Here is a 109889-nt window from a genome sequence, read left to right on the forward strand (position 1 = left end):
CAGCGGCCCGGCGCGCATCGAGGTGCGTGGATGAGTGAGCTGCCGCTGGTCGACCCCTACCCGGGGCTGCTGAGCGAGGGGCGACGGCTTATCGATGTGCGTGCCCCCGTGGAGTTCATCCAGGGGGCTCTGCCCGGGGCGGTCAACCTGCCGTTGATGGATAACGAGGAGCGGCGACTCGTCGGTATCGAATACAAGCAGCGTGGCCAGGCGGCGGCCATCGCCCTGGGTGAGCGACTGGTCCGCGGTGAGGTCAAGGCGGCCCGGGTCGCGGCCTGGAAGGCGGAGCTCGAGCGGCACCCCGATGCCATCGTTTACTGCTTTCGCGGCGGTCTGCGCTCGCAGATCGCCCAGCAGTGGATCCGTGAGGCGGGTATCACCCGGCCACGTATCCGCGGCGGCTGGAAGGCGATGCGCCAGGCGCTCTGTGCCCGCATCGATGCCGCCGCCGAGCAGCCGCTGCTGGTGGTGGGCGGGCTCACCGGCTGCGCCAAGACCGATCTGGTGCTGGCGCTGGACAACGGCCTGGACCTGGAGGGGTGCGCGCGTCACAAGGGGTCCGCCTTCGGCCGCCACCCACTGCAGGCCCCCAGCCAGATCGACTTCGAGCACGCCATGGGCCTGCGCCTGCTGGCGCTGCCGGGCCCGCTGGTGGTGGAGGATGAGTCTCGCCATATCGGTGGCTCCAATCTGCCCCAGGCCTTCTGGGAGGGGATGCAGCGTGCCCCGCGGATACGCGTTGAGATGCCCCTGGATTGGCGCCTGGCGCAGATTCACCGTGACTATATCGAGGAGCTGTGGACGGTCTATCACCGACAGTTTGGCGAGTGGCTGGGCTGGGCCCTGATGCGCAAGCAGCTGGAGGAGTCCCTGGCCAAGCTGCGCAAGCGTCTCGGCAGCACGCGCCTGGCTCGGCTGCAACGGCTCCAGGAGCTGGCCTTTCGCGAGCATGAGCGGGGCAACTCTCAGGCCCATGAGGCGTGGCTGGCGCCACTGCTGACCGAATACTATGACCCCATGTATCGTCACCAGCTGGAGAAGCGCGACCCGGGCGACTTTCTGCATGTGGGCGACTGGGAGAGCTGCCTTGCGTTCGCGAGGGAGTGGTCGGCGCAGTAGCGGAGAGGGCAAGGCAGGACGGGAAAGGTAGAGCGGGAGCAGGGCATGGGGAGCCCTGTCCAGCAGAGGATGATGGGGCGTCGGACGGAGGTAACATGCAGGCTAGCTGGAGGGAGCAGGTCCTGACCGTGATCGCCGAGATTCCCCACGGCCGGGTGACCACCTATGGGCGCATCGCCGCCATGGCCGAGGGTGCCACGCCACGGCTGGTAGCCCGCGCCCTGCGCGACCTGCCCGAGGGGCACGGGCTGCCCTGGTATCGCATCATCACCGCCTCGCGTCGGCTGGCCGATCACCCCGGTGCCGCGGAGCAGCGCGAACGCCTGGCCGCCGAGGGAGTGCTGCTGGATGCCCGCGGCCGCGTCCCGGCGGAGCGGATGTGGCCGTGAGTTATATCGCTCAAACGGGGCTTTCTCGGGGACAGGCCCCGAAGTGTCGGACCATCGGGGAGGCGCTGTGAGCCCGTCCCTGGGCGCTACCGACGCCATTCCTGGCGTAGGACCTCCCCTGCGACCTGTCCCCGACGCCCCTCGTGGTTCAGCGAGATTTTGATAATGTAAGCCCAAGGAGAGTCCATGAGCGGTTTCTTTCAGCGTCTGCAGGGCCTCGAGCCGCGCCGCCAGCAGGCCTTTATGGCGGCGCTGTGTGAGCGACTGCTGCCCAACTATGCGCTCTATGCCCAGACGGCCGGCCAGGGCAACCCGGCGGGGCTGCGCGCCATTCTCGATCTGGTGTGGGAGCGCCTGGCGATTGCCGGGGCCAAGATCGACTTCGAGCGACAGGCCGAGAAGCTGGCCGAGCTGGCGCCGCCGGAGGGTGATGACAGCTTCGGGGCTCGGCGTGCCACCGAAACGGTGGCGGCTCTCTCGGCGCTGCTCGATACCCTGCAGGGCGAGGCGCCGGAGGCGGTGCTGGAGGTCAGTCGCGCCTCGCGGGGTGGCGTGCGGGCCTTTATCGAGCTGACCGAAGGTGAGGAGGATGGCGAGCGCCTGTCGGCGCTGGTACGCGAGCATCCGCTGATGGAAGACGAGAATGACTTCCAGGATGCGGCACTGGAAGCGGTGGAGGAGGGCGTGCTGGATCGCGACGCCCTCAAGGCCCTGCGCCGCCTGGGGCACAACGAGGGCGTCAGCAATCTCGGCCTGTCACTGGATTAGCCGTCCGGCCTAAAGGCGCAGTCCGACAGTCACCATGATCCCCGCGGTGCCGAACACGATGAGGTCGGACTCGAAGCGATCCTTGCGAACACCGATGCTGGGCAGGATGGCAGGTGCGATGCCGAAGCGGTTGAAGGGAATCTTGTCGCGGTATTCGCCCCGATAGCCATGCAGAACACCTGCCGTAAGCTTGCCTCTGATGGTCATGTCAGCATTATTATTCGACCACAAGGGAAGCTCCCTGCCGATATACAGGTAGAGCGACGCCTGATTGAAGGAGTTCTTGAAGCGGGCCGCACCGATGAGTCGCCGCCGCGTATCGTGCAGCTCCAGGCCCATCAGCTGCTGGTTGTTCGTATGCTCCGGATCGCGGCTGAAGTGGCGCGTATAGAGGCTGGTCTGGAGCAGTACGTGGCTTAGCCTCGGCGACGGGGCCGGTGGTTTGGCGTCGGGCGCGTCTGCCAGGCCGGCGGTCGCCGGCCCGATCGAAAGGCTTGCCAGAACGACAAGCATGCAGGTTCGTAGACACCTTGGCATCATCAAAAGCTTATAGGCGCATTTCTATGCCGCGCTCGGCCATATAGCGCTTGGCCTCGGGGATGGTGTACTCACCGAAATGAAAGATGCTGGCGGCGAGTACCGCATCGGCCCCACCTTCGCGTACGCCCTCCACCAGGTGGTCGAGGGTGCCGACCCCGCCGGAGGCGATCACCGGTACGCTGACGGCGTCGGCGATGGCGCGGGTCACCCCCAGGTCGAAGCCGGCCTTGGTGCCGTCGCGATCCATGCTGGTCAGCAGCAACTCGCCGGCGCCGTACTCCACCATCTTCTTCGCCCACTCCACGGCATCCAGGCCAGTGGGGCGGCGCCCGCCGTGGGTAAAGATCTCCCAGCGCGGCGCTTCGCCCTCGGCGGATACCCGCTTGGCATCGATGGCCACCACAATGCACTGACTGCCGAAGCGCTCGCTGGCCTCGCGAACGAACTCGGGGTTGGTGACCGCGGCGGTGTTGATGGAGACCTTGTCGGCACCGGCGTTGAGCATGGTGCGGATATCATCACAGGTGCGAATGCCACCGCCCACGGTCAGCGGGATGAACACCTCGCCGGCGATGCGTTCGACCATCTCAACGGTAGTGTCGCGGTCCTCGTGGCTGGCGGTGATGTCGAGGAAGGTGATCTCATCGGCGCCCTGCTGGTTGTAGCGCTGGGCGATCTCCACCGGATCGCCGGCGTCGCGGATGCCGATGAAATTGACGCCCTTGACCACACGGCCGGCGTCGACGTCGAGACAGGGGATGATGCGTTTCGCGAGGCCCATGTTCAGCTCCCTTTTCCGGCGAGTTCGTCGCACAGTCGCTGGCCCTCGGCCAGGTCCAGGGTGTCCTCGTAGATGGCGCGCCCGGTGATGGCGCCCAGAATGCCCGGCTCCCGGGCGTCTACCAGGGCGCGCAGGTCATCGAGGTTGGTCACCCCGCCCGAGGCGATCACCGGCAGCCCGCCGTCACGGGCAAGCGCCGCGGTCGCCTCGACGTTGACGCCATTCAGCATGCCGTCCCGGGCGATATCGGTGTAGACGATGCTCGAGACGCCGTCGTCGGCAAAGCGCTTCGCCAGGTCAACGGCCTTGACCTCGGAGACCTCGGCCCAGCCGTCGGTGGCCACGAAGCCGTCACGGGCGTCGAGTCCGACGATCACGTGGCCCGGAAAGGCGCGACACATCTCGCCGACGAACTCGGGCTCCTTGACCGCCTTGGTGCCGATGATCACGTAGCTGACCCCGGCCGCGAGGTAGTGCTCGATGGTCTCGGCGGAGCGGATGCCACCGCCGATCTGGATCGGCAGGTCGGGGTAACGCCGGGCGATGGCGGTGACCGCCTCACCGTTGACCGGTTTGCCCTCGAAGGCGCCGTTGAGGTCTACCAGGTGCAGGCGACGAGCGCCGGCGGCGACCCAACGTTCGGCCATGGCCACCGGGTCATCGCCATAGGTGGTGGAATCGTCCATGCGGCCCTGCTTGAGGCGTACGCACTGACCATCCTTGAGATCGATAGCGGGAATTACCAGCATGTCAGGCTCCTGTGGATTCGGGGCCGGGCGCGGCTCAGGGCGCCCAGTTAATCCGGCGCGGCTTAAGGCGCCCAGTGAATAAAGTTCTCGAGCAGCCTGAGGCCGGCCCGCGAGCTCTTCTCGGGATGGAACTGCACGGCGAAGGTGGCGTCGCGGCCGATGGCCACATGGGCCTGGGTGCGGCCGTAGTCGGTGGTGCCGAACACCGTGGCATCGTCACTGGCCGCCACATAGTAGCTGTGCACGAAGTAGAAGTGCTCGTCCTGATCGATGCCCCCCCACAGCGGGTGCTCGCGCTGCTGGTGAACCAGGTTCCAGCCCATATGGGGGACCTTGAGGCGCTGGTTCAGGTCATCGCGCATGTCGGCGGGAAAACGCTTTACCTCACCGCCGAGGAAGCCCAGGCAGTCGATGCCACCGTTCTCCTCGCTGTGGTCGAGCAGCATCTGCTGGCCCACGCAGATGCCCAGCAGTGGCTTTTCCTGGCTGGCCAGCAGCTCCTCCACCAGGCCACGCAGCTCGGTCTTCTCCAGCTCGCCAATGCAGTCGCGAATGGCACCCTGGCCGGGCAGCACCAGGCGGGTGGCACCGAGGATGCGGCGCGGGTCGCGGGTGACCACCACGTTCTCGTGGGTGACGTGTTCCAGTGCCTTGGCGACGGAATGCAGGTTGCCCATTCCGTAATCGATGACGGCAATGGTCATGGGGCGCTCCTAGTGGGGTGGTGCGTGGGGCTCACAGGCTGCCCTTGGTGGAAGGCATCTGGCCGGCCATGCGCGGATCGGGCTCCAGGGCCATGCGCAGGGCACGGCCGAAGGCCTTGAAGATGGTCTCCGCCTGGTGGTGGGCGTTGAACCCCTTCAGGTTGTCGATATGCAGGGTGACCATGGCATGGTTGACGAAGCCCTGGAAGAACTCCCAGAACAGCTGGGTGTCGAGGCTGCCCACGGCGGCGCGAGTGAACTCCACGTCCATGAACAGGCCGGCGCGCCCCGAGAAATCGATGACCACCCGGGAGAGCGACTCGTCGAGTGGCACATAGGCGTGGCCGTAGCGGCGAATGCCGCGCTTGTCACCGATGGCCCTGGCGAAGGCCTGGCCGAGGGTGATGCCCAGGTCCTCGACGGTGTGGTGATCATCGATATGCAGGTCACCATCGGCCTTGATATCGAGGTCGACCAGGCCATGACGGGCTACCTGGTCGAGCATGTGATCGAGGAAGGGCACGCCGGTCTCGCAGGTGAGCTTGCCGCTTCCATCAAGGTTGATGGTGACGCTGATGCGGGTCTCCTGGGTGTCACGGCTGACCGTGGCGATACGCTCGGACATTGAGGCAACTCCAGCGCCTGGGCGCATGTCAAGGCAGGCTGCCGATGGTGGCGGCCCGCGGAAACAGGGTGGTAGCGGGGCTCGCCCGTCACCGGAAAACTGCCATTATAGAGAATCGCCGACCCCATCCGCTACAATGCCCCCTCCGCGGCGGCGAACCACGCTGCCCCGGCCCAGGAGACCATCTATGCCGGTGACACTGCACCCCGTCGACCGGGGCGCCTGTGACGTGGACGCCCAGGCCCGAACCGACCTAGCCCGAATCTATGCCGACGCGCCCGCCGAGCGTCTGCCGGCCCCCCCTGACGTCTTTATCGAAGAGCACCTGAGCTCGGGGGGCGCCTTCCTGTGTGCCCGCTTCAATGACCGCCTGATCGGCGCCATGGCGCTGCAGGATGACGGTGAGGCCTGGTGGCTGTCGCACTTCTGCGTGCGCAAGCCGACTCGGCGCCGGGGCGTCGGCTCGCGCCTGCTGACCCTGGTCGCCGAGGCCGCCAGTGCCGAGGGCAAGCCACTGCGTGTCGAGGTGGCTCAGCTGCAGATGGCCGATCAGCTGATGCTCTCGCGGCTCGGTTATCGTCTCGATCGCAGTGGCGATCACTACGAGCTCGCTCTCCCGGGCCGTCATTCCAAGGAGTCGCCACGATGAAGCGTCTGTTGAGCACCCTGCTGGCCGCCACCGGTATCATCGCCGTGCTGGCCGTGGGGGCGGTGATCTACGTTACCACCTTCCTCGACCCTGAAGACCTCAAGCCGGAACTGGAAGAGGTGGTAAAGGAGCGCACCGGCCTGACCCTTGACCTCAAGGGCCCCCTCTCCTGGTCGTTCTACCCGCGACTGGGAGTCGGCGTGGAACAGGCCGAGGCCTGGCTGCCGGAGCAGTCCATCGAGCAGGACATGGCCTTCATGGCCTTTCGCCGTGCGGAGGTGAGCCTGGCCTTCACGTCGCTGCTGCGCGGAGAGGTGGCCATCGACGGCATGGCCCTGGATGGCCTGCGTCTCAACCTGTCGCGTGACGAGCGCGGCCGCGGCAACTGGGAGACGCTGCTCGAGCGCCTGGCCGATGACGACGAGGAGCTGCCGACACCGGCCAGTGCCTCCACGGCGCCGACACCGGGTGGCAGTGGGCCCTCCGTGGCCTTCAATATCGCCCGGGTGGAGATCAAGGACGGCGAGGTGAACTATACCGATCGAGCCATCGGCCGCTCGCTGCATCTCAAGGGGCTCTCGGTGACCGGGCGTAACGTCAACCCGCGGCGTCCCTTCCCCTTCACGACCAGCTTCCAGCTGCTTGGCCATGATACCCCGACGGGGGCCGGTGATACCGTGCCGAAGCTGGCCAGTGACGTCACCCTGCAGGGGCGCCTCGCCCTGGCCCTGGCCGAGCGCCGCTATAGTCTCGAGGACCTCTCCCTGGTCACCCACAACCAGCTGGCCGGCGTGAAGAGCCCCCAGCAGCTGGAGCTGAGTGGCCAGCGGCTGGTGGTCGACGCGAGGGAGCGTCAGCTGCGCCTGGAGCGCGGCACGCTGAATGCGACGCTCGAGCATGCCGCGCTGGGTGAGGCTCCTCTCTCGCTGGTCATGGATTTCGTTCTGGAGTCTGATCTCGCCGATGGCAGCGCCCAGCTGCGGGACCTGACGCTGAGTGGTAATGATGGCCTGCGCCTGAGCGGCAATCTCAATCTTGCCGCCCTCTACGATGAACCACGCTACGACGGTCAGCTGCGCCTGGCGCCGACCTCGCTGCGGCCATGGCTCGAACGGTTCGGCAGCCTGCCGGCCACGGCCGACCCCCAGGCCCTCTCCGATGTGGCGCTGACGACTCCCCTGGAGGGCGACCTCCAGCAAGTGGACCTCACCGGCATGACCCTGGTGCTCGATGACAGCACCTTCACCGGGCGGCTGACGGCGGGCCTCGATGGCCGACGCCTGGAGGCCGAGCTGCAGGGTGATAGCCTGAATCTTGATGCCTATCTGCCGGCCGCTTCGTGGGCCACCCCGGACGGAGCGGGTCTTTGGTCGCCCGGCATCGGTCGCGCCTATGCCCAGGAGGGCGATATGTTGCCCGTCGATTGGTTGCGTGACCTGTCGCTGGACGCCAGCCTGACCCTGAGCCAACTGCGGCTAGGTGGCCTGGAGTTTCAGGACGCCTCGCTTGCGCTCGAGGGTGAGGATGGCCGACTGCGACTGGCGTCACTGGAGTCGGCCTTCTACGAAGGAAGCCTGGCCGCCACGGGCGAGCTTGATCTGACGCGTGATCCCATCGCCTGGCGTTTGGCGCCGCGCCTTGAGCGTGTGCGTGTCGATGCTCTGCTGGAGGCGCTGGGCGAGGGAGATGAGAGGGCGCCGCTGCGGGGCCAAGCCTTTGTCGACGGCGAGCTGACCACCCATGGCAATGCCTGGCCGGTGATGAAGCGCGGCCTCAATGGGCGCCTCACCACGCGACTGGGCGATGGCGCGATCCTCGACGTCAATATTTCCCGGGAGCTGTGCAGCGCCGTGGCGACCCTGCAGGGCGAGACGACCCAGCGCGAGTGGGCGCCGGATACGCGCTTCGAGCGTGCCGAGGCCACCCTCGAGGTGCGCGACGGCGTCGTGGAGAGCGATGACCTCGTCGTCACTCTGCCGGGGATCGACGTGGGCGGCGAGGGCTGGCTCGACCTGACCAGCGAGCGCTTCGATCTGCGTGCCGCGGCGCGAGTGGTGGATACCGCCGATATGGCCTGCAAGGTCAATCGTCGACTCGAGCGACTGCCCCTTCCGGTACGCTGCGAGGGCAGCCTCGACGGCGATAGCGCCGAATGGTGCCGCTTCGACAGCACCGGCTTCCAGGCGGCCATCGGCGAGGCACTGCGCGATGAGCTTGGCGAGCGTGCCGGCGATGCCGTGGAGCAGCAGCTGGAGGGGGCCCTCGACAAGCTCGAGGAGCGCCTGGGCGAGGGTGCCGGCAAGGAACTTCGTGACTCCTTGAGGGGTCTCTTCGAGTGAGCAAAGTCAGTCTCTGCGTCGGCCTCGTGCCGGCGCCTTTTTTTGAGCTTCAATGACCGATACACCGACACCCGTACTCGCGCCCGCCACCTTTCAGCAGCGTCTGCTCGACTGGTTCGATCAGCATGGTCGCCATGATCTGCCCTGGCAGCAAGACCGCACGCCCTACCGGGTGTGGGTCTCGGAGATCATGCTGCAGCAGACCCAGGTGACCACCGTCATCCCCTACTTCGAGCGCTTCATGGCTCGCTGTCCCGACCTGCGCCGCCTGGCGGCGGCGGATCAGGATGAGGTGCTGCACCTGTGGACGGGGCTCGGCTATTACGCCCGAGGACGCAACCTGCACAAGGCCGCCCGGGTGGTGGTCGAGGAGCATGGCGGGGCGTTTCCACTCCACAGCCTCGACGAGATGGCGGCCCTGCCGGGTATCGGCCGCTCCACCGCCGGCGCCATCATCGCGCAGAGCCAGGGGAGGCGGGCGGTGATCCTCGATGGCAACGTCAAGCGCAGCCTCACCCGGCTGCATGCCGTGGCGGGGTGGCCGGGGCGTCCGGCGGTGGAGCGCAGGCTATGGGCGCTGGCCGATCACTATACGCCGGACCATCGCCTGGCCGACTACACCCAGGCGATGATGGACCTGGGCGCCACCCTGTGTCGGCGTGGCACCCCCGAGTGTGGTCGCTGCCCCTTCAGCGATGTCTGTGTGGCGCATGCACGCGGTCAGGAGCGCCGCTTCCCGGAATCCAAACCGAAGAAGGCGCTGCCCACGCGAACCACTCGCATGCTGCTGCTGCGCGATGCGCGGGGAAGGGTGTTGCTGGAACAGCGACCCTCCAGCGGCCTGTGGGGTGGGCTCTGGAGCCTGCCGCAGTTCGATGACGCGCTGGCCCTGGAGGCCTGGCTCGATACTCATGCCCCAGGCAGCCGGCTCGATGCCCCGGGCGCCTCCTTTACCCATGTCTTCAGCCATTTCCGTCTGGAGATCACGCCCCAGCCGGCGCGGATCGGGAGCCTCGATTCGATCGGAGAGGCGCGCCGCTGGTACGATCCCGATAATCCCGATGCCGTGGGCCTGGCGGCCCCGGTGAAGGCCCTGCTGGCGAGCCTGGCGACCTTCACCCTGGACATGCCGCCGGGGCCCTGAGCTTCCATCTGCCTAGGAGACGTCTCATGAGTCAGACCGTGTTCTGCCGCAAGTATCAGCAGGAGCTCGACGCCCTGCCATTCCCCCCTCTGCCTGGAAAGAAGGGCCAGGAGATCCAGGCCAGTGTTTCGCGCCGGGCATGGGAAGAGTGGCAGGCCCTGCAGACCCGCCTGATCAACGAGAAGCATCTCAACATGCTCGAACCCTCATCCCGCGAGTATCTGATGGAGCAGATGGAGCGCTTCTTCGACAACCGGGAGACCGATCAGGCCGAGGGTTACGTGCCGCCCTCATCTTGATGATAAGAAAGGGGTTGACGCGAAAAGCCGGTTGGGGTTTAATACGCACCGTTGGCAAGGGGCCAGATAGCTCAGTCGGTAGAGCAGGGGATTGAAAATCCCCGTGTCGGGGGTTCGATTCCCTCTCTGGCCACCAAGTTGCTGGGGTATAGCCAAGTGGTAAGGCACCGGTTTTTGGTATCGGCATTCCCAGGTTCGAATCCTGGTACCCCAGCCATCGCCAACCTTGTTTTCGAAAGACCGTGGACCCAAGTTCACGGTTTTTCTCGCCAGGAGGAGTGGTCCTCCATGTCGCCTTCAGTGCGGCTATTGCCGACATAGCTCAGTTGGTAGAGCAACTGACTTGTAATCAGTAGGTCCCGGGTTCGACTCCTGGTGTCGGCACCATTTAAAGCATGATACTTCAATCGCCTAGCGCGATTCCCCAACCGCCCGAGAGGCGGTTTTTTTGTTGCCCGCGTACAACTCATGCTCGCTTTCCCTACCAGCGATTCCTGGATCTCTCCTGTCGACCCTTGTGGCGCGCCCAGAGGAGACCGCTCGGTCACAGCACGTGGTTACCGAAACGAAGCCAACTTCATCCTCATGATCTACCTGATTGGCACCCCGGTGAGATGCCTGTTCGATCAGACTAGGTCCACATGAAACGACGAAGAAACGTTGATCGCCATCCTGAAGCCGCCGAGTGGCGATCAGCCAAGGGCTGCGAGGTGCTCGATGGTCTCGGGATATTTCTGGACCAGCCGGATGAGGGTTTTGGCCTGGGCGTTGGGCTTGGCACGGCCCTGTTCCCAGTTCTCCAGCGTTCGAGGATTGGTGCGCAGGTACATGGCGAATATCGGGCGTGACATGTGGAGCTTCTCACGCAATGCGATGAGCTCGCTGGCCGTGACATCGGGCACCTCCTCCAGCTCTACGCAGTGGGAGCGAAGCGTGCGCTTGCCTTGGCGCTCTTCTGCTAGGGCATCGAAGCCCTCGACGATTTCTTCAAAGATATTGCGGTCCATGGTCATGTCCTCGCGTTGAGCTCGGCATCCAGCATCTGTTTAAGTGCCTTGCGCTGGGCCGGGGTCAGGTCGTCCTGAGCGTCCTTGTCGTACAAGGTAAACAGCCAGAACTGAGAGCCACCCAGCCACCAGTAGTAGATGATGCGAACACCGCTCCGTTTCCCCTTCTGACGCTTGGGGTCGCTGAATCGGACCTTGCGCAACCCTCCAGTGCCTTGGATGACGTCACCTGCAGAGGGGCTCTTGAGTAAGAAGTTTTGGAAATCTCGAAACGTGGCGTCGTCGAAGTAGGTTGGGCGGTGCCTCTCGAAGGCCGGCAGCTCGACAAAAAGTGCTTTCATGAAGTGTACGTAGTTTGCGTATAGCTTTGCCGCAGCGACGAGGATTGTCAAGGCGCCTACGGATGGGACTGCTGGCATTACATCAGCAAAGGTTGAAAGGTGAAAGGCTAGATGTCGGGTCCCGGGTGATCGGTCACCCGGGCTTCTGTCTGTCAGGACTCTATTTTCGGCAGGGCAGTTCCTGCGCCGAGAGGGCGCGAGGGACTGCAGGCTCAGCGATCAGCCGGGCGGGTGATGCGCTTGGTCTCGAGATATGCCTCCAGGCCCCCCTGGCCCAGCTCCCGACCGATGCCGCTGCGCTTCATGCCTCCCCAGTTGCCCTGGGGGGGCGCCAGCTGGTCGCTGTTGCACCAGATATTGCCCGCCTCCAGTTGCCGGGCGATGGCGTCGGCGCGGTCCGGATCTCCCGATACCACGGTGGCCGCAAGGCCGTAATCGCTGTCATTGGCCAGCGAGATCGCCTCCTCGTCGCTGGCAACCCGGCGCGCGCAGAGCACGGGACCGAAGATCTCCTCCCGCCACAGCTGACTGGCCGTGGGAACATCGCGATATAGCCGAGGCGAGACGAAGCATCCGCGCTCGGGCAGAGCCGGGGTGGGTGTCTCGCTGTGCAGGCCTTCTGCCTCGGCCTGGGCCAGATAGCGGTTGACCCGCTCCTGCTGGCTGGCATTGACGAGGGGGCCCAGGGTGGTTTCTTCCGCGAGGGGATCCCCCGGCTGAAGCTCCGCCATGGCGGCATCGACGGCAGCGTAGAGCCGGTCTGCCAGGCGCTCGTGGACGATCAGGCGGCTGGTGGCCGAGCACATCTGGCCGGCGTTGTAACAGATGCCGGCGATCACCAGGTCACGGGCGAGGACCAGGTCGGCATCCTCGGTGACCACGATCGGCGACTTGCCGCCGAGCTCCAGCGAGACCGGCCGTACGCCGCTGGCGGCGGCCCGCATCACGGCTTCACCCACCGGATTGCTGCCGGTAAAGGAGAGCTTGTCGATGCCGGGGTGTTGACTCAGGGGAGCGCCGACCCCCTGGCCATCGCCATTCAGCAGGTTGAACACTCCGGGGGGCAGGCCGGCCTCCAGCACGATCTCGCACAGTACCTGTTCCGGCAGCGGCACGACCTCGGAGGGCTTGAACACCACCGTGCAGCCGGCAGCGAGAGCCGGTGCCAGCTTCCAGGCACTGCTGACCAGGGGGAAGTTCCAGGGCGTGATAAGGCCGGCGACCCCGACCGGCTCCCAGTAGCGATAGGCCGCCAGTCCCGGCTGGCCGACATCCTCGCGGCGGCCCTGGCGCTCTCCCAGGGCCGTCGCCGCTTCGGCGTAGTAGCGATAGCAGTCGATGGCATCGTCGAGATCCTGGCGTGCCTCGCTCAGCGGCTTGCCGTTGTTGCGGCTCGAGAGCGTGGCCAGCGTTTCACGACGCCGCTCGAGCCCCGCGGCGATGGCCGAGAGTCGCTCGCCACGCCGGGCCGCCGGCGTGGCCCGCCAGCCGGGAAGGGCCCGCCGAGCGGCGGCTACGGCGGCGTCCACATCGGCGGGGTCGCCGCGTGTTATCTCGCCCAGCGGTGTCTCGTGATAAGGGTCGACGATCGTCAGCCGGGTATCGCCGTGGCTTGGAACCCATTGGTTATCGATGAACTGCTCGTTCAGGCGCTGCATCAGTGGACTCCTGTTCCGTGGGTGGTCAGCCAGCGTCGACGAGTCGGGCGCATGCCGGGAAAGTTAAGCTCGACCAGGCGAAGCGTCAGCGTCAGCACCACGGTGGTGGCGAGATAGATACCGGCGATCAGCATCAGTGGCTCGTAGACCAGGAAGGTCTCGTCGCGAATGATATTGGCGGCCTGCAGCAGGTCCATCAGGGCGATGGTGGAGACCAGCGGGATCGACTTGAGCAGCAGGATCATTTCACCGGTAAGGGTGGGCAGGCAGAGCTGTAGGGCCCGAGGGAGCCATAGCCGGACAAGAACCTGGAAGGAGGACAGCCCGAAGGCGCGGCCAGCCTCCAGCTCACCACGCGGCACGCTCTGCATGGCGCCGCGGATGATCTCGCCGGAGTAGGCGCCGACGCTCAGGATGAAGGTCAGGGCGCCGAAGAAGAAGGGGTCACGCAGCAGCGGCCACAGTACGCTCTCGCGGATGCCGGGCACACTCTCCAGCAGGCGCCCTACGCCGTAATAGAAGAAGAACAGTTGCACCAGCAGCGGAGTGCCGCGGATCACGGTAGTGAAGGCCCAGGTCAGCCAGGCCAGGGGGCGCGGGCCGCGCAGTCGTGCCAAAGCGACTCCCACGGCGAGCAGCAGGCCACCCGCCGCCGACACCAGCAGCAGCCATAGCGTATTGACGAAGCCTTCCCATAGATAGCCCTGATAGAAGGGGTCGCTCAGCCAGGAAAAGTCCATACTCAGGCCTCCGTGGGTTGGCCGCGGCGCACATGGCGCTCGAGGCGGGAGAACAGCGCCGTGGAGCTTACCGTCATCAATAGATAGATGACGCCGGCGGCGGCATAGAAGAGGAAGTAGGCGCGGCTGCTGGCGGCGGCCTGCTGAATCGTGAAGAACAGTTCATTGAAGCCGATCACGCTGATCAGGGCGGTGTCCTTGATCAGGATCAGCCACAGGTTGGACATGCCGGGCAGCGCATTGGGCAGCATGCTGGGCAGCACGATGCGGTGGAAACGATCCCAGCGCGAGAAGCCGAAGGCATCGGCGGCCTCCAGCTGGCCCCGCGGAATGGCCAGGATGGCACCGCGGAACACTTCGGTCATGTAGGCGCCCTGAACGAAGGCCAGCACGCCGACGGCGGTGGCGAAGCCGGTTATCTGAACGGCGCCCTCCATGCCCAGGCGGGCCAGCAGGCCGTCCAGTGCCTGAGCCCCGGCGTAGTAGAGCAGGATGATCAGCAGCAGTTCGGGAATCGCCCGAATCAGGGTGGAGTAGGCGGTGGCCAGCGCGCGCAGGGGCGGCCAGGGGCTAAGCTTGGCGCCGGCACCCAGCAGGCCCAGCAGCAGGCCGATGGCGTAGGCCAGCACGGCGATCTGTACCGTGGTCAGAGCCCCGCTCAGGATGGGGCCGGCCCAGTCGACCAGCCCCTCCGGTGTCATCGAAGTCATGGTCGAGGTTTTCCTTGGTCACGAAACGGGATGCCCTCGGCCTCATAGGCCGAGGGTAAACAGCGACAAACGGTGTTTCAGCCGTCGACGCAGACGTCGGTACCCAGGTACTGCTCGGAGAGGCTGGCGCAGGTGCCGTCCTCTATCACCGCGCTAATGGCCGCGTTCAGTGCCTCGCGCAGGGCGTCGTCTTCCTGGCGCAGGCCGATGCCGACGCCCTCGCCGTAGGCCGCGTGGTGAGGTGCGGTGGCTTTCATTTCGAACTCCTCGGCCTCGTCGCGGGTCAGGAACTGGGCCATGGCGATCTGGTCGGCGAGGATCACATCCAGGCGCCCGGAGAGCAGGTCGTTGTTGACCTGCTCCGCCTGGTCATAGAGGCGAATATCGACGCCGCTGTCGCGCAGTGCGCGACGCGCATAGGTGGCGTTGGTAGTGGCAGCCTGCACGCCCATTACCAGGCCGTCGAGATCATCGGGGGGTGTCAGCGAAAGGTCGCTGGCGGCGACATAGGCACCCGGCGTGAAGTAGTAGGGGCGGGTGAAGTCGATGACCCGCTGGCGCTTCTCGGTGATCGACATCGAGTTCATGATCATGTCGATGCGCCCGGCCTTGAGCGAAGGGATGATGCCGCTCCAGCCCGTCGGTGTGATCTCGCACTGCCGCTCCATGGCGTCACAGATCTCGCGGGCTAGCTCGACCTCGAAGCCGCTCCAGTCGCCGCTGGCGGCCTTGAAGCTGAAGGGCGGATAGGGTTCGCCGGAGATGCCGACCTTGAGCGGGTCGGCGGCCTGGGTGGCCTGGGCGAGGCCGAAGGCGGTCATGGCGGTTGCTATCATCATCGAGACTTTCATGGGGGTCTCCTGTCGTTATTGTGGGAAAGCCATCAGGCGGCGGGGGCGACGAACTGACTGCAGCGCGGATCCTCGAATACGGCTTCCGGCGTACCCGAAGCCGCGATAAGGCCCTGGTCGAGGTAGACCAACTGGTCCGACACCTCGCGGGCGAAGTGCATCTCGTGGGTGACCAGCAGCATGGTGCGGCCCTCGTCGGCGAGGCCGCGGATCACGCCGAGCACCTCGTTGACGCGCTCGGGGTCCAGTGCCGAGGTGGGCTCGTCGAACAGCAGCAGGCGCGGCTCCATTGCCAGGGCCCGGGCGATGGCGACCCGCTGCTGCTGGCCCCCGGAGAGGAAGGCGGGGTAGGCATCGCGGCGGTCGGCCATGCCGACCCGCTCGAGATAATGTTCACCTAGCGCGGTGGCTCGCCGGCGGGAGAGTCCCTTGACTCGCATGGGGGCCTCGATGACGTTGCCGAGCACGGTCAGGTGGGGCCAGAGGTTGAACTGCTGGAAGACCATGGTGACCTTGGCCCGCAGCCGCTGGAGCTGTTGACGATCGAGTCCAGTGATATCGCCCTCGGGGTTGCGGGTGAAGCGAATTGCCTCGTCGGCGATGGTCAGTTCGCCCTGGTCGGGGCGCTCGAGCAGGTTCATGCAGCGCAGCAGGGTGCTCTTGCCTGAGCCACTGGCGCCGATGATGGAGGTGACGGTGCCCTCGGCGACCTCGAGGGAGACGCCCTTGAGCACCTCCAGCTCGCCGAAATGCTTGATCAGTTGATGGGCCGCCACCGCCACCGCCGGCGCGGTGGTGGTGCGGTCAGGGAAAGCGGCATTGAGCGATGATGTCATAGGCAATCGGCCTCCGAGGCCGGGGTCGGTGGCAGGGCATGCGGGTCGCGCTCGCGCAGGGCGCGCTCCGCGAAGGAGGCCAGCCGTCGGCTGGCAGCGGCGAGACGCTCGGCGTCCACCGTCAGGCCGAGGCGCACGAAGCCGGCCGCCGAGGGGCCGAACGCCTCGCCGGAAAGCACCGAGATGCCCTCTTCATCGAGCAGGCGGTCGGCGAATGCCTGAGAGGAGAGGCCGGTGGCGCGGATATCCACCATCATGAACATGCCCGCCGGTGGGCGGACCGCGGTGACCGCCGGGCACCCGGCCAGGGCCTCGCAGACGACATCGCGGCGAGTCCGGTAGGTCTCGCGCATCTCCGCCAGCTCATGGGGAGGCGTCTTCAGGGCATCGCAGGCGGCGTCCTGAATGAAGTCGGGGCAGCCGTAGAGCATGCACAGGGCCAGATGACTCAGATGCTGGATCAGTGCTTCCGGCCCCAGCACCCAGCCCAGGCGCCAGCCGGTCATGGCGTGGGACTTGGACAGGCTGCTGATCACCACACTGCGCTCCGCCATGCCGGGCAGTCCGGCGGGACAGAGGTGCTCGCCTTCGAAGATCAGCTCGGCGTAGACCTCATCGGAGATCAGCCACAGGTCGTGGCGACGGCACAGCTCGGCGATGGCGGCCCAGGTGTCGGCGTCGATCAGCTGCCCGCTGGGGTTGTGGGGGCTGTTGAGCAGCAGAGCCCGAGTCCGTGGGGTGATCGCCGCCTCCAGCGCGGCGGGATCGAGACGGAAGCCCGCCTCGCCATCCATGGGTACCTGTACCATCTCGGCACCGGTGGCTCGCAGCACCGCCTCGTAGGTGACGTAGCAGGGCTCGGGGACCAGCACCTCGTCGCCGGGATCCAGCAGGCACTGGGCGGCGGCGTAGAGGCCGCACTGGGCACCGGCCGTGACGATGAGGTTGTCGGGGCCGACCTCGAGCCCCTGACGGCGGTAGTCGTCGGCGATGGCCTGGCGCAGTGCCAGCTTGCCTTGCACATCCGAGTAGTGAGTGGCGCCACCGCGCAGGCTGGTCACCGCGCTCTCGACGATCGCACCCGGAGTATCGAAGTCCGGGTCACCCACCGAGAGTATGGTGATATCGTCGCCATTGGCCTGACGCGCCAGGGCACGGTAGTGGATATCCCAGGCTGCGGCGCCTTCGCCGGCGATTCGTTCGGTCAGTTTGGAATAGCGCATCTCGATCTCGTTATTGTCGGTCGGGCTAGAGGGTCTGCGGGTCTGGTGTGCGGTCGGCCAGGCGCCGACACTCGGCCTGCCAGGCGCGACCGATGCCTGCCGGGCTATCGGCCCAGGCCTCGTACTGGCGGGCGACGTGCTCGGCCATTGCCGGTGAGGCCGTCCGCAGCGCTCGGCCGGTGGCCTGGGCGGCCAGCTGGGCCTGGCAGCTGCGCTCCAGGTCACGCATCACGAGGAAGGCTTCGCCGACGCTGCGCCCGCAGGTCAGCAGGCCGTGCTGGCGCAGGATCATCGCGCGGTGGGGACCGAGGTCGGCGGCCAGGCGCTCGCGCTCGTCGAGGTCCAGGGCGATGCCCTCATAGTCGTGATAGGCCAGCCGGTCGTGGAACTGCAGCGCCCACTGATTGAGCGGCAGCAGGCCCTCCTCCAGGCATGACAGGGCGACGCCGGCGACGGTATGGGTATGCAGCACACAGACGACCTCGGGGCGGGCGTCGTGGAGTGCGCTATGGATGGTGAAGCCGGCCGGGTTGATGCCCAGCCCGGTGGGGTCGTCGAGCACCTCGCCATCGCCACTCACCGTGACCAGGTTGTCCTCTCGCACCTCCTCGAAGCGCAGCCCGAAGGCGTTGAGCAGGAAGCGGTCGTCGCTCAGACGCGCGGAGACATGGGTGGAGATGCCATCGTCCATGCCGTCCAGCGCGATCAGCTGGTAGGCGGCGGCCAGGTCGCGACGGATGGCGAGTTCGTCCATTTGGTGGCCACTCACAGGCTCTGCTCCACGGCACTCAGGGCGCTATCGCCGTCGCGGGTGGTCACGCCCTCCAGGAAGGTGGCGACGCGCTCGGGGTGGTTGACCAGCCAGTCGTGAGCCACCTCTTCGAGGTCGCCGTTTTCCAGGCTGTAGGCGCGAATGAATTCGCTCTGTTCATCGGCCGAGAGCACGAATTGATCGAGCAGTCTGAGCATGTTGGGGTTGGCCTCCGCGTAGGCCTTGGAGACGATGGTCTTGACGTCGCTGCTGCCGTTGTCGTCGCCGTAGACTCCCTCGGGGTCGTCGAGAATCACGGTGTTGTACTCCGGTACCATCCAGTGGGGCGTCCAGCCGTAGAAGATGATCCAGCGCTCCTCCTGTACGGCGCCCTTCACCTCGCTGAGCATGCCGGGCGTCGAGGAGGGCTTGCCTTCCCAGTCACCCAGCCCGTAGATGTCGGCGTCGATGGCGGCATTGAGCATGTCGGTGACCGTGGAGCCGTTCTCGATGCTGTAGACGCGGTAGTCGAAGCGCTCGGCGACCTCCGGGTCGGCCAGCTGCTCGGCGCTGGTGAGGCCGGTTTCGGCGACATAGTCCGGCACCGTGAAGCCCATGCGCGCGCCGTTGACGTTGTTACCCAGGTCGACGATGCCACCGTTCTCCATGGCGGCATCAAAGCTCTCCTGCTGGGCGGGCAGCCAGCCGGCCAGGAAGGCGTCGGCTTCACCGCTCTGCAGGACCTGGTAACCCACCGTGGAGCTCACTCCCAGGGTCTCGACCCGGTACCCCAGGGGTTCGGCGAGCTGGGCGAAGATCTCTGACTTGACCGTGACACCGGGCCAAGGTGGCACGATCAGGCGCAACTCCTCGTTGGCGTCCTGCGCCGCCTGGGCCGAGAGAGGCAGCAGGCCGGCGAAAGCCAGGCTGGTGGCTAGGGTTGTCTTACGCATGTCAGGTCTCCTCAAGTGTTATTGGATAGCGGTCACGGGTTACAGGGCGGCGACCCAGGCCGTGGCATCCACCTCGATCAGCAGGGGTGAATCATTCGCATCGAGCTCTGCCAGGGCCTGCCCCAGGGCGGCGGGGTCACCCACGCCCCGGTAACGGCACGCGTAGCTGGTGGCCAGCGCCTTGAAGTCCGGGGCTGCCAGGTCGACCCCGAGGTGGGGCACCTCGCTCATCGACATGTAGCGCCGAATTTCGTCATAACCGTCATTGTTCCAGATCACCACGGCCACGGCGCGACCGAGGTCGCGGGCGGTGCCGAGCTCGCCGAGCACGAACTGGAGCCCGCCGTCGCCGACCAGTGCCACCACCGGGTGTTGCGGCTGGGCCAGGGCGGCCCCCAGGGCGGCGGGCAGGCCGTAGCCGAGGGTGCCGAAGCCGGTGGCAGCATTGAACCAGCGTCGCGGGGCCGGCAGCGAGGCCAGGAAGTTGCCGGCATAGACCGGGCCGGTGGAGTCGCCGACCATGATGGCCTCGGGCAGCACCTCGCGCAGAGTGGCATAGAGCGGCACATAGGGGGCGAGTTCCGGGTCGTCGGCGAGTGCCAGCTCGTGGCGTACGGCGGCGGCCCGGGCTGCACCGTCGCGGCGGGTGGCTGCCGGCAGATGCTCGAGCAGTCCGTTCATCGCCTGGCCGGCCTCGGCCAGGATGGCCAGATCGGCGGTCTGGTTACGGCCCAGTTGCTGGGGGTCGATATCGATGCGAATCAGGCGGCCATCGAGCCGGAAGCCCTCGTCGGTGTACATGTCGTAATCGGTTTCGCCCAGCTCGGTACCGATCGCCACGACCACATCGGCCTGGGAGGCCAGTCGGCGCGCGGCGGGCAGGCTCGCGGTAGCCCCCAGATCGAGGGGGTGGTCGAGGCCCAGCACACCCTTGGCGTTGATGGTGGTAAGGGCCGGGGCATCGAGGTGCTCGACCAGTCGACGGGCGGCTTTCGGCGAGGCGGCGGTGCCGCCCCCGAGAAGCAGCAGCGGACGCTGCGCGGTAGCCAGCCACTTGGCAGCCATCTCCAGCGCGGCAGGGGCCGGTGCCGGTGGAAAGGTCTGTGCCGGACCAGCAGTTGCCTTCGGCGCCGGGGCGGTCATCACATCCAGCGGAATCTCGATATGCACCGGGCCTGGCCGTGCGGAGGCGAAGATCGCGAAGGCGCGGTCCAGGACCTCTGGCAGTGCAGCCGGGTCGAGGAGGGTGTGGCTGAAGAGGCTGACGCCGGCCAGGGTCTGACTCTGGTGAGGCATCTCGTGCAACCGCCCCTGGCCGCGACCCAGGGTGTGGCGCTGATTGACGCTTGAGATCACCAGCATCGGCACCGAATCGGCCAGGGCCTGGCCCATGGCGGTGGCGATATTGGTCATGCCCGGGCCGGTGATGATGAAGCAGGCCGCCGGCTTGCCGCTGGCTCGGGCATAGCCGTCGGCCATGAAACCGGCTCCCTGCTCATGGCGCGGGGTGACATGCTGAATCCGGCCTTGGCCCAGCGCACGGTATAGCTCGACGGTGTGTACCCCGGGAATGCCGAAGGCGGTGTCGACACCGTGCGCCTCGAGAAGGCTCAAGAGCTGCTGAGCACAGGTCTGGCTCATTACGGCGTCTCCTCGGACAGTGACTCCTCGGGCAGTGGCTCGGGAAGCCCCCCGCGGGGGACTCGGCCGAGCACCCTCTCCACCATCGGGATGAAGTGCTCGAGGGGAAGGCTGTCGTAGTCGGGATCGAAGCTGGCCTGATCCCACTCGTCACAGAAACGCACGGTTCTCTCATAGGCCGGGTGATCGCGGTACTGCTCTCGCGCGTGACGGTCCTGCCCGAAGAAGTGCCGGTAGTGATAGCCCTGAAAGAGTTCGTGGTGACGGATCATCCACGCATTGAGCGGATCGATAAAGGGCTCGAGGATGGCCGCCGCGACCTCGGCATGGTTGGCCGGTGCCAGATCGTCACCGATGTCGTGGAGCAGGGCGCAGACCACCATCTCCTCATCGGCACCGTCGCGCAGTGCACGCGTTGCGGTCTGCAGGCAGTGTTCGTAGCGATCCACTGGGTAACCGTGGTGGTCGCCCGCCAGGTTGTGCAGATGGGCCAGCACCCGGCGCGGGGCATCGTCGATATAGTCGCGATAACGGGCGTCGATCAGGGCCCATTCGTCGCGCTGGGCCTCACCGAAGTTTCGAAAGCGAGCTTGTTTCATGCGGGCTCTCCCTTGACCTGTGAAGTGGCGAGATGCTCTCGCAGGGTGCGGCGTCGGCTGGCGGTACTGTCCCGGTCCACATACCCCTGGCGCATATGACGTACGCCGCCGGCGAGCTGAAAGGCGCTACGCCCATGAAGCAGGCGGTAGTTGTCCATGATCAACATCTGGCCGGGGTCGAGCTTGAGGTGCAGGGTCAGCTCCTCGCCGGTGATCAGCCGGTAGAAGGCCTGGCGTGCGGCGTAATAGGCCTCGAGTTCCTCGGGGGGAAGTGCAGGCACCTGCTCGGTGCGGTTGGAGTAGCGTACCCGCACCGGAGTGCCGTGGCTGTCCAGCTCGATCAACGGCCCCTCGCTCTCCAGGTCAGTGTCGGCATCGTGATAACGGAAGCCGGGCGTGACCCGGGTCAGTGTGGCGTAGGCCTCGGGATCGCGCTCGCGCAGCAGGCGAGCCGCCATGAAACCGTCGGCCAGGGTGCTGTCACCACCATCGGCGGCATTGGTCAGACAGTGCAGCCAGATATAGCCGGGGATGGGGTCACGATAGGGGTTGTCCGTGTGGGGCTCCAGGCCGCGCTGAGTCATGGTCAGGTCATAGGCGTTGGCCACGGACTTGACGTCGGCGATGCCACCCCAGTTGGTACGGCGCAGCGGGCCGATGCGGTCGATCAGGGGCTGCATCCCATCGACCTGCGCCGGCACCCCGGAGACGACCACAAAGCCATCCCGGTGGAGGGCTTCCAGCATCTCCAGAAGGACCGTGTCATCCTCGCGGGCCGCGTCAAAGTCGGCCTGGGGAAGCGGGGCGCCGGCGGCATCCCACAGCCTTCTGGGAGGATCGCTGGGCATATTCCTGAACAGCGTGTCGAGATCGAAGGCGGTGCGATGACCATCGCTGAAGCACAGCTGAAGCCGATTATCGGTTACCTCTGCGGAATCGATCGTCAGCGATAACGGCAGCTCCGCCGCCTCGATCAGGCGTTGACCGGTACGCGGGTCCAGGGTGTCGGCGTCGGGGCTGCGTTCGCGCAGCCAGAGGGCGGCGAACTGGCGCTGGTGTCCGTCGTGCTCGATCGCCAGATGGCGGCGATTGGCAAGAGGCGTGACGTGAGTCATGGCGGTATCTCCACGGGCTGTGCTAGAGGTCGCTCTCTACCCTAAGCCCCTCCGCGGCATGCGACTTGATTAGATTGGCCATAAAGTTGACTATATTGGCCATGTTAGATGCTGCCGAAGGGCTGTGGCCCTACCCGCGCCCCGACTCCCCTCCCTTGCTGACCCCCGAGCAGGCCGAGCACACGCTAAATGTATGGTTGGTGCCGCGCTTCTCCATGCTGACTCTGTTCTGTCTACTGGAACCGCTTCGGGTGGCCAATCGCTTTGGCCGCGACCTCTTCGCCTGGCGGCTGCTCTCGTCGGATGGCGAGGCGGTTGTGGCGAGCAATGGCGTGCGTATCGACGTGGATGGCGCCATCGCCACTCTGGATGATGCGGCGAGGCTGATGGTGGTGTCATCGTACGATGCAGAAGCGACCGTCAGCTTCCAGGACCGCGCCATATTGCGGCGCATTGCGGCCCATGGCGGGTGGCTGGGCGGGTTGGACACGGCCCCCTTTATCCTGGCCCGGGCGGGAGTGCTCACCGGGCATCGGGTGGCACTGCACTGGGAGAGTGTTGCGGCCTTCCGCCGAGAGTTTCCCGACCTCGAGGTCAGTCCGGGCAGCTATGAAATGGATGACACGCGTCTCACCGGGTCCGGGGGGGCCGCCGGTATCGACATGATGCTGACCTGGATCGAGCAGGCCTATGGGCCGGCGCTGGCGGATGCTGTCGGACTTCAGCTGATCCACCAGAGACCCCGTGGGGAGGGGGAGAAACCACAGCTGCGCTACGGTGAGCTGCCGCGTGGAGTGGTCCGCGCCCTGGCCGTTATGGAGGCCAATCTCGGCAAGGCGCTGTCGATCCCCGAGCTCTGTCGGCTGGTGGGGCAGTCCCAGCGGCAGCTTGGACGCCTGTTCCGGCACCATTTCGGCGAAACGCCACAGCAGAGTTATCTGGGCATGCGTCTGGATCGCGCCCGCCAGCTGCTCACCGATAGCCAGTGCCTGGTGACGGAGGCGGCGCTGGCGACCGGCTTTACCCAGCCGGCGCACTTTACGCGGGCCTATCGTCGCCGGTTCGGCGAGGCCCCCAGTGTGACGGCAGAGCGCAGGCAGGGCTGAAAGCCGACCCTTCAAGGGGTAGTCCCCCGGCTGTGCTACGGTGTCATTGTGGCTGGAGCGCCATCACAGATAATCAAGGGACGGAGGCTGTGATCAGTGCAGAGTCAGATGAATTCAGCTCAGGCAGGCGCCGAGGCCATTCCCGATTCGGTGCGTTGGCGTATTCTGGTGGTGCTGTTGGCCGCGATCGCCATGTCACTGATCAGTGTCAGCATCGTCAACGTCGTACTGCCTTCCATCCAGCAGGGGCTGGAAGCCACTCAATCCGACCTGCAGTGGGTGCTCTCGGGCTATGCGCTGACCTTCGGCGTGGTACTGGTGCCGGCCGGCCGCGCCGGCGACATCATGGGCCGTGGCGGCATCTTCATCATCGGCGTTGCGGTATTCACGGCGGCGTCCATTGCCGCGGGGCTGGCCTCGGATGCCACCTGGCTCAACGTCGCCCGCTTTGTTCAGGGCGTCGGCTCAGGGCTGCTGAATCCCCAGGGGGTGGGCATGATTCAGCAGTACTTCCGTGGCGCCGAGCGTGCCAAGGCATTCGGCTATTTCGGCAGTGCAGTGGGAGTATCGGTAGGCATCGGCCCCGTGCTTGGAGGCCTGCTGATCATGCTTGGCGGCGCTGACCTGGGCTGGCGGCTGACGTTTCTGATCAACGTGCCTATCGGTATTGCCACCATCATCATGGCCTTTGCCTGGTTTCCAAAGCCACTGTTCAATCGCGTCCCGGGGAGGACGGGAAACGCCTCGCAGCGTGCCCTGCGTACCAGCCTGTATATGGCCCGCAAGCTGGACCCCGTTGGCTCCCTGTTGCTGGGGCTCGCCGTCTTCGCCGTGCTGTTTCCATTTATGGAGGCGCGCTCTTCGGCGCTTACCTGGCTGCTGCTGCCGCTGGGGCTCATGCTTGTCGCGGCATGGGTGCGATGGGAGCGCTACTATGCCCGCCTGGGGCGCAGTCCCATGGTGGATCTGAATATCTTTTCCACTCACAGCTTCACCAACGGCGCGCTCATCATGACGCTCTATTTCACGGGCATGACCAGCATCTGGGTGCTGGTGGCGCTGTATCTTCAACAAGGCCTCGGCAAGTCTGCACTCGAGGCCGGTCTGGTCGGTGTGCCGTCGGCGTTCATTTCCGCCTATGCGGCACGCTGGGCCGGTCGCCGGGTGATGAGGTACGGCCGCAAGGTGGTCATTGGCGGGCTGTTTTTTGCCATCGCCGGTCTTGCGGCGAGTATCGCCGTCATCCTGCTGCATCAAGGTGGCTATCTCAGCGTGTGGTGGTTGGTGCTGTCGTTATCGCTGATCGGGGTGGCGCAGGGCTCCGTGATCAGTCCGAACCAGACGCTGACGCTGGTGGAAGTCCCCCTGCAATATGCGGGAAGTTCCGGTGCCATCATGCAGACCGGCCAGCGTATCGGCACCTCGATCGGCATCGCCGTGATCACGGCGGCGGTTTTCATGACACTTGGCATGACCTCCTGGTCGATCGCCGTATCCATTGGATTTGGCTTGATCGGGCTGGTCATGTTCGGCGCCCTCGCGGTCGCGTTCAAGGACCAGCGTGACCGAGCGAGAGCCCGGCAGACCGCCCATCGTAGCTAGGCATCTGGTGAGAGCACCTCGTTGACGCCCACACCCAGCAGGCCTTGAAAGTCTTCGAGGCCATCCCAACGTGGTCCCATACGGCCTCTTCCCGAGGTCGGCCATGGCGGTTTCGCCGTGGCAGCGCGTTTTGCTGAAATTGATCACGGATTCACAGGAGGTGATTGAATGTCAGTCAAGACATCCGAGCGCATGCTTCAGGAGAGTACCAACCCGCATCATGTCGTTGATTCACCGGACCCCCAGAGCCGCGTAAGGAGCGCGCCACGCCCGGGGGATGACCCCTATCCCACGCGTCTTGCCGAGCCCTTAGACATGCCCTGGTTGAACCGCCGTGAAGCGGTGGTGAAGGGCAGTGCCGAGGATGGTCCCCTGAGCCGGCAGCAGCTCGACGAGTTCGACCGCAAGGGGTTTCTGTTCGAGCCCAATTTCATCGCCGGCGAGGAGCTCGAGGAGCTGTGTCGCGAGCTGGCGGTGCTGCTGGAGAACCCCAACTACCGCAATCGCGATTTCAGCATCACCGAGCCCTCCGGCAAGGAGATTCGCTCGCTGTTCGCGATGCACTTCCTGTCCGAACGCTTCGCCCGACTGGCCCAGGATGAGCGGCTGGTGGGGCGTGCCCGCCAGATCATCGGCGGCGAGCCCTATGTGCACCAGTCGCGCATCAACTACAAGCCGGGCTTCGAGGGCAAGGGCTTCAATTGGCATTCGGATTTCGAAACCTGGCACGCCGAGGATGGCATGCCGGCCATGCATGCGGTCAGCGCCTCCATCGTGTTGACCGACAACCACCACTTCAATGGCCCGCTGATGCTGATTCCCGGCTCCCACCGGGTGTTCATTCCCTGTCTCGGGGAGACGCCGGCCGCCAACCACCAGCAGTCGCTGAAACAGCAGGAGCTTGGGGTGCCGAGCCGCGAGGCGCTCTCCCGGCTGGTCGAGCATCACGGTATCGAGGCGCCCACCGGTGCCGCCGGCGGCCTGCTGCTGTTCGACTGCAACGTGCTGCACGGCTCCAATGCCAATATGTCGCCAGACCCGCGCAGCAACGCCTTCTTCGTCTACAACCGCCGCGACAACCGTTGTGTGGCGCCTTTTGCGGCACCCGGACGGCGGCCGGGCTTTCTGGCCCATGAGCCCGACGAGGTGTGGTCACCGGAAGGGTGATAGTGAAAGGCGCCGGAACAGCCTTGAGCGGTGCTGCCATCTGCGATAGTACTGCCGCGCTACCGGCTCCGGTGTGGTGTGTGCCGCCGTCTGCGCTAAACTGTGCGCCTGTCGCGCTCGCGGCACACCCAGAGAAGGAGAAGAAGCGCCATGCGTTTTGTGCCCCACTTTACCGATGGCCAGGCCTATGCCGAGCGGCTCGGCAAGATCGTCTGCGTCGGTCGCAACTACGCCGAGCATGCCCGGGAGCTCGACAACCCGGTGCCCAGTGAGCCGCTGCTGTTCATCAAGCCGGCCACCAGTGCCGTGCCGCTGGAGTCGCCCATCGCGGCGCCTCTCCCACACGCTGAGGTCCATTACGAGACGGAGCTGGCACTGCTGATCGGTGAGGAGCTCAGCCACGTGACTGCCGGGGAGGCGGAGCGCGCCGTGGTGGGTATCGGGCTGGCCCTCGACCTGACCCTGCGCGATGTCCAGTCACGGCTCAAGGAGAAGGGACACCCCTGGGAGATCGCCAAGGCCTTCGACGGCGCCTGCCCGTTGTCATCCTTTCTGCCGCTTTCTCAGGTGCCCAACTGGAGCGCGCTCTCCTTTACTCTGGAGATCGATGGTGAGCTTCGTCAGCAGGGCGAAGGGGCCGATATGCTCTTCCCGGTGCCGACCCTGCTGGCCGAGATGAGCCGTCACTTCACCCTGCAGCCGGGCGATGTGGTGCTGACGGGCACGCCGGCCGGGGTAGGCCCGCTGGTCAGCGGTGCCGAGCTGCGCTTCACCCTTACCGGCGGCCTGGAGGTCACCACTCGGGTGGAGTAGGGGCACGCCATCAGTTGTGCGAGCGTAGAGAAAAGCGCCCGCCGTGAATACAAACGGCAGGGCGCTGTTTCTGTCTCTGGTTCTGTCTATGGAAGGGAGCGAGCTACTCCAGGTAGGTGTAGCCGGAGAGCCCCTCGGACAGATCGTCGAGGAAGCGCTGCTGCTCGGCCTCTTCCAGGCCGCTGGCGGCGAGCTGTTCGGCCAGATGGCGGCGCAGCACCTCGGCGTCGAAGTTGACGTAGCTCAGCACGTCGGCCACTCGATCGCCCTGCTGGATATGGCTCAGGCTCCAGCTGCCATCCTCGTTGAGGGTGGCATCCACGGAGTCGGTGTCGCCGAACAGATTGTGCAGGTCGCCGAGGATCTCCTGGTAGGCGCCTACCATGAAGAAGCCCAGCAGCCGCTCGTCATCCTCCTGCCACTCCGGCAGCGGCAGGGTGGTCTCCACACCCTGGCCATCCACGTACCCGTCGATGCGGCCGTCGCTGTCGCAGGTAATGTCCTGGATGACCCCGCGGCGTACCGGCTCCTGATCGAGTCCGGTGAGCGGCATCACCGGGAAGATCTGCTGGATGCCCCAGACATCGGGCACCGACTGGAACAGCGAGAAGTTGACGAACAGCTTGTCGGCGAGCTTCTCGGCCAGTTCATCACCGATCTCGCGGTGCACGCGATTGCGCGTGTCCAGGCGTGCGCGCAGCCGGGCGCAGGCCGCGAAGTAGACCGCCTCACCCTCGGCCCGGGCGGTGATATTGGTCAGCCCCATGACGAAGCGTTCATGCAGGTCGCCCATGGCCTGGGCAAGGTCATGCCAGGCCTCGACCAGGCCGCGCTGGTCGGGGGAAGCGCCGAGCAGGTCGTGGACCCGCCACAGCTCGTCGACCTGGGAGTCGCCTTCGACCCGGCGCTCGGGTGAGGCATCGCTGACCCGCTCCTCGCCGATCACGTTGGTGATGAGGACGGCGTGGTGGGCGGTCAGCGCGCGCCCCGATTCGCTGATCAGGTGGGGCTGGGGCAGATCATTCTCCTGGCAGGCCAGGCGGAAGGCATAGACCACATTACGGGCGTACTCGAGCATCGAGTAGTTGGCCGAGCAGAAGCTGCGCGAGCGGGTGCCTTCGTAGTCGACGCCCAGGCCGCCGCCCACATCCACCGTGTCCACTGGAGCGCCCAGCTCCACCAGGCTCTGGTAGAAGCGCGCACACTCGCGCAGGCCGCGCTGGATGTCACGGATATTGGCGATCTGCGAGCCCAGGTGGAAGTGCACCAGCTGCAGGCTCGCCAGGGCGTCGGCCTCGCGCAGCCGCTCCACCACCTCGAGAATCTGGCTGGCGGTGAGGCCGAACTTGGACTTCTCGCCACCGGTATTCTGCCAGCGCCCGCGGCCCACGGAGGCCAGCCTGGCGCGTAGCCCGATGCGCGGCGTGACGCCGAGTGCCGAGGCTTCCTCGAGGATCAGCGGCAGTTCCGAGAGCTTCTCCACCACCAGGTAGACGCGATGGCCGAGCTTCTCGCCCATCAGCGCCAGGCGCACATACTCGCGGTCCTTGTAGCCGTTGCAGACGATCAGCGAGTGGCCGTCGCCGGAGAGCGCCAGCACGGCGAGCAGTTCCGGCTTGCTGCCGGCCTCGAGTCCTACCCGGTCGCGGCCGCGTTCGGGGGTGGCGAGGATCTCTTCCACCACCCGGCGCTGCTGGTTGACCTTGATCGGGTAGACCGCCGTATAGCCGCCGCCGAAAGACTCCTCCTGCATGGCGGTATCGAAGGCATGGCAGAGCTGCTCGACCCGGTCGTGGAGGATGTCGATAAAGCGTACCAGCACCGGCAGGCGCAGACCGGCGGCCTTGAGCTCGCTCACCAGGTCGTTCAGCGGCAGGGTCGGGCCCTCGGTCTCGCTGCCCAGGGGACGCACCAGGGCATGGCCGGCATCATCCACATCGAAGTAGCCGCTGCCCCACTGGTCGATGTTCCAGACGCGCCGAGCGCGCCGGGCGGGGCCGCTGGCGCTGGCCATGGGGAGACTCATCGGCTTGCCTCCGGAAGGGGCAGGGCAGGCTGCTCGATGCGGGCCTTGAGGATGGTGCGGAAACGTTCGGGGTCGTGAGGCGTCAGATCGTGGGCCGGCGGGTCAACATAGACCACCAGCAGGCGCGAGAGCCAGTAGCGCAGCGCGGTCATGCGCAGCATCATCGGCCAGACATCGCGCTCGGCCGCCGTCAGCGGTCGGTGTGCCTGATAGGCGGCGAGGATGGCGTCATGGCGCTCGGCGTTCAGGCTGCCGTCCGCGTCGCAGGCCCAGTCATTGATGACGATGGCCAGGTCGAACAGCAGGTCACCGGTGCAGCCGTTGTAGAAGTCGATGATGCCACCCAGGCGATCGCCATCGAACAGGGTATTGTCGCGGAACAGGTCGCCGTGCAAGGCCCCCTGGGGTAGCTCGGTAACGCTGCTGAAGACATCTTCATAGGTCTCCACCTCATCCTTCATCAGCGTCTGGTCGGCCGCAGAGAGATAGCCATGCACCTTGTGGTGCAGGGCCACCAGCCAGTGGAGATCGCGTGGATTGGGGCGATGGCCGGTGAAGTGCTGCGAGATGGCGTGCAGGCGTCCCAGCACGCTGCCCAGCTCATGGCACTGGGCCAGATTCGGTTCGAGCGGGTGCTTGCCGGGCAGCCTCGGGAACAGCAGTGCCGGCTTGCCGGCCAGGCTATGCAGGGCCACGCCCTCGCGGTCGTGCAGGGGGCCGGGCACCGGCAGGCGATGCTCGTCGAGGTAGTCGAGCAGCTCGACAAAAAACGGCAGTTCCTCGTGCTCACCCTGCTCGAACAGGGTCAGCACCAGCTCTCGCTGGTCGGTAGTGACGAAGAAGGTACTGTTCTCGGTACCAGCGGGAACGCCCTCCAGGGAGACCAGTGAGCCGGCGTCGAAGCGGCTCAGGAAGGCCTCGACCTGGGACTCGGTCAGCGGTGTGAATACGGCCATGTGTCTCTTACCCGGGTATGCCAAGCCGCCTATTGTAGCGACTTGCGAGTGTGATGCACGCTTCGCCGAGCCGTCAGGAGATTGAACCGCTCGAGGCTTCTCCCCGGCGCCTCTCGCTTTACCGGCGATAGCGGCTTTCATCATTCAGAAGGTCTGCAGAACCCATTCGGGCACGGCGATGCGATCGCCTCGCTGGCGCTCGAAGTTGCCGTCGCCGTCGCGGTCGACCAGGTAGTAGGAGGGGCCGCTGGAGGGGCGGATCTCGATGGCGTAGAGCTCCCCATTGACCCGGTACTCGCGGATGATGCGCTCCTCTTCCTGACGGATGGTGATATCCGGCGCCAGCTCGTCATTGGGCTGGGCCAGAGCCGGCACGGCAGCGGCAAGCGACAGGCCCATGGCCAGCAGCGCGGCGGTAAGCGAGGGAAGTGTGTTCATGATGATCTCCAGTCCGCCGGGGCGGTGAGATGGTGTGTGTTCCCAGTGTAAGGGGTCGTCGCCTTCGCGCCCACCGGTCGCGGCAAAACGGCCGCGCTACGCGTATCATGGTTGATCAGAATCACTCACCGCTCAGCTTCAATGGATGCCTCCATGGCCGATAGTCCCATCGTTCTCGTCGACGGTTCCTCCTACCTGTACCGCGCCTTCCACGCCCTGCCGCCGCTGACCACCTCAGAAGGCTTGCCCACCGGGGCGATCAAGGGCGTGCTCAACATGCTCAAGCGGCTGATCAAGGACTACCCGAACAGCCCCATGGCGGTGGTCTTCGATGCCCCGGGCAAGACCTTTCGCGATGAGCTGTATGAGGAGTACAAGGCACAGCGGCCGCCGATGCCGGATGAGCTCCGCGATCAGGTACAGCCGCTGCACGACTGCGTGAGGGCGCTGGGCCTGCCGCTGCTGTGCATCGAGGGGGTCGAGGCCGATGATGTCATCGGCACCCTGGCCCGCCAGGCCACCGAGGCGGGTCGCGATGCGGTGATCTCCACCGGTGACAAGGACATGGCCCAGCTGGTCAATGCCCATATCACCCTGGTCAACACCATGAAGGACGAGACCCTGGACGTCGAAGGCGTCAAGGAGAAGTTCGGCCTGCCTCCGGAGCTGATCATCGACTTCCTGGCCCTGATGGGAGACAAGGTGGACAACATTCCCGGAGTCCCCGGGGTGGGCGAGAAGACGGCGCTGGGGCTGCTGCAAGGCATGCAGGGCGGGCTCGATACCATCTATGCCGATCTGGAAGCGGTCAAGGCGCTTGGTTTTCGTGGCGCCAAGACCCTGCCAAAGAAGCTCGAGGAGCACCGCGACAAGGCCTTCCTCTCCTATCAGCTGGCGACCATCAAGACCGACTGCGAACTGCCGGTGGGGCTCGATGACCTGGAGCTCGCGCACCCGGACCGCGAGACGCTGCTCGAGCTCTATCGCCGTTTCGAGTTCAAGGCCTGGCTGTCCGAGCTGCTGGAGGGTCGGGACGAGGGTGTCGACGACGTCGTCGGTGGCACCACGACCCCGGAGGTCGCCGAGGAGGACACCGCCGGCGGCGCACCACGCGAGGACCATGTCATTGTCGAGCAGGCCGAGCTGGACGCCTGGCTCGAGCGGCTGCAGAGCGCCGAGGCCTTCTGCTTCGACCTGGAGACCACCAGCCTGAACTACATGGAGGCACAGATCGTCGGCATCGGGCTGGCGCTGGAGGCGGGGGAGGCCGCCTATATTCCCCTGGCCCACGACTACCTAGACGCCCCCGGGCAGCTCGATCGTGACGCCGTGCTTGCCGCCCTCAAGCCGCTGCTGGAAGACGACGGCAGAACCAAGATAGGGCAGAACCTCAAGTACGACATCTCGGTGCTGGCCGGTTATGGCATTCGGGTGGTCGGGCCGCTCGAGGACACCATGCTCGAGTCCTATGTGCTCGACTCCACCGCCACCCGTCATGATATGGACTCCCTGGCGCTCAAGTACCTGGGCGAGAAGACCACTCCCTTCGAGGAGATCGCCGGCAAGGGGGCCAAGCAGCTCACCTTCAACCAGGTCGCCCTGGAGCAGGCGGCGCCCTATGCCTGTGAGGATGTCGATATCACCCTGCGCCTGCACCACGAGCTGCGCCCACGGCTCGAGCAGCAGGGGCGTCTGCGCCAGGTGCTCGAGACGGTCGAGCTGCCGCTGATCCCGGTGCTGTCGCAGATGGAGCTGACCGGCGTGGCCCTGGATCCGCAGCGCCTGCACGCTCAGAGCCGGGAACTCGAGGCGAGAATCAACGAGCTGGAGGCCCGTGCCCATGAGCTGGCCGGCCGCGAGTTCAACCTCGGCTCTCCCAAGCAGCTGGGCCAGATCCTCTTCGAGGAGCAGAAGATCCCGGTGCTCAAGAAGACTCCCAAGGGGGCGCCATCCACCGCCGAGGCGGTGCTCGAGGAGCTGGCCCTGGATTATCCGTTGCCCAAGGTGATCATGGAGCATCGCGGCCTGGCCAAGCTGAAGTCCACCTACACCGACAAGCTGCCGCGCCTGGTCAACAAGACCACCGGACGCCTGCATACCAGCTATCACCAGGCGGTCACCGCCACCGGGCGACTCTCCTCGAGCGACCCTAACCTGCAGAACATCCCGATCCGGAACGAGGAGGGCCGAAAGATCCGCCAGGCCTTTATCGCCCGGCCCGGCTATCGCATTGTCGCCGCCGATTACTCCCAGATCGAGCTGCGCATCATGGCCCATCTCTCGGGAGACAAGGGACTGCTGGCGGCCTTTGCCGAGGGGCGTGACATCCATGCCGCCACCGCCGCCGAGGTGTTCGGCGTGGCCCTCGACAAGGTAACGGCAGACCAGCGGCGCAGCGCCAAGGCGATCAACTTCGGACTGATATACGGCATGAGCGCCTGGGGGCTGTCACGGCAGCTGCATACCGAACAGAGCCAGGCCAAGGTCTATATCGACCGCTACTTCGACCGCTACCCCGGGGTGGCGAACTATATGGAGCGCATCCGCGCCCAGGCCGCCGAGGATGGCTTCGTCGAGACGGTGTTCGGTCGGCGCCTCCATCTGCCCGAGATCCGCTCCCAGAATCGTGCCCGCCGTCAGGGCGCCGAGCGTACCGCCATCAATGCTCCCATGCAGGGCACGGCCGCGGATATCATCAAGCGCGCCATGATCGAGGTGGCCGCCTGGCTGCAGGAGGGGGAGATGGATGCCTGGATGGTGATGCAGGTCCACGACGAGCTGGTGTTCGAGGTGGCCGAGGCGCAGGTAGAGGAGTTTATCGAGCAGGTGAAGGCGCGCATGCAGGCCGCCGCCGAGCTCGATGTGCCGTTGATCGTCGAGGCCGGGAGTGGAGCGAACTGGGACGAGGCCCACTGACGCGGCTCCCGCCCCAAACAGCAAGGCCCGCGGCGGATGCCGCGGGCCTTGCTGTTTAACTCGATGTGTCAGCGAGGAGCGCCGGGGGTAGTCGTAGAGAAGGCCCTACCACCGGATCAGCTCCGAGCGCTGAATCAGCGCCAGCCGACGCGGTCGAAGATCTTGATCGCCTCGGGGTTGTTCTCCCCCAGCTTGCTGATGTTGAGGTCATCCTTCTTGAAGTCGCCCCAGGACTCGAGCACCGGGTTCTTCTTCACGCCCTCGACCACCGGGAACTCGTAGTTGCCGTTGGCGAAGATCTCCTGAGCGGTATCGGAGGCCAGGAACTCGAGGAAGCGCACGGCATTCTCGCGGTTGGGAGCCCCTTCGACCACACCGGCGCCGCCCACGTTGATATGGGTGCCACGGTCATCCTGGTTGGGGAAGATCACGCCGACACGGCGGGCGACCTCACGATCCGCCTCGTTGTCGGAGTGCAGCAGGCGTACGTAGTAGTAGTGGTTCGCCACCGCCAGGGAGCACTCGCCGCTGGCCACGCCCTTGATCTGGTCGGTGTCGCCCCCTTCTGGGTCGCGTGCCATGTTGGCCACCACGCCCTGGGCCCACTCCTCGGCACCTTCGGCGCCATGGTGCTCGACCAGTGAGGCGAGCAGCGACTGGTTGTAGATATTGTTCGAGGAGCGGATGCACACCTGGCCCTCGAACTTCGGGTCGGCGAGCTCCTCGTAGCTGCCGATCTGGCTCGGATCGAAGTTCTCGCGGTCATAGAAGATGGCGCGGGCGCGCTGACTGAAGCCGAACCACAGCCCCTCGGGGTGACGCATGGCTTCCGGCAGGCGCTCGTTCAGCACCTTGGAGTCGACGCTCTGGAAGATATCCTCCTGCTCGGCGCGCCACAGGCGGCCGGCGTCAACGGTGATCATCACGTCGGCGGGGCTGGCCACGCCCTCGCGGGTGATGCGCTCGATCAGCTGGTCCGAGTCGCCTTCCAGCAGGTTCACTTCGATGCCGGTCTCCTCGGTGAAGGCCTCGTAGAGCGCCTCGTCGGAGTCGTAGTGGCGTGCCGAGTAGATGTTCAGCTCGTCGGCAGAGACGGCGGTAGCGAAGGCGGAGCCGGCCAGCGCGACGGCGATGGGGGCGGCGAGACGAGCGTTCTTGATCATCGTGACCTCTTGGTTTTCTGGCAGAGCAGCTAGGTTTCTAGCAGAGTAGCGATAGTGGAATGATAATACGTTGCATTAAAGATGGGGCTATTGAAGACCTGTCGACCGGCGACGTCAAGGGGCCAGGAACAGATTTCTTGCGCTGGTGCAGAGAAATGCTGAATGCGAGTCGCTTTCAAACGCATTAACGCTCGTGATCGGTTATGATGGGGAGACCTCCACCGACACGACGTCGAGGGCCCCAATGAACCTGAATCTGCAACAGCCGCACGCCACTTCCGCTCCGGTACTCGCCATGCAGGGCATTCACCACGCCTTCGGCAAGCACGAGGTGGTGAAGGGCATCGATCTGGACATACAGCCGGGTGAAGTGGTCTGCCTGCTGGGCCCCTCGGGGTGTGGCAAGACCACCCTGCTGCGCATCGCCGCGGGCCTCGAGAAGCTACAGCACGGTCGCGTGGTCCTGGAGGGCGATGAAGTGGCCCGCCCTGGTGGGCGTCACCTCCCCCCCGAGAAGCGCAGCGTCGGTCTGGCCTTTCAGGACTCCGCGCTCTTCCCCCACCTTTCCGTGCTGGAAAACGTGACCTTTGGGCTCAAGCACCTGCCGGCAGGCGAGCGTCGTCGGCGTGCCCTGAGGCTGCTCGAGCAGCTGGGGATGGGCGCCCGGGCCGAGGGCTATCCCCACATGCTCTCGGGAGGCCAGCAGCAGCGCGTGGCACTGGCTCGTGCGCTGGCGCCGGAGCCGCACCTGATGCTGCTCGACGAGCCCTTCTCCAGCCTCGATGCGCGGCTGCGCGATCAGATTCGCGATGACACCCTGCACGTGCTCAAGGAGGTCGGGGCCGCCACGCTGCTGGTGACCCACGACCCGGAAGAGGCGATGTTCATGGCCGACCGCATCGCCCTGATGCGTGATGGCCATATCGTTCAGGTCGGTACGCCACGCGAGCTCTACTGCAACCCCAGCGACCCCTTCGTGGTGACCTTCTTCGGTGAAGTGAACGAACTCTCCGGGGTGGTTCGCGACGGCAAGGTGCTGACGCCTGTGGGCATCGTGGATGCCGGCTGGCTTGCCGATGGCAGCGAGGTGCGCGTGCTGGTGCGGCCGGAGGCGCTGCAGGTGGCGAGGCTGGATGTGCCGGCCGAAGCGCACAGCCACAGCCATATTGTCATGGCCAAGTTGCTGGGGCGCAGCAGCTTGCTGCATATCTGTGCCCACGACTCCGACGGCGATGAAGCCCATATCCATGCGCGGGTGCCGGGGGTCTTCCTGCCCGCCGAGGGCCAGCCCGTGACCCTGCGGCTGGACCCCTCCCAGGTATTTGTCTTTCCCTCGCGCTCCTCGTCACTTCCCGCCGGGGCGCGAGCGGCGCATGGCGAGGCTGAGCAGGATCACCGGGACTATGCCTACCACCACGATGGCCAGTGAGGCCGTCGAGGCCTCGGCGAGACGCTCGTCTGCCGCCAGGTTGTGAGCGCGTACCGCCAGGGTATCGAAGTTGAAGGGGCGCAGGATGATGGTCGCCGGTAGCTCCTTCATCACATCCACGAAGACCAGGATGCAGGCCGCGAGCAGACTGCCGCGCATGATCGGGGTGTGCACCCGCTTCAATGTGCCGGTGGCGGTCTGGCCCAGGGTGCGAGAGGCGGCATCCATGCTCGGCGTCACCTTGCCCAGGCTGGCTTCCACGGCGTTGAACGAAACCGCCAGGAAGCGCACCACGTAGGCGTAGATCAGGATAAACGCCGAACCGCTGAAGATCAGTCCGATCACTTCGCCACCGCGCGACAGCAGCCAGGTATTGAGGGTATTGTCCAGCCAGGCGAAGGGGATCAGGATGCCTACCGCGACCACCGACCCCGGGATCGCATAGCCCATGGCCGAGATACGCGTGGCGGTTCGGGTCAGTCGAGTATTGTTGAGGCGCACCCCGTAGCTGAGCACTACCGCCAGGGTGACCGCCACCAGCGCGGCGATCGAGGCCAGCAGCAGACTGTTGCGGGCATAGCCGATAAAGCTCTTGCCGAAGAGCGAGTCACCCTGCTGGATAGCCAGCTCGGCGAGGATGCCGCTGGGGATCAGGAAGCCGCCCAGGATCGGCAGCAGGCAGGCCAGGAAGGCGCCTGCCGAGGCCCAGCCGCCGAGGTGGAACTCCGGCAGCTGTTGATAGCGGCTGGAGGTGTGGAAGTAGCGCCGCTTGCCCCGCGACCAGCGCTCCAGCAGCACCAGAGCGATCACGAAGGTCAGCAGGCAGGCGGCGAGCTGGGCGGCGGCGGCCTGCTCGCCGAGGCCAAACCAGGTGCGGTAGATGCCGGTGGTGAAGGTGTCCACGCCGAAGTACTGTACCGCGCCGAACTCGTTCAGCGTTTCCATCAGGGCCAGTGATACGCCGCCCACCAGTGCCGGGCGCGAGAGAGGAATCGCCACGCTCCAGAACAACTGCCAGGGGCCGCGGCCCAGGGTGCGACCCACATCCAGCATGCACACCGACTGCTCCATGAAGGAGGCGCGTGCGAGCATGTAGACGTAGGGGTAGAGCACCAGGCTGATCAGCGTTGCCGCCCCGCCCAGCGAGCGCACCTCGGGGAACCAGTAGTCCCCGAAGCCCCACCCGAACAGGTCGCGCAGCCACCCCTGGAGGGGCCCCGAGAACTGCAGGAAGTCGGTATAGGCGTAGGCGATCACATAGGTCGGCACGGCCAGCGGCAGCAGCAGCGCCCACTCGAACAGTCGTCGCCCCGGGAAGCGGCACATCACCACCAGCCAGGCGGTACCGGTACCGATCACCAGGGTGCCGATGCCCACCGTGATCACCAGGAACAGGGTGTTGGCCAGGTAGCGGGGCAGCACCGTGCTGGCCAGGTGCTGCCAGACGCCACCGGTGGGTACCAGGATATGTGCCAGCACCGCCAGCACCGGCAGAGCCACGACCAGCGCGACCCCGAGCAGCAGGGCGGTCCATGGAGTGAAGGAGGGGATCAGTCGGCGTGAGAGAGTGGGCAGGTCGCCGCTGGCAGGTCGAGACAAGGGAGGCTCCTTGCGGGCGCAGGATGGTAAATGCGAGACATTGACGCCGGCAAATAGTATCAGTTGCGCTTGTCTGCTGCAGCCAACATTGGTTGACCACCGTCAAACGACGACGCCCGCCGTCGGCTGACGGCGGGCGTCGTTACGCTTTCACGGGTCAGTAGCCGAGCAGCATCGATGGCAGGCCGGTGATAAGGGCCGGGAAGAAGGCCATCAGCACACAGGCCAGCACGATCAGGGCCACGAAGGGAATGACCGCCTTGTAGAGATCGACGATCTCCACCCCGGGCGGTGCCACTCCCTTCAAGTAGAAGAGCGCATAGCCGAACGGCGGGGTCAGGAAGGAGGTCTGCAGCACCACGGCCACCATCACCACGAACCACAGCATATCGACGCCCATGCTGTCGACGATGGGTAGCATGATCGGGAAGCTGAGCAGCACGATGCCGGTCCAGTCCAGGAACATGCCCAGCAGGAACACCAGGAACAGCATCAGGATCAGGGCCCCGATGGTGCCGCCGGGCATCGCCGTCACCACGTTATGGATGACGTCCATGCCGCCACCGATGGAGAACACCCCGGTGAAGGCGGTTGCTCCGACCACCACCAGCATCACCATGGTGGTGGTCTTGCTGGCCTCGATCAGGGTGCGATAGCAGGTCGATGCCTTGCGATCACCGAAGATCAGGAACAGCAGGAAGGCGATGGCCACGCCGATGGCCGAAGCCTCGGTGGCCGTGGCGATCCCCAGAAACAGTGAGCCCAGCACACCGAGAATCAGCGACATGGGCGGCAGCACATACTTGCCGAGCATGATCAGCAGCTGGCCGGTCGAGGTCTCGGCGCGCTCCTCGGCGGGAACGGCTGGCCCGTAGTGCGGCTTGACGAAACAGATCACCAGCACATAGAGCGCATACATGGTGCCGAGCATCACCCCCGGTACCAGGGCACCGGCAAACAGCGCACCCACCGAAACCGGCGAGTAGCTGGCCATCAGGATCAGCATGATGCTGGGGGGAATCAGGATGCCCAGGCAGCCGCTGGCCATGATGACGCCGGCGCTGAGCTCCTTGTTGTAGGAGTACTTGAGCATCGGGACCAGGGCGATCATGCCCATCACCGCGATGGAGGCGCCGACGATGCCGGTGGTGGCGGCCAGCAGTACCGAAACGATGACCACGGTCAGGGCCAGGCCGCCACGCAGGTTGGCGAGCAGCAGGCGCATGGTGTCGAACATCTTCTCGGTGACACCGGAGTCGTTCAGGAAACGCGCCATCAGCACGAACAGGGGAATGGCGACCAGGACATAGTTGTCCATGGAGTTGCCATAGATGTTGTTGATCAGGATGCCCAGCGTATTGGCGCCGGGGCCGAGCCAGGCGCCTAGCACGGCGACGCCGCCGAGCACGAAGGCCAGCGGGTGGCCCATGAACAGCCCGATCAGCAGGCCGCTGAACATGAAGAGAGTGAGCATCTCGGGGCTCATGCGGCACCCTCCTTGCGTAGTTCACCGCAGGCGCGGATCACGATGGCGATGGCCTGCAGCAGCAGGAGCAGGGCGGCCACGACGATCACACCCTTTACCGGGTAGACCGGGATGGACATCATGCCGTAGGTGGTTTCTCCGCGGCTGAAGGAGCGCTCGAAGAAGGCCCAGCCGAAGGTAAGCAGCATCCAGATGAAGGGCACGAAGAAGAGCAGGTAGCCGAGCAGTTCGAGGACGGCCTGCTTGCGGCGGGTGAGCAGACGCTTGAGCACGTCGACCTCGACGTGGGCGTGATGGCGCAGGCCATAGGCGGCCATCAGCATGAAATGGGCGCCGAACAGCATCTTGGTGACATCGAAGGCCCAGTCGCTAGGGCGGCCGATGAAGAAGCGTGCGGCAATGTCATAGATCACGATCAGCGTGATCACGGCAAGGAGTGGGGCGATCAGGCGTCCGAACCCCTCGTTGAGGGCATCGATGGCCCTGGCAATGGTGTTCATGGTGAGGCTCTCGGAGTCGGGCTAATCAAGCGAACACAGGATGTAAAGCGACCGGGTAGGCCGAGCCCCGCAGGGCCCGGCCCGGCCCGCTTACTGGTTCATGCAGCTCTCGAGCTCCTCGAGGGACGGCAGGTTGTCCATGCTACGGCTCATGTTGAAGGGCACGGTCACGTCACGCCAGTTGGCGTAATGATCCAGGTAGCTGACCATGGAGTGGTAGACCTTGGCATGCATCGGATCCTCGCAGGCACCCTGCAGGATTACCTCATTGGTGATCTCCTGGATGCGAGCCAGGTCCTCTTCAGGCAGCTGATTGATGGTCATGCCCTCGTCCTTGAACTTGACCGTCGCTTCGGTGGACTGCCGCTCGGACCAGGCCAGTGACCAGGTCATGGTGGCTTCGGCGGCGATCTTCAGCTTCTCCTGGGTCTCCTCGGAGAGGGCGTCCCACGCCTCCTTGTTGATCATCACGCCGAAGACGCTGGCGGACTGGTGCCAGCCCGGGGTGGACCAGTAGTCGGCCACCTCGCCGAAGCCGGCCTTGTAGTCGACCCCCGGGGTGGAAAACTCGCCGGCGTCGATCACGCCGCGCTCGATGGCCTGGTAGACCTCGCCGCCGGCCAGGGTGACCTGGGAGCCGCCGAGCTTCTCCAGTACACGGCCCTGGTCGCGGCCGGAGAGGCGCAGACGCTTGCCTTCCAGGTCGGCGATGCTCTCGATGGGGGTGCCGCCCATGAAGCCGGACTCGTTGTTGGTGATGCCGTAGGGCAGGTAGACCATGTCATACTCGCCGTAGACCTCCTGGTACAGCTCGAAGCCGCCCCACTGGTTGATCCAGTTGAGGTAGTCCACGCCGTTGAACAGGCTGGTCGTGGTGGCCAGCGGCGAGAAGGCCGGACTCAGGCCCGCCCAGTAGCCCGGCCAGTCGGCGGCGGCCTGGATGGCGCCGGTCTGGGTGGCATCGAACACCTCGCTGCCCGGCATCAGGGTGCCACCGGCACGGAAGTTGATGGTGAGCTCATCGCCGGCCAGCTTGTTGACCAGCTCGACCCAGTGGCGGTCCATCTGGATCAGATCAAGGTTGTCCGGCCAGGTAGTGGTCATGGTCCACGTTTCCTTGGCCTGAACGGTGGTGCTCAGGGTGGCCAGGGCCATGCCGGCGGCTAGGCCGGTGAGCGTGAAGCTGCGCAGTGTCTTCATATTGTTCTCCCTACGGGGCTGGACAGGAGGTGGCGCCCCAACGGCGCCAACCGGATAAGGCTGGGTTGCGGCCGCCGGCATCGGAATGCATTGGTGAGTCCGCAACTAGGCTTCAAACTAACACCCTATTGGCGTGCAGAACGATCATGCCCCTGCGACGCTGTCGCGCCCCGTGAGCGGGGGGCAGACAGCGCCACCGTGACCGCGATACGTTAAGTCACTGTTTGATAATCTAATACTATCAGGTATTTAATAAATGTTTACGTTAACGTCAACGTAGCATGATGATCGGTATCTAGCGTTGAAAACTGCTCTGTCGTAAGACCAAAGTTCTAGTCGGGGCGGTGAAGCCGGGGGGAGTGGCAATGAACGGGAGAGAGGAGGCGCATGGCCTGTCGACTCGGGTGCTGCTGGCCCATGTCTCACGGCTCGCCCGCCGTCGCTGGCGGGGCCTGGCATGGCTGCAGGGGGCTCCCCAGGCGTGCTGTGATGCGGCCGGCGAGTTATGGCGAGCCGGCACCTGGCGCTGCCCGCTCTGGGTGGCGCCGGCGTTACCTCCGCGGGTCGATGCGGCGCACTGGCTGGCACCTGCCCGTGCCCGGACACGCCTGGGGGGCGAGCATGATCTACTGGTGATCGACGCCGCCTCCGATGGGGCGGGCTTCGACCCCGACGCCGTGGCGGCCCTGGTCGGCACCCTGAAGGCGGGTGGCCTGCTGGTGTTGATGACTCCGGAGGAGTGGGGCAGCAGACCCGATGCCGACTATGCGCGGCTGGCCGAACACCCCTGGCGACCCGAGGCGCTGACCAGCCGCTATCTGGCCCGATTGGCGCGTCTACTGAGTGGTGCCGACCAGGTGATTCGCTGGCGGGCCGGTGAAACGCCTCGTTTACCCGGATTTCCCATCCGTCAGGCGCCTGCCGAGCGGCCGGTGACCGATGAAGACTGTCTGACCGGTGACCAGGCCCAGGCGGTGGCTCGCCTGGCGCGGCTGCGTCGCCGTCGTCCGCTGGTGATCACCGCCGACCGTGGGCGCGGCAAGAGTGCGGCCCTGGGCATCGCCTGCGCCCGCTGGCTGGCCACGGGAGAGCAGGAGGTGTTGGTGACCGCACCGCGCCCGTCGGCGGTGGAGAGCCTCTTCGAGCGCCTTGCGGCGCTCTGCCCCCAGGGTGAGCGACGCGGGCATCTCTTCACTACCGACCAGGGTGACGTTCGCTTCGTGGCCCCGGATGCCCTTGCCGAGCTGGCCCGGCAGGGCGAAGCCGGCGGTGCCGGCCGTCTGCTGCTGGTGGATGAGGCGGCGGCGATTCCCGCCGCTCCGCTTGGCGAGTGGCTCGACGCCTTCCCACGGATCGCCTTTGCCACCACGGTGCACGGCTACGAGGGCTCCGGTCGCGGTTTTGCCCTGCGTTTCCGCGAGCGTCTCGAGCGCACCACCCCGGAGTGGCGAGGGTTGCATCTGGCCGAGCCGATCCGCTGGGCGAATGACGACCCCCTCGAGCCGCTGATCCATCGCCTGCTGATGCTGGATGCCGACCCGCCCGAGTCATCCTCTCGGCCGGCCGGTGACGTGCGGCAACTGTCGCGGGATACACTGGCCAGCGACGAGAGTAGCCTGCGTGGCCTGTTCGGCCTGCTGGTGCAGGCCCACTACCGCACCACGCCCAGCGATCTACGATTGCTGCTGGATGGCCCGGGCCTCACCGTTGGCAGTGTGGCGACCGGTGATGTGCCGCTCGGGGTGGTGATGACCGCAGATGAAGGGGGCTTCGAGGCGGGCCTGGCCGAGCGGGTCGCCCGTGGCGAGCGGCGGCCTCGTGGCCACCTCATGGCTCAGTCCCTGGCCGCCCATGCCGGCTCCCGGGCAGCGCTCACCGGGCATCTGCGTCGGGTGGTACGCATTGCGGTATCACCCCAGCGACGTCGCGAGGGGCTGGGGAGGCGGCTGATCGAGGCGGAGCTGGAGCGAGCGCGTCATGATGGCTGCGATCTGCTGGGGGCGAGCTTTGGCGCCGAACCGGCGCTAATGGCCTTCTGGCGACGCCAGGGATTTCACGCACTGCGCCTCGGGCTGACCCGTGAGACCGCCACGGGTGAACACGCCCTGATGGTGGCCCGGGCCACCAGCAAGCGCGGTGAGGCGCTGCTGGCCTCACTCGCCGCGCGCTTTCGGCGAGCCCTGCCCGGCCTGCTGGCCTTCGAACTTCGTGATCTGGCGCCGTCAGTGGCCGCCGCCCTGCTGGCGGAGGGCGGTGGGGCGAATCTCGCAGACGATGACCGCCGCGATGCCGAGGATGTCGCCGCCGGTCACCGCGAGCCGGCGCTGGCCCGGCCGGCGTTGCAGGCCCTGGTTCGTCATGCCCTGGCCCGCGGCATCCCCCTCGCCGATCCCGATCTTCTGCTGCTGGTGGCCTGGGGTTTTCAGGGGCTGAGTGGTGAGGCTCTGACCCGGCATCTCGCTGTATCGGGCCGGCGCCAGGCCACCGCCCGCCTGCGCGAGGCGACGGCCATGCTGCTGTCCATCTCTTCCCCTTCAGCAACGGGCTGAGTAAGGTAGGTCGGTTACTCAGGAAGGGATCATCATGAACGAACATCTCGATCGGCTCTCGCCACAGCCGCTCTGGCGCCATTTCCGCACCCTTTGCGAGACTCCGCGCCCCTCCGGCCATGAGGCCGCCCTGGCGGCACGCCTCGAAGCCTGGGCCGACGCACAGGGACTGGCGCATGAGCGTGATGCCTTCGGCAACCTGCTGATTCGCAAGCCGGCCTCTCGCGGTCATGAGCAGGCCCCCGGCGTGATCTTCCAGGGTCACCTGGATATGGTCCCCCAGGCCAACAGCGACCACCCCCACGACTTTACCCGCGACCCCATCGAGACCTACCTCGACGATGACGGCTGGCTGCGGGCCCGCAATACCACCCTGGGCGCCGATAACGGCCTCGGCGTGGCCGCCGCCCTGGCCATCCTCGAGGATGACGACCTCATCCACGGTCCGCTGGAAGCGATTTTTACCTTGGAGGAAGAGTCCGGCATGGGCGGGGCGCTCAACCTCGCCGAAGGGTGGCTGCAAGGACACTACCTGCTCAACCTCGACTCCGAGGATCGTGGCGAGGTGTTTATCGGCTGCGCCGGAGGCACCGATGTGGTGGTCGAGGCGCAATTGCCCACCGCGGCGCTGGCCGACGATGAGGTGACGCTTCGCCTGTCGCTGACCGGGCTGCGCGGCGGTCACTCCGGGATCGATATCGACAAGGGGCGGGGTAACGCCAACCGACTGCTGGTGCGGGTGATGCGTGTCCTGGAGCGCCTCGATGTCAGGCTGGCAAGCTACCAGGGAGGCACCCTGCGCAACGCGCTGCCTCGCGAGGCCTTTGCGACCCTGGCGCTGCCCGAGGAGGAGCTCGAGGCCGCCAAGGCTGAGGTGGCGGCCCTGCAGACCATCCTGCGCAAGGAGTTTGCCGGTGTCGATGATGCACTGACGTTGACCCTCGAGCCGGTCGAGGTGCCCGCCGAGGAACCGCTCACCGGTCAGGCGACGCATCTACTGCTGGCCGCCATCCATGCAGCGCCCTGTGGCGTCGAGCGCATGAGCCAGGAGGTGCCGGGCGTGGTGGAGACCTCCAACAACCTGGGGGTCGTGAGCCTCGCGGCGGGGCGTTTCCATCTCGGCGCCCTGGTACGCTCGCTGCACGACAGCGCGGCCCAGGACCTGGCCGATCGGCTGCGTGCCGTGTTCGAGCTGACCGGTGCCAAGGTGCGTCTCGAGAATGGTTATCCGGGGTGGGCTCCCCAGCGAGACAGCGAGCTGCTGACGCGCTTTAAGCGCGTGCACCTCGAGCAGCTGGGCAGCGAGCCGGCGGTCAAGGTCATTCATGCCGGGCTCGAGTGCGGCATTCTGGGCGGCAAGTACCCGGCGCTTGAGATGATCTCCTTCGGTCCGCTGATTCGCGGTGCTCATTCGCCGGATGAGCGAGTCGAGGTCGCTTCGGTGGAGGAGTTCTGGATGCTGCTGCGTGCCCTGGTGGAGGACCTGACGCGCTGACAGGTGCGTGGTCCGAGGTATTCGTGCCAGACACGACAACGCCGGGCCTTGGGCCCGGCGTTGTCGTGACATGACCCGTGATGCCTGATTGGGTCGGGTCCTGAATCAGGCGAGGTAGCTGGCCAGCATCCACACGGTCTTCTCCTGCTCGCGGATATAGTCGCCGGCCTGGGCGGCGGTGCCCTCGTCGTCGGCATCCGAGGCCAGGGAGAGGATCTCGCGCTGCAGCTCGATCAGTACCTGGTAGCCCACCAGCACGCCCTCGACGCAGGCCTTGCCGTCCGAGACGTTCTTGTCCTCGGTGATGCGCGAGACCTCCACATAATCGCTGTAGGCATGCAGCGGCTGGTGGCCCAGGGTAAGCACGCGTTCGGCGACCTCATCGATCTTGGTCAGCAGGTCGGTATAGAGCTCCTCGAACTTCTCGTGGAGCTGGAAGAACTGGGGCCCCTTCACGTTCCAGTGATAGCCGCGCACGTTCATGTAGAAGACCTGGTAGTTGGCCAGCAGCTCATTGAGTTTCTCGGCGAGCTGGCTGGCGCTGGCCTCGTGCAGGCCGATGCGGTTGGTATCGCTCATGCGAATGCCTCCTTGGTGGTGTCGGTTTACATGATCCATGTATCGCCCGCTGGCGGACAGTGAATCCTGACCATGAGCATCATAGCCATGATGAATGACATCTTGGCGAAGGGAGCGGACTTCAAGGGGGCTGCGTCATCCTGACGCGTCGGGCGTCGGGCGTCGCGTCAGGATGCCGCCGTCTTGCAATGTTCCCTCGTCACGGCCTCCTGCCTACACTGAAGTCGTCAGTCGTCCAACCCTGGGAGAGAGACCATGCGTCCCTGGCCGTTGCTTGTCCTGCTGGTGCTGGCCGGCTGCCAGACCGTTCCTTCCACGCTGCCGGAGGCGGAGCCGCCCCCTGCGGCGGCCTGTCTCTGGTCAACCGTGGGTGTGCCGGTCACCGAGACGCTGCGGCGGGCGGTGGTTGCCCTGGAGGATGACGGCTTTCTTATCCGCCATACCGCGACCGCTCCGGCACTGGTAAGCGCAGAGCGTACCCGCATCCTGCCCGGCTACGGCGACCGCCATGGTGACTGGGAGCGTCGTGGTGTGTTCGGCGGTATCGGCCTGGGCGGTGGTCGTGGTGGTTTCGGTGGAGGGGTGATGATCGGCTTCGGTGGAGTGGGCAGCCTGACCCGCGATGCCACCGAGCTGGAGCGTGTCTCGTTGCTGGTCGGTGACGGGGAGGTGCGGGTCAGTCGCGACCTTCAGGTCATCGACTGGCGAGGTGAGCTCGCGGAGTCGCGAAGCGCCAGTACCGAGGCATTCTGTGGTGGCCTGCGCCGGGCCATGGATGCCGGAGGTGAGCCATGAGTCGTCTGGCTGGCATGTTACTGGTGGTAGGGCTGCTGACCGGCTGTGCGACCCCACCATCTTCGGTGCCGCCGGTGATGCTCTCCTCACAGGCCTCCTCCTCATGTGCCCTGCAGGCCACCGCCGAGGCACTGATGTCGCGCGGTTATGTGGTGCGCCATGCCGATGCCTCGCTGGGACGCCTGGAGGCGGTGTTCTCGCGCTGGCCGGGCTACCGGGTGCTGGTGGCAATCGAGTCGCCTGGAACCGATGGCCACCTCGCCTTGACGGCCCTCCGCTGCGGACGCCCCATGCCCTCCGCCACCTTGGAGCGGCTGGCGTCGGATATCGCCGCACGCCTCGTCGACTGCGAGGCCAGGCAATAGCCTCAGGAGGCCCGCGTCTCTTCAAGTTGCAGGTCGGGCCCCTCGAGCATGGCCAACACCCGGTCTCGCATGGCGGCCAGAGTGTCGAGGTCGTAGGGTGTCGCCTCCCCCTGCCCCCAGACCGGTCCCGGCCAGAGCTCATCCTCCGTGCGGCGCAGCACCAGATGCATATGCAGCTGCGCCACCACGTTGCCGAGGCTTGCCACATTGAGCTTGTCGGCCCCCATCAGTGCCTTGAAGGCCTGGCCGATGCGGCTTGTCTCGTGCCACAGCTGCCGCTGCTCCGCCTCGCTCAGCTCGAAGACCTCGCTGATGCCATGCCGCCGCGGGATCAGCAGCAACCAGGGAAAACGGCTATCGTTCATCAGCCGCAGCTGGCATAGCGGCAGCTCGGTGATCGGGTAGCTGTCCTCCACCAGGCGGGGGTCTGGCTCGAAGTGATCCATCGGGGCTCTCCGGGGTAGTCAGCGAGTGGTATCGGCTGTCCAGCATCATGCCACATAACCGCGGGGAGTTTTCCCCGTTTGCTCGGGCGGCTAAGCTGTGCGGCTCTCTCCTGAAAGGACTCTTCCATGACCCTGCTCGAAGCATTGGCCATGCTGCTGATCGGTGCCCTGGCCGGCTTTATCAACGTGCTCTCCGCCGGCGGCTCCATGCTTACCCTGCCGCTGTTGATGTTCCTGGGCCTGCCGCCTCAGGAGGCCAACGGTACCAATCGTGTCTCCATTGCCCTGCAGAGCGTCTCGGCGGTATACAACTTCTTCCGTGCCGGGGCGCGCCATCTGGGGCTCTCGCTGCGCCTCTCCGTGCCGGCGGTGGTGGGTTCGCTGGTCGGGGCCTGGCTAGCCCTACGCACCGGCGATGCCCTGTTCGAGGCGATTCTGATCGTGGTGATGGCGGGCTCGGCGCTGTTGATGCTGCTGCCCCAGCCACGCCTGGATACCCGGCCGCTGACCCCCGAGCGGCTGACGCCGGCGGTCTATCTGGCGATGTTTGTCATCGGCCTCTATGGCGGCTTTATCCAGGTGGGGGTGGGCATCCTCTTTATCGTGGTGCTCTACCGCATGCTCAAGATCGACCTGGCTCAGGTCAACGTCTTCAAGGTGCTGATCGTGCTGGTCTACACCCTGCCGGCGCTGGCCATCTTTCTGGTCAATGATCAGGTGCGCTGGAGCTATGGTCTGGTGCTGGCGCTGGGCAGCATGTCGGGCGCCTGGCTGGCGGTAAGGGTCAATGTCAGCCCGCGTGGCGCCTTTGTGGTCAAGTGGCTCACGGTGGCGGTGATCGCGGCGATTATCCTCAGGCTGCTGCTGGGATAAGGCGAAGCTCGCCGTGAGCTGCTAAATTACGTGTGCAACATTCCCAACTCACAAGGAGGTCGATCATGAAGCGTACTCTGATGATGCTGGTGGCGGCACTGTTCGCCGTTTCTCTGCTTTCTGGCTGCAATACCGTTCGCGGCGCCGGCCAGGATATCGAGCAGGGTGGCGAGGCCGTTCAGGACGCCGCTTCCTGAACAGAGCCCCGGATCGGCCAGTCTGCACCGGTATTCTGACTGAACAGAGCCCCGGATCGGCCAGTCCGCACCGGCATTCTGACTGAGCAGAGCCCCGGATCGGCCAGTCTGCATCGGCATTCTGAACCGAGCCATGGTGAGTCAACTGCCGGATCGGCCAGGCCGCTCCGGCAGTTTTTTGGTATAGATCGAGCTTGGACCCGACAAGGAAGCCCAGATGGTTGTAACGAGACTCTCACCGCTACTCTTCGGCCTGCTGCTGGCGGGCTGCAGTAGCATGAATTCGGCGCCGGAGCCCGAGCCAGCTCCGCTGCCGCCTCGCGTGGAAAGCGGCGGGGAGTGTGGTGCCCAGCGCGTTCAGGACCGTATCGGTCGTACCTACAGCGTGTCCCTGGGCAAGGCGATTCACGCCGAGAGTGAAGCGTCGGCCATTCGAGTGATTCGCCCCGGTACGGCGGTGACTCTGGACCATCGACCAGATCGTATCAATGTCCACCTGGACAGAGCGGATATCATCCTCAACCTGGACTGCGGCTAGTCGTCATCTTCTTTGGCGCCGTGCTCGGCCTGGGTGCGGCGCTGTTCCTCTTCGGCCTGCTTGCGAAGCTTCTTGCGCAGGGCCGCCTTCTCGAAACGCAGCTTCTGCACCTTCGTGTCAAGCGCCAGCGGAGGCACAGGCGCCGGCTTGCCATCGCCATCCACCGCCACCATGGTCAGGTAGCAGCTGTTGGTGTGGCGGATCAGCTTGTTCTGGATATCCTCGGCCACCACCTTGACGCCGATCTCCATGGAGGAGCGGCCCACATGGTTGACGCAGGCCAGGAAGGTCACCAGCTCCCCCACATGGATCGGCTGCTTGAACAGCACCTGGTCTACCGAGAGGGTAACCACATAGTGGCCCGAGTAGCGGCTGGCGCAGGCGTAGGCCACCTCATCTAGCTTCTTGAGGATGGCACCACCATGCACCTTGCCACTGAAGTTGGCCATGTCGGGGGTCATCAACACGGTCATCGACAGCTCGTGCTGGCCGGGCAGGGCGCCGGACAGGTCGTTGTCGTCCATTGGATCTCCTTGTGTGTTATCCACAGCCGGACGCCCCGCCCGTCTGGGGACAGGGCGCTTCGGCGGAGGGTCAGAACCAGGTCAGGCCGATGGAGATCAGCACCCCGGTGATCAGCAGCTGGATCAGGCAGAAGCCCATGATGTCCTTGGCCTTGAGCCCGGCGATGCCGAGTACCGGCAGGGCCCAGAAAGGCTGCAGCAGGTTGGTCCAGGCATCACCCCAGGCCACGGCCATGGCCATCCGGGGAATATCCACACCCAGTGCCTGGGCGGCCGGGATCATCACCGGTGCCTGCACGGCCCACTGGCCGCCACCGGAGGGTACGAAGAGGTTGACGATGCCGGCACTGATAAAGGTCCAGACCGGCAGGGTGGTTTCGGTGGCAAAGGAGACCAGGGCCTCGGACATGCTGGTTGCCAGACCGGACTGCACCATGATCGCCATGATCCCGGCGTAGAACGGGAACTGGATGACGATGCCGGCACCGCCCTTGATCGCTTCGTGCAGGCTCTCCAGCAGGCTGCGCGGGGTGCGGTGCAGCACGATGGCCAGGAACAGGAACAGGAAGTTGACCACGTTCAGGTTGAGGCCGCCGCCGCGCAGGAAGAAGTGATCGGCCAGGAAGATCAGCCCCGGGATGCCCACCAGCCAGGCCAGCACCACGCTGTTCTCCATGCGCTCGGCGGGGCGGGTGATACGCACCTGGTGCGCCTCGTCATCACCGAGCAGCTTGGGGTCGACGAACACGCTGTCCTTTTCGTCGGGCAGCATCATGCAGTTGACCAGCGGTACCGCGATAAACAGCATCACCACGATGGCCAGATTGAAGAAGGAGAAGATGGTTGAGCCGGTGCCGATCACGCCGATCTGGTCGGCGCTGAAGTGGCCGTCGGTGGCCACGGTCAGCGGTACCGAGCCGGCCAGACCGCCGTGCCAGACGATAAAACCGGAATAGGCGCTGGCCACCAGCAGGCGGTAGTCGACCCGCACCAGGCGCGCCAGCTCCTTGGCGAACAGCGCCCCCACCACCAGGCCGAAGCCCCAGTTGATCCAGCTGGCGACCAGCGACACATAGGTGACCAGCAGGATGGCGCCACCGGGTCCCTTGGCCAGGGCGGCGAGCCGCTGGAGCAGCTTTTTCACCGGGGGGGAGCTGGCCAGCATAAAGCCGGTCACCAGCACCAGCAGCATCTGCATCGAGAAGGTCAGCAGGTTCCAGAAGCCGTCCCCCCACATGCGCATCACCGCGAGTGGCGTCTGGCGTTCCACGGCAATGGCCGCCACGGCGGCGATAATGGTCAACAGCAGCACGAAGATATAGGGGTCGGGCAGGTAGCGTTCGACCAGCTTGACCGCCGGTCTGGAGAGGGCCTTGAGCATGGCGTTCCCTTACTGTTTTGAGTGTTATTGGTGTTTCATTGCATAAAGTAGCGCAGCATCAGTATCTTGCGCTATCCGCCGCTGACGGTCCAGGCGCCCGCGGATTGGGCCCGGTGCCCGCGTGACCCATCGCCATGAACCGATATGAGACGCTATGAGGCGTCGTGGTTGGCATCGCGCCAGTCGCTGCGGCGCCGTTGATGGTAATAGGCGATCAGCGTCGCCGAGCGCGTCAGCATGAACAGCGTGAAGGCGAGCCACAGGCCGTGGTTGATGAACGCCTCGGGAAGAAGGGCCTGGCCCAGCCACCAGGCGGGCAGATAGACGGCGAGTCCGGCAAAGATGCTGTTGCGCATCTCGCGAATCGCCGTGGCACCGATAAAGACGCCGTCCAGCAGATAGCCCCATACCGCAATCAGCGGCATGGCGACCATCCACGGCAGGTAGGTGGCGGCGGTCTCTCGCACCTCGGGCAGGCCGGTAAGCAGGGCGATCAGCGCCTCGCCCCCCAGGGCGAAGGCCAGGGCGGCGATACCGGCCGTCAGCAGCGAGAACCAGGCGGCACTCCGTACCGACTGGGCGAATTCCGTCCAGCGCCTTGCCCCCACCGATCGTCCGGTCAGCGCCTCGGCGGCGTGGGCGAAGCCATCCAGGGCGTAGCTGGTGAGCATGATGAACTGCAGCAGCACGGCATTGGCAGCGAGTACGGTATCGCCCTGGGCCGCCCCTCGCGAGGTAAAGAAGGCCATGACGAAGAGCAGCCCCAGGGTGCGCACGAAGAGGTTGGCATTGACCGAGAAGAGCTCGCCATAGGCCGAAACGGCCAGGAGCCGATGGCGCAGGAAGCGGCCCGACAACCATCTCAGCTGCCGCGAGACCAGCCACAGGCCGAAGGCCAGGGCGGTGTAGTCGGCGATCACCGTGGCCCAGGCCACGCCATCGCTGGTCATGCCGAGGCCGATGACAAAGAGCAGGTCGAGGAGGATATTGACCCCGTTGGTGAGCACCAGGATCGCCAGGGTCACTCGCGAGTTCTGCTGTCCCAGGAACCAGCCCAGGATGGCGTAGTTGGCGAGTACCGCCGGCGCCGAGAGGATGCGTATCTCGGCATACTCGGCGGCCAGTGCCGTGGCGATGTCACTGCCATCGAGGAGCCACAGTCCCAGCCTGATCAGCGGCCGTGAGAACACGATCAGTGCCGCACCGATGCCCGCCGCGATCAGCAGCGACTGGCCCAGCAGGTTACGTACGTCCGTGTCGTTCTCGCGCCCTACCGCCTGGGAGGTGAGGCCCGTGGTACCCATGCGCAGGAAGCCGAAGCCCCAGTACAGGAAGCTGAACAGGGTAGCACCGAGGGTGACCGCCGCCAGATAGCGCGAGTCCGGCAGATGGCCGACCACGGCGGTATCCACCAGCCCCAGCAGCGGCACGGTGATATTGGAGAGGATGATCGGCCAGGCCAGCGCCAGGATGCGCCGGCGCGCGGCCCCGGATGACGAGGACTCCGAACGGCTCACAGGGGGCTCCCGAGATTGACGAGCCGGGCAGCATGGCCGGCGGCGGGGCATAACGCAACCGCCCCGTACAAGGGCGGGGCGGCGGTGCCAACAAAGGGCGATTGTTGTTTAGAAGCGGTAGCCGATGCTGGCGGAGATCAGGTCGATCTCGAAGTCATCGCCATCTTCGCTGATATCGTAGCGCTCAAATTCGGCGCGCATCAGGATGCGCTCGACCTCATACTCGGCGCCGATGCCAAAGAGGGGGTCGGAGCCGTCTTCGCCGTAGCTGGACGATCCAGTATTATCACTTTCATTGAGATCAGCGTCCCAGGCAATCATGCCCAACTTGCCGAAGATGCTAAAACCATTCTGGATCGGAAGTTTACCGACGAGTGCGGCGCTGAAACCATCCACGCTAAGCTTGGCCTTGGCGCTGCCACCATTTTCATTGGCTGTGAACTCACCAAAATCCACGTAGCCCGCTTCAATAGCGAAGTTGGGGTTGAACTGGTAACCCACAAACAGTTTATACCCGGTATCGCTGTCATCGGTGTTGGTGTTCGGGTAACCACGGTCCCGGTAATAGCCGCCAATATCAAAGTCGGTCTCTGAATGCCCTAGTCCAGCACCGATATACGGCCCCTCGTTGGGGTTGTACTGATAGCTCTGGGCGAAGGTGGGACTGGCGACCAGGGTGGCCAGGGCGGCGGTGGCGACAAGACGCTTCATCATGCTCTCCGTTGCATGGTGATCGGAGCAGGCGGGGCCTGTCCTGAGGTGGGCAAGCGGCGAAAGCCGCCTATCCTGATGTAAGATCCCGTGAGAGGATGTAACCTTAGCGATTCTAAGACCCCATGATGACTAACACCATACTCGATTCGCTACAGGCGAGCGCCGGGTGGTGACGACGCAGCATAGATGGCAGGGAGCACGGGGAGTGCAAGCGATGAGCAAGCGGATCATGATCTTCTTTACACTGGCGCTGGTGGCGCTGATGGCAACCTCTCCGGCGATCGCTCAGGAGCAGCGCGTGGGGGTTCAGCCGAGTGGCGGGGCGATGATTGCCGATGCGGTAATCGCGCGACCGCTGTTGGCGGCGGCCACGGTGGGCGGTACCGCCGTGTTTCTGGTGACACTGCCCTTTACTGTCCTGGGCGGTGGGGTGGGTAGCGCGGCCGAGACGCTGATCAAGACCCCGGCCGAGGCGGCCTTTCGCCGTTGCCTCGGGTGCACGGTCAGCAAGCGGGCCGACGAGCTATAGCCAAAGGTAACGGTCCCACACAACGCGAAACGCCCCGCACTTGGCGGGGCGTTTCGTGAGACAGAGGCGTCCTTGCTAGCCGGCTTGCGAATCATCAGGCCGCGGTGATGCGCTCATACTTGGCCATCAATTCCTCGCGGCTCTCCTCGCGCTCCGGGTCCAGAGGGATACAGTCCACCGGACACACCTGCTGGCACTGGGGCTCGTCATAGTGACCGACACACTCGGTGCACAGCGCCGGGTCGATGATATAGATCTCTTCGCCTGGCGAGATGGCCCCGTTGGGGCATTCCGGCTCGCAGACGTCGCAGTTGATGCACTCGTCGGTGATCATCAGGGCCATGGGGTACCTCACGGAAGTCGCTGGCCGCGGTCATCGGGATCTGCTCGGCACAATCCCGAGCCTTGTGGTCAGGTATTGTAATGGCTCTTCAGCTTCGCGGCGACCCCGGGATGCACATGCTGCGAGACATCGCCGCCCAGCTTGGCAATTTCGCGCACCAGGGTGGAGGAGATATAGGAGTTCTCCACCGCCGGGGTCAGGAATACGGTCTCCAGCTCCGGCATCTGGGCGCGATTCATGTTGGCCAGCTGCAGCTCGTACTCGAAATCCGAGACCGCGCGCAGCCCCCGCAGCAGCACGCGTGCCTGCTGCTGCTTCATGAACTCGGTCATCAGGCCCGAGAAGCCGGTCACCTCGACGTTGTCCAGCCCCGAGACCACCTCCCGGGCCAAGGCGATTCGTGTATCGAGATCCAGCGCCGGGCCCTTGCCGGGACTGGTGGCGATGGCCACCACCACCTTGTCGAACAGCCGGGAGGCACGTTCGATCAGGTCGAAGTGGCCGTTGGTGATGGGGTCGAAGGTGCCGGGGTAGACCGCGATATTCATTGCCGTCACTCCTCGAGTTTGCCGAAGGGGTTGTTGACCGCCAGGGAGACCGGGCGGGCGTAGCCGGGGATATGGATCTCGGCGTCGCTGATCGAGAGCTCGGGGCCTTCCAGCACACCCTCGCCGAAGCGGTAGCGAGGGGAGAAGAGCCCCCGGTCGGCCTGTTGGCGGTAAGCGGCGGCGGCCTCGCGAGTCGCCTCGCGGCGCACCTGCCAGGCGGCCACGGCGGCCTCACCGTGACGCTGCACCAGCAGGCGTTCGGTGACGTCCGGAGAGAGCAGCACCCCGGTGGCGTTGTTGCCCCCGAACCCCTTGGCGTTGAGCAGTGCGGCGTCGGCCTCGAAGGGCCGCGTCTCCCGGGAGAGTCCCAGACGCTCGGCATAAACGTCATCGGCCACGGCGTCGAGGTTGGCAATGCCCGGCAGCAGGCCGTGGGCGAAGCTGCCCAGGGCACTGGTCAGCTGGTCACCGGCGGCGCTGCCCTGGGAGTGGCCCACATAGGACTTCACCGCGACCACGGGCCAGGCCTCGATGCCGTAGGCCTCGGCCACCCGGTCGAGGACGTGGGATTCGGTGACGCGGTTCTTGGGCGTGCTGGTGGCATGGGCGTGGACGAACGAGCGTTGGCGCAGGGCCTGCTCGCCGAGCATCTCGCGCACCAGGGAGGCGGCCTTGCCCAGGGTGATGTAGTTGCCGATGCCGGGGGCGGAGATGGAGCGCTTCCAGCCGTCGGCATTGACGAAGACCTCCGGCACGCTGCCCAGGAGCTCGGCGCCTACCTCCATGGCCAGGGCGTCATCCATCAGCATCACGAACTGGCTGGATTCGGCGATGGTGAAGCCACAGTTGCGGGCGAAGGGGCGACAGGTCTTCTGGTAGTCGGCGTCGGTTAGCAGCTCCAGGGCGTCCAGTGCACGCAGACTGTCGTCGTCGGCCAGGGCACCCATGGCACGGAAGCCTTCGATGATCTCGGGAGTGACCGGGGCATCGGCGGTGCCGACCATCACCACTCGGCAACGCCCTTCACGGATGTCGTTTACGCCCAGGCGCAGGTTGTAGAGAAAGCTGGCGCAGGCCCCCATGGCCGCGCCGGTGCTGCCCACGCTGCCCAGCACATAGGCATTCAGGAAGTCGGCGGGCATCTGCCCGTAGCCCAGCGGCATCTGCTTGGAGGTGGCACGCTTGCCGGAGACGAAACTCTTGAGCAGACCGCCCCAGCCCTCCTCGTCGAGCTGGCCGATGGAGTTGCCGGCGTAGACGGCGATCTCGTCGGGATCGAGGCGATCACGCAGGGTATCCCAGTCGAGCCCGCTGTCTCCCAGGCAGTCGCTGGCGGCGAAGATCGCCATCGAGAGTCCGCGGGGGTGGTGCACGCTGCGGTAGAGCTGGCTGGGTTCGAAGCCGCTGGGCAGCTGGCCGGCAGCGCGCACCTGAGCGGGACGGTGCTCGGGCAGCATGACGTCCATTTCGCCGGCGGGTACCGTCACCTCGAGCAGCTTGCGATCGAGTTCGCGCACCTCCCAGGTGTCCGGCAGATCCTGAGGCAGCTGACGGCGGCGGACGCGGAAGGTGAGGGGGGCCTCCAGCGCCAGGCTGGCCCGACGGTTGGCAGGCAGGCCCGGATCATTGAAGTGCGGGTCCTCGATGCGGCGAATCAGGGTATGGTCGAGGACCTGCTGGCGGGTCTGCTCGACAATGGCGGCGGGTTCCAGGGGGCGCCCTTCCGCATCCTGCCAGGTGCCGTCTTCCTGGCCGCTGGCCAGACGCATCATGGCGGCTAGACCCAGCAGGGTACGGGTCTGCTCCTCCACGGGCAGGGTGTCGAGCACGGTACGGCGAAACGCCTGGTGGCCCGAGGTTCTGCCGGCAGGGTTCACGCCGCCCATGCCGACGATCACCGGTAAGTGTGACAAGCCGGATTCCTCGTTGTGCTGTTGGTGTCTACGAGTATGTAATGATGATGGATCATAGCACTCGGCCAGCCGCGGCGTCATGCGGTGGCAGAGGGTGTGACAAGAGCCGGTTGCCGGGATCGGTTCTGCGCAGGATGTCGATAAAACGTATGTTTGAAATAGTTGTGTGGCTCGGCTAGCATGTCTCTGCTGTTTGAGTCATACGAGTGCTTATATGGGCGCCTCTCTCCGGAGGGCGCCCTTTTTTCGACTTGTACGACGGCGAGGCGTGACGCCGGCCAGCCCTTGCTCAAGCATGATCCGCAGTGACACCCTGGGTGGAAACAGCCCGACACAAGCGCTAGCTTGTTCCTGGTAGATACGGTTGTTTGTCACTTTTTTCATGTTTCACAGGAGGGAAGCATCATGCGGCGCACCATGACACGGAAGCTTTTCCTGGCCCTGCTGGCCGGTCTGCTGGCACTGGGGCTGGCTGGTTGCGAGGAGGAACAGGGACCAGCCGAGGAGGCCGGTCAGGAGATTGATCAGGCAGTTGAAGAGGCGGGTGAGGGTGTCGAGGAGATGGGTGACACCATCGAGGATGCCAGCGAGGGTAATTGACGCCGTCAGCAGCCACGCTTGATAACTACTCTCAACCACTGCGCTCAACCACAATGCTCAACAACCATGCTTAACATCCTTGCGTGAAACAACAGGCCGGGCTGCTGTCAGCCCGGCCTGTTGCATTTCAGGGGCGGAGGAGAGCGTTAGCCGTTCTGCTCGATGCCCTGCACATACCAGGGGGCGCCGTCGCGCAGCTCCCGCACCAGGTGCCAGGTCTCGTTGAACTCGTTGTGCTCGCCATTCTCGTCGAGGATGCCGTGGAAGATCACGCTGGCCTCGGCCTGCTGGCCCACTTCCTGAACCATGCCCAGCTCGGCGAACAGGCGAACGACCTCGGTGCGGTTATTGGCCGGATGCTGCTTGCGCTCCTCGCGCAGCAGGTTGTAGAGCTCCGGGGTGACGTACTCCTGAATGCCGCTGAGGTCGTTGTTGTCCCAGGCACGCTGCAGGGTCATGAAGTGCTCCTTGGCACCGCCGAGGAAGCGCTCGCGGTCGAACCATTCGGGCTCGCTGGCGAAGGCGCCACCGGCCGGAGCGGTGCTGGCCTGGAAGGACTGGGTGGCGGCTTCACGGGGCTCCTGCGAGGCTGGCGAGGGGCCACCTGCCACGGCCGCCCGGCGGCGTGCCAGTAGCCGAAAGAGCAGGAAGGCGATGCCGGCCACCAGCAGGATGTCCATCAGCCGCAGTTCGTCGAAGGCGCCGCCGAAGAACAGCGCGGCGAGCAGGCCACCGGCCAGCAGGCCACCCAGCATGCCGGGCATTTTCGACCCGGCTCGCCCCTGGGTGGCACGGGTGCCGGAGGTCTGGTTCTGGGTGGCAGAAGGTTGCTGCTGCACGCTACGTGATTGAGAGCCGAAGCTCTTGCCGCCGCCGAGGCGGCGGGCTTCGGCGTCTTGCATGGCCGGGCCCAGGGTCAGCAGTCCCGCCACCAGCATGATCAGCAGGTGACGTATCAGGGAGGTCTCGCGGAGTGTCGAAGTCATGGCGGTATCGTCGTCAGTGGGGGTTAATGGGTGGTAAGTCGTGAACGGTGAGGGGGTAAGTCGAGTTGGTTGATTCTACCGGCTATGCTGGTGGGCTCCACTACCATTCCACAATGCCGGGGAGTTGAACACCATGCGCCTGAAACGAGAAGAGAGCCTGTTGCTGGTTGTCGATCTGCAGGCGGGACTGTTGCCGGTGATCGAACATGCCGATCAGGCGGTGAGCGAGGCGGCCTGGCTGGGCGGCCTGGCCGCCTCCCTCGAGGTGCCGGTATGGATCACCGAGCAGTATCCCGAGGGGCTGGGTGGCAGCGAGACGCGCCTGCTGGAAGCGCTCCCGGGCCATCGGCTATGGCAGAAGTTGACCTTCGATGCCTGTGCGAACCCCGAGTTCATCGCGGCACTCGAGCAGAGCGGCAGGCGTCAGGTGGTGCTGTGCGGCAGCGAGGCGCATATCTGTGTCATGCAGACCGGCCTGGGGCTGCTGGCGGCGGGGTACGAGGTCTACTGGCTCAGCGAGGCCTGCGTCAGTCGGCGCGCCGCGGAGGCACGCCTGGCCCGGGAGCGGTTGGTGCAGGCCGGGGCGGTGGCGGTAAGCGCGGACATGGTGGCCTATGAATGGCTGCACCGTTGCGACGATGACCGCTTCAAGCAGGCCCACCGCCGCTTCCTCAAGGGCCGCTCCGCGCGCCCGCTGGTATTTGACTAGACCCCAAGCCATCTAATTTCGTAGGAGCGCGATTTATCGCGCGATGAGGCGCGCTGGCGATACAGCCATCGCCGGATAAATCCGGCTCCTACGATTCTGTGCCATGGTGATGGGGACAGGAGCAGCCCCGCTCGGGATCAGGCGCCTTCGGGGCGCGTAAAGACCAGGGTGTCACCCTCGCTCATGGCGGCGTTGAAGCGGTAGCCGGCCACGTCGAACTCCTTCAGGTCCTCCGGGTCGTCGAGGCGTTCGCGGATCGTCCAGGCCGTCATCAGGCCGCGGGCCTTCTTGGCGTAGAAGCTGATGATCTTGAGCTTGCCATTCTTCTCGTCCTTGAACACCGGGGTGATCACCCGGGCCTCGAGCCGCCTGGCATCGATGGCCTTGAAGTACTCGTTGGAGGCGAGATTGATCAGTACCGGACTGCCGCTGGCCGCCACGGCACGGTCAAGCTCGGCGGTGAGGGTCTCCTTCCAGAAGGCATAGAGGTCCTTGCCCGCAGGATTCTCGAGCCGCGTCCCCATCTCCAGGCGGTAGGGCTGGATCAGGTCCAGCGGGCGCAGAAGCCCATAGAGCCCCGAGAGAATGCGTAGATGCTGCTGGGCGAAGGCGTTCTCGTCATCCGTGAAGGTGCCGGCCTCGAGCCCCACGTAGACGTCGCCCTGGAAGGCCTGGATTGCTGGCTTGGCGTTCTGCGCAGTAAAGGGCGTGTGCCATTCGGCGTAGCGGGCGGCATTGAGGGCGGCCAGCTTGTCGCTGATGCCCATCAGCTCGGAGAGCCGTTGTGGCGAGTAGTCGCGCAGGATCTCGATCAACTCCTGGCTCTGTTCCAGAAAGTCCGGCTGGGTATGGCGGGCCGTGGTGGCCGGGGTCTCGAAGTCCAGCTTCTTGGCGGGCGAGATCACGCTCAGCATGGGGCGCTCCAGATCCGATGAAGTGAGCATGGAGTATACCAAGCACGCCCAGGCTCGGGGGCTATCGGGTCGATAGCCCCCCGGTGATGGGCCTCAGGGCGCGGGATTGGAGTAGCGGCGATGAACGTCCTCGATCGCCTCCAGCACCTGGCCGTCCAGACGCAGGGATTCGCTGGCCAGGTTGCTCTCCAGCTGAGTCATCGAGGTGGCGCCGATGATATTGCTGGTCAGGAAGTCTCGCGAGTTGACGAAGGCCAGTGCCATGCGAGCGGGGTCCAGGCCGGCATCCCGGGCAATCTGCACGTACTCGGCGGTGGCGGCCTGGGCCTGGGGATTGGTATAGCGCTGGAAGCGTTCGAACAGGGTCAGCCGGGCCCCCTCGGGGCGAGCGCCATCGAGGTACTTGCCGGAGAGCATGCCGAAGGCCAGCGGCGAGTAGGCCAGCAGTCCCACCTGCTCGCGGTGAGCAATCTCGGCCAGGCCCACCTCGAAGCTGCGATTCAGCAGGTTGTAGGGGTTCTGCACCGCGGCAACCCGCGGCACGCCCTGGGTCTCGGCCAGCTGGAGGGCGCGCATCACGCCCCAGGGGGTGTCGTTGGAGAGTCCGATGGCACGCACCTTGCCGGCGTCTACCAGCTCCTTGAGAGCGGCCAGGGTCTCCTCCAGCGGGGTGGCATCCTCCTCGTCGTCGTGTGCATAACCCAGCTTGCCGAAGAAATTGGCACTGCGCTCCGGCCAGTGCAGCTGGTAGAGGTCGATGTAGTCGGTCTGCAGGCGGCTGAGGCTTGCGTCGATGGCCTGGTGAAGGTGGTCACGGCTCAGCCGTGGGCCTCCGCGGATATGCTCGGGGCCGGGACCGCTCGCCTTGCTGGCGAGGATGATGTCGTCACGGCTGCCGCGGTGCTTGAGCCAGCTGCCGATATAGGCTTCGGTGCGTCCCTGGCTCTCCGCCCTCGGTGGTACCGGGTACATCTCGGCGGTATCGATGAAGTTGATGCCGAAGGCCACCGCGCGGTCGAGCTGCTCGTGGGCCTCGGCCTCGCTGTTCTGTTCACCGAAGGTCATCGTGCCAAGACAGAGGCGGCTGACCTCGATGCCGGTATCGCCCAGCGGTCGCGTCTGCATCGTGACGTCCTCGTGGATCGGGAAATGGAACCGGCATGGTAGCCAGGCCCTGCCAGGGCGGCAAATGACCAGGGTTGAGTCGGCGCAAAGGCGGGCGTATGCTGGCCGCCCGTTACGCCCCGTGGACCGGGGTTGGGCAGACATCAGACGCCGCGCACAGGGTGGTGCGGAGTGTCTTTTTCTTGTGATACAGGATCCGGTAGAAGGCCATGACGCAGGCATCATCACTGTTCACCCGGCTCGAGTACCGCCTGGCGGAGCAGCTTTTCCATACCCGCTGGCTGCCTCGTTCGCCGCGCACCCAGCGCCTGACCATGCACCTCTTCCAGCGCTGTGCCGATGCCGGCCATACGGCGGCGCTCTCCCTTTATGGTCATATGCTGTTTCACCGCGGCATGTCGCCCCAGGACAAGGCGCGCGGTGCGCGCTACGTGCTGGAAGCGGCCAATGCCGGCGACTCCCGTGCCCAGTATCAGGCGGGACAAATCTACGAGCATGGCTGCGCGCTCTATCCACGCCGCGACGACCACGCCGTGACCTGGTTTGCCCGTGCCGGCGAGGCGGGGCATCCACTGGCCGCCGAACGTCTGGCGCGCGCCTATCGCGAGGGACAGCTGGGGCTGGCGGTGGATGCCGAGCGTGCCGCCCACTGGCAGAGGCTAGCCGACCACGCCACCGGTTTCGGTGAGGGGCTGGACAGCGCGGAAACCGAAACGCGACACTAGCGAGGAGGCGCCAGCGAGGTGGTGCCCCTTCCTGTTTTCCGCCGCAAGGACTCCTGCCCATCGTGACGCTACCGACCCTGCTCGATATCGAGGCGTCTGGATTCGGACGCGGCAGCTACCCCATCGAGGTGGGGTTGGCCCGACCGGATGGCAGCAGCTGCGCCTTCCTGATTCAGCCCCTTGCCGAATGGACCCACTGGGACCCCAAGGCCGAGCTGCTCCACGGCATCAGCCGTGCCCGGTTACAGCGCGAGGGGTACCCCCTGCGTCAAGTCGCGCAGTGGCTCAATGACGAGCTCGGTGAGCTCAAGATCTGCTATAGCGACAGCTGGGGTTACGACAACACCTGGCTATCGCTGCTCTTCCACCATGCCGGCATGCTGCCGGCCTTCCGCCTGGAGGCGCTGCGCAAGCTGCTCAGCGAGGAGCAGCTTGTGCTGTGGAAGCCTACCAAGGAGGCGCTGATCGAGGAGCTGGGCATCCTGCGGCATCGGGCCGGTGAGGATGCCCGGCTGCTGCAGCTTACCTATCAGCGTACACGTGAACTGGCTGGCGAGGCCTGACTCAGCGCGGGCGAGCCAGCTGTGCCTCCAGGATATCCAGCAGTTCGAGAGGGTCGGTCGCGTCGAGCAATTCGGCCCGAGTATGGGCATTGAGGAAGCCCTGTTCCACGGTATTGTCGAGGAAGCTCAGCAAGGGGGCGTAGAAGCCTTCGCTGTCGAGGACGCCGATGGGCTTGTCGTGAAGCCCCAGGTAGTGCCAGGTCCAGGCCTCGAAGAACTCCTCCAGGGTGCCGATACCCCCGGGCAGCATGATAAAGGCATCGGCATGGGCCGCCATGCTGGCCTTGCGTTCGTGCATGTTGCGCACGCGAATCAGCTCGGTCAGCCCGAGGTGAGCCTGCTCGCGATCCACCAGGTGGTCCGGCATGACGCCGATGACCTCGCCGCCGGCCTCCAGGGTCGAGTCGGCCAGGGCCCCCATCATGCCGATGCGAGCCCCGCCGTAGACCAGAGTGTGGCCACGCCTGGCCAGTGTGTCGCCCAACCGTTGCGCATCGGCCAGGTACTGCGGGTCACGGCCTTCCCGTGAACCCAGAAAAACGCAGAATCTCGCCATGCTCTTCTCCTCGATGATAATGCCCATACTGGCGGGCTCGGTCTTACACTGCAATATCTTGAAGTTTAACGAAAAAGGGCGCCGTCAGGCGCCCTTGTCAATCGCAGAAGTCTCGCTTAGCGGGCGGCGTCGGCGTCACGCTTCATGGCATCACGCAGCAGCTTGACGCCGGCAACGGAGATGCCGACCAGGCTGGCGACCAGGGCAAGGCTTGCTACGACATGAATATCGAAATACATCATGGGCTCCTTTGTTGAGCAGTCTAGGGTCAGGGGGCTCAGGGCAGGCAGTCGACGACGCCGTACTCGGCATCCATCCAGCGGCCGATGACGTTGTCACCGCACAGATGGTGGGCGTATTGGGTGTGCAGGCAGCGCACCTGGTCCCAGTTGGCGATACCGCCGATGCCTCGCTCCGTCAGCACGCCATCATAGCCCAGTTGCATTACCTCTGCCTTTTGTGACGCGCTCATGTGTCGCCAGCGGGCGGCGACATAGTCGCGATGGCTGGCGTGGTATGCGGCGAGCAGCTCGGGCTCTTCCTGCAGGCGTGCCTCGAGACGCTTGATGGCGCCATCCGCCTCGATACGCGAGATGACCACCTTGAGACGCTCGCAGCTCAGCCAGTAGAGGGTCGGAAAGGGTTTGCCATCGACGATCGGTGCCATGCGCAACACCAGTGGGGTGCCTTCGCCATCGACGGCTGCCACGGCCTCGATGCCGCGAGGGGCACGGCCTAGCTGCTCGCCGATGATCGCCAGCTGGCGAGGGTCTGGCGGGTTATCGGTGCGTATCACCATCGTCGGGCTCTCGTAGGAACTTGTTGGACTCGCCGACGGCCAGGAAGAAGGCCCGATTGAGCTGCTCCGGGGTGGGCACGTAACCCCACTCCCGCTCGCAGTACTCCGCGGCCCGCGCCATCAGAACATCATGGAGTCGATTAAACGGCGCATCATAATCGTAGGGGTCGGCACCAAACAAGCGGATATGGGGGTAGTCGGCGAAGCGCTCGAGAAAGTAGTGCCGCAGCTGCGCCTCCATGGCGCGGTGGCGCTCGGTATCCTCCGGGTCCAGCCAGAGGGTGTAGCGGATGGCCATGGCGGGCTCCTGTGGGTGCATGGCCCGGGCTTGCCCGGACATGGTGGGGCGGCCAGGTGGTGTCCTAGCCGCGGGCGAGCCCTGCCAGGCATCCGTCGGTCAGCCTGAGAAGATCGGCAGGTGCCAGGCAGATCTCCAGGCCACGGCGACCACCGCTGACATGAATCGACGCCAGGGACTCGGCGCTGGCGTCGAGGAAGGTCGGCAGGCGCCGCTTCTGGCCCAGGGGACTGATGCCGCCCAGCACGTAGCCGGTGGCCCGCTGGGCCTCCTCGCCCTCGGCCATCTGCGCCTTGCGGGCGCCGGCGACGCGGGCCAGGGCCTTGAGGTCGAGCTGGCTCGAGACCGGCACGATGGCAACCGCCAGACGGCCATCATCGAGCCTGGCCACCAGCGTCTTGAAGACCTCATCGACCGAGAGCCCCAGCGCCCGGGCGGCCTCCTCGCCATAGGCGGGGCTGCGTGGGTCATGGGGGTACTCGGCCAGCGTGAAGGCGATGCCGGCCTTCTCCAGCTGCTTGACGGCGGGGGTCATGCCTCGGCGGGCTCCTCGTGTAGATGCGCCTCCAGGGACTCGCGTAGCGCGCCCTCGATGGGAATGGACTTCTTGGTGGTGTGGTCGAAATGCACCATCACGGTATGGCCCAGGTTGGTGAGCTGACCCTCCTGCCGCGCTTCCTGGCTGACGGTAAAGGAGCTGTTGCCGAGCCGTGAGATATAGGTGCGAATCTCGATCTCCTGGCCATACTGCAGCTCGGCGCGATAGTCGACCTCCATGCGGGCCATGATCAGCCGCCACTTGCGCGGGTCCAGGTCCGGGGTGAACAGGCGGAAGAGGTCGTTGCGTGCCAACTCGAACCAGGCCGGCAGTCGCGTGTTGTTGATGTGGCCCAGGGCGTCGGTGTCGTAGAAGGCGGGCTCGATCTTGCGGATAAACATCTGGCGTTTCCTTGTGGTTATCGCTCCAGGTCGAATAGCGTTGCGCCTGGCCGGCGCCTGGTCAAGTCCTCGCGGCTCGTCGCGCTCCCAGCCACCCCTGGAAGCGGGTCCAGGCGATGAGCCAGAGGGTGGCCACGGCGAAGCCGGCCAGTGTGCCCAGCGCCAGGCCCAGAGTGGGGTAGGTGAAGGAGACGCACAATGCATAGCTGAGCAGTGAGCCGAGCCCCATCGGGTAGTGCTTGATCACCGTGGCAACCGGGCCGGGACCATGGGTGAGGTGCAGGATCACCAGGAAGGGGTACATGGTGACCGGAAAGGCAGCCATCACGCCTGCCCAGGCCGCCGGCAGCACATGGGCCAGGCCGGTGATGACGAAGATGATCACGGCGGCGAGCAGGGCGCGCACCAACAGAGCGCTCCAGGAGAAGCGCCCGGCGGGTCGCGCCACGCTCTCGGGCACATGGCGATAGAGCCAGGTAAACAGCGCAATGGCAGCCAGGGTGGTCAGGGTGCCGGTGATGCGGTCGAACTCCACACGAGTGAGCACCAGGCTTACCACCAGGAAGGCGGCCAGCCCCACGGCGGTACCGGCCAGCACGCCGGTAAGCCCGGGGCGGCGACCGGCCAGCAGGTAACCGCCGCCCAGCGCCAGCGTCGCCGTGAACCCGGCCAGGGTGTGTACGGCGCTCTCGGCGGCGAAGCCCGGGGAGAGCTCGAGGCCGATGAAGAACAGCGCGATGGCGGTGCCCAATGGGTAGCCCGCCAGCAAGCCGGCAACGCGCGGGCTGACGCGCACGGCGATGGCGCCGAGCCCCAGCACCATGCCGATCGAGACCACCAGCTTGGCCAGCTGCCAGCTCAGGGGAACGTCCATATCGCTTCCTTATCCGTGTAAAAGGGCAGTTGCCATTACTGTGTTGCTCAGGCCCGGGGTGCGTGCCGTGCGGCGCTAGACGAGGCGTAGGCCACAGCGGTCTTGCCAGGCGGCGGGCAGGGCGTCTGCCAGCGAGTCATGCAGGTGCACCGGGAGTGCCGACTCGGCCGCCTCCAGCGAGGCGAAGTCATGATTGCGCAGCCAGCAGTAGGCCCAGGCACAGGCTTCGTCGGTGTCATGGGGAAGTGGTCGGGCTGGCATCTGCACCAGCAGGAAGGTAGCCGTACGTGCCGCCCACAGCGGGATCTTCTCGCCATTTGCGGCCTCGCTCCAGGCCCTCAGGGTGGTGGCATCGGGCGTGGTTTCCGGCAGGCCGATGCGCGTCACTCGGGCGGTCTCGGCGAGCAGCAGGGCCAGCCGCTCCGGTGTGTCCTGCCCCAGCTCGAGCCACTGGGCGATCAGCTGCGGCATGCCGCGGCGCATCTTGGCATAGAAGTCATCCTGGGGCATGGTCGTTGGCATGAGGCCATCCTGGTCTTCGAGTCAGAGGAGTGAGTGTGCATGGTGTTCGATTTTGCCACGCCGGTTGAGCGTCGGCACCCGTCCGGCAACTGGCCGTCACAGAAATGGCACCGCTATGGCGACGAGGTGCTGCCCCTGTGGGTGGCCGACATGGACTTTGTCTCGCCCCCGGCGGTAATCGAGGCACTGCGTGCGCGGGTCGATCACGGTGTCTATGGCTATGGTCTGGTGCCGGACTCGCTGCGTGAGACGCTGTGCGCCTGGAGTTCGGCGCACTATGGCTGGACCATCGCCCCGGAGTGGCAGCACTGGCTGCCCGGGGTGGTGCCGGCGCTGCATCTTGCCAGCCTGGCACTGACCGAACCGGGCGACGGCGTGCTGACGGTCACGCCGATCTATCCGCCCTTCCTCAAGGTGGCGGAGCATACCGGGCGTCTGCCTCAGCAGGCCGCCATGCGCGAGCCGTCCTCTCCGGGTGAGCGCTGGCGCCTCGATCTCGAGGCGCTGGAGGCGGCGATTACCCCCCGCACGCGCTTGCTGTTGTGGTGTCATCCCCATAACCCCACCGGGCGGGTGTGGCGCCATGAAGAGTTGGCCGGCCTGGCCGAGCTGGTGGAGCGCCATGACCTCCATGTGGTCTCCGACGAGCTGCACTGTGATCTGCTACTGGAGGCCGGCGCCTGCCATGAGCCGCTGGCCGCGGCCTTTCCGGCATTGGCGGCTCGCACCATCACGCTCTGGGCGCCCTCCAAGACCTTCAATCTGGCCGGATTGACAGCCGCCTGCGCGGTGATTCCCGACTCGCGGCTGCGCCAGCGCTTCGCCGCGGCGGCGAAGGGGATGATGCCGGATGGCAATGTGCTGGGGCTGGTGGCCGCCGAGGCCGCCTATGCTCGGGGGGAGCCCTGGCGACAGGCACTGCTCGAGGTGCTGCGTGGTCACCGACAGATGCTGACGGAGAGGGTGGCACTCTGGCCCGGGGTCGGCATGGCGCCGCCGCAGTCCACCTATCTGGCCTGGCTCGATCTGCGTCAGGCGGGGCTGGGTGAGTCACCCCAGCGTGTCTTGCTGGAGGGTGCCGGGGTGGCGCTCTCCGACGGCGCCGACTTCGGCTGGCCTGGCTTTGTTCGGCTCAACTTCGGTACCACCGCCACACAGCTGGAAGCGGCGCTCTCCCGGCTCGACCACGTTCTCGAGGCCTGAGGCCAGCCCATCAATGAACGCGGCCGCGATATCGAATCGTTGGGGCGGATTCATCGACATGTAAGCGATGGCGGCGCCGTTGTGTAACCGGCGCCGCCTGGGTCAATGGCTCATCAATCGCTCGATAAATCGCGCTCCTACGGGTAGGCCGCGGCGAACCGGAGCCGTGGGATCAGTAAAGCATCGTGAACAGCTTGCGGCGGTAGCTGACCGTCAGCGGGTGGTCGGCGCCCAGGGCATCGAAGACCCGCAGCAGGGTCTTGCGTGCGGCATCGTCGCCATAGCTGCGGTCGGCCTTCATCAAGGCCAGCAGTCCCTCGAGGCCCGTCTCGTAGTCGCCGTCGGCGACTCGGCGCAGGGCGCGCAGATACTGGGCCTCGCTGTCCTCGCGCTCACCGAGAGCGGCAAACTCTTCGACGGAGGGGGCCTCCTCGCCGAACTCAATGCTGGCCCGCACGCCTCGGGCCGGGGCGGCATCGCGCTCTTCCGGCGGCAGATTGTCGAGCACACTACGGGCCTCATCGGCGCGCCCCTCGGCCACCAGGGTTCGCGCCAGCTCGATCTGATAGGGGATATGCTCCGGATACTGCTGGACCAGCTCCTGGTAGATGGCGCGGGCACCGGCGGCATCACCGGCGGCCAGTGCCTCGGCGGCCTGGTCTTCGGGGCTCGCCGGGACATTTTCCGGCGCCGGGAAGTAACGCCCCAGCCACTCGCGGATCTCCTTCTCGGGCAATGCGCCCTGGAAGTGATCGACCAGGCCTCCCTGGCTGACGAGCTTGACGTCGGGCACCGAGCGCACCCCCAGCTGGGCGGCGATCTCCTGATTCTCGTCGATATTGAGCTTGGCCAGGAGGAAGGCGCCCTGGTACTCGTGGGCAAGCTTCTCCAGCACCGGCATCAGGTTCTTGCAGGGGCCACACCAGGGTGCCCAGCAATCGAGCAGTACTGGCACCTGCATGGAAAGCTCCAGCACCTGCTGAATATTGCTGGCATCGACGTCGATGATGACCTCGGGCGCCTCGCCCGCTTCCGGCTGGGAGGGCTGTGGCTGGGCTTCCTGCGGGGCACTGGTATCGGCGGTGAGCGGCTCACCGGTACGCGGATCGACGATGGACATGGTTGGATTCCCGGAAACGAGTGTGTTTGTTCAGGATATGCGGGTGAGGACGGCCGGATTCAAGGGCAGGGGAGAGAGGGAGCCGATGACCTTGGGTCATGGGCACGAAAAAGCCGACTCGCAGTGGAATCGGCTTATTCGATATTTGGTAGCGGGGACCGCTGACTCTGAAACAAGAGGGAACCGATGGCCGCCGGGTTATGAGCACAAAAAAGCCGGCTCGCAGTGGAATCGGCTTATTCGATATTTGGTAGCGGGGACCGCTGACTCTGAAGCAAGAGGGAACCGATGGCCGCCGGGTTATGAGCACAAAAAAGCCGACCCCCTGAGGAATCGGCTTTCTCGATATTTGGTAGCGGGGACCGCTGACTCTGAAACGAGAGGGAACCGATGGTCACCGGGTCATGAGCACAAAAAAGCCGACTCCCTAAGGAATCGGCTTTCTCGATATTTGGTAGCGGGGACCGGATTTGAACCGATGACCTTCGGGTTATGAGCCCGACGAGCTACCAGACTGCTCCACCCCGCATCAACGTGAGGCGTATTCTACACGGGATTCACCTTTAGTCAAGCATTGTCCTCAAACGCTCGTCCCTCTCGCCTTCCTTGGGCCATACTGTCCTTGGCTTGTCATCAAGATGACAGCTTGACCAAGAACAATGTGCAGTCCGGCCGGGGTGGCCGGTGTACAGTGTCATCATCATCAGGGAGATATACATGGCCAATTCATCACGCGTCGCTTGGGTCACCGGTGGTACCGGCGGCATCGGCAGTGCAATTTGCCGCTCACTGGCCGCCGAAGGCTACAAGGTAGTGGCCGGTTACCATAACCCGGAGAAGGCCAAGGCCTGGCTCGAGGAGCAGAAGGCGGCTGGCTTCGACAACATCGACATCGCCGGAGTCGATCTGGTTGACTACGACGCTTGCGTGAAGGGTGTCAAGGAGATCGAGGAGAAGCACGGTCCCATTGACATATTGGTGAACTGTGCCGGTATCACTCGCGATGGCACCATGAAGAAGATGAGCCCCGCGCAGTGGAACGAGGTCATCGATACCAACCTGAACAGTGTCTTCAATACCTGCCGCAGTGTGGTCGAGAGCATGCTCGAGCGGCAGTATGGCCGGATCATCAACATCTCCTCGATCAATGGCCGCAAGGGGCAGTTCGGCCAGGTCAACTACGCCGCCGCCAAGGCGGGGATGCATGGCCTGACCATGTCTCTGGCCCAGGAGACCGCTACCAAGGGCATCACCGTCAACACCGTGTCGCCGGGCTATATCGCGACCGACATGATCATGAATATCCCCGAAAAGGTGCGCGAATCGATCCGTGAGACGATCCCGGTGAAGCGCTATGGCAAGCCCGAGGAGATCGGCCGCCTGGTGGCCTATCTGGCCGACGAGGAGTCCGGCTTTATCACCGGTGCCAACATCGATATCAACGGCGGCCAGTTCATGGGCTGATGCCGGCTTCCTCCTATCTCGTTACGGGCAGGACCACACAGGAGCGCGGGGGAAACCTCGCGCTCCTGTGGCGTTCAGGGGGCGGGAAAAGCGCTCAGGGAGGGGGCAGGCTCGACAGTCGCTCCAGCATATGGTCCAGCTCGCCGACATTGTGCTCCCAGAGTGCAGGGGGAACCGGCCCGATGGCGAGCAGCTCGACCAGCACGCTGCGTACCTCTTCGGCTCGGGAGGGTTCGCGGCCCAGGTTGTCATTGAGGCGCTCGACCTGAATCGCCAGACGCAGAGGCTCATCACGATGGCTGACGCTGCCCTCGGCCAGCAGCGCAAGGTGTACCTTGGCGCGTGCAAGGCGCTCCTCGACCGTATCGGCGGCGGTGCCTTCACGGCGCGCTGCGTTGCGACGGAAGTGGGCGTTGCGCAGGTCCTCGGCAAGTGTCTGGCCCTCCGGCAGGGGGACATCGCCGGGGTCGTTGCCCGCCAGGTCCTCGGCATCTGCCTGCAGGTGGGCGTCGAGCAGCGGGCGTACCTCCCGCCAGCCAGTTACCTGCTCGCTCACCGCCAGCCTCTCCAGCCGCTGGCGCCGTGCCCGGACGATGCCCGACCAGCGTCGGCGCATGCCCTCGCTGCGCCGACCACCGGGTAGGGGCTCCAGTGCGGCAGCCTCGGCGATGGCCTGGGTCAATACTGCCTCGTCGGTTGATCGGGCGGGCTGCCAGCCATGCAGGCGGTCGATCAGCGCCTGCATGGCATCCAGTCGCTCTTCGGCGCGGCGGAGCCGGTCGTCCCGGGCCGCCTCGCGGCTGGCGAAAATGGTATCGCACAGGCTGCGGAATTCACGCCACAGGGCCTGCTCTTCGCCCTTGGGGGCTCGGCCCAGCGCTCGCCAGCGGCGCTGCAGCTCCTTGGCCCGTTCGGCCCGCCTGGCCGCCGGCATCTGCTCCTCCTCCGATAGCTGCCGGGCCTCATCGACAAGCTCGCGCTTGGCCTCGGCGATCTCCCGGGCGCGCTGGTCGATCAGCGCCTGAAGACGGTGGCGAATGGCCCCGAAGCGCCGACCGACGGCCTCCGACTTATCGCGAGGAACCGGTGAGGCTCGACGCCACTGGTCTCGAGCCCGGTCGCGTATCTCACGCAGGGCATCTGGATCGGCCTCCTGGGCGGGGTGGTCGAGAAGTGTCTCGAGCTGTTCGCAGAGCGTGATGCGTGTCGCCAGGTTATTGTCTCGCTCGGATTCCAGGCGTGCACGCCATGGCGCCAGACGTTGATGAATGCGGTCCGAAGCGGTGCGGAAGCGTGTCGACTGCTCACGATTGGCAGCGGCGTCTCCCAGCGATTTCCACTCTCTCACCAGCTGACGGTGGCGCCGGTCCAGGGCGGCCTCCACGCTGGTCTCGTCATCGGCCAGTGCCTCGATGCTGGCAACCAGTTGCTCGCGCTTGGGGCCGGCCACGAACCCGCGCCAGTCGCGCAGTTCTGCAAGCCTCGCGCCGAGGCGCCTGGCGCGTGCCTCGAGAGGGCGGAGGGTGGCGGGGTCGGCGCCCTCGGTAAGCTGGCGCAGCTGCTGATGCAAGCGGCTGGCAGGCTTGAAAGCGCCGCGTTCCAGCAGGCGCTCGAGCTCATCGAGCTGGGTCTCGATATGCTCAGCCGATACGCCGGCAGGCGTGGCATGCCGCTCGAGGCGTTGGCGGCAGGTGTGGAGCAGTGATGTGGGGGGCAGGCTGTCGGGCCAGTCGATTGCCGTGAGCAGTGTCTTCAGGCGCTCCCTGTCATCCTCTTCGAGGGCACGCTCCAGGTCGCCGGCCCGCTGGTCGAGGCGGGCCCAGGCGCTGCCGATCTTCTCGATCCGTCCCAGGGCGGTGTCGTAACGCCGGCGCAGCGCTTCATCGGTGACATGCAGGTCGGCCAGCTCCTGCCAGCGATGAGCCAGCAGGCGCTTCTGGGAGCGCAGGCTGGCGATATCCTGAGCGCCCAGTGTTTCACTGCGCTCGAGTGCCTCGAGACTCTCCTCCAGCGCTTCCACCAGGCTCGCGCTGGCCTGCTGAGCATCTTCGCGATGTCGATGGACCGCGGCGTTGGCACGCTGCTGGGCTTCATGATCCTCGACCACCTTGCGACAGCGCAGGCAGGCATCGTGATAGCGTCGCTCCAGGCTTGGATCGGGTGTGTCCTCGAGCTGCTGCCACTCGCGCATCAGGTGGCGCATGCGGCCGGCGTAGAGAGGCTCCCAGGGTGCGCTCGCATGGCGCTCCAGTGCGCTGACCAGTGCCTCGCGGTGCTCCCTGGCGGCGGCCAGCTGAGCGGCATCGGCACGCCGCTGGTTGAGCCGCTCGCGAGCCTGGCGCATCACCTGGCGGTCGCGCCTTGCCTCACGCACCAGGCGTGACAGGCCGGCGTCGCTGTCGACCCTTGCCGCCGCCGCATGGCGCACGGCGGCAATGCCGTTGTCGCAGGCCTGGTGTACCAGGGCATCCTCGTCATGGATACGCTCGATAGCTGCCAGTCGCAGCTGCTGGTTGTCACCCTCCAGGGCGATGATTTCGAGCAGCTCGGTTTCACTCAGGCGTGCCACCATGGCGACTCGTGTGGAAAGTTCGAGCCGTCCCTCCTTGCCGCAGATCAACCGCGTCAGGCGTCGCGTGAGCTCCGTTGAGCGCGTCGTCTCGTCGAGCAGGGAGATCAGGGCCTCGGGGTCCTCGAGCCGGGCCAGTGCCGCGGTGCGCACGCCAGGGTCGGCGTCCGCAGCCAGCCGCTCCAGGGCATGGCGCTGGTCGTGGCGGTTGGGGTCGAGGCGCTCGATGGCCTGGCGGCGCACGCCGGGGTCGGGGTGCTGCCAGCGGGGAGCAAAGAAGCGGCGAAGGAGTCCGGACATTGGCTATCCTGGCGAGAGGGGCGGCGTGCCGAGGCACATCCGCTCATATCATTGTTGATCGGTTGGGCAAGGGCTATCTAAGCATGCGGCGCGGTTGGGGAAAAGTCCGTGCCCCGGGCGTCTGTGGTCATATTGCGACACTGACAGCCAGGGGGTGTCGGGCGTATGATGAGAGTTGCAGGGGAGATAGGAGTCGCTTAGCTTTGACTCTACTCCCATCACAGCGACCTGGAGTTCGGCAATGAGCCTCAAACTGGACAGGGAAAGCACGGCCTTCACCTTCAAGGGAGGCATGCTGCCGATGACGGTCATGGAGCTGGCCAGTGCGGACCCCGAGCTGATCCGTGATCAGCTCGCCGGCAAGCTCAGTCAGTCGCCGGCCTTCTTTCAGCACACACCGGTGGTGCTCAGTGTCGAGAAGCTCGACGAGCCTCATCTCGCCCTGGAGCGTATTTGCGCCGTATGCCGGGCTCATAAACTGCTCCCGGTGGCGGTGCGCGGGGGTGCCGATCCGATCAAGCAGTCGGCCTGGGCCCTGGGGCTGGGCTGGTTTCCACCCCAGGAGGCTGGCAGGGTTCGCCCGCTGGAGAGCGTTGCCGCCGATGACGAGGCGCCTGCCGAGCTGGCGGTGCCGCCCGACAACATCGGTGGCGGACGCATCTTTCGTGGCACGGTACGCTCCGGGCAGCAGGTCACCTCCCCCAGCGGTGATCTGGTGGTGATCGGTGCGGTCAATGCCGGCGCCGAGGTGCTCGCTGCAGGCAGCGTGCACGTTTACGGCGCTCTGCGTGGTCGTGCCCTGGCCGGCATCCATGGTGATGCCCTGGCCGGCATCTTCTGCCGTGAGCTCCACGCCGAGCTGCTCTCGGTGGCCGGGAACTACAAGCGCCTCGAGGACATCGACCGACGGTTGCTGGGCACCCCGGTACAGGTTCGCCTCGACGGGGATCAGCTGGGCATCACCTCGCTCACCTGAGCGGTATCTCCCTCGATGGCCCGCTCCATTTCAACAACACGACAGGAAGTGACTCTTGGCCAAGATCATCGTTGTGACCTCCGGCAAGGGAGGCGTCGGCAAGACAACCAGCGCGGCAGCCATTGCCACTGGCCTGGCACTGCGCGGTAACAAGACCGTGGTCATCGACTTCGATGTCGGGCTGCGTAACCTGGACCTGATCATGGGCTGCGAGCGGCGTGTGGTCTACGACCTGGTCAATGTCATTCAGGGTGAGGCGGGGCTGAGCCAGGCTCTGATCCGCGACAAGCGTGTGGAAAATCTACACATCCTTCCCGCCTCCCAGACACGTGACAAGGAGGCCTTGACGCGGGAAGGGGTCGAGAAGGTGCTCGAGACCCTGAGCAAGGACTTCGACTACATCCTCTGCGACTCGCCCGCCGGTATCGAAGGGGGAGCCCAGCTGGCCATGTACTTCGCCGATGAGGCGATCGTGGTCACCAACCCCGAGATCTCCTCGGTACGCGACTCCGACCGTATTCTCGGCCTGCTCGCCTCCAAGACACGACGTGCAGAGCGTGGCGAGGAAGCCATCAAGGAACACCTGCTGATCACTCGCTACAACCCGCTGCGGGTCGATACCGGCGACATGCTCAACCTCGAGGATATCCGCGAGATTCTGGCGATCGACCTGATCGGCCTGATTCCGGAGTCGGAGGCGGTGCTGCGCGCCTCCAACCAGGGGGTGCCGGTAACCCACGACGCTTCCAGCGATGCCGGCCAGGCCTATACCGATACCGTATCGCGGCTGATCGGCGAGGACGTCCCGCTGCGTTTCCACGAGTATCAGAAGAAGAGTCTGCTCAGTCGCATGTTTGGAGGAGGTCGTCGGTGAAGCTGCTTGAATTCCTGAAACGGGAGCGCAAGAAGTCTGCGCCAGTCGCCAAGGAGCGGCTACAGATCATCGTCGCTCACCAGCGCAGCCAGCGCGGTCAGCCGGACTACATGCCGATGCTGGAGCGAGAACTGCTGGAGGTGATTCGCCGCTATGTGCAGGTGGATGATGACGCCATCAACATCAGCCTCGACAGTGAGGACAACTGTTCGGTGCTCGAGCTCAATGTGACCTTGCCCAAGGGGTCGCCGGGTTGAGTCTGTCCGGCTAACCTGTCTGGCTGAGTGAGTCGTTGGGCTGTGCTAGGCTGTTGCCTCCATGCTGAATCGCCGGAGAGACCTTGATGGCGCCGCCTGACGCCCCGCAGACCTTCCTGTGGCACGACTACGAGACCTTCGGTGCCGATCCGCGGCGCGACCGCCCGTCTCAGTTCGCCGCGATCCGTACCGATGCCGAATTCAACGAGATCGGTGAGCCGGTCACCTGGTACTGTCGGCCGGCAGATGACTTCCTGCCGCACCCCCAGGCCTGTCTGGTCACCGGTATCACGCCCCAGCAAGCGCGTCGCCGGGGGCTGCCCGAGGCGCAGTTTGCCGGGCAGATCGAGGCGCTGATGAGCGTCCCGGGTACCTGCTCGGTGGGCTACAACAGCGTGCGTTTCGACGACGAGGTCAGTCGTCACCTCTTCTATCGCAACCTGCTCGACCCCTATGCTCGAGAGTGGCAGAACGGCAACTCGCGCTGGGACCTGATCGATGTGGTGCGGGCCTTTCACGCCCTGCGCCCGGAGGGTCTTGAGTGGCCGCGTCGCGAGGACGGGGCGCCCAGCTTCCGGCTCGAGGATCTCACCGCCGCCAACGGCATCGAGCATGCCGGGGCCCACGATGCCCTTGCCGACGTGCGGGCGACCATCGCCCTGGCCAGGCGTCTGCGTAAGGCCAATGCCAACCTCTTCGACTTTCTGCTCAAGCTGCGCGGCAAGCGCGCCGTGGGCAAGCTGCTCGATGTGCCTGGACGCAAGCCACTGCTGCATATCTCGCGGCGTTACCCGGCCAGTCGCGGCTGTGCCGCCCTGGTGGTGCCCCTCGCGGAGCATCCCAGCAACCCCAACGGGGTCGTCGTCTATGATCTTTCGGTGGACCCCACGCCACTCTTCGAGCTCTCTGCCGAACAGATCCGCCAGAGGGTCTTCGTCAGCAACGACGACCTTGCCGAGGGTGCCGAGCGCATCCCGCTCAAGGTGATCCATATCAACAAGTGCCCTGTGCTGTTCCCCGCCAGCGCCCTCAAGGACGTGGCAGGCCCGCGGCGCGGTGAGCATGGCGATATCGTCGAGCGCCTGGGGCTGGATATGGCGACCTGTCGCGAGCATTGGAAACGTCTGGCTGGGCATCCTGAGGTGGCCGCCCGTGCCGCCGAGGTGTTCGCCGAGCCACCCCCGACGGGGGCGGGTGATCCCGACCTGATGCTCTACTCGGGAGGTTTCTTCTCGCCGGCGGATCGCCGTCAGATGCAGCAGGTGCGCGAGATGGCGGCCTGGGACCTGGTGGGTGCCAACTTCGCCTTCCAGGATGCACGCCTGGAGGAGATGCTGTTTCGCTATCGCGCGCGCAGCTTCCCCGAGACGCTTGAAGGCGATGAACTGGCCCAGTGGGAGGCCTATCGTTGGGCGCGCATGAATGACGCCGAGGTGGCCAGCCTGACTCTCAAGGGCTTCGCCCGAGAGATCGAACGGCTCAACCGAGTCGAGCTGAGCGACCGCGACCGTCAAATCCTCGAGGAGCTGGTGATGCATGTCGAGGCCATCCTGCCTCCCCAGGCATTCGACGCGGACTAACGCATTGCCTTACCGTTCGCAGCAGCTTTTGCCTGGCCTGCCATCGTCAGGGCCACATCACTTTTGATGTGGCCCTCTTCAGTCTTACAGCTTATCGCTTCCGGCGCAGCCGGGGCTCACTCCTCGCCCCTCACTCTTTACCTTCGGGCAGTGGCTCGAGGTCAGCCGTGAATGCCAGCACGTCGGTGGGCGCATCGCCCGGGTCATAGGCGACTCGCACCTCGGGACTGGCAAGCAGGGCCGTCCAGGCCTCGCGCAGCTCGTCGGCGGTAACAGCCAGGACCCGCTCGGCGAGTTTTTCGCGCCGCTCGAACTCGGTATCGCCGTAGGCCAGGGCGCGCCACAGACGATTGGTCCGGCCGGAAAGGCTGGTATCGCGCCGGATCAGTTCGGCATGCACCGCCTGGCGGTAAGGGGCGAGTGCTTCCTCGTCCAGCGCTTCCAGGGTGGCGCCGAAACTCTCCAGAAAACGATCCATATGGTCGGCGATCGACTCGCTATCGGTCTCCGGTGACTGCACCAGCAGGGCGAGGCCCGGGGCATCCAGCATCGGCGAGTAGCCGGCGTGAACCACATAGCCGAGCTGCTGTTCGGTGCGCAGACGCTGGTAGAAGGGAGTGTCGATCAGCTGGCCGAGCAGTGCCAGGCGTGCCTGGCTATCCAGGGAGCGGTCCGGGCCCTGCAGGTAGCGCAGCAGTATCGACTCCTCGCGACCTGTCTGCGGAGTCAGGGCGGGAAGATCCGCGGAGGCAGCCAGCGGGACCAGGTCGGGAATCGCTGCCGCCGTCAGGCTCGGCGCCAGGGTGTCGGCCATCTGCCGTGCAATCTCGTCGGCTTGCTCGGCGCCGATATTGCCCACCGCCATGGCCTCCAGGTGCAGCTCGTCGAGGAAAGCCTCGCGGAATTCGCTCAGGTCCCCCGACGTCATGCCTTCGCTGGCCTCAAGCAGTGCGCTGGTGGGCCACTGAGGGCGCACCAGGGCCTCGGCCAGGGTGCGGTTGGCCTGGCGGTGGAGCGGGTCCTGGGGCGCATTGCGCCACTCCCGCTGCAGGCGGTGGCGTACCCGTTCGAAGGCGTCGGCTTCGATGGCCCCCTGCTGAAGCTGCTCGACCACACGCTCCATTACCATCGTCTGACGATCGCGCCAGCCGGAGAAGGCCAGGGTAATGCCGCGGGCGTGGGCGTAGGCCTCGACCCCCTGGCCGGCCAGCCGCGCGGGGTAGAGTACCTCGTTGAGGCTGTCCTCCAGCCAGCCGGCGAGCAGCCGGGCCAGTACCGCTTCGCGGGGTGCCTCGGCGGCACGTGGGTGTTGCAGGCTGAAGCGCCACTCCACCTTGGGCGTGGCGAAGCTGGCGTCGGCCATGTGCCAGAATGTGAAGGTGGGTTCATCGATACGCTGTCGAGGGCGCTCGTGCTGGGCGTCGAGCAGCGCGAGGTCCTCGGCGATATAGGGGTTGGGGGCGGGTAGCTTCAGCCCGTCGCGAGGCGTGCCATCGGCGCTGTAGGCGTCGTCACCCCAGGGGGCGTTGAACCAGGGCGAGGTCCGCTCGCCCTCGACGTCCGGGGCGCTATAGAGTCGAATCAGGTTGTCGGGCCTCAGTGCGGCCAGGTAGTCGCGGGACCGAGCCCGGTCGAAGCCGTCCATGCGATAGTCGGCATATTGCACATCCTCCACGGGGTAGCGTGCCAGGTTCATGGCCAGGCGCATGGCGTCCTGCTGGGGCGAGCCGTGCTGCTGAAACTGGAAACTCTGTTCGGCCAGGCGCGCCTGCTCGGCGTAGCGCCACGCCTCGGGGCCGGCCTCGCGAATCGTCTCGATGGCAGCGAACAGGCTGGCCTCGATGGCATCGCGATGCTCTGCCCCCTGCGGGGTCAGGCTGATGCCGATGGTGAACAGGGCGTGGCGTCCGTCTCCCCGCGAGATGCCCGCGGAGAGACCGTCGGCCCAGCCTGCCTCGCGCAGGGTCGCAAGCAGGCTACCCTCTCCCTCATGCCCGAGCAGGTGGGCAATCAGGTCGGCAGGCTTGTGACGGTACTCGGCGATGGGGTCGTCCACCGGAAAGAGGAAGCGCAGCTGATGGCTGTCACGCAGGGACTTCACCGTGACTCGCCTGGGAAGTGTCTCCGCGAGGGCCAGCGGGTCGCTGATCTCCGGTCGCACCAGGCCTCGGTCGGGCACCGCGGCGAAGCGCTCGGCGACCAGCCGCTCCAGTTCGTCGAGGGGCTGAGGGGCGACGACCGCCAGATGCATGACATTGGCACCGTAGTACGATGCGTAGAAGTCGATGACCCGCTCGCGCAGACTCGCCTCGTCGCTTGGACGGTCGGCCAGAGTCGCGCGGCTGCCGACCGAAAAGCCGGTGAAGGGGTGCTCGGGATTCAGCAGGCGGTCGAGCACGTCATTGACCCGCCGGCCCTCGTCACGGATGCGCGCCATATATTCGGAGTGCACCACGTTGCGCTCGCTCTCCAGGCGGTCGGCGTTGAACAGCGGCGCGATAAAGAACTGGCTGAAGCGATCCAGGGCGCCTTCGAGAGCGTCGGGCTCGATGGTGAAGAAGTAGTTGGTGTCCTGTGGCGCGGTAAAGGCGTTGTGGCTGCCGCCATGGCGGGTCAGATAGCCCTGATAGGCGTCCGCCTCGGGGTAGGGCTCGGTGCCCAGAAACAGCATGTGCTCGAGGAAGTGGGCGAGCCCCGACAGGTCTGCCGGATCCTGAGCGCTGCCGACCGAGACATTGAGGGAGGCCGCGGCCTTGTCGGCATCGGGGTCGCTGACCAGCAGGGCGGTGAAGCCATTCTCCAGCCTCAGCACGCGATAGTCGCGCTCATCGTGAGGGCTGACTCTGGGTGTGGTGCTTTCCTCGACGGCCGCAGTGGGGGTGGTTGCCGTCTGGGTGGCCAAGGCCTGGGAGGCTAGGCTCTGTGAGGCCAGGCCCAGCAGGACAAGCAGTGGTGGCAGCAGTCGCCCGCAGCGGGCGACGGACAGGATAGGCAACATTCTCACTCCTTGTGCAGGGAAGTCGGCTCAGGCCTCGTGGCGCAGCATGGGGCCGACCGGGTGGGCGCAGGCCGCGTCCTGGTTAGCCGGATTGTTCACACGTCTTGATACCGGAAAAGCGCCCAACAGTTCCCTGGGCGCCGGCGCCAGCATGGCCTGGGCCGCCTCGCTTGGTGTTTGCGGATCGAGCCAGCGCCGTGCCACGGCAGGCGGTATTGCCGCCGGGAGGCGATCGCTGAGTGGTGCCAGCAGGCCGTTGGTCGGCACGGTGATCAGCGCCATGGAGTCGGTGTGTTCGGCCAGGCTGGTGTGGAAGCGACACCAGAGCGCGGCCAGCAGCAGCGGGCCGCGGTCCACTCGTGTGACCAGAAAGGGCTGCTTGAAGCGTGGCTGGGGCTTCCATACATAGACGCCGGTGGCCGGGATCAGGCAGCGCCTGGCGTGGAAGGCCTCGCGGAACATGCGGCGCGACGCCAGGGATTCGGCGCGGGCGCAGTGGGGCGCGTGGTCCAGCACCTCCAGCCAGGGCGGGGTCAGCCCCCAGAACAGTTGTCCCAGGCGCGGCCGGCCCGCTTCCAGGCGAATGCCCGAGAGCATGCGTCGGGGGGCCAGGTTGGCACCGGTCAAGAGGGGCGTCTCCATCGCCAGATCGGGCACGAGCTGGCTGATGTCGATCGGGGCGATATGCAGTCGGCCGGCCATGGGATCTCCGGGTCTAAGGAGTGTCAGGGTAACATGGCTATCGAAAACAGTGTTCGATGTGCGCTATCCTTGGGGACCTTCACGCAACTGCCTGCTTCGGCACGCGAGGAACTCGATGGCTCGTCCCAGACAACATGCCCCCGAGGCGCTTCATGCCCAGGTAATGGCGGCCTGTGATGCCTGGTTGCAGGGCAACTCGGTACACGGCCTCTCACTGCGTGCGCTGGCCCGTGAGGTGGGGTGCGCGCCCAGTACTCTGCTCAAGCTCTATGGCAGCTTTCACAACCTCCTGCAGCACGTCAATATCGAGACCCTTGGGCATCTGCGCGAGGTGGTCGAGCCGCTGGCCGGCCAGTCGGCACCGGAGGAGCGGTTGCGCGCCCTGGCGCGTGCCTACTGGCAGTTTGCCCAGCGCGAAGCGTATCGCTGGCAGCTGCTGTTCGACTTCCCGCTGGCCCAGGAGGGAGAGCTGGACCAGCGCCAGAACGAGATGATCGAGGCGCTCTTCCTGCGTGTCGAAGCCACTCTCAAGGAGTACCAGCCGGCCCTGGATGATCTCGAGGCGCGCCGGCTGGGGCGCACCCTCTGGGGCAGCGTGCATGGCCTGGTACAGCTGGGCCTGAACGAGCGGCTGGGCTACTGGCAGGGCCAGCAGCTGGAAGTGGGGGAGCTGCTCGACCAGCTGCTCGACACCATCCTCGCCGGCCTGAGGGCCAGATAGGTGTCGTCGTGACAGCGTTTAGCTGGTTTTTGATCGCCTGTGTGGCGCTGTGTCTCGTTTGGCGGATCATTCGGGCGCCGCGCCCGGCGGTACGCCTGCTGGTCTATCTGCTGGTTCGCCTGCTCTATCGGCTGCGCCTGACGGGGCTCGAGCACCTTCCCGAGCGTGGGGCGGCCCTGGTGGTGTGCAACCACGTCAGTTTCATGGATGCCCTGGTGCTGGGTGGCGCGAGCCCGCGACCACTGCGCTTTCTGATGGACAAGCCGATCTATGATTCACCCTGGCTCAACTGGCTGTTCCGGCTGGTGGGGGCGATTCCCGTCGAGTCGGAGCGCTGCGATCCCGGCAGTCTGCGCCGGGCGATGGAGGAGGTGAGTCGGGCGCTGCGCGATGGCGAGGTGGTGATGCTGTTTCCGGAGGGGCGTCTGACAATGGATGGCGAGGTGCAGGGGTTTCGCCGTGGCCTGGAGCTGATCCTCACCCGTGATCCGGTGCCGGTGATTCCCGCGAGCCTCTCCGGGCTCTGGGGCTCATGGACCTCTCACTGCCACGGTCGTGCGCTGAGTCAGCGACCGCGGCGTTTCCGCGCCCGAGTGGTGCTGCAGCTCGGCGAGCCGCTCTCTCCCGGGGCGGCGACTCGTTGCCAGCTGGAGGCCAGAGTTCGGGAGCTCAAGTGCGTGGGGGATGCCTCGATCCAGCCGGCGGTCGAACACCAGGCCCAGAGTCGCTAGAGGCATGTGCCTGGCGTCGCGCTCACCGCGGGGCCAGCCAGCAGCGTGCCGCGGTGATCAGGTTGTCACGCACCGCCTGGATCTCCATGCGCACGTCGCCCACCTGTAGCGAGGTCGGGCCCTCCGGAAACCCCTCAAGGTGTTCGAGGATCAGGCCATTGAGCGTCTTGGGGCCGTCGGTAGGCAGCTGCCAGCCCAGCGACTTGTTGATGTCGCGGATATTGGCGGTGCCCTCTATCACCACACTGCCGTCCTCCTGGTGCCGGATATCCTCCTGCATGCCTGCCACCCCGGTGGTGAACTCGCCGACGATCTCCTCGAGGATATCCTCCAGGGTCACCAGGCCCTCCACATCGCCATACTCGTCCACCACGATGCCGATACGCCGCTTCTGCTGCTGAAAGTGGAGCAGCTGGGTGTGCAGCGGATTGGATTCGGGGATGAAGTAGGGCTCTCGAGCCTCCTGGACGATGGCGGCCTTGGTCACTTCGCCCCGGGAGAGAAAGCGTGCCGCATTGCGCAGGTGCAGCAGACCGATGATGTTGTTGATGTCGCCCTTGTAGACCGGCAGCCGGGTGTGCTGGCTGGTACGGATCTGGGTGAGGATCTCGTCGAGGTCGTCGTCGAGGTTGATGCCGATCACCTCGTGTCGCGGCACCATGATGTCGTTCACGGTGACGTTCTCGAGATCGAGGATGGAGAGCAGCATCGCCTGGTGGCGATGAGGAATGAGGGTGCCCGCCTCGTGAACCACGGTGCGCAGTTCGTCGCGGGTCAGGTTGTCGCCATCCCCATCGATGCTGCGTACCCCGATCAGCCGCAGCAGACCATTGGAGATCACGTTGACCAGCCACACCAGCGGGTAGAGCAGCTTGAGCAGTGGCTCGAGCACCAGCGAGGCGGGGAAGGCGATGCGATCCGGTTTCACCGCCGCATAGGTCTTGGGGGTGACCTCGGCGAAGATCAGGATGGTGATGGTCAGCGCGGCGGTGGCGACGGCCGGGCCGGTGACATCGCCGAGAAAATGGATGGCGATGATGGTGGCGATGGAGGCCGCCAGGTTGTTGACGAAGTTGTTGCCGATCAGGATCACGCCGATCAGCCGATCGGGACGAGCCAGTAGTCTGGCGACACGCTGGGCCCGCGCCTCCCCGCTGCTGACCCGGTGGTTGAGGCGGTAGCGGTTGATCGACATCATGCCGGTCTCTGAACTCGAGAAGAAGGCAGACAGGCAGACAAGCAGGAACAGCAGGCCGAACAGCAATCCCAATGGGAAGTCGTCGCTCAAGTCGAAGAGTCCTCGGTCGCGGGTCAGGCTCGATTTGACGGGAGGTGGGCGCGCGGTGTCAAGGTGTCAGAAAGGCCGCTCAGCCGCGGTTGAGCAGCACTTCCAGCACGAAGAGGCTACCGAAGTAGGCTGCCAGCAGAACGGCGCAACCGCCCAGGGTCCAGCGCACGGCACGCATGCCGCGCCAGCCCAGGCGGTGGTGGCTGAACAGCAGGATGGCGAAGATCACCCAGGCAGCCAGCGAGAGGATCGTCTTGTGGGCAAGGTGCTGGGCAAACATGTTGTCGAGAAACACGAAGCCGCTGAGGATTGCCAGGGTCAGCAGTGCCATGCCGGCCCAGATCAGCTCGAACAGCAGCCGTTCCATGGAGGTGAGCGGGGGCAGGGCCTGAACGATCCCGCGGATATGGTGGTGGCGCAGGGCACGGTTCTGCAGACCCAGCAGGATGGCCTGCACGGCGGCGATGGCCAGCACCGCGAATCCCAGCAGGGAGCTGATGGCGTGGAGGGCGACGCCGGGGGAGAGTGCCTCGGCCGGAGGGGGTGCCGGTACCGTGGCAGCCAGCAACAGCGCGAAGCCCGCCATCGGCAGGACGCCGACGGCGGCACCCAGTACCGGCTTGAACAGGCTGACACCCAGCAGTACCGCCACCGCCATGGCGCTGATGAGGATCATGCTGGTGTAGAAACCCGGCAGTACCTGAGCATCATGACCGAACAGGCTGACGACCAGTGGCAGGTGGCAGAGCAGGCCAAGCAGCGACAGGCCGCGCACCAGCATCGGCTGTGGCGCTACCCGGCGAACCAGGGTCAGTCCCTGCCAGGAGGCGGCGGCGAGATAGAAGAGAGAGGCCATTACGGCCAGGGCGAGCGCCTGCATGGGTTGCGATCCGTGCGCTTGTGAAAGTGGTCAGCATAAGGGTGGCATCTGTGCGGTTACTATACCCAATCACCCGGCTGGCGCACAGGCCTTGGAGTCAGGGTCAGGGTGGGGTGCATGGAGACTCGCGGCCACAGCGCGTATAATCGCCCCCAACCTTCAGGCCATCGCACATGTGGAGAGGCCAATGTTTCAGAATCTCAGCGAGCGCCTGTCGCAGACGCTCAAGTCGATCAAGGGTCAGGCTCGCCTGACCGAGGACAATGTAAAGGACACCCTGCGCGAGGTGCGCCGTGCGCTGCTCGAGGCGGATGTCGCCCTGCCGGTGGTGAAGGACTTTATCGACCGCGTGCGCGAACGCGCCGTGGGTCAGGAAGTCTCCAAGAGCCTCTCGCCCGGTCAGCAGTTCGTCAAGATCGTCCAGCAGGAGCTGGAAGCGACCATGGGCGAGGCCAACGAGGGGCTGACCCTCAAGGGCTCGCCGGCGGTAGTGCTGATGGCCGGCCTGCAGGGGGCGGGCAAGACCACCTCGGTAGCCAAGCTGGCGCGTTATCTGCGCGAGCGCGAGAAGAAGAAGGTGTTGGTGGTCTCTGCCGACGTTTACCGTCCGGCGGCCATCGACCAGCTCGAGACCCTGGCGAAGGAGGTCGAGGTCGACTTCTTCCCGTCGCGCTCCGACCAGCAGCCCGTCGCTATCGCCGAGGCGGCGATCAAGCATGCCAAGATCCAGTTCCACGATGTGGTGCTGGTGGATACCGCCGGTCGCCTTGCCATCGATGAGGCGATGATGGCCGAGATCCAGGCGTTGCATAAGGCGGTCTCGCCTCAAGAGACGCTGTTCGTCGTCGACGCCATGACCGGCCAGGATGCCGCCAATACCGCCAAGGCCTTCCATGAGGCGCTGCCGCTGACCGGGGTGATCCTCACCAAGGCCGATGGCGATGCCCGTGGCGGTGCGGCGCTCTCGGTGCGTCATATCACCGGCAAGCCGATCAAGTTCATGGGCGTTGGCGAGAAGGTCGACGCCCTCGAGCCCTTCCACCCGGATCGCGTGGCGTCGCGCATCCTCGGCATGGGCGATGTATTGTCGCTGATCGAGGAGGCCGAGCGCAGCGTCGACAAGGGCAAGGCCGAGAAACTGGCCAAGAAGGTCAAGAAGGGCCAGGGCTTCGATCTCGAGGACTTCCGCGACCAGCTCCAGCAGCTCAAGAAGATGGGCGGTATGGGCGGTCTGTTGGGCAAGTTGCCCGGCATGGGGCAGATGGCCGAGATGGCTCAGGGGCCCGGCCCCGAGAAGGAGATGGGCAAGCTCGAGGCGCTGATCAACTCCATGACGCCCCAGGAGCGTCGCAAGCCCGAGATCATCAATGGCTCGCGCAAGCGGCGCATCGCCGCCGGTGCCGGCCTGCAGGTGCCCGATCTGAATCGTCTGCTCAAGCAGCACAAGCAGATGCAGAAGATGATGAAGAAGGCGGGCAAGAAGGGCGGCATGCAGAACATGATGCGTGGCATGTCCGGCATGATGGGCGGCGGTGGCCCCGGCGGCATGGGTGGCATGGGTGGCATGGGGGGGATGGGCGGCCCCGGTGGCAAGCCCTGGCGATAAGCCCCGGGGCTTATCGAAGTTACCGACAGGGTGATAGCGAAAGGCGCGGGGGGCAGGTCGGAGAGGGGGGCCGAGGACCAGGGGTGAGGAGTACTGCTCCGAACGGGCTGGCCAGGGCTGGCCAGGGATGGCCAGCACCGGACCTGCAAGCGGAGCGGGACGCGAGAGCGCCGCAGGGCCGAGGTAGCCAACAAGGAAGTACTCGTAGCGCCCCCTCGACGGCCTGTCGCCGAAAAAGCCTTGAGCGGGGCTACCATCTTCGATAAGCCCGAAAAAGGTTCCCAAGCGGGACTGTTTTCCGTAGAATGCTGCGTCTTGACTGACAGGACCGCGAGTGTCGCGGTCATCGTCGTGAACGAATCCCAATCAACCGAAGGACTTAATAGGCCATGGTTACCATTCGTCTGGCTCGTGGTGGCGCCAAGAAGCGTCCCTTCTACCACCTGACCGTTACCGATTCCCGCAACGCCCGTGACGGCCGTTTCATCGAGCGTCTCGGCTTCTTCAACCCGGTTGCCCGTGGTCAGGAAGAGCGTCTGCGTGTCGATCTCGACCGTGTCACCCACTGGCAGAGCCAGGGTGCCCAGCTCTCCGGCCGTGTTGCCGAGCTGGTCAAGGAAGCTCGCAAGCAGGCCTGAGGTCTGATGCGATGATTGTCTCGGTTCCGAGGTCGTCGATGAGCGAATCTGCAAAGGCTCAGCCCGCCGACGATCATGTGGTGCTGGGAAAGTTGACCAGCCCCTATGGCGTTAAGGGCTGGCTGAAGGTGTATTCGTACACCAGCCCCATGGAGGGCATCCTCGACTACCCCGAGTGGGTGGTGCGTCAGGGCGATACGCTGAAGCGTTGTCGACTGGTGCAGGGGCGCCGCCACGGCAAGGGTCTGGTGGCCCAGCTCGAAGGCTGCGACTCCCGCGAGACCGCCGAAGCGCTGGCCGGCGCAGAACTCGTGCTGCCCAAGGCAGAACTGCCCGAGCTCAGCGGCGACGATTTCTACTGGCACGAGCTGGAAGGCCTGCGGGTCGTGACCCGTGATGGCAGCGTGCTGGGCCGTATCGACCATCTCTTCGAGACCGGCGCCAATGACGTCATGGTCGTGAAGGGAAGCCTCGAGACGGATGCCATCGATGCCCGCGAGCGTCTATTGCCGTTCCTGCCCGAAGAGGTGATCCTCGAGGTGGATCTCGAAGATGGCGTGATGCACGTCGACTGGGATCCCGAGTTTTGAAGGAATCCGGTTCGATGACGGCTGACTCTCCGGCACCCGAACGGGTGGCCGATATGTGGGTCGGGGTCGTCTCGCTGTTTCCGGAGATGTTCGAGGCGATCACCCGCTACGGCGTTACCGGTCGAGCAGTCGAGAAGGGGCATGTTGCGCTGGAGGTCTGGAATCCTCGCGACTTTGCCACCGACAGACATCGCACCGTGGACGACCGCCCCTATGGCGGCGGGCCAGGGATGTTGATGAAGGTCGATACCCTGCGCGCGGCGATTCACGCGGCCAGAGCCAGGGCAGAGCAGGCCACCGGGCAGCGTCCCAGGGTGGTCTATCTGTCGCCCCAGGGGCGACGGCTCGATCAGGCCGGGGCTCGGGAGCTGGCGGCCGGACCGCCACTGGTCGTGGTGGCGGGGCGTTACGAAGGCATCGATGAGCGCGTGGTGGAGAGCGACATCGATGAAGAGTGGTCGATCGGCGATTATGTGTTGAGCGGCGGCGAGCTGCCGGCCATGGTGCTGATCGATGCCGCGGCAAGGCTGGTGCCCGGAGTGCTGGGTCATCAGGATTCCGCGGTCGAGGACTCCTTCAACGAAGGACTGCTGGACTGCCCGCACTACACTCGCCCCGAGGTGATCGACGGGCGTCAGGTGCCGGAAGTCCTGCTCAGCGGCAATCACGGTGCCATTCGGCGCTGGCGGCTGAAGCAGTCTCTTGGGCGTACCTGGCAGCGACGCCCCGACCTGCTCGAGGGCAGGGAGTTGAACAAGGAGCAGCGCAAGCTGTTGCAGGAGTTCCTCGAGGAGCACGCATTGCCCGCCAGATAGGGCAGGCGGAGGTGCGGGAGCGCTGAGCGATCGAGCTCACGGCCCCGCGTCACCCATTATCTCCCGCGCTCTCGAGAGCATTCGAGCGCCGGGATCACGATTCATCGGCAACCCAGGCGATCGATGAGTCAACGTTATCAAGGAGTCATTGTCATGAGCAGCAAGAACAAGGTGATCCAGGCGCTCGAAGCCGAGCAGATGAGCAAGGAGATCCCGACCTTTGCCCCCGGCGACACCATTATCGTCCAGGTCAAGGTCAAGGAAGGCAGCCGTGAGCGTCTCCAGGCCTTCGAAGGCGTGGTGATCGGCAAGCGTAACCGCGGCCTGAACTCTGCCTTCACCGTGCGCAAGATCTCTCACGGTGTGGGTGTCGAGCGTACCTTCCAGACCTACAGCCCGCTGGTCGACTCCATCAGCGTCAAGCGTCGCGGTGACGTGCGCAAGGCCAAGCTCTACTACCTCCGTGAGCGCAGCGGCAAGTCTGCACGCATCAAGGAAAAGCTGGCCTGAGGCCAAGGCCTCCGAGCCCTCGGGTCAGGGCACTGCCCCGGCTCGATCGAAAACCCCGTCACCGCTCTCGCGGGGCGGGGTTTCCTTTTGGGTGCAACATGCCAGCCGGAGAACCTCATGAGTAGGGTCGACGAGACAGCCGTTATCGATACCTTTCTCGATGCCCTGTGGCTGGAACAGGGGGTCAGCGAGCATACGCTGGCTGCCTACCGCCGCGACCTGACCGCCTGGGCGGCGCACCTTGCCGAGCTTGGCGAGGGGCTGCTCTCGCCAGATGCCAGGAGCCTGCCGGCCTGGCTCGATGCGCGGCGTGCGGCCGGCTATCGGCTGCGCAGCAATGCGCGCCTGCTCTCCAGTCTGCGTCGCTTCTATCGTTGGGCGCTGGAGACGGGGCGTATCGAGCGTGACCCGCTGGCCGAGGTCAGGTTGCCCCGAGTGCAACCCAGCCTGCCCGAGACCCTGGAGGAGGCCGAGGTGGAACGGCTGATTGCGGCACCAGATGTGACGACGGATCTGGGGCTTCGTGACCGCACCATGCTGGAGGTGCTTTATGGCACGGGTCTTCGCGTCTCGGAGCTGGTGGGACTGACCACCGATGCCGTGAATCTGCGCCAGGGAGTGGTCAGGGTGCGCGGCAAGGGTGACAAGGACCGCCTGGTGCCTCTGGGAGAGGAGGCCGTCCACTGGGTCGCGCGCTATCTGCGCACCGCGCGTGGTGCCTTGATGCATGATGTCATGCGGCCTGCGCTCTTTCCGGGGCGTGACGACCGCCCGCTGACCCGACAGGCCTTCTGGTACCGGATCAAGCATCACGCCAGGGTGGCCGGCATCGAGCGCTCGCTGTCGCCCCATACCCTGCGCCATGCATTCGCCACCCACTTGTTGAATCATGGTGCCAATCTGCGTGTCGTACAGTTGCTGCTAGGTCATAGTGACCTTTCCACTACCCAGATCTATACCCATGTGGCCCAGGCGCGCCTGGAGCGCCTGCATGCCGATCACCACCCACGAGGATGAATCATGACGACCCTTTTCCGGCTCCTTCTTCTCGGACTGTCCGCCGCGCCTATGGCCATGTTGCTCTCGACGCAAGCCTTGGCCCAGCAGGGTGAGGCCGAGCGTCTTGCCGAGCGGCTTTCGGTCAGCGGCCAGGCGATGCCGGTGCGTAGCGTTCGCGAGGCGCCGATGGAGGGGCTCTTCGAGGTGCGCCTGGAGACCGGCGAGCGCTTCTACAGCGACGCGCAAGGCGAGCACTTTCTGGTAGGCGACCTCTACCGCAATGGCAAGCAGGGGCTGGTCAACCTGAGCGAGGAGAGTCGCAACGCCGAGCGTGCCGAGCGTCTGAGCCAGGTACCGGAATCCGAGCGGGTGATCTTCCGCGGAGCCCAGAGCCGCGCCAGTGTGATGGTATTCACCGATACCACTTGCCCCTACTGCCAGCAGCTTCACGAAGAGGTGCCGCGGCTCAACGAGCTGGGTATCGATGTTCACTACCTGGCCTTCCCGCGTAGCGGCATGAGCGGCCAGGGCGCGCGTACCATGCAGCAGGTGTGGTGTGCCGACAACTCCGCCGAGGCGATGAGTGCCGCCAAGCGGGGGGATTCGCTTTCGACCGCCGCGGACTGCGACAATCCGGTCGAGTCACAGTATCATCTGGGACTCGAGCTTGGCGTTCAGGGGACGCCGGCCATTGTGCTGCCCGACGGCCGCCTGGTACCGGGCTATGTGCCCGCCGAGCGTCTGGCCGCCATGCTGGGGCTCGACGAGTAGGGCATCCCGCTCTGTCCGCACGCCTGCAGGCCAGGTGCTGGTGGCCGAGCGCCCTGGCCCGCCCCGGTGGCGGGCCGCCGAGCCATCTGGACACGACACGCTATATAACGAACTCGGACACACGAGCAGGAGTAATACATTGAAACCGGTGAGAGTTGGAATCTGTGGGCTGGGGACCGTCGGTGGCGGAACCTTCAACGTGCTGACACGCAACGCCGACGATATTACCCGGCGGGCCGGGCGACCGATTGCCATCGAGCAGGTCGCCTATCGCACCCCCAACCCCGAGTGTGACCTCACCGGCATCGACACGACCGCCGATATCTTCGAGGTGGCCAGCAACCCCAATATCGACGTGGTGGTGGAGCTGATCGGTGGTTACGACGTGGCGCGTGAGCTGGTGCTTGCCGCCATCGAGAATGGCAAGCATGTGGTCACCGCCAACAAGGCGCTGATCGCGGTGCATGGCAACGAGATCTTCGCGGCCGCTCACGAGAAGGGCGTGATCGTGGCCTTCGAGGCCGCGGTGGCCGGCGGCATCCCGGTGATCAAGTCGCTGCGCGAGGGGCTTGGCGCCAATCGCATCGAGTGGGTGGCGGGGATCATCAACGGTACCGGCAACTATATCCTGACCCATATGCGCGATGATGGGCGGGCCTTCGATGATGTTCTCGCCGAGGCCCAGGCGCTTGGCTATGCGGAAGCCGACCCGACCTTCGATGTCGAGGGCATCGATGCCGCCCACAAATTGACCATCCTCGCCTCCATCGCCTATGGGGTGCCGCTGCAGTTCGAGAAGGCCTATACCGAGGGCATCTCCCGGGTCACCGCCGAGGACGTGGAGCAGGCCGACAACCTGGGCTACGTGATCAAGCACCTGGGAATCTCCAAGCGGACCGAGCAGGGCCTGGAGCTGCGTGTGCACCCCACGCTGATCCCCAAGGAACGCTTGCTGGCCAACGTGCATGGCGTCAAGAATGCCATCGCCGTGATGGGCGATGCCGTGGGGCCGACCCTCTACTACGGCGCCGGCGCCGGGGCCGAACCCACCGCCTCCGCGGTGGTTGCCGACCTGCTCGACGTGGCCCGTGATATCGCCACCGACCACCACTACCGGGTGCCCTACCTGGCCTTCAGTGGCATCAGCGAGGATGTCAGTCAGCTGCCGATCATGCCCATGGAGGAGATCACCACCGCCTACTACCTGCGGTTGCTGGCGGTGGATCGCCCCGGGGTACTGGCGCGGGTGGCGACCATTCTCTCCGAGCAGGGTATCTCCATCGAGGCGCTGATCCAGAAGGAGGCCACCGAGGGTGAACTGGTGCCGATCATTCTGCTGACTCACCGCACCCCCGAGAAGAGCATGAACGAGGCGATTCGCCAGATCGAGTCCATGTCCGATGTCGCCGGACCGGTGACCCGGATTCGCGTCGAATCCCTGGACGAGCAGGAATAACCCATGCGCTATATCAGTACCCGCGGGCAGGCGCCCGCACTCTCCTTCGAGGAGGTCGTGCTTACCGGCATGGCCAGCGATGGTGGCCTCTACGTGCCCGAGCATGTGCCCGAGCTCTCGCAGGATGAGCTGGCGGCCATGGCCGGTCTCTCCTATGCCGAGATCGCCTTCCGGGTGATGAAGCCCTTCGTCAACGGCGAGATCGATGACGAGACATTCCGGGGGATCGTGAAGGAGGCGTATGCCACCTTCAGCCATGATGCCGTGGTGCCACTCAATCAGCTTGACGCCAACCACTTTCTGCTCGAGCTGTTCCACGGCCCGACCCTGGCCTTCAAGGATGTCGCCCTGCAGCTGCTGGGTCGCATCCTCGACCACTTCCTCAAGAAGCGTGGCGAGCGGGCGGTGATCATGGGGGCGACCTCCGGCGATACCGGCTCGGCGGCCATCGAGGGCTGCCGCCACTGCGACAACCTCGATATCTTTATCCTCCATCCGCACAATCGGGTGTCGGAGGTGCAGCGTCGCCAGATGACCACGGTGCTGGCGGACAACGTCTTCAACGTCGCCATCGAGGGCAACTTCGACGACGCCCAGGCAATGGTCAAGGCGAGCTTCGCCGACCAGAACTTCCTGAACGGTACCCGGCTGGTGGCGGTAAATTCCATCAACTGGGCGCGCATCATGGCCCAGATCGTCTACTACGTGGCCTCCGCCGTGGCCCTGGGGGCGCCCCAGCGAAAGGTGAGCTTCTGTGTGCCATCGGCCAACTTCGGCAACGTCTTCGCCGGCTACATGGCCTATCGCATGGGCCTGCCGGTCGAGCGCTTCGTGATCGCCACCAACGCCAACGACATCCTGCACCGCACCCTGGCCGCCAACGACTTCTCGAAGAAGGAGCTGGTGGCCACGCTCGCGCCCTCCATGGATATCGTGGTCTCCTCAAACTTCGAGCGCCTGCTGTTCGAGGCGTATGATCGCGACGGCAAGGCCGTGGATGCCCTGCTCGAACGCTTCCAGACCGAGCCCACGGCCCTGGCCGAAGCACCGCTATCGCGCCTGCGTGAGCGCTTCGCCAGCCACAGCGTCGATGACAGCTCCATTCTGGAGGTGATCCGCGAGGCACACCATCGCACCCAGGAGATCCTCGACCCGCACACCGCCACCGGCTACCGCGCCGCCGAGCGCGAACGGGGTGACGAGAGCGTACCGATGATCACCCTGGCCACCGCCCACCCGGCCAAGTTCGCCGAGGCGGTGGTCAAGGCCGGTTTCCCGGGGGTGCCGCTGCCGCCGCATATGGACGACCTGTTGGAGCGTGAGGAGCGCTACACGGTGTTGCCGGCGGAGCTTTCTGCGGTGCAACGGTTCGTCGCCGAGAATCGCCGCTGAGGTCACCAGTTGCTATCAGCCTCGAGCCTGTATGCCACTCGGGGCTGATCCGGCGACAGGCCTGCGAGGGGGCGCTGTGAACCCCTCCCTGGGCGCTACCGATGCCATCCCTGGCATAGGACCCCCTCTTCGGCCTATCCCCGGCGCCCCTCGCTGGGTCAGCGGCCTACAGTCACAGACTTGAACCAGAGGTGCCTGGCTTGAACGCCATACGCGACCCCAACGATCTGAACGAGCGCCTGAGGCCGCGTATTCTGCCGCGGCCCCGGGATGCCGCGCTCTATGCTCGCGCCCAGCGAGAAGGGCTCAGCGAGCTTCAGGCTCGGGTGCTGGCCGGGCGTCTGCCGGGCTATCGGGGGGAGCTTGATCCGCTGGTCTCGCCCAGCCTGCGACATTTGGCCCACCCCGAGAAGCTGGCCGATGGCCGGCGTGCCGCCGAGCGCATCGCTCAGGCGGTGGTCGACGGCGAGCATATCGGCATCCTGACCGACTACGATGTCGATGGCATCACCTCTCATGTGGTGATCCGGCGCACCCTGCATGAGCTGTTCGGCGTGCCGGAGGCGAAGCTGCACAGCCTGATTGGTCATCGTATCCATGACGGCTACGGCATCAGTCTGCCGCTGGTGGAGCGAGCCCTGGCCCTCAAGCCGCGGCCCAGCCTGGTGATTACCGCCGACTGTGGCAGCAGCGACGAGCCGCGTATCGCACGCCTGGCGGCCCAGGGCATCGAGGTGGTGGTCAGCGACCACCACGCGCTGCCGGTGGAGGGGCCACCGCCCTCGGCGCATGCCGTGGTCAACCCGACTCGCGACGACTGCGACTACCCCGACCCGACCATCGCCGGCTGCATGGTGGCCTGGCTGGTCATGTCGCTGACCCGCAGCGTGTTGATCGAGTGGGGTGTGCTGGCCCAGGCGACGCCCAAGCTCTCGCCCTGGCTCTCCTATGTGGCGCTGGGCACCGTGGCGGACTGTGTCTCCCTGGGGGGCAGTCCCGCCAACCGCGCGGTGGTGACCCACGGTCTGGCGCTGATCAACCGCATGGAGGCGGCCTGCTGGCGAGCCATGGCGCAGCGGCTGGGCGCCGATAGCGTGCCCTTCGACGCCGAGACCCTGGGGTTCCAGATGGGGCCACGGATCAACGCCCGCTCGCGCCTCGATGACCCTTATGCCGCGTTGCACTTCATGCTGGCGGCGGACGATGTCTCGGCGGCGCGGCACCTGGACACGCTGGATCAGGATAACCAGTCTCGCAAGGCGATCGAGGCCGACATGGCCGAGGAGGCGCGAGCGCTGGCGATGCCGGCGCTGAGTGCCAACGAACCGGCCGTCGTGGTCTTTCTGGAGGATGGGCATGCGGGGGTGCAGGGCATCGTCGCCTCCAGGCTGGTGCAGGCCTACGGCCGCCCGGCGCTGGTGCTTACGCCAGCGGCCGCCCCCGGCATGCTGACCGGTTCGGGGCGCTCCATCGAAGGGCTGCATCTGCGCGATGCCCTGCAGCGGACCTTCGAGCTTGCCCCCGAGGCGTTGCCGCGTTTCGGAGGTCATCGTGGGGCGGCCGGCGTCGGTGTTCCCGCCGAGCGGCTCGATGCCTTCAAGGTCGCCTTTCTAACGGCGGTGGCCGAACAGCTGGGCGAGACCGAGCTCTATCCCAGGATCCTGACCGATGGTGACCTGGCCCCCGAACAGCTGAGCCTCGCGACCCTCGAGGAGCTGCAGGCGGTAGGGCCCTTCGGTCGTGAGTTCGACCCGCCGCTGTTTCAGGGCGAGTTTGTCGTCGAACGTCTGCGCCCGGTGGGTGCCGACGGCACTCACCTGATGCTGGAGCTATCACTGGGGGCGGTAACCCATCGGGCGATCTGGTTCCGGGCGCTGACGCCTGGCGAGGTGCCGGCCTTCGGCGTGGGTGATCGGCTGCGCTGTGCCTACAAGCTCAACCGCAATCGCTGGCGGGGCCGCGAGAACCTGCAGCTGATGATTGAACACGCCGAGCAGGGCTGAGACATCGAATCGGGGCAGGCGCCGGGGGCGGCTCTTCGTTACACTGCGCCGCGTCCCCTTTCCTGACCCAGAGAATCGCGATGGAGCCCCAGCTATCTCCCTCATCCCCGCATCGTCCCTATGAGGACGCCATGGCACTGCTGCTCGGTACCTTGTTCGTGGCGCTCGGGGTGGCCTTCTACACCCAGGCCACGCTGCTCACCGGCAGCACCGCCGGCATGGCCTTCCTGCTGCAGTACGCTACCGGATGGTCCTTCGGCGTCTGGTTCTTCCTGATCAATCTGCCGTTCTACTGGCTGGCCATCAAGCGCATGGGCTGGTCGTTCACATTGCGTACCTTCGCCGCCATCGGGCTGGTGTCGCTGTTTTCCGAGCTTACCGGCCGCTGGATCAGCATCGATTCGCTGGCACCCTTCTATGGAGCGCTGATGGGCGGCTGCCTGATCGGCATCGGCATGCTGATCCTGTTTCGCCACCGCGCCAGCCTCGGCGGGGTCAATATCCTGGTGCTCTATCTCCAGGATCGCTATGGGCTGCGTGCCGGCTATGTGCAGCTGGCGATCGATGGCGTGATCATGCTGGTCGGCCTGGCGCTGTTGCCGGCCGACCGGGTGGGGCTGTCGGTACTCGGGGCGGTGGCGCTCAACCTGATCATCGCGCTGAACCACAAGCCGGGGCGCTATATGGGGGTCAGCTGAGCCGGCAGCGGTTCAGCCCTTGCCCCAGAACCACCACACGATCAGGCCGATCAGTCCCAGCCCGGCCAGATTGACGATCAGCGTAACGAGTGTGCTCATGAGCGTGCCTCCTGCTGTTCTGATACCTGTGTCTGCGAAGCCTCGGTGGCGGAAGCGTTCCTGTCGGCGCCGCTGGCCGTGAACAGGCGCAGCCGGTTGGCGTTGCTGACCACGGTGATCGACGACAGCGACATGGCGGCCCCGGCGATCATCGGTGACAGCAGCATGCCGGTGAACGGATACAGCACGCCGGCGGCAATCGGGATGCAGACGATGTTGTAGCCGAAGGCGCCGGCCAGGTTCTGCTTGATGTTGGTGAGCGTGGCCCGGCTGATCTCGATGGCATCGGCGATGCCGTGCAGCGAGCCGCGAATCAACGTGATGCCGGCGCTCTCGATGGCCACATCGGTGCCCTGGCCGATGGCGAAGCCCACGTTGGCCCGGGCCAGCGCCGGGGCGTCGTTGATGCCGTCGCCGACCATGCCGACCACCTCGCCTTCACCCTGCAGGCGCTCGATCTCGGCGTGCTTGTCCTCGGGCAGCAGGCCGGCGCGGAACTCATCGATGCCCACGGCGCGGGCAATGGCCCGGGCGGTGTGCTCGTTATCGCCGGTCAGCATGACGATGGTCAGACCGTCGTCATGGAGGCGCTTCACCGCCGCCACGGTGTCGTGGCGCAGTGGGTCGCTCACGCCGAAGATGGCGGCCAGCTCGCCGGCCACGGCCAGATACACCACGGTACGGGCGTCGTCCTCGAGCCGGCTGGCGAAGTCGCGTCCCATCGCCAGGTTCACGTCGTTTTCTTCCATCAGCTCGGCGTTGCCCAGCAGCAGAGTTTTTCCCTCGCCCCCGCCGTCGCCGGTTGTTGTCACGGACCGAGCCGTGACGCCGCGGCCGGTGATGCTGTCAAAGTCGCTGACCTGGCTGTCGGCCGCATCGCGCTCCTCCGCGTAGGCAAGCATGGCGGTCGCCAGCGGGTGTTCGGAGCCGCGCTCCAGCGCCGCCACTAGCCCCAATACCTCCTGCTCATCGCCGGAGAGAATTTCTGCCTCGGTGACCCGCGGCTTGCCCTCGGTGAGGGTGCCGGTCTTGTCCACCACCAGGGTGGATAGCTTGCTGGCCGTCTGCAGCGCCTCACCGTTTCTCACCAGCACGCCGTGCTCGGCGGCCTTGCCCACCCCGATCATGGTGGAGATCGGCGTCGCCAGCCCCATCGCGCAGGGGCAGGCGATGATCAGCACCGTGGTGGCGGTGACCAGCATATGAATGACCCGCGGCTCGGCGCCGAAGTTGAACCAGGCAAGCGCGGTGAGCACGGCGAAGATCATCACCGCGGGCACGAAGACGCTGGAGACCCTGTCGACCAGGTCGCCAATCGGTGGGCGCGAGTTCTGGGCACTGGCCACCTGCTCGGTGATCTGGCCCAGGCGGGTATCACTGCCCACCCGGGTGGCGCGATAGACCAGGCCGCCGCGACCGTTGACGGTGCCGGCGCTGACCTCGTCGCCCTGGCCCTTGGCCACCGGCAGCGGCTCGCCGGTGAGCATCGACTCGTCGATATGGCTCTGGCCCTCGGTCACCTCGCCATCCACCGGCAGGCGCTCGCCGGGGCGCACGCGGATATGGTCGCCCTGGCGTACATCGTCGATATCGACCTCGCGCTCTTCACCGTCGCGAATCACCCGGGCGGTCTTGCTCTGCAGGTCGAGCAGGCGCTTGAGCGCATCGCTGGTGCGGCCCCGGGCCTTGAGCTCCACGGCGTTGCCCAGCAGGATCAGGCCGATGACCATGGCCGAGGCCTCGAAATAGATGCCCCGGGCGGCCTCGGGCAGCCAGCCGCCGAGAAGCACCACCGCCATGGAGTAGAGCCAGGCGGTGCCGGTGCCTATGGCCACCAGGGTGTCCATGTTGGCCTGGTGATGGCGGGCGTTTTTCCAGGCGTTGACGAAGAAGTGCCGGCCGGGAAAGGCCATGATCAAAAGCGTCAGCAGGCCGATCACGCCCCAGTAGAGGCGACCGGCGCCAACGGCCTCGGGGTGATAGAAGAACATGCTGGCCATCAGCGGCACCGCCAGCGCCAGTGACCAGAAGCTGCCGTGCAGGCGCTTTCTATACAGACGCTGCTCCTTGTCGGCGCGACTGGCCTCGGCCTCGCGCATGTCGACGATGGGCTCGGCGCCGTAGCCGACGCTGTCCACCGCGGCGATCAGCGCGTCTTCGTCGGCGCTGCCGTGAACCTGGGCGGTGTGGGTGCCGAAGTTGACCGATGCCGTGGACACGCCCGGCGTCTTTTCCAGCGCCTGCTGCACGCTCTTGACGCAGCTGGCGCAGGTCATGCCGCTGATCGCCAGACGCTGGGTGATGGCGCGCTCACTATCGGCCGCCTCTGGCTTGGCCGCTGCCTCGTCGACAGGCGCCTCACCCTGCTCGGCAGCGGGTTCCTCGCCGCTCGCCGCTGCCGCCTCGCCCGTCGGATAGCCGGCTTCGCTCAACACGCGGTCCAGTGTCTGGCCATCCAGTCGGGTTACCACGTCAAGGCGCTTCTCTGCCGGCTCACCGACCACCTCGGCGCCCGGGTCCTCGGCCTGAATCGCCTCGCGCATGCGCTTCACACAGCCCTGACAGCTCATGCCGGGCACCTGGCGCTCGTGCTGCAGTGGACGGTCCGCCGGTGGGTAGCCGGCCGCTTGAAGGGTGTGGTCGAGCTGCTCATCGTCGAGGCGGGTGGTGACCGAGAGGCGCTGCTCGTCCGGCACACCGACCACCTCGGCGTTCGGGTCCTCGGCTTGAATCGCCTCGCGCATGCGCTTGACGCAGCCCTGGCAGCTCATGCCGGGGATCTGGCGTTCGAGGGTAGCGTTCATGGCTCCTCCTTGGGGGCGTGCTCGTCGGCGCGACGCTTTGCATCGCCCCGCAGCGGTTCGGGAAAGCTCTCGATCAGCCGGCACAGGCTGTGGCCGTCCGGGGTGCCATCGGGCATGTCGGCCCAGGTCTCCAGCGCCTGCTCCATGCGTTCGGCCAGCGCCTGAAGCTCGGCGATGCGCGCATGGATCTGGGGCAGGCGACTGGCAAGCAGGTCGCGCACCATGGGGCAGGGGGAGTCGCCGTGGTCGGCGTGCTCGAGGATCTCGCGTATCTCGGCCACACCGAAGCCCAGGGTGCGGGCGCGCTGAATAAAGCGCAGCCGCTCCAGGTCGGCCTGGGTGAATAGCTGGTAACCGTTGTCGGGGTGGCGCTCGGGGTGCAGAAGCCCTTCACGTACATAGTGGCGCACGGTCTCGGCGGTAACCCCGGCCCCCTTCGCCAGTTCACTGACCTTCATGACGGTGTCTCTCGAGAGTGGCATGCTTGCAGTGTAAAACCTTTGGGTTACCCAAGGGTCAAGCCGTCCCGAGTCAGGGTGCGCGTCGTTGCGGCATACCTCGCGAGGTGTTGTGTAACCCACTGAAAGTTCACAATATCAAACAGCTGTGCGACCAAAGTATTAGAGGATTCGGCATTAAAACGGTCGTTTGGGGTTGAAACGAGCGTTGGCATACGCGAAAAGGGGAGGGCACGCGCCCGCCTCCGGGGAGAGGCAATACCAGCGCCAACGCAACAACCGCACCGCAAGGGATGGATCTCATGAAGAACAAGTTCAATCGCCTGACCCTCGCCGCCGCCGTGGCGGCCGCCGCCTTCGCTAGCCAGGCCCAGGCCGGGGGCTACCAGATCAACGAGCAGAGTGTCAGCGGCCAGGGTTATGGCCATGCCGGGCGTAGCTCCAACGTTCAGGATGCCACCATCGTCTTCGGCAACCCTGCGGGGATGTCCTTCCTCGACCGCGCCCAAGTGTCGGTGGGTGGGACCTATCTGGATGTCAGCACGGATATCGATAATGCCTCTGCGACTCGTAATGGCGCTTCAATTACTGGGTCGAGTGATGGTGATATCGTTCCAGGAACTTTGGTTCCCTATGCCTTCTATGTTCACCCAGTCAGTGAAAAACTGGCTTTTGGTTTCGGTGTTTATGCGCCTTTTGGGTCCAAGACCGATTATGAAGATAGCTTTATTGGCCGGAACCTAGGCAACTACACTGAGCTGACGGTAATGAGCGCTCAGCCCACAGTGTCTTATCGCTTCAACGATCAGTGGTCTGTAGGTGCAGGTCTCACTTATAACCGTGTTGAAGGTGAGCTTCACCGTCAAGTGCCTAATAGTGGAAGACCGTTAACGGATTTAGATGCACGAATTGAGGGCGATGACGACGGGTGGGGTTATAACCTAGGTGTTATTTTTAAGCCAGTGCCGGAAACTACGCTTGGGCTCACTTATCGCTCCAAAGTTGATTACACTCTGACTGGAGACTTTCGTGCAAGTACTACCAACGATTTGCCTGGAGGGGTCCTCGGGCCGAATCCGGTTCCTGCAGGGACTGAGCTACGCGCTAGCGATGCAAAATTGGATCTCACTACACCGGAAACTGTAAATTTATCAATTACTCAGGAAATGACGGATCGCCTAAAGCTGATGTTCGGTGCCTCCTGGGCACGCTGGAGTCGCTTTGATCAGATCTTGGTCACTGACTCTAATGGAAATGAGATTACTAAAGAAGAGCAAAACTATTCAAATGCATGGGCATTTGCGGTGGGCGGTGAGTATCAATTGAATCCGCAGTGGGCATTGCGTGCTGGGCTGTCAATCGACAATACGCCAACTAAAGATGCAACACGTAGTGCTCGCATTCCATCTGACGACCGGCGCATTTTCTCTCTTGGGGCTGGCTGGACCCCTGCTGAAAACTTGACTGTCGATTTCGCATATTCATATCTGACAGAGCGCAGTACTAAGGTTGATTATGGCCGTTCTGATGCCGGTGGGATGATAACTTCCACTTATACTGCCGATTACAAGAACGAGGCCCATGGCTTCGGCGCCCAGCTGACCTATCGCTTCTGAGCGGCATCCGCCAGGCGTGATCCGTGAACCCGGCCTCGGCCGGGTTCGTTGCGTTCAGGCCGGGGGGGAGCGGCTGGCGGATGCGTGGCGCCGCGGCTTTCGCTACAATGGCCGTCTTTTCCGTGCCGCCGCGGGCCGCACTCCTGCCCGCCCGCGGCGGCCGTACGTCCACCCGAATTCAGGCGAGACGCCCCATGCTGGAAACCAACCCGATTCACAACCTCATCAAGGACCTGTCTGAGCGGACAGACGTCCTGAGGGGGTATCTTTGACTATGCCGAAAAGAAGGATCGGCTAGAGGAAGTTACCCGCGAGCTGGAAGACCCCAATGTCTGGAACGATCCGGACTATGCCCAGAAGCTGGGCAAGGAGCGCGCTTCCCTCGAGACCATCGTGGCCACCATCGACGAGCTGGACCAGGGGCTGGGCGATAGTCGCGACCTGCTGGAGCTGGCCGAGATGGAGGATGACGAGGCCACCGTCGCCGAGGTGGAGAAGGAGCTCCAGGGCTTCCATGCCAGCCTCGAGAAGCTCGAGTTTCGGCGGATGTTCTCCGGCGAGATGGACGAGAACAACGCCTATCTCGATATCCAGGCCGGTTCCGGTGGGACCGAGGCCCAGGACTGGGCTAACATCCTGCTGCGCATGTACCTGCGCTGGGCCGAGCATCATGGCTTCAAGGCCGATATTACCGAGCTCTCCGCCGGTGATGTGGCGGGCATCAAGTCGGCCACCCTGCATATTCAGGGTGATCATGCCTTCGGCTGGCTGCGTACCGAGACCGGCGTGCACCGCCTGGTCCGCAAGAGCCCCTTCGACTCCGGCGGTCGCCGCCATACGTCGTTCGCTTCGGTGTTCCTCTCCCCGGAGATCGATGACAGCTTCGAGGTCGATATCAATCCCTCGGACCTGCGCGTCGACACCTACCGCTCCAGCGGCGCCGGCGGTCAGCACGTCAACACCACCGACTCGGCGGTGCGCATCACCCATGAGCCCACCGGTATCGTGGTGGCCTGTCAGAGCCAGCGTAGCCAGCATGCCAACCGCGACTTCGCCATGAAACAGCTCAAGGCGAGGCTGTGGGAGCATGAGATGGAGAAGCGCAACGCTGCCAAGCAGGAAGCCGAGGACTCCAAGTCCGATATCGGCTGGGGCAGCCAGATCCGCTCCTACGTGCTGGATGATCAGCGCATCAAGGACCTGCGTACCGGTGTACAGACCAGCAACTGCGACAAGGTGCTGGACGGCGATCTGGATCAGTTTATCGTCGCCAGCCTCAAACAGGGTCTATAGCCTGCTGCGCTCGCTGATGCGCCCCCGCCCCTCTGCTCGAGATGTCCATCGACCCGAGTCGATGCCGCTCTCCGCAGAGGGGCGGCTTGTATCGGCGTCGCTTGCACGGCTCTAGATGCGTCTCAGCTTTCGTATTCGAGATTTCCAACAGGTAGCGATATGGCCAACGAGAGTCCCTCAGCGGAAAGCCCGCAGAACGAAGAGAACCGCTTGATCGCCGAGCGCCGCGCCAAGCTGGCGGCACGCCGCGAGCGGGCCGCCGCCCAGGGCGAGAGCGCCTTCCCCAACCATTTCCGTCGTGACAGCCAGGCCGCCGAACTCGAGGCGGCACTGGGTGACAAGGACAAGGCCGAGCTCGAGGCGCTGGGCCACCAGGCCAGTGTGGCCGGCCGTATCATGCGCAAGCGTGGTCCCTTTATCGTTATTCAGGATGTCAGCGGCCAGATTCAGCTCTACGTCGACAAGAAGGGACTGCCGGCCGAGCTGCTCGAGGAGATCAAGGGCTGGGACATCGGCGATATCGTCGCCGGGCGTGGCCCGGTGCACAAGTCGGGCAAGGGTGACCTCTATGTGATGATGGAGGAGGCGGTGCTGCTCACCAAGAGCCTGCGGCCGCTGCCCGACAAGTTCCACGGCCTCACCGATATGGAGGCGCGTTATCGTCAGCGCTATGTGGACCTGATCATGAACCCTGACTCGCGTCAGGTGTTCGAGACCCGTGCCGGGGTCATCAGTGCCATGCGTCGCTTCTTCGAGGCGCGCGGCTTCATGGAGGTGGAGACCCCCATGCTGCAGGCGATCCCCGGTGGTGCCACGGCACGCCCCTTCGTGACCCACCACAATGCGCTGGACCAGGACATGTACCTGCGCATTGCACCGGAGCTCTACCTCAAGCGCCTGGTGGTGGGGGGCTTCGAGAAGGTCTTCGAGATCAACCGCAACTTCCGAAACGAGGGGCTCTCCACGCGCCACAACCCCGAGTTCACCATGATCGAGTTCTATCAGGCCTATGCGGATTACCATGACCTGATGGATCTGACCGAGGAGATGTTGCGTACGCTTACCCAGGAGGTGCTGGGCAGCACCACCGTGGTCAACACCGTGCGCAATCGTGATGGCGAGGTGCTGGAAACCTTCGAGTACGATTTCGGCCAGCCGCTGCGTCGCCTGAGCGTGTTCGACGCGATTCTCGAGTACAACCCCGATATCCACGCCGATTCGCTGGCCGACGAGGCCGCGGCGCGTCAGATCGCCGAACGCCTGGATATCGACGTCAAGGATGGCTGGGGGCTGGGCAAGATCCAGATCGAGATCTTCGAGAAGACCGTGGAGCATCGTCTGCAGCAGCCCACCTTTATCACCGAGTATCCCACCGAGGTGAGTCCCCTGGCGCGGCGCAAGGATGCCAACCCCTTCGTCACCGAGCGCTTCGAGTTCTTCGTCGGGGGGCGCGAGATTGCCAACGGCTTCTCCGAGCTCAACGATGCCGAGGATCAGGCCGAGCGTTTCCGCGAGCAGGTGGCCGAGAAGGAGGCCGGCGACGACGAGGCGATGTACTTCGACGCCGATTATGTGCGGGCTCTCGAATATGGTCTGCCGCCCACCGCCGGCGAGGGCATCGGCATCGACCGTCTGGTGATGCTGCTGACCGATAGCGCCTCGATCCGCGATGTGCTGCTGTTCCCTGCCATGAGGCCAGAAGTCGAGTAGAGGAGCGGTTCGGGAAGCATTGGTAAACGCCGTGGGTAGCGCCCATAATGGTCAGCGTTTCGACGTCGAGGAGACCGCCATGAAACTGCTCAACCGCTCTGCCCTGAGCGTCCGCCCGACCCAGCACTTCGTGGATTGGATCAATGGGCTCGAGCCCACCCTCGGCAACGAGGATCTGACGCTGGCCGACGTCGAACACGAGAGCACCATCTACCTGATCCCGGAGATGGATACCCCGGAGGCCCTGCAGGGCTTCGTGCGTGAGCGCTACCTCGAGATCCTCGAGACCGAGCTTCGCGCCTGGGAAGAGGATCAGCGGCAGTGGCCCGAGGTCCTCGACTGGCCGCTGTTTCAGCGCTTCCTGCAGCTCGAGCACAGCTACCTCGCCATCGACCTGGATTATGAGGCGGCGCTCGAGATCTCCGAGATCGACGATAGCCTGCTGTTGGAGACCGACCAGGACTGACGCCTGATCGGAGATTCGCGAGAGAAACCGGCTTCGGCCGGTTTCTTCGTTAACGGACCCTGATGCGGAACATGGAATGAGCCGACTGTTCGAGACGCGCCCCGATGATGATGGCCTGCCGGGGCCCGAGCGACGCCTGGCGGTGCTGGCGCTGATCCTCGGTACCCTGATGGCGGTGGTGGATACCACCATGGTCAATATCGCGCTGCCCTCCATCGCCACCGGCCTCGAGGTGTCGGCGTCGCGGGTGGTATGGGTCACCAACCTCTTCCAGGTCAGCTCGGCCGCCTTCCTGCTGGTTTTCGCCGCCCTGAGCGAGCTGCTGAGCCGACGCCGGCTCTATGTGGCGGGGATGGCGGTATTCACCCTGGCGGCGCTGGGCAGCGCCCTCTCGACCACCCTCGAAAGCCTGCTGATCTTTCGTGCCCTGCAGGGACTTGGCGCAGCGGCTACACTCTCCATCGGCCCTTCGATCTATCGCCAGGTCTTTCCGACGCGGCTGCTGGGGAGCGCCCTGGGACTCTCGGCCATGGTCGTGGCGGGGGGCTATGCTGCCGGCCCGGCGATCGGTGGAGCCCTGCTCTCGGTGGCCGACTGGCCATGGCTGTTTGCGCTGCACCTGCCGCTTGGTGCGGTAGCGGTGGTGCTGGCCTGGAGGGCACTGCCTCGTGAAGCGGCGCGCCCCGGTGGCTTCGACTGGCAGGGGGCGCTGCTCTCGATCACCATGCTCGGCGGCCTCTTCGTCGCCATGGATGGCCTCGGCCATGGCATGGCGGCCTGGGCCCTGGCGGCCTGGCTGGGCACCAGTCTGGTGGCGGCTCTGCTGTTCGTGCGTCGCCAGCGACGCGCCACTCACCCGTTGCTGCCGCTGGTGATCTTTGCCGAGCGGCGCTTCAGCCTGGCGCTGGCCGCTCAGGGGAGTGCCTTCATCGGGCAGGGGCTCGCCTTCGTGGCGCTCTCCTTCCTGTTCCAGCAGCAGATGGGGTTCTCTCCCCTCGAGACCGCCTGGCTCTTCACCCCCTGGCCGCTGGCGATCATGCTGGTGGGGCCGCTGGCGGGCCGGCTGGCCGACCGGGTGAACCCCTCCCTGTTGGCGTCGCTGGGCCTGCTGCTGCTGATGGGGGGCTGTCTGCCCTGGCCTGGCTCGATGCCGAGGCCGGGGTGATCGAGGTGCTGTGGCCCATGGCGCTGTGCGGTATGGGCTTCGGGCTCTTTCAGCCGCCCAACAACCGCGAGCTGATCGGTAGCGTACCGCTGTCGCGCAGCGCCAATGCGTCCGGGGCCATGAGCACGTCGCGTACCGTGGGGCAGTCGCTGGGGGTGGCCCTGGTCGGCGCCTTCCTGGCCGCCGGCGTGGCGGTGCAGGCCACGCTATGGCTCGGTGCTCTGACGACCCTGGCCGCCCTGTTGTTCAGCCTGCTGCGAATTCCGCTTGCCGCAGCCGCCCGGCGTGGATAGCGTCGCCGGGTCGCGGTGCATCGTTCGCCTTGCCTATAGCGAGTACAATGGGTGTTTCACTTCACCATTTTGGGAAGCCGCCATGAGCATCCAGTCAAACATCGAAGAGAAGCTCCAGGCCCTCGAGCCCACCTTTCTGCAGGTGGAGAACGAGAGCCATCGGCACGCCGTGCCGCCCAACTCCGAAACCCACTTCAAGGTGACGCTGGTCAGCGAGCGCTTCGAGGGTCTGATGCCGGTCAAGCGCCATCAGCAGCTCTACGCGCTGTTGGCCGATGAGCTGGCCGGGCCGGTGCATGCCCTGGCACTGCACCTCTATACGCCCCAGGAGTGGCAGGCCAGCGGCCAGGCGCGTCCCGACTCGCCGGACTGCCGGGGCGGCGGCCGGTGACCAGCGAGCCGCAGCGCCTCCAGTATCTGGAGGCGATGGGTCTGACCGCCTGGGTGGCGCGCTATGCGCTGCCCAATGCGCATCCCACGCCGGCCTGTGAGTGGGAGCTGCCCGAGCGGCCTCCCGAGGTCGGGCATGGTCAGCGCCTGCAGGCGCTGCTGGATGAGGCGCGGGAGCAACCGGCGGCCCCGCCGGCCGAGAGCCCAGCTCAGGAGCGCACCGAGCGCGTACCGCGTCCTGGCAAGGCGCGAGCGGCCTTGCTGGGCGATATGGCGCCTCCTGAGGAGGTAAGTGCCGAGGCCGAACCGTCGCGCGCGATGGCCGACGAGGCGCCCCGGGAAGCCCTGCGCTTCGCCTTTCAGGTGGCCTGCCTGGAGGGGCGCTGGCTGCTGGTGCTGCCGGGCGACCAGGCACCGGGGCGTCCTCAGCTGATGTTGCTCGCCAATATCCTGCGCGCCGCAGGTATCGAGTCGCCGCCCCCGGTGTTTCAGGACTTTCGCTGGCCACTGCAGGAGGGACTTCCGGTACAGGAGCCTCTGGTGGAGGCCCGGGAGGGGCTGAAGGCCTTTGTGGCCGGGGCCAGCAGGCGCGGCTGGGAACCTGAGCGGTTACTGGTGTTCGGCCGGGACGAGGTGCTGGAGCAAGTGCTGTCGCTCGAGGGAGAGCACTGTCCGCTGTTCGGGCTGCCCGCCTGGCAGGGGCCTTCGCTGGCCGAGCTCGCCAATGGCGCCGAGGCCAAGCGCGCACTGCTGCCCCGGCTGCTGGCCCTGGGAGAGGCATGGCGCGAGACGCAGGGTGGGGCATCGAGTGAGCAGTGAGGTGTCTGGCGACCGGTCGGTGCTGACGCTCCTGGACGAGGCCGCGCTGGAATCGCTGACGGCCCTGGAAGCCGCCCATGGGTGGGCTACCGCCGGCTCGGCGAGTCAGCTGGCGGCAACCCTGCGCTCGTCGACGATGTGGGTGGTGGGTCAGGTGGTCGATGATGTCGTGGTGGGGTATGCCGCGCTGGAGCGGCAGCCCTTCGAGGCCGAGCTGCAGGCGATTCTGGTAGATGCTCGCTGGCGTGGGCGAGGAGTGGCGCGTCGGCTCCTGTCGGAGGTGGTCGAGCAGGCCCGAGTCTGGGGCAGCGAGCGCCTGTTGCTGGAGGTGCGGGCTGGCAATGTCTCGGCCATCGCGCTCTATCGCGCGGCAGGCTTCGCCGAGGATGGCGTTCGCCGCGGATACTATCCGCCCCGGCAGGCCGGGGCGGTCAGGGAAGATGCGTTGCTGATGTCACTGGCGCTGGCGTGAGACCGGCGCGGTGGTGGTTCAGCTCTGGCTGCTGGTATCCAGCTCGTCCAGCTTGCCGAGCACGGCGGTCAGACGGCTCTCCCACTCCTCGCGCTCCTGCTTCAGGCGGCTGTTTTCCTCGCGCAGCTCTTCGGCTTCCATCTTCAGCAGTTCCAGGGCCTCCACGGCGCTGGTGACCTTCTGTTCGAGCCGGTTGAAGAGTTCGATGCTCATCCTGTTCTCCTGAGGTGTCGTTCCGGGTGGTCCTTGTGGCCGAGCCGGTGCCCGCAGCGGGCGTTCCAGTCCCGCAGCGTAACGCCGAGCCCCTGGCTCAGCAAGCGTCGTCGGCCGGCGACAGGGCGGTCGCGTCGCGTCGATAGAGTCGACCATGGCTGTCGCCGGCGTGAACCTCTCGGTGTAGCCGCCAGCTGGGAGGCACCTGCGGGTCGAGCCCCGCTTCGGTTTCCAGATAGATGAAGGCCTTGTCGGTCAGCCAGCCCGATTCCAGCGCGGCGCAGCACGGCTCGGCCAGTCCCTGGCGGAAGGGGGGGTCGAGAAAGACTAGAGTGGCCGGGGAGGGCGCATCGCTCAGGAAGCGGGCGACATCGGCGTTGATGACGCGCCCCCGTGATGCGGCCCCCAGGGTGTCGAGGTTCCTGCCCAGCTGGTCGGCCACCCGGGCGTCGCGCTCCACGAAGATGGTCTCGCGGGCGCCGCGCGAGAGCGCTTCCAGGCCGAGGGAGCCGGTGCCCGCGAAGAGGTCAAGCACCCGGGCGCCGGGCAGGGTGGCGGCAAGCCAGTTGAACAGCGTCTCGCGCACTCGGTCTGGCGTGGGGCGCAGGCCGGGGCTGTCGAGTACCGGCAGCAGCCGGCGGCGGAAGTCGCCGCCGATGATGCGCAGGCGGCCCGCATGGCGTCGGTCGGAGCTTCGGCGGCCGGCGGTCTTGGGTTTGCCTGAGCGGCGTGGGCGTGGGGAGCGTCGAGTCATGACGGGATTGTAACCGGCGACTTGTCCACAGTCATGGTGGGCAGTGGTAGGATGTGACGATTCGTTCATCCGCGAGGCTGATGCTGTCCATGTTCGGTTTTTTCAAGCGCAAGAAGAAGCAGGAGCAAGAAGCGATCCGGGAGGAGCAGGAGCTCCAGGACGAGGTCGCTTCGCCCTCCGAAGAGGAGGAGGGCTCCGGCCAGGGGGAGAGCTCCGACCAGGGTGAGCGCCCCGTCGACGAAGAGCACGCCATCGAAGAAGGGCGCGTCGCCGAGACGCAGGCTCGGCCCGAGTCACGCCCCGTCGAATCGTCGCCTGCCGAGGTGACAGAGGCGTCGGGCGAGGACACGGCCGCCGCCTCGGGGAGCATTGCCCCTGACCCCGTCAGGCAGCAGCCTGTACCCGAGCCCGAGCCCGAGCCCGAGCCCGAGCCCGAGCCCGAACCAGAGCCCGCCGTGTTGCAGGAGAAGCCTGCCGCCGGCGAGAAGAAGGGCTGGTTCGCGCGCATTCGTTCGGGGCTCGGCAAGACCCGTGCCAACCTGACTGACGGTCTGGCCGACCTGTTTCTGGGCAAGAAGCAGATCGATGATGATCTGATGGAGGATCTCGAGACCCAGCTGCTGATGGCGGATGTAGGGATCGAGGCCACCACCGCGATCATCGATCGCCTGGCCGAGCGTGTCTCGCGCAAGGAGCTCAAGGACAGCGACGCGCTCTATCGTGCCCTCCAGGAAGAGCTGGCCCTCATGCTCGAGTCGGTAAGCACCCCCCTGGAGCTGCCACCCAAGGGGGAGGGGCCCTTCGTGATTCTGGTGGTCGGGGTCAACGGGGTGGGCAAGACCACCACCATCGGCAAGCTGACCCAGCGCTTCCAGCGCGAGGGCCGCAGCGTGATGCTGGCCGCCGGCGATACCTTCCGTGCCGCCGCGGTGGAGCAGCTCAAGGTGTGGGGCGAGCGCAACCAGGTGCCGGTGATCGCCCAGCATACCGGTGCCGACAGCGCCTCGGTGGTCTACGATGCGGTGGCGGCCGCCAAGGCGCGCGGCGTCGATGTGCTGATCGCCGATACCGCTGGGCGTCTGCACAACAAGGCGCACCTGATGGAGGAGCTCAAGAAGGTCCACCGTGTGATGGGCAAGCTCGATGCCAGTGCACCCCATGAGGTGATGCTGGTGCTCGATGCCGGTACCGGGCAGAACGCTCTCTCTCAGGCCAGCACCTTCAACGAGGCCGTGCCGATCACGGGTGTGACGCTGACCAAGCTGGATGGCACCGCCAAGGGAGGCATCATCTTCGCCCTGGCCAAGCAGCTGGGCACCCCGATTCGCTTTATCGGTGTCGGCGAGACGCTGGATGACCTGCGCCCCTTCGTGGCCGGCGAGTTCGTCGATGCGCTGTTCGATCGTGAGAGGAATGACGCCCAGGGATGATCGTCTTCGAGCACGTCGGCAAGCGCTACGGTGGGCGCTTCGAGGCCCTCGCCAACCTCGACTTCCGCGTGCATCGCGGCGAAATGCTGTTCCTGACCGGCCACTCGGGGGCCGGCAAGAGCTCCCTGTTGCGCCTGATCATGCGCCTGGAGCGCCCCACCCGGGGGCGCATTCTGGTCGCAGGCCACGATATCGACCGGCTCCACCCCAGCCAGGTGCCGTTCTATCGCCGCCAGATCGGCGTGGTCTTTCAGGATCACCAGCTGCTCCATGACCGCTCGATCTTCCATAACGTGGCGCTCCCCCTGACGATCCAGGGGGTCGAGCCCCGCGAATCGGCGCGCCGGGTGCGCGCCGCACTGGACAAGGTCGGGCTGCTGCACCGTGAGAAGGCACTGCCGATCGAGCTCTCCGGCGGTGAGCAGCAGCGTGTGGGCATCGCCCGTGCCGTGGTCAACAAGCCGGCACTGTTGCTCGCCGACGAGCCGACCGGAAACCTCGACCCCCAGCTCTCTGCCGACATCATGGCGCTGTTCGAGGACTTCAATCGCATCGGCACCACGGTGATGATCGCCAGCCACGACCTGGCGCTGATCGCACGATTGCAGCATCGCACCCTGCGCCTGCGCGAGGGTCGCCTGGTGGGCGACCGGGAGGCCGCATGAGTCGTCGCCCCGCGCCCTCTCCACGGGGTGCCCGCACCCACCGAACACGCTCCTCGAGTCGCCTCCGCGGCTGGTTGCGCCACCACCGGGCGATGTGTCTGGACAGCGCCTGGCGGCTGCTGCGAACGCCCGTCTCCAGCCTGGTGACCATGCTGGCCATCGCCATCGCCATGGTGCTGCCCGCGGGGCTGTGGCTGACCCTGGACAGCGCGCGACTGCTCGATGCCGAACTGACCGAGAGCGCGACCCTCAC

The 109889-nt window shown here is 65.5% G+C and carries 111 protein-coding genes, 4 tRNA genes and 1 pseudogene (2 of these 116 running past the window's edge); 59 read left to right on the plus strand and 57 right to left on the minus strand.

The genetic code is table 11. The features are described 5' to 3' along the window. The 4 genes from selD to Q0894_RS04795 form a co-directional block, all read left to right on the plus strand. On the plus strand, window positions 1-34 hold the 3' portion of the coding sequence (selD, locus tag Q0894_RS04780) for a selenide, water dikinase SelD (RefSeq protein WP_299231992.1). Its footprint begins 1004 nt before the window's first position; 34 of the gene's 1038 nt are visible here — the last part of the coding sequence; its start codon lies off the left edge, out of view; its stop codon occupies window positions 32-34. Next, on the plus strand, window positions 31-1119 hold the full coding sequence (gene mnmH / locus Q0894_RS04785) for a tRNA 2-selenouridine(34) synthase MnmH (protein ID WP_299231994.1): 1089 nt from the start codon (window positions 31-33) through the stop codon (window positions 1117-1119). Before selD ends, mnmH begins: the two co-directional genes overlap by 4 nt. Before the next feature lie 95 nt (window positions 1120-1214). Continuing rightward, entirely contained in the window at window positions 1215-1508 is a 294-nt protein-coding gene (locus tag Q0894_RS04790; protein WP_299231996.1) for an MGMT family protein, read from the plus strand. Window positions 1509-1694: 186 nt separating this feature from the next. Continuing rightward, complete coding sequence (locus Q0894_RS04795; RefSeq protein ID WP_299231999.1) at window positions 1695-2276, plus strand: YjaG family protein; 582 nt, start codon at window positions 1695-1697, stop codon at window positions 2274-2276. Between the two features lie 9 nt (window positions 2277-2285). On the opposite strand, the gene Q0894_RS04800 is transcribed toward Q0894_RS04795, so the two are convergent. The 5 genes from Q0894_RS04800 to hisB form a co-directional block, all read right to left on the minus strand. Then, complete coding sequence (locus Q0894_RS04800) at window positions 2286-2789, minus strand: hypothetical protein (RefSeq protein WP_299232001.1); 504 nt, start codon at window positions 2787-2789, stop codon at window positions 2286-2288. 34 nt (window positions 2790-2823) lie between these two features. Continuing rightward, window positions 2824-3597: an imidazole glycerol phosphate synthase subunit HisF gene (gene hisF / locus Q0894_RS04805; RefSeq protein ID WP_299232003.1), complete on the minus strand. Its 774-nt coding sequence runs from the start codon at window positions 3595-3597 to the stop codon at window positions 2824-2826. Between the two features lie 2 nt (window positions 3598-3599). Further along, window positions 3600-4346 carry a 1-(5-phosphoribosyl)-5-[(5-phosphoribosylamino)methylideneamino]imidazole-4-carboxamide isomerase gene (hisA, locus tag Q0894_RS04810; protein WP_299232005.1) on the minus strand — a complete coding sequence of 249 codons (747 nt, stop codon included), beginning with the start codon at window positions 4344-4346 and terminating at the stop codon, window positions 3600-3602. A 62-nt stretch (window positions 4347-4408) separates the two neighbouring features. Continuing rightward, entirely contained in the window at window positions 4409-5050 is a 642-nt protein-coding gene (gene hisH / locus Q0894_RS04815) for an imidazole glycerol phosphate synthase subunit HisH (protein ID WP_299232007.1), read from the minus strand. 31 nt (window positions 5051-5081) lie between these two features. Next, window positions 5082-5675 (minus strand): imidazoleglycerol-phosphate dehydratase HisB, encoded by a 594-nt coding sequence (hisB, locus tag Q0894_RS04820; protein ID WP_195689201.1) that lies wholly within the window; start codon window positions 5673-5675, stop codon window positions 5082-5084. Window positions 5676-5862: 187 nt separating this feature from the next. Here hisB and Q0894_RS04825 point away from each other — a divergent pair, with 187 nt between their 5' ends. The 7 genes from Q0894_RS04825 to Q0894_RS04855 all read left to right on the plus strand — a co-directional run bounded on the left by Q0894_RS04825 (window position 5863) and on the right by Q0894_RS04855 (window position 10493). After that, on the plus strand, window positions 5863-6324 hold the full coding sequence (locus tag Q0894_RS04825; protein WP_299232013.1) for an acetyl-CoA sensor PanZ family protein: 462 nt from the start codon (window positions 5863-5865) through the stop codon (window positions 6322-6324). Then, window positions 6321-8663, plus strand: coding sequence for an AsmA family protein (locus tag Q0894_RS04830; protein WP_299232015.1), 2343 nt, complete (start codon window positions 6321-6323; stop codon window positions 8661-8663). The genes Q0894_RS04825 and Q0894_RS04830 overlap by 4 nt, the downstream gene beginning before the upstream one ends. Window positions 8664-8715: 52 nt before the next feature. Then, window positions 8716-9807 (plus strand): A/G-specific adenine glycosylase, encoded by a 1092-nt coding sequence (gene mutY, locus Q0894_RS04835; RefSeq protein WP_299232016.1) that lies wholly within the window; start codon window positions 8716-8718, stop codon window positions 9805-9807. A 26-nt stretch (window positions 9808-9833) separates the two neighbouring features. After that, window positions 9834-10106, plus strand: a complete 273-nt coding sequence (locus Q0894_RS04840; RefSeq protein WP_299232018.1) for an oxidative damage protection protein — start codon at window positions 9834-9836, stop codon at window positions 10104-10106. Between the two features lie 60 nt (window positions 10107-10166). After that, window positions 10167-10242: transfer RNA gene (locus Q0894_RS04845), tRNA-Phe, on the plus strand. A gap of 6 nt (window positions 10243-10248) precedes the next feature. After that, window positions 10249-10323, plus strand: a tRNA-Gln gene (locus tag Q0894_RS04850). A gap of 94 nt (window positions 10324-10417) precedes the next feature. Further along, window positions 10418-10493, plus strand: a tRNA-Thr gene (locus Q0894_RS04855). A 305-nt stretch (window positions 10494-10798) separates the two neighbouring features. On the opposite strand, the gene Q0894_RS04860 is transcribed toward Q0894_RS04855, so the two are convergent. From Q0894_RS04860 to Q0894_RS04920, 13 genes are all read right to left on the minus strand, one after another. Beyond that, on the minus strand, window positions 10799-11113 hold the full coding sequence (locus Q0894_RS04860) for a transcriptional regulator (protein ID WP_299232020.1): 315 nt from the start codon (window positions 11111-11113) through the stop codon (window positions 10799-10801). Window positions 11114-11115: 2 nt separating this feature from the next. After that, window positions 11116-11454: a toxin gene (locus tag Q0894_RS04865; protein WP_299232022.1), complete on the minus strand. Its 339-nt coding sequence runs from the start codon at window positions 11452-11454 to the stop codon at window positions 11116-11118. Between the two features lie 212 nt (window positions 11455-11666). Then, a complete protein-coding gene (locus tag Q0894_RS04870) occupies window positions 11667-13112 on the minus strand; it encodes an aldehyde dehydrogenase family protein (RefSeq protein WP_299232024.1) in 1446 nt (481 codons plus the stop codon). After that, window positions 13112-13852 (minus strand): ABC transporter permease subunit, encoded by a 741-nt coding sequence (locus Q0894_RS04875; RefSeq protein ID WP_299232026.1) that lies wholly within the window; start codon window positions 13850-13852, stop codon window positions 13112-13114. Before Q0894_RS04875 ends, Q0894_RS04870 begins: the two co-directional genes overlap by 1 nt. 2 nt (window positions 13853-13854) lie before the next feature. Beyond that, complete coding sequence (locus Q0894_RS04880) at window positions 13855-14562, minus strand: ABC transporter permease subunit (RefSeq protein ID WP_299232028.1); 708 nt, start codon at window positions 14560-14562, stop codon at window positions 13855-13857. A gap of 77 nt (window positions 14563-14639) precedes the next feature. Continuing rightward, window positions 14640-15413 carry a transporter substrate-binding domain-containing protein gene (locus Q0894_RS04885; protein WP_299232030.1) on the minus strand — a complete coding sequence of 258 codons (774 nt, stop codon included), beginning with the start codon at window positions 15411-15413 and terminating at the stop codon, window positions 14640-14642. A 32-nt stretch (window positions 15414-15445) separates the two neighbouring features. Then, window positions 15446-16249, minus strand: coding sequence for an amino acid ABC transporter ATP-binding protein (locus tag Q0894_RS04890; protein WP_132043705.1), 804 nt, complete (start codon window positions 16247-16249; stop codon window positions 15446-15448). Next, window positions 16246-17472 (minus strand): pyridoxal phosphate-dependent aminotransferase, encoded by a 1227-nt coding sequence (locus tag Q0894_RS04895; protein ID WP_132043707.1) that lies wholly within the window; start codon window positions 17470-17472, stop codon window positions 16246-16248. The genes Q0894_RS04890 and Q0894_RS04895 overlap by 4 nt, the downstream gene beginning before the upstream one ends. A gap of 25 nt (window positions 17473-17497) precedes the next feature. Next, on the minus strand, window positions 17498-18226 hold the full coding sequence (locus Q0894_RS04900; RefSeq protein ID WP_299232338.1) for a class II aldolase/adducin family protein: 729 nt from the start codon (window positions 18224-18226) through the stop codon (window positions 17498-17500). A gap of 11 nt (window positions 18227-18237) precedes the next feature. Next, window positions 18238-19176 (minus strand): glycine betaine ABC transporter substrate-binding protein, encoded by a 939-nt coding sequence (locus tag Q0894_RS04905; RefSeq protein WP_299232035.1) that lies wholly within the window; start codon window positions 19174-19176, stop codon window positions 18238-18240. Window positions 19177-19215: 39 nt separating this feature from the next. After that, complete coding sequence (locus tag Q0894_RS04910) at window positions 19216-20817, minus strand: 5-guanidino-2-oxopentanoate decarboxylase (protein ID WP_299232037.1); 1602 nt, start codon at window positions 20815-20817, stop codon at window positions 19216-19218. Then, the gene (locus tag Q0894_RS04915) at window positions 20817-21416 is read right to left on the minus strand and encodes an HD domain-containing protein (protein ID WP_299232039.1); all 600 of its coding nucleotides are present in this window, start codon (window positions 21414-21416) and stop codon (window positions 20817-20819) included. Before Q0894_RS04915 ends, Q0894_RS04910 begins: the two co-directional genes overlap by 1 nt. Beyond that, window positions 21413-22531: a TauD/TfdA family dioxygenase gene (locus tag Q0894_RS04920; RefSeq protein WP_299232041.1), complete on the minus strand. Its 1119-nt coding sequence runs from the start codon at window positions 22529-22531 to the stop codon at window positions 21413-21415. Before Q0894_RS04920 ends, Q0894_RS04915 begins: the two co-directional genes overlap by 4 nt. A gap of 101 nt (window positions 22532-22632) precedes the next feature. Here Q0894_RS04920 and Q0894_RS04925 point away from each other — a divergent pair, with 101 nt between their 5' ends. The 4 genes from Q0894_RS04925 (at window position 22633) to Q0894_RS04940 (ending at window position 27219) form a co-directional block, all read left to right on the plus strand. Next, complete coding sequence (locus tag Q0894_RS04925; RefSeq protein ID WP_299232043.1) at window positions 22633-23637, plus strand: GlxA family transcriptional regulator; 1005 nt, start codon at window positions 22633-22635, stop codon at window positions 23635-23637. Between the two features lie 108 nt (window positions 23638-23745). Continuing rightward, complete coding sequence (locus tag Q0894_RS04930) at window positions 23746-25239, plus strand: MFS transporter (RefSeq protein WP_299232045.1); 1494 nt, start codon at window positions 23746-23748, stop codon at window positions 25237-25239. 168 nt (window positions 25240-25407) lie between these two features. Then, a complete protein-coding gene (gene thpD, locus Q0894_RS04935; RefSeq protein ID WP_299232047.1) occupies window positions 25408-26406 on the plus strand; it encodes an ectoine hydroxylase in 999 nt (332 codons plus the stop codon). Between the two features lie 150 nt (window positions 26407-26556). Then, window positions 26557-27219, plus strand: a complete 663-nt coding sequence (locus Q0894_RS04940; protein ID WP_299232048.1) for a fumarylacetoacetate hydrolase family protein — start codon at window positions 26557-26559, stop codon at window positions 27217-27219. A gap of 103 nt (window positions 27220-27322) precedes the next feature. Here Q0894_RS04940 and speA read toward each other — a convergent pair whose 3' ends face one another. The 3 genes from speA to Q0894_RS04955 form a co-directional block, all read right to left on the minus strand. Next, on the minus strand, window positions 27323-29245 hold the full coding sequence (gene speA, locus Q0894_RS04945; RefSeq protein WP_299232050.1) for a biosynthetic arginine decarboxylase: 1923 nt from the start codon (window positions 29243-29245) through the stop codon (window positions 27323-27325). After that, window positions 29242-30201 carry a homoserine kinase gene (locus Q0894_RS04950; RefSeq protein ID WP_299232053.1) on the minus strand — a complete coding sequence of 320 codons (960 nt, stop codon included), beginning with the start codon at window positions 30199-30201 and terminating at the stop codon, window positions 29242-29244. The genes speA and Q0894_RS04950 overlap by 4 nt, the downstream gene beginning before the upstream one ends. Before the next feature lie 144 nt (window positions 30202-30345). Beyond that, window positions 30346-30639: a DUF2782 domain-containing protein gene (locus Q0894_RS04955; RefSeq protein WP_299232054.1), complete on the minus strand. Its 294-nt coding sequence runs from the start codon at window positions 30637-30639 to the stop codon at window positions 30346-30348. A gap of 153 nt (window positions 30640-30792) precedes the next feature. Between Q0894_RS04955 and polA the strand changes: the two genes are divergently transcribed. Next, window positions 30793-33555, plus strand: a complete 2763-nt coding sequence (gene polA / locus Q0894_RS04960) for a DNA polymerase I (protein WP_299232056.1) — start codon at window positions 30793-30795, stop codon at window positions 33553-33555. A 134-nt stretch (window positions 33556-33689) separates the two neighbouring features. Here the strand turns inward: polA and Q0894_RS04965 are convergent, their stop codons facing one another. After that, complete coding sequence (locus Q0894_RS04965) at window positions 33690-34718, minus strand: Fe(3+) ABC transporter substrate-binding protein (protein WP_299232058.1); 1029 nt, start codon at window positions 34716-34718, stop codon at window positions 33690-33692. Between the two features lie 244 nt (window positions 34719-34962). Here Q0894_RS04965 and Q0894_RS04970 point away from each other — a divergent pair, with 244 nt between their 5' ends. Beyond that, window positions 34963-36147, plus strand: coding sequence for an ABC transporter ATP-binding protein (locus Q0894_RS04970; protein ID WP_299232060.1), 1185 nt, complete (start codon window positions 34963-34965; stop codon window positions 36145-36147). Here the strand turns inward: Q0894_RS04970 and Q0894_RS04975 are convergent. From Q0894_RS04975 to dctP, 4 genes are all read right to left on the minus strand, one after another. Continuing rightward, window positions 36064-37722: an iron ABC transporter permease gene (locus Q0894_RS04975; RefSeq protein ID WP_299232340.1), complete on the minus strand. Its 1659-nt coding sequence runs from the start codon at window positions 37720-37722 to the stop codon at window positions 36064-36066. The genes Q0894_RS04970 and Q0894_RS04975 overlap by 84 nt on opposite strands. A 181-nt stretch (window positions 37723-37903) precedes the next feature. Beyond that, window positions 37904-39232 (minus strand): TRAP transporter large permease subunit, encoded by a 1329-nt coding sequence (locus tag Q0894_RS04980; RefSeq protein WP_161423968.1) that lies wholly within the window; start codon window positions 39230-39232, stop codon window positions 37904-37906. Beyond that, entirely contained in the window at window positions 39229-39732 is a 504-nt protein-coding gene (locus Q0894_RS04985; protein ID WP_299232065.1) for a TRAP transporter small permease subunit, read from the minus strand. Before Q0894_RS04985 ends, Q0894_RS04980 begins: the two co-directional genes overlap by 4 nt. A 90-nt stretch (window positions 39733-39822) precedes the next feature. After that, window positions 39823-40932 carry a TRAP transporter substrate-binding protein DctP gene (gene dctP, locus Q0894_RS04990; protein ID WP_299232067.1) on the minus strand — a complete coding sequence of 370 codons (1110 nt, stop codon included), beginning with the start codon at window positions 40930-40932 and terminating at the stop codon, window positions 39823-39825. 365 nt (window positions 40933-41297) lie between these two features. Here dctP and Q0894_RS04995 point away from each other — a divergent pair, with 365 nt between their 5' ends. Together Q0894_RS04995 and Q0894_RS05000 are read left to right on the plus strand one after the other, a co-directional pair. Then, window positions 41298-43481: a GNAT family N-acetyltransferase gene (locus Q0894_RS04995; protein ID WP_299232068.1), complete on the plus strand. Its 2184-nt coding sequence runs from the start codon at window positions 41298-41300 to the stop codon at window positions 43479-43481. Window positions 43482-43515: 34 nt separating this feature from the next. Then, window positions 43516-44976, plus strand: coding sequence for an aminoacyl-histidine dipeptidase (locus tag Q0894_RS05000; RefSeq protein WP_299232070.1), 1461 nt, complete (start codon window positions 43516-43518; stop codon window positions 44974-44976). A gap of 105 nt (window positions 44977-45081) precedes the next feature. Here Q0894_RS05000 and Q0894_RS05005 read toward each other — a convergent pair whose 3' ends face one another. Next, a complete protein-coding gene (locus Q0894_RS05005; protein ID WP_299232072.1) occupies window positions 45082-45555 on the minus strand; it encodes a Dps family protein in 474 nt (157 codons plus the stop codon). Window positions 45556-45810: 255 nt separating this feature from the next. Between Q0894_RS05005 and Q0894_RS05010 the strand changes: the two genes are divergently transcribed. Next, window positions 45811-46350, plus strand: a complete 540-nt coding sequence (locus tag Q0894_RS05010; protein ID WP_299232073.1) for a hypothetical protein — start codon at window positions 45811-45813, stop codon at window positions 46348-46350. After that, complete coding sequence (locus Q0894_RS05015) at window positions 46347-46715, plus strand: hypothetical protein (RefSeq protein WP_299232075.1); 369 nt, start codon at window positions 46347-46349, stop codon at window positions 46713-46715. Before Q0894_RS05010 ends, Q0894_RS05015 begins: the two co-directional genes overlap by 4 nt. Window positions 46716-46717: 2 nt before the next feature. On the opposite strand, the gene Q0894_RS05020 is transcribed toward Q0894_RS05015, so the two are convergent. Continuing rightward, the gene (locus tag Q0894_RS05020; RefSeq protein ID WP_299232077.1) at window positions 46718-47161 is read right to left on the minus strand and encodes an HIT family protein; all 444 of its coding nucleotides are present in this window, start codon (window positions 47159-47161) and stop codon (window positions 46718-46720) included. A 126-nt stretch (window positions 47162-47287) separates the two neighbouring features. Between Q0894_RS05020 and Q0894_RS05025 the strand changes: the two genes are divergently transcribed. The 3 genes from Q0894_RS05025 to Q0894_RS05035 all read left to right on the plus strand — a co-directional run bounded on the left by Q0894_RS05025 (window position 47288) and on the right by Q0894_RS05035 (window position 48769). Then, window positions 47288-48034 carry a sulfite exporter TauE/SafE family protein gene (locus tag Q0894_RS05025; RefSeq protein ID WP_299232079.1) on the plus strand — a complete coding sequence of 249 codons (747 nt, stop codon included), beginning with the start codon at window positions 47288-47290 and terminating at the stop codon, window positions 48032-48034. 65 nt (window positions 48035-48099) lie between these two features. Continuing rightward, window positions 48100-48231, plus strand: a complete 132-nt coding sequence (locus Q0894_RS05030; RefSeq protein ID WP_027960436.1) for an entericidin A/B family lipoprotein — start codon at window positions 48100-48102, stop codon at window positions 48229-48231. A 217-nt stretch (window positions 48232-48448) separates the two neighbouring features. Further along, window positions 48449-48769 (plus strand): I78 family peptidase inhibitor, encoded by a 321-nt coding sequence (locus Q0894_RS05035; RefSeq protein WP_299232083.1) that lies wholly within the window; start codon window positions 48449-48451, stop codon window positions 48767-48769. Here the strand turns inward: Q0894_RS05035 and Q0894_RS05040 are convergent. From Q0894_RS05040 to Q0894_RS05055, 4 genes are all read right to left on the minus strand, one after another. Beyond that, entirely contained in the window at window positions 48766-49293 is a 528-nt protein-coding gene (locus Q0894_RS05040; protein ID WP_299232085.1) for an acyl-CoA thioesterase, read from the minus strand. The two genes, Q0894_RS05035 and Q0894_RS05040, sit on opposite strands and share 4 nt — an antisense overlap. A 70-nt stretch (window positions 49294-49363) precedes the next feature. After that, a complete protein-coding gene (locus Q0894_RS05045; RefSeq protein ID WP_299232087.1) occupies window positions 49364-50674 on the minus strand; it encodes a short-chain fatty acid transporter in 1311 nt (436 codons plus the stop codon). A gap of 152 nt (window positions 50675-50826) precedes the next feature. Next, entirely contained in the window at window positions 50827-52191 is a 1365-nt protein-coding gene (locus Q0894_RS05050) for an MATE family efflux transporter (protein ID WP_299232089.1), read from the minus strand. A 108-nt stretch (window positions 52192-52299) separates the two neighbouring features. Further along, entirely contained in the window at window positions 52300-52905 is a 606-nt protein-coding gene (locus Q0894_RS05055) for an outer membrane beta-barrel protein (RefSeq protein ID WP_299232091.1), read from the minus strand. 214 nt (window positions 52906-53119) lie between these two features. Here Q0894_RS05055 and Q0894_RS05060 point away from each other — a divergent pair, with 214 nt between their 5' ends. After that, window positions 53120-53434 (plus strand): hypothetical protein, encoded by a 315-nt coding sequence (locus Q0894_RS05060; RefSeq protein WP_299232093.1) that lies wholly within the window; start codon window positions 53120-53122, stop codon window positions 53432-53434. Window positions 53435-53528: 94 nt separating this feature from the next. Here the strand turns inward: Q0894_RS05060 and Q0894_RS05065 are convergent, their stop codons facing one another. The 3 genes from Q0894_RS05065 to Q0894_RS05075 all read right to left on the minus strand — a co-directional run bounded on the left by Q0894_RS05065 (window position 53529) and on the right by Q0894_RS05075 (window position 56211). Then, on the minus strand, window positions 53529-53777 hold the full coding sequence (locus tag Q0894_RS05065) for a YfhL family 4Fe-4S dicluster ferredoxin (RefSeq protein WP_132044579.1): 249 nt from the start codon (window positions 53775-53777) through the stop codon (window positions 53529-53531). Window positions 53778-53845: 68 nt separating this feature from the next. Beyond that, window positions 53846-54325 carry a pantetheine-phosphate adenylyltransferase gene (gene coaD, locus Q0894_RS05070; protein WP_299232094.1) on the minus strand — a complete coding sequence of 160 codons (480 nt, stop codon included), beginning with the start codon at window positions 54323-54325 and terminating at the stop codon, window positions 53846-53848. A gap of 5 nt (window positions 54326-54330) precedes the next feature. After that, window positions 54331-56211, minus strand: a complete 1881-nt coding sequence (locus Q0894_RS05075) for a beta-ketoacyl synthase (RefSeq protein WP_299232341.1) — start codon at window positions 56209-56211, stop codon at window positions 54331-54333. 444 nt (window positions 56212-56655) lie between these two features. Here Q0894_RS05075 and Q0894_RS05080 point away from each other — a divergent pair, with 444 nt between their 5' ends. Next, entirely contained in the window at window positions 56656-56838 is a 183-nt protein-coding gene (locus tag Q0894_RS05080; RefSeq protein ID WP_299232096.1) for a hypothetical protein, read from the plus strand. Between the two features lie 146 nt (window positions 56839-56984). Here the strand turns inward: Q0894_RS05080 and Q0894_RS05085 are convergent, their stop codons facing one another. Further along, on the minus strand, window positions 56985-57824 hold the full coding sequence (locus tag Q0894_RS05085) for a Tim44-like domain-containing protein (protein WP_299232098.1): 840 nt from the start codon (window positions 57822-57824) through the stop codon (window positions 56985-56987). A gap of 133 nt (window positions 57825-57957) precedes the next feature. Here Q0894_RS05085 and Q0894_RS05090 point away from each other — a divergent pair, with 133 nt between their 5' ends. Continuing rightward, window positions 57958-58533, plus strand: coding sequence for an isochorismatase family protein (locus Q0894_RS05090; RefSeq protein WP_299232099.1), 576 nt, complete (start codon window positions 57958-57960; stop codon window positions 58531-58533). 137 nt (window positions 58534-58670) lie between these two features. Here the strand turns inward: Q0894_RS05090 and yaaA are convergent, their stop codons facing one another. Together yaaA and Q0894_RS05100 are read right to left on the minus strand one after the other, a co-directional pair. Continuing rightward, window positions 58671-59447, minus strand: a complete 777-nt coding sequence (gene yaaA / locus Q0894_RS05095; RefSeq protein ID WP_299232343.1) for a peroxide stress protein YaaA — start codon at window positions 59445-59447, stop codon at window positions 58671-58673. 93 nt (window positions 59448-59540) lie between these two features. Then, entirely contained in the window at window positions 59541-60572 is a 1032-nt protein-coding gene (locus Q0894_RS05100) for an NADP(H)-dependent aldo-keto reductase (RefSeq protein WP_299232100.1), read from the minus strand. A 209-nt stretch (window positions 60573-60781) separates the two neighbouring features. On the opposite strand from Q0894_RS05100, the gene Q0894_RS05105 reads away from it, so the two are divergent. Next, a complete protein-coding gene (locus Q0894_RS05105) occupies window positions 60782-61297 on the plus strand; it encodes a tetratricopeptide repeat protein (RefSeq protein WP_299232102.1) in 516 nt (171 codons plus the stop codon). Between the two features lie 62 nt (window positions 61298-61359). Then, the gene (locus Q0894_RS05110; protein ID WP_195687320.1) at window positions 61360-61860 is read left to right on the plus strand and encodes a hypothetical protein; all 501 of its coding nucleotides are present in this window, start codon (window positions 61360-61362) and stop codon (window positions 61858-61860) included. Window position 61861: 1 nt separating this feature from the next. Here the strand turns inward: Q0894_RS05110 and Q0894_RS05115 are convergent, their stop codons facing one another. The 8 genes from Q0894_RS05115 to Q0894_RS05150 form a co-directional block, all read right to left on the minus strand. Continuing rightward, window positions 61862-62416, minus strand: coding sequence for a TIGR00730 family Rossman fold protein (locus Q0894_RS05115; RefSeq protein WP_299232107.1), 555 nt, complete (start codon window positions 62414-62416; stop codon window positions 61862-61864). Window positions 62417-62532: 116 nt separating this feature from the next. Further along, window positions 62533-62658 (minus strand): hypothetical protein, encoded by a 126-nt coding sequence (locus tag Q0894_RS05120; RefSeq protein WP_299232109.1) that lies wholly within the window; start codon window positions 62656-62658, stop codon window positions 62533-62535. A 35-nt stretch (window positions 62659-62693) separates the two neighbouring features. Then, the gene (locus tag Q0894_RS05125) at window positions 62694-63215 is read right to left on the minus strand and encodes a DUF501 domain-containing protein (protein ID WP_299232111.1); all 522 of its coding nucleotides are present in this window, start codon (window positions 63213-63215) and stop codon (window positions 62694-62696) included. Continuing rightward, window positions 63196-63513, minus strand: coding sequence for a hypothetical protein (locus Q0894_RS05130; protein ID WP_299232114.1), 318 nt, complete (start codon window positions 63511-63513; stop codon window positions 63196-63198). Before Q0894_RS05130 ends, Q0894_RS05125 begins: the two co-directional genes overlap by 20 nt. 64 nt (window positions 63514-63577) lie before the next feature. Beyond that, window positions 63578-64048 carry a Cys-tRNA(Pro) deacylase gene (ybaK, locus tag Q0894_RS05135; protein WP_299232116.1) on the minus strand — a complete coding sequence of 157 codons (471 nt, stop codon included), beginning with the start codon at window positions 64046-64048 and terminating at the stop codon, window positions 63578-63580. Then, window positions 64045-64452, minus strand: coding sequence for a thioesterase family protein (locus Q0894_RS05140; RefSeq protein WP_366130968.1), 408 nt, complete (start codon window positions 64450-64452; stop codon window positions 64045-64047). The genes ybaK and Q0894_RS05140 overlap by 4 nt, the downstream gene beginning before the upstream one ends. Before the next feature lie 61 nt (window positions 64453-64513). After that, a complete protein-coding gene (locus Q0894_RS05145) occupies window positions 64514-65326 on the minus strand; it encodes a hypothetical protein (protein WP_299232118.1) in 813 nt (270 codons plus the stop codon). A gap of 75 nt (window positions 65327-65401) precedes the next feature. Further along, entirely contained in the window at window positions 65402-65836 is a 435-nt protein-coding gene (locus tag Q0894_RS05150; protein ID WP_299232347.1) for a hypothetical protein, read from the minus strand. A 51-nt stretch (window positions 65837-65887) separates the two neighbouring features. Here Q0894_RS05150 and Q0894_RS05155 point away from each other — a divergent pair, with 51 nt between their 5' ends. Beyond that, window positions 65888-67051, plus strand: coding sequence for a PatB family C-S lyase (locus Q0894_RS05155; protein WP_299232120.1), 1164 nt, complete (start codon window positions 65888-65890; stop codon window positions 67049-67051). Between the two features lie 172 nt (window positions 67052-67223). Here the strand turns inward: Q0894_RS05155 and Q0894_RS05160 are convergent, their stop codons facing one another. Together Q0894_RS05160 and Q0894_RS05165 are read right to left on the minus strand one after the other, a co-directional pair. Then, a complete protein-coding gene (locus Q0894_RS05160) occupies window positions 67224-68171 on the minus strand; it encodes a tetratricopeptide repeat protein (RefSeq protein WP_299232121.1) in 948 nt (315 codons plus the stop codon). 452 nt (window positions 68172-68623) lie between these two features. Beyond that, a tRNA-Met gene (locus Q0894_RS05165) sits at window positions 68624-68700 on the minus strand. Between the two features lie 188 nt (window positions 68701-68888). On the opposite strand from Q0894_RS05165, the gene phbB reads away from it, so the two are divergent. Beyond that, window positions 68889-69635 (plus strand): acetoacetyl-CoA reductase, encoded by a 747-nt coding sequence (phbB, locus tag Q0894_RS05170; protein WP_299232122.1) that lies wholly within the window; start codon window positions 68889-68891, stop codon window positions 69633-69635. Between the two features lie 94 nt (window positions 69636-69729). Here phbB and Q0894_RS05175 read toward each other — a convergent pair whose 3' ends face one another. Next, window positions 69730-72504, minus strand: coding sequence for a DUF349 domain-containing protein (locus Q0894_RS05175; protein WP_299232123.1), 2775 nt, complete (start codon window positions 72502-72504; stop codon window positions 69730-69732). 241 nt (window positions 72505-72745) lie between these two features. Between Q0894_RS05175 and minC the strand changes: the two genes are divergently transcribed. The 4 genes from minC to sbcB all read left to right on the plus strand — a co-directional run bounded on the left by minC (window position 72746) and on the right by sbcB (window position 76191). Then, the gene (gene minC, locus Q0894_RS05180; protein WP_299232125.1) at window positions 72746-73480 is read left to right on the plus strand and encodes a septum site-determining protein MinC; all 735 of its coding nucleotides are present in this window, start codon (window positions 72746-72748) and stop codon (window positions 73478-73480) included. A 55-nt stretch (window positions 73481-73535) separates the two neighbouring features. Then, the gene (gene minD, locus Q0894_RS05185) at window positions 73536-74354 is read left to right on the plus strand and encodes a septum site-determining protein MinD (protein WP_299232127.1); all 819 of its coding nucleotides are present in this window, start codon (window positions 73536-73538) and stop codon (window positions 74352-74354) included. Next, window positions 74351-74611 (plus strand): cell division topological specificity factor MinE, encoded by a 261-nt coding sequence (gene minE / locus Q0894_RS05190; protein WP_299232129.1) that lies wholly within the window; start codon window positions 74351-74353, stop codon window positions 74609-74611. The genes minD and minE overlap by 4 nt, the downstream gene beginning before the upstream one ends. Window positions 74612-74697: 86 nt before the next feature. Beyond that, window positions 74698-76191, plus strand: a complete 1494-nt coding sequence (gene sbcB / locus Q0894_RS05195; RefSeq protein ID WP_299232131.1) for an exodeoxyribonuclease I — start codon at window positions 74698-74700, stop codon at window positions 76189-76191. A gap of 130 nt (window positions 76192-76321) precedes the next feature. On the opposite strand, the gene Q0894_RS05200 is transcribed toward sbcB, so the two are convergent. Beyond that, window positions 76322-79189, minus strand: a complete 2868-nt coding sequence (locus Q0894_RS05200) for an insulinase family protein (RefSeq protein ID WP_299232133.1) — start codon at window positions 79187-79189, stop codon at window positions 76322-76324. Window positions 79190-79216: 27 nt separating this feature from the next. Then, on the minus strand, window positions 79217-79891 hold the full coding sequence (locus Q0894_RS05205) for an SOS response-associated peptidase (RefSeq protein WP_299232135.1): 675 nt from the start codon (window positions 79889-79891) through the stop codon (window positions 79217-79219). A gap of 115 nt (window positions 79892-80006) precedes the next feature. Here Q0894_RS05205 and Q0894_RS05210 point away from each other — a divergent pair, with 115 nt between their 5' ends. Next, the gene (locus Q0894_RS05210; RefSeq protein ID WP_299232137.1) at window positions 80007-80612 is read left to right on the plus strand and encodes a TetR-like C-terminal domain-containing protein; all 606 of its coding nucleotides are present in this window, start codon (window positions 80007-80009) and stop codon (window positions 80610-80612) included. Between the two features lie 8 nt (window positions 80613-80620). After that, on the plus strand, window positions 80621-81343 hold the full coding sequence (locus Q0894_RS05215; protein ID WP_299232139.1) for a 1-acyl-sn-glycerol-3-phosphate acyltransferase: 723 nt from the start codon (window positions 80621-80623) through the stop codon (window positions 81341-81343). A 22-nt stretch (window positions 81344-81365) separates the two neighbouring features. Here the strand turns inward: Q0894_RS05215 and Q0894_RS05220 are convergent, their stop codons facing one another. Continuing rightward, on the minus strand, window positions 81366-82631 hold the full coding sequence (locus Q0894_RS05220) for an HlyC/CorC family transporter (protein ID WP_299232141.1): 1266 nt from the start codon (window positions 82629-82631) through the stop codon (window positions 81366-81368). Between the two features lie 79 nt (window positions 82632-82710). After that, entirely contained in the window at window positions 82711-83511 is an 801-nt protein-coding gene (gene ccsA, locus Q0894_RS05225; RefSeq protein ID WP_299232143.1) for a cytochrome c biogenesis protein CcsA, read from the minus strand. Between the two features lie 187 nt (window positions 83512-83698). Here ccsA and ffh point away from each other — a divergent pair, with 187 nt between their 5' ends. From ffh to Q0894_RS05280, 11 genes are all read left to right on the plus strand, one after another. Beyond that, window positions 83699-85117: a signal recognition particle protein gene (gene ffh, locus Q0894_RS05230; protein ID WP_299232145.1), complete on the plus strand. Its 1419-nt coding sequence runs from the start codon at window positions 83699-83701 to the stop codon at window positions 85115-85117. Window positions 85118-85506: 389 nt separating this feature from the next. After that, window positions 85507-85755 carry a 30S ribosomal protein S16 gene (gene rpsP, locus Q0894_RS05235; protein ID WP_132044536.1) on the plus strand — a complete coding sequence of 83 codons (249 nt, stop codon included), beginning with the start codon at window positions 85507-85509 and terminating at the stop codon, window positions 85753-85755. Between the two features lie 38 nt (window positions 85756-85793). After that, the gene (rimM, locus tag Q0894_RS05240; RefSeq protein ID WP_299232148.1) at window positions 85794-86345 is read left to right on the plus strand and encodes a ribosome maturation factor RimM; all 552 of its coding nucleotides are present in this window, start codon (window positions 85794-85796) and stop codon (window positions 86343-86345) included. Window positions 86346-86398: 53 nt separating this feature from the next. Further along, window positions 86399-87160: a tRNA (guanosine(37)-N1)-methyltransferase TrmD gene (gene trmD / locus Q0894_RS05245; RefSeq protein ID WP_299232349.1), complete on the plus strand. Its 762-nt coding sequence runs from the start codon at window positions 86399-86401 to the stop codon at window positions 87158-87160. 153 nt (window positions 87161-87313) lie between these two features. Further along, the gene (rplS, locus tag Q0894_RS05250; protein ID WP_132044532.1) at window positions 87314-87670 is read left to right on the plus strand and encodes a 50S ribosomal protein L19; all 357 of its coding nucleotides are present in this window, start codon (window positions 87314-87316) and stop codon (window positions 87668-87670) included. A gap of 117 nt (window positions 87671-87787) precedes the next feature. Continuing rightward, a complete protein-coding gene (gene xerD / locus Q0894_RS05255) occupies window positions 87788-88687 on the plus strand; it encodes a site-specific tyrosine recombinase XerD (RefSeq protein WP_299232150.1) in 900 nt (299 codons plus the stop codon). 3 nt (window positions 88688-88690) lie between these two features. Beyond that, window positions 88691-89440 (plus strand): DsbC family protein, encoded by a 750-nt coding sequence (locus tag Q0894_RS05260; protein ID WP_299232152.1) that lies wholly within the window; start codon window positions 88691-88693, stop codon window positions 89438-89440. Window positions 89441-89579: 139 nt separating this feature from the next. Further along, on the plus strand, window positions 89580-90896 hold the full coding sequence (locus Q0894_RS05265; RefSeq protein ID WP_299232154.1) for a homoserine dehydrogenase: 1317 nt from the start codon (window positions 89580-89582) through the stop codon (window positions 90894-90896). A 3-nt stretch (window positions 90897-90899) separates the two neighbouring features. Continuing rightward, window positions 90900-92288 carry a threonine synthase gene (gene thrC / locus Q0894_RS05270; RefSeq protein WP_299232155.1) on the plus strand — a complete coding sequence of 463 codons (1389 nt, stop codon included), beginning with the start codon at window positions 90900-90902 and terminating at the stop codon, window positions 92286-92288. Between the two features lie 200 nt (window positions 92289-92488). Further along, on the plus strand, window positions 92489-94291 hold the full coding sequence (locus Q0894_RS05275; protein ID WP_299232157.1) for a DHH family phosphoesterase: 1803 nt from the start codon (window positions 92489-92491) through the stop codon (window positions 94289-94291). Between the two features lie 80 nt (window positions 94292-94371). After that, window positions 94372-94989, plus strand: coding sequence for a YitT family protein (locus Q0894_RS05280; RefSeq protein WP_299232159.1), 618 nt, complete (start codon window positions 94372-94374; stop codon window positions 94987-94989). Between the two features lie 95 nt (window positions 94990-95084). Here Q0894_RS05280 and Q0894_RS05285 read toward each other — a convergent pair whose 3' ends face one another. Both Q0894_RS05285 and Q0894_RS05290 read right to left on the minus strand, forming a co-directional pair. Next, window positions 95085-97892 (minus strand): heavy metal translocating P-type ATPase, encoded by a 2808-nt coding sequence (locus tag Q0894_RS05285; RefSeq protein WP_299232161.1) that lies wholly within the window; start codon window positions 97890-97892, stop codon window positions 95085-95087. Beyond that, window positions 97889-98350, minus strand: a complete 462-nt coding sequence (locus Q0894_RS05290) for a MerR family transcriptional regulator (protein WP_299232163.1) — start codon at window positions 98348-98350, stop codon at window positions 97889-97891. Before Q0894_RS05290 ends, Q0894_RS05285 begins: the two co-directional genes overlap by 4 nt. Before the next feature lie 302 nt (window positions 98351-98652). Between Q0894_RS05290 and Q0894_RS05295 the strand changes: the two genes are divergently transcribed. The 8 genes and pseudogenes from Q0894_RS05295 (at window position 98653) to Q0894_RS05330 (ending at window position 106574) form a co-directional block, all read left to right on the plus strand. Continuing rightward, the gene (locus Q0894_RS05295; protein WP_299232165.1) at window positions 98653-99966 is read left to right on the plus strand and encodes an outer membrane protein transport protein; all 1314 of its coding nucleotides are present in this window, start codon (window positions 98653-98655) and stop codon (window positions 99964-99966) included. Between the two features lie 194 nt (window positions 99967-100160). Then, a protein-coding gene (gene prfB / locus Q0894_RS05300; protein WP_161423929.1) for a peptide chain release factor 2 occupies window positions 100161-101259 on the plus strand; the annotation gives its coding sequence in 2 pieces (ribosomal slippage) (window positions 100161-100235 and window positions 100237-101259; 1098 coding nt in all). A gap of 159 nt (window positions 101260-101418) precedes the next feature. After that, a complete protein-coding gene (gene lysS, locus Q0894_RS05305; RefSeq protein ID WP_132044512.1) occupies window positions 101419-102969 on the plus strand; it encodes a lysine--tRNA ligase in 1551 nt (516 codons plus the stop codon). Window positions 102970-103048: 79 nt separating this feature from the next. Then, window positions 103049-103435: a hypothetical protein gene (locus Q0894_RS05310; RefSeq protein ID WP_299232168.1), complete on the plus strand. Its 387-nt coding sequence runs from the start codon at window positions 103049-103051 to the stop codon at window positions 103433-103435. A gap of 76 nt (window positions 103436-103511) precedes the next feature. Further along, window positions 103512-104893, plus strand: a pseudogene (locus Q0894_RS05315) (MFS transporter). A gap of 82 nt (window positions 104894-104975) precedes the next feature. Further along, window positions 104976-105284: a BolA/IbaG family iron-sulfur metabolism protein gene (locus tag Q0894_RS05320; protein WP_299232170.1), complete on the plus strand. Its 309-nt coding sequence runs from the start codon at window positions 104976-104978 to the stop codon at window positions 105282-105284. Next, on the plus strand, window positions 105281-106102 hold the full coding sequence (locus Q0894_RS05325; RefSeq protein ID WP_299232172.1) for a hypothetical protein: 822 nt from the start codon (window positions 105281-105283) through the stop codon (window positions 106100-106102). Before Q0894_RS05320 ends, Q0894_RS05325 begins: the two co-directional genes overlap by 4 nt. A gap of 19 nt (window positions 106103-106121) precedes the next feature. Further along, window positions 106122-106574 carry a GNAT family N-acetyltransferase gene (locus tag Q0894_RS05330; RefSeq protein ID WP_299232173.1) on the plus strand — a complete coding sequence of 151 codons (453 nt, stop codon included), beginning with the start codon at window positions 106122-106124 and terminating at the stop codon, window positions 106572-106574. An 18-nt stretch (window positions 106575-106592) separates the two neighbouring features. Here Q0894_RS05330 and Q0894_RS05335 read toward each other — a convergent pair whose 3' ends face one another. Together Q0894_RS05335 and rsmD are read right to left on the minus strand one after the other, a co-directional pair. After that, window positions 106593-106787, minus strand: a complete 195-nt coding sequence (locus Q0894_RS05335; protein WP_132044500.1) for a cell division protein ZapB — start codon at window positions 106785-106787, stop codon at window positions 106593-106595. 97 nt (window positions 106788-106884) lie between these two features. Continuing rightward, window positions 106885-107541 (minus strand): 16S rRNA (guanine(966)-N(2))-methyltransferase RsmD, encoded by a 657-nt coding sequence (rsmD, locus tag Q0894_RS05340; protein ID WP_299232174.1) that lies wholly within the window; start codon window positions 107539-107541, stop codon window positions 106885-106887. Window positions 107542-107630: 89 nt separating this feature from the next. Here rsmD and ftsY point away from each other — a divergent pair, with 89 nt between their 5' ends. The 3 genes in view from ftsY to ftsX are tightly spaced (each overlapping or abutting the next) and all read left to right on the plus strand, a layout consistent with a single transcriptional unit that may run on beyond the window. Beyond that, complete coding sequence (gene ftsY, locus Q0894_RS05345; RefSeq protein WP_299232176.1) at window positions 107631-108971, plus strand: signal recognition particle-docking protein FtsY; 1341 nt, start codon at window positions 107631-107633, stop codon at window positions 108969-108971. Further along, window positions 108968-109636, plus strand: coding sequence for a cell division ATP-binding protein FtsE (gene ftsE, locus Q0894_RS05350; protein WP_132042909.1), 669 nt, complete (start codon window positions 108968-108970; stop codon window positions 109634-109636). The genes ftsY and ftsE overlap by 4 nt, the downstream gene beginning before the upstream one ends. After that, a protein-coding gene (gene ftsX / locus Q0894_RS05355; RefSeq protein ID WP_132042907.1) for a permease-like cell division protein FtsX crosses the window boundary here: on the plus strand, window positions 109633-109889 show its start. Its footprint extends 718 nt past the window's final position; 257 of the gene's 975 nt are visible here — the first part of the coding sequence; the start codon lies at window positions 109633-109635; the stop codon falls past the right edge of the window. The genes ftsE and ftsX overlap by 4 nt, the downstream gene beginning before the upstream one ends.

The sequence above is a fragment of the uncultured Halomonas sp. genome (assembly GCF_947501415.1).
In the GTDB taxonomy this organism is placed as follows: Bacteria; Pseudomonadota; Gammaproteobacteria; order Pseudomonadales; family Halomonadaceae; genus Halomonas.

Coding starts and splice junctions, on each gene's coding strand:
- polA (WP_299232056.1), top strand. CDS start 30,793: ATGGCCGATAGTCCCATCGTTCTCGTCGACGGTTCCTCCTACCTGTAC.
- Q0894_RS05140 (WP_366130968.1), bottom strand. CDS start 64,452: ATGTTTATCCGCAAGATCGAGCCCGCCTTCTACGACACCGACGCCCTG.
- Q0894_RS04925 (WP_299232043.1), top strand. CDS start 22,633: ATGTTAGATGCTGCCGAAGGGCTGTGGCCCTACCCGCGCCCCGACTCC.
- ffh (WP_299232145.1), top strand. CDS start 83,699: ATGTTTCAGAATCTCAGCGAGCGCCTGTCGCAGACGCTCAAGTCGATC.
- Q0894_RS04830 (WP_299232015.1), top strand. CDS start 6,321: ATGAAGCGTCTGTTGAGCACCCTGCTGGCCGCCACCGGTATCATCGCC.
- Q0894_RS04860 (WP_299232020.1), bottom strand. CDS start 11,113: ATGGACCGCAATATCTTTGAAGAAATCGTCGAGGGCTTCGATGCCCTA.
- Q0894_RS05290 (WP_299232163.1), bottom strand. CDS start 98,350: ATGAAGGTCAGTGAACTGGCGAAGGGGGCCGGGGTTACCGCCGAGACC.
- Q0894_RS05155 (WP_299232120.1), top strand. CDS start 65,888: ATGGTGTTCGATTTTGCCACGCCGGTTGAGCGTCGGCACCCGTCCGGC.
- Q0894_RS04980 (WP_161423968.1), bottom strand. CDS start 39,232: ATGAGCCCCGAGATGCTCACTCTCTTCATGTTCAGCGGCCTGCTGATC.
- Q0894_RS04915 (WP_299232039.1), bottom strand. CDS start 21,416: ATGAAACAAGCTCGCTTTCGAAACTTCGGTGAGGCCCAGCGCGACGAA.
- Q0894_RS04965 (WP_299232058.1), bottom strand. CDS start 34,718: ATGATCAAGAACGCTCGTCTCGCCGCCCCCATCGCCGTCGCGCTGGCC.
- yaaA (WP_299232343.1), bottom strand. CDS start 59,447: ATGCTGAGCGTGATCTCGCCCGCCAAGAAGCTGGACTTCGAGACCCCG.
- Q0894_RS05065 (WP_132044579.1), bottom strand. CDS start 53,777: ATGGCCCTGATGATCACCGACGAGTGCATCAACTGCGACGTCTGCGAG.
- coaD (WP_299232094.1), bottom strand. CDS start 54,325: ATGAATATCGCGGTCTACCCCGGCACCTTCGACCCCATCACCAACGGC.
- Q0894_RS05035 (WP_299232083.1), top strand. CDS start 48,449: ATGGTTGTAACGAGACTCTCACCGCTACTCTTCGGCCTGCTGCTGGCG.
- Q0894_RS05025 (WP_299232079.1), top strand. CDS start 47,288: ATGACCCTGCTCGAAGCATTGGCCATGCTGCTGATCGGTGCCCTGGCC.
- Q0894_RS05075 (WP_299232341.1), bottom strand. CDS start 56,211: ATGGGCGGCGTGAACCCTGCCGGCAGAACCTCGGGCCACCAGGCGTTT.
- Q0894_RS05320 (WP_299232170.1), top strand. CDS start 104,976: ATGAGCATCCAGTCAAACATCGAAGAGAAGCTCCAGGCCCTCGAGCCC.
- ftsY (WP_299232176.1), top strand. CDS start 107,631: ATGTTCGGTTTTTTCAAGCGCAAGAAGAAGCAGGAGCAAGAAGCGATC.
- Q0894_RS05210 (WP_299232137.1), top strand. CDS start 80,007: ATGGCTCGTCCCAGACAACATGCCCCCGAGGCGCTTCATGCCCAGGTA.
- Q0894_RS05005 (WP_299232072.1), bottom strand. CDS start 45,555: ATGAGCGATACCAACCGCATCGGCCTGCACGAGGCCAGCGCCAGCCAG.
- hisH (WP_299232007.1), bottom strand. CDS start 5,050: ATGACCATTGCCGTCATCGATTACGGAATGGGCAACCTGCATTCCGTC.
- Q0894_RS04795 (WP_299231999.1), top strand. CDS start 1,695: ATGAGCGGTTTCTTTCAGCGTCTGCAGGGCCTCGAGCCGCGCCGCCAG.
- Q0894_RS05030 (WP_027960436.1), top strand. CDS start 48,100: ATGAAGCGTACTCTGATGATGCTGGTGGCGGCACTGTTCGCCGTTTCT.
- Q0894_RS04910 (WP_299232037.1), bottom strand. CDS start 20,817: ATGAGCCAGACCTGTGCTCAGCAGCTCTTGAGCCTTCTCGAGGCGCAC.
- Q0894_RS05125 (WP_299232111.1), bottom strand. CDS start 63,215: ATGGTGATACGCACCGATAACCCGCCAGACCCTCGCCAGCTGGCGATC.
- Q0894_RS05000 (WP_299232070.1), top strand. CDS start 43,516: ATGAACGAACATCTCGATCGGCTCTCGCCACAGCCGCTCTGGCGCCAT.
- Q0894_RS05145 (WP_299232118.1), bottom strand. CDS start 65,326: ATGGACGTTCCCCTGAGCTGGCAGCTGGCCAAGCTGGTGGTCTCGATC.
- Q0894_RS04950 (WP_299232053.1), bottom strand. CDS start 30,201: ATGGCCGTATTCACACCGCTGACCGAGTCCCAGGTCGAGGCCTTCCTG.
- Q0894_RS05280 (WP_299232159.1), top strand. CDS start 94,372: ATGGAGCCCCAGCTATCTCCCTCATCCCCGCATCGTCCCTATGAGGAC.
- Q0894_RS05085 (WP_299232098.1), bottom strand. CDS start 57,824: ATGACTTCGACACTCCGCGAGACCTCCCTGATACGTCACCTGCTGATC.
- Q0894_RS04825 (WP_299232013.1), top strand. CDS start 5,863: ATGCCGGTGACACTGCACCCCGTCGACCGGGGCGCCTGTGACGTGGAC.
- Q0894_RS05115 (WP_299232107.1), bottom strand. CDS start 62,416: ATGGCGAGATTCTGCGTTTTTCTGGGTTCACGGGAAGGCCGTGACCCG.
- Q0894_RS05160 (WP_299232121.1), bottom strand. CDS start 68,171: ATGTCCATCGTCGATCCGCGTACCGGTGAGCCGCTCACCGCCGATACC.
- Q0894_RS04800 (WP_299232001.1), bottom strand. CDS start 2,789: ATGCTTGTCGTTCTGGCAAGCCTTTCGATCGGGCCGGCGACCGCCGGC.
- minC (WP_299232125.1), top strand. CDS start 72,746: ATGAGCCTCAAACTGGACAGGGAAAGCACGGCCTTCACCTTCAAGGGA.
- Q0894_RS05175 (WP_299232123.1), bottom strand. CDS start 72,504: ATGTCCGGACTCCTTCGCCGCTTCTTTGCTCCCCGCTGGCAGCACCCC.
- mnmH (WP_299231994.1), top strand. CDS start 31: ATGAGTGAGCTGCCGCTGGTCGACCCCTACCCGGGGCTGCTGAGCGAG.
- Q0894_RS05020 (WP_299232077.1), bottom strand. CDS start 47,161: ATGGATCACTTCGAGCCAGACCCCCGCCTGGTGGAGGACAGCTACCCG.
- Q0894_RS04970 (WP_299232060.1), top strand. CDS start 34,963: ATGAACCTGAATCTGCAACAGCCGCACGCCACTTCCGCTCCGGTACTC.
- mutY (WP_299232016.1), top strand. CDS start 8,716: ATGACCGATACACCGACACCCGTACTCGCGCCCGCCACCTTTCAGCAG.
- rsmD (WP_299232174.1), bottom strand. CDS start 107,541: ATGACTCGACGCTCCCCACGCCCACGCCGCTCAGGCAAACCCAAGACC.
- Q0894_RS04995 (WP_299232068.1), top strand. CDS start 41,298: ATGAACGGGAGAGAGGAGGCGCATGGCCTGTCGACTCGGGTGCTGCTG.
- phbB (WP_299232122.1), top strand. CDS start 68,889: ATGGCCAATTCATCACGCGTCGCTTGGGTCACCGGTGGTACCGGCGGC.
- hisA (WP_299232005.1), bottom strand. CDS start 4,346: ATGCTGGTAATTCCCGCTATCGATCTCAAGGATGGTCAGTGCGTACGC.
- Q0894_RS05055 (WP_299232091.1), bottom strand. CDS start 52,905: ATGATGAAGCGTCTTGTCGCCACCGCCGCCCTGGCCACCCTGGTCGCC.
- hisB (WP_195689201.1), bottom strand. CDS start 5,675: ATGTCCGAGCGTATCGCCACGGTCAGCCGTGACACCCAGGAGACCCGC.
- Q0894_RS05100 (WP_299232100.1), bottom strand. CDS start 60,572: ATGCAGACGCGACCGCTGGGCGATACCGGCATCGAGGTCAGCCGCCTC.
- Q0894_RS04905 (WP_299232035.1), bottom strand. CDS start 19,176: ATGCGTAAGACAACCCTAGCCACCAGCCTGGCTTTCGCCGGCCTGCTG.
- Q0894_RS05090 (WP_299232099.1), top strand. CDS start 57,958: ATGCGCCTGAAACGAGAAGAGAGCCTGTTGCTGGTTGTCGATCTGCAG.
- Q0894_RS04920 (WP_299232041.1), bottom strand. CDS start 22,531: ATGACTCACGTCACGCCTCTTGCCAATCGCCGCCATCTGGCGATCGAG.
- Q0894_RS05130 (WP_299232114.1), bottom strand. CDS start 63,513: ATGGCCATCCGCTACACCCTCTGGCTGGACCCGGAGGATACCGAGCGC.
- Q0894_RS04875 (WP_299232026.1), bottom strand. CDS start 13,852: ATGGACTTTTCCTGGCTGAGCGACCCCTTCTATCAGGGCTATCTATGG.
- Q0894_RS04885 (WP_299232030.1), bottom strand. CDS start 15,413: ATGAAAGTCTCGATGATGATAGCAACCGCCATGACCGCCTTCGGCCTC.
- Q0894_RS05120 (WP_299232109.1), bottom strand. CDS start 62,658: ATGATGTATTTCGATATTCATGTCGTAGCAAGCCTTGCCCTGGTCGCC.
- Q0894_RS04890 (WP_132043705.1), bottom strand. CDS start 16,249: ATGACATCATCGCTCAATGCCGCTTTCCCTGACCGCACCACCACCGCG.
- Q0894_RS05295 (WP_299232165.1), top strand. CDS start 98,653: ATGAAGAACAAGTTCAATCGCCTGACCCTCGCCGCCGCCGTGGCGGCC.
- Q0894_RS04955 (WP_299232054.1), bottom strand. CDS start 30,639: ATGAACACACTTCCCTCGCTTACCGCCGCGCTGCTGGCCATGGGCCTG.
- trmD (WP_299232349.1), top strand. CDS start 86,399: ATGTGGGTCGGGGTCGTCTCGCTGTTTCCGGAGATGTTCGAGGCGATC.
- Q0894_RS04880 (WP_299232028.1), bottom strand. CDS start 14,562: ATGACTTCGATGACACCGGAGGGGCTGGTCGACTGGGCCGGCCCCATC.
- rimM (WP_299232148.1), top strand. CDS start 85,794: ATGAGCGAATCTGCAAAGGCTCAGCCCGCCGACGATCATGTGGTGCTG.
- Q0894_RS05205 (WP_299232135.1), bottom strand. CDS start 79,891: ATGGCCGGCCGACTGCATATCGCCCCGATCGACATCAGCCAGCTCGTG.
- Q0894_RS05080 (WP_299232096.1), top strand. CDS start 56,656: ATGACACGGAAGCTTTTCCTGGCCCTGCTGGCCGGTCTGCTGGCACTG.
- dctP (WP_299232067.1), bottom strand. CDS start 40,932: ATGAAGACACTGCGCAGCTTCACGCTCACCGGCCTAGCCGCCGGCATG.
- hisF (WP_299232003.1), bottom strand. CDS start 3,597: ATGGGCCTCGCGAAACGCATCATCCCCTGTCTCGACGTCGACGCCGGC.
- lysS (WP_132044512.1), top strand. CDS start 101,419: ATGGCCAACGAGAGTCCCTCAGCGGAAAGCCCGCAGAACGAAGAGAAC.
- Q0894_RS04940 (WP_299232048.1), top strand. CDS start 26,557: ATGCGTTTTGTGCCCCACTTTACCGATGGCCAGGCCTATGCCGAGCGG.
- Q0894_RS04895 (WP_132043707.1), bottom strand. CDS start 17,472: ATGCGCTATTCCAAACTGACCGAACGAATCGCCGGCGAAGGCGCCGCA.
- Q0894_RS04790 (WP_299231996.1), top strand. CDS start 1,215: ATGCAGGCTAGCTGGAGGGAGCAGGTCCTGACCGTGATCGCCGAGATT.
- ccsA (WP_299232143.1), bottom strand. CDS start 83,511: ATGCAGGCGCTCGCCCTGGCCGTAATGGCCTCTCTCTTCTATCTCGCC.
- Q0894_RS05200 (WP_299232133.1), bottom strand. CDS start 79,189: ATGTTGCCTATCCTGTCCGTCGCCCGCTGCGGGCGACTGCTGCCACCA.
- Q0894_RS05010 (WP_299232073.1), top strand. CDS start 45,811: ATGCGTCCCTGGCCGTTGCTTGTCCTGCTGGTGCTGGCCGGCTGCCAG.
- Q0894_RS05040 (WP_299232085.1), bottom strand. CDS start 49,293: ATGGACGACAACGACCTGTCCGGCGCCCTGCCCGGCCAGCACGAGCTG.
- Q0894_RS05285 (WP_299232161.1), bottom strand. CDS start 97,892: ATGAACGCTACCCTCGAACGCCAGATCCCCGGCATGAGCTGCCAGGGC.
- ybaK (WP_299232116.1), bottom strand. CDS start 64,048: ATGACCCCCGCCGTCAAGCAGCTGGAGAAGGCCGGCATCGCCTTCACG.
- Q0894_RS05150 (WP_299232347.1), bottom strand. CDS start 65,836: ATGCCCCAGGATGACTTCTATGCCAAGATGCGCCGCGGCATGCCGCAG.
- sbcB (WP_299232131.1), top strand. CDS start 74,698: ATGGCGCCGCCTGACGCCCCGCAGACCTTCCTGTGGCACGACTACGAG.
- Q0894_RS04840 (WP_299232018.1), top strand. CDS start 9,834: ATGAGTCAGACCGTGTTCTGCCGCAAGTATCAGCAGGAGCTCGACGCC.
- Q0894_RS04870 (WP_299232024.1), bottom strand. CDS start 13,112: ATGCAGCGCCTGAACGAGCAGTTCATCGATAACCAATGGGTTCCAAGC.
- speA (WP_299232050.1), bottom strand. CDS start 29,245: ATGAGTCTCCCCATGGCCAGCGCCAGCGGCCCCGCCCGGCGCGCTCGG.
- ftsE (WP_132042909.1), top strand. CDS start 108,968: ATGATCGTCTTCGAGCACGTCGGCAAGCGCTACGGTGGGCGCTTCGAG.
- Q0894_RS04985 (WP_299232065.1), bottom strand. CDS start 39,732: ATGAACACCATTGCCAGGGCCATCGATGCCCTCAACGAGGGGTTCGGA.
- Q0894_RS05045 (WP_299232087.1), bottom strand. CDS start 50,674: ATGCTCAAGGCCCTCTCCAGACCGGCGGTCAAGCTGGTCGAACGCTAC.
- Q0894_RS05105 (WP_299232102.1), top strand. CDS start 60,782: ATGACGCAGGCATCATCACTGTTCACCCGGCTCGAGTACCGCCTGGCG.
- thpD (WP_299232047.1), top strand. CDS start 25,408: ATGTCAGTCAAGACATCCGAGCGCATGCTTCAGGAGAGTACCAACCCG.
- Q0894_RS04900 (WP_299232338.1), bottom strand. CDS start 18,226: ATGGACGAACTCGCCATCCGTCGCGACCTGGCCGCCGCCTACCAGCTG.
- Q0894_RS05060 (WP_299232093.1), top strand. CDS start 53,120: ATGAGCAAGCGGATCATGATCTTCTTTACACTGGCGCTGGTGGCGCTG.
- rpsP (WP_132044536.1), top strand. CDS start 85,507: ATGGTTACCATTCGTCTGGCTCGTGGTGGCGCCAAGAAGCGTCCCTTC.
- Q0894_RS05260 (WP_299232152.1), top strand. CDS start 88,691: ATGACGACCCTTTTCCGGCTCCTTCTTCTCGGACTGTCCGCCGCGCCT.
- Q0894_RS05335 (WP_132044500.1), bottom strand. CDS start 106,787: ATGAGCATCGAACTCTTCAACCGGCTCGAACAGAAGGTCACCAGCGCC.
- rplS (WP_132044532.1), top strand. CDS start 87,314: ATGAGCAGCAAGAACAAGGTGATCCAGGCGCTCGAAGCCGAGCAGATG.
- Q0894_RS05015 (WP_299232075.1), top strand. CDS start 46,347: ATGAGTCGTCTGGCTGGCATGTTACTGGTGGTAGGGCTGCTGACCGGC.
- thrC (WP_299232155.1), top strand. CDS start 90,900: ATGCGCTATATCAGTACCCGCGGGCAGGCGCCCGCACTCTCCTTCGAG.
- Q0894_RS04930 (WP_299232045.1), top strand. CDS start 23,746: ATGAATTCAGCTCAGGCAGGCGCCGAGGCCATTCCCGATTCGGTGCGT.
- Q0894_RS05310 (WP_299232168.1), top strand. CDS start 103,049: ATGAAACTGCTCAACCGCTCTGCCCTGAGCGTCCGCCCGACCCAGCAC.
- xerD (WP_299232150.1), top strand. CDS start 87,788: ATGAGTAGGGTCGACGAGACAGCCGTTATCGATACCTTTCTCGATGCC.
- Q0894_RS04865 (WP_299232022.1), bottom strand. CDS start 11,454: ATGAAAGCACTTTTTGTCGAGCTGCCGGCCTTCGAGAGGCACCGCCCA.